Below are 95,454 nucleotides of genomic sequence, written 5' to 3'. Positions count from 1 at the left end.
CGCGGCAAACGTGGCGATGAATATCGCTTCTCTCGGTGCGACTTCCCGCCTGGTTGGCCTGACCGGGATTGACGACGCCGCGCGTGCGCTCAGTAAAGCGCTGGCCGACGTCAACGTGAAGTGCGATTTCGTCTCCGTACCGACGCACCCGACCATCACCAAGCTGCGCGTGCTGTCGCGCAACCAGCAGCTGATCCGCCTTGATTTCGAAGAGGGGTTCTCCGGCGTCGATCCGCAGCCCATGCATGAACGTATTCAGCAGGCGCTGAGCACCATCGGCGCGCTGGTACTGTCTGACTATGCGAAAGGCGCGCTGGCCAGCGTCCAGACCATGATTAAGCTGGCGCGTGAGGCGGGCGTACCGGTGCTGATCGACCCGAAAGGCACCGATTTCGAGCGTTATCGCGGCGCAACGCTGCTGACGCCGAACCTCTCTGAGTTTGAAGCGGTGGCGGGCAAATGTAAGGATGAAGCGGATATTGTCGAACGCGGTCTGAAAATTATTGCCGATTTCGAGCTGTCCGCGCTGCTGGTGACCCGTTCCGAACAGGGGATGACGCTGCTGCAGCCGGGCCGACCGCCGCTGCATATGCCGACGCAGGCGCAGGAAGTGTATGACGTCACCGGCGCCGGTGATACGGTCATTGGCGTGCTGGCGGCGACGCTCGCCTCCGGCAATACGCTGGAAGAGGCCTGCTACTTCGCCAACGCGGCGGCAGGCGTCGTGGTCGGCAAGCTGGGGACCTCTACCGTTTCGCCTATCGAACTGGAAAACGCGGTGCGCGGGCGCGCCGAGACCGGTTTTGGCGTGATGAACGAAGAAGAGCTGAAGCAGGCCGTCGCGGCGGCGCGTAAGCGCGGCGAGAAAGTGGTCATGACCAACGGCGTGTTTGACATTCTGCACGCCGGTCACGTTTCTTATCTGGCCAATGCGCGCAAGCTCGGCGATCGCCTGATTGTTGCCGTGAACAGCGATGCGTCGACCAAACGTCTGAAAGGGGAGTCCCGTCCGGTTAACCCGCTGGAGCAGCGGATGATCGTCCTGGGCGCCCTGGAAGCCGTCGACTGGGTGGTCTCCTTTGAAGAAGATACGCCGCAGCGCCTGATTGCCGGGATCCTGCCGGATCTGCTGGTGAAGGGCGGCGACTATAAGCCGGAGGATATCGCGGGAAGCGAAGAGGTGTGGGCCAACGGCGGTGAAGTGCTGGTGCTCAACTTCGAAGATGGTTGCTCAACCACCAATATCATCAGGAAGATCCAGAAAGACGGCGGCCAATAGGCGTTTCCCGCACTCGCGGGGGAATATGAAACCGGCCCGCGATCGCCCGATCGCGGGCTTTTTTAATTTAATGCTGACAGACATGATGCAGCGCAATAAATATGCGATTAGAGCGCATTTTTCGTACAGAAAGCGTGTGCGTCAGGGTAAATACTTAAGTGAGTAAAAAGCATATGACCAATCAGAACAGCAACGGCTGAAGGAGTATGCGGATGAATCACAACGAACTGTATTTGATGAAGAACTTTGATTTTCTGGCCCTGAGTTTCGCCAGAATGCATACGCAAGGTCATGCCGTTGATCTGCAGGCCATTGTCGGTAATATGGATGAAGATCAGCGTGAATGGTTTTGCCAACGGTATGAGCTCTACTGCCGCCAGGTCAGTGAAGAGGTTACACCGGCACCAGAGCTGGAACACTGATACAACAACGGGCCTGATGGCCCGTTATTTTTACTGCTTCTCTTCGGCGCTCGGAGTGGCCGGGCGGCTTTCGAGATCGCTGATACGCTGCTCCAGCAGAGCCAGTTTTTCGCGGGTGCGCAGCAGCACCTGAGTCTGCACATCAAACTCTTCGCGGCTTACCAGATCCAGGCGGGTCAGCTGTGACTGGAGCACCTGACGGATCTTTTTCTCCACATCTTCCCCAAGATCACGAAGACCTTTCGGCATCGATTCATGGACCTGGCGGGCGATTTGTTCAATTTTTTTCGGGTCAATCATGGTGGTTTCCTGCTCTGGTCGATTTACCGCTCATTGTAGTGCGAACGACGCAGCCTATAAACCAAAAATGTTTGAAGCTTATGCATTGCCGATGATAATCAATAGCGTTATAGTGATCTTGCTTATTCTCAGGGCGGGGCGAAATTCCCCACCGGCGGTAAATCAACCATCGCGTTGAAAGCCCGCGAGCGCTTTCTGTGAAAGCAGAAAGGTCAGCAGATCCGGTGTAATTCCGGGGCCGACGGTTAAAGTCCGGATGGGAGAGAGTAACGGCTCAGTCGGGTTTCGATCCGCTTGCGTTGACTTTTGCCGCTTAACCGGCGCTCCTAAGACTGCCCTGATTCTGGTAACCATAATTTTAATGAGGTTTTTTTACCATGAATCAGACGCTCCTTTCTTCTTTTGGTACCGCTTTTGAACGTGTGGAACACGCTTTAAATGCACTGCGCGAAGGCCGCGGTGTGATGGTGCTTGACGATGAAGACCGTGAAAACGAAGGCGACATGATTTTCGCCGCCGAAACCATGACCGTTGAACAGATGGCGCTGACGATTCGTCACGGCAGCGGCATTGTTTGTCTGTGCCTGACCGATGAACGTCGTAAACAGCTTGACCTGCCGATGATGGTGGAGAACAACACCAGCGCATACGGTACCGGCTTCACCGTGACCATCGAGGCCGCGGAAGGCGTGACTACCGGGGTTTCCGCTGCTGACCGCGTGACCACCGTGCGTGCGGCGATTGCCGATGGCGCAAAACCTGCCGATCTGAACCGTCCTGGCCACGTTTTCCCGCTGCGCGCGCAGCCGGGCGGCGTGCTGACCCGCGGTGGCCATACGGAAGCGACTATCGATCTGGTGACGCTGGCGGGCTTCAAGCCGGCTGGCGTACTGTGTGAACTGACCAACGACGATGGCTCAATGGCGCGTGCGCCAGAATGCATCGCGTTCGCCCGGCAGCACAATATGGCGGTGGTCACCATTGAAGATCTGGTGGCTTACCGTCGTGAACATGAGCGCAAAGCCAGCTGATCCTGGCCCGCTTCATCGCAAAGCCCGCCTTATGGTGGGCTTTGTTGTTTTTGGCCGTTAGCCAATCCCCATCGCCTGCAGCGCAACCAGGCTCAGCCCCATCACCGACATCCCACACAGCACGCCATAGCTTGGGTTGCTTTGCGGATCGATCTCTTTTGCCAGCGGCATCAGCTCATCGACCGACAGCGCCACCATGATCCCGGCAACGGCGGCCATAATGGCGCCCATCACCACCGGGGATACCAGACTGCCAAGGATCAGCCAGGCCAACAGACCGCCGAGGATCTCCGCCATGCCGGAAAGCCCGGCCCACAGTACCGCTTTGCGGCGAGAACCCGTCGCCGCATACACCGGTCCCGCCACCGCCAGCCCCTCCGGAATATTATGTAAAGCGACCGCCAGCGCGACGCCCATCCCCAGCTCGAGGTTATTACTGGCCGTTACAAAGGTGGCGATGCCTTCCGGAAAGTTGTGCAAACTGATACCGAGGGTCAACAAAATCGCGGTGCGCCGCAGGTTACGCGGGCGAGGGGCGCCCGGCGACATCAGATCCTGCGGATGGGCGTGCGGCAGCATACGGTCAAGCGCAAAATACCCCAGCAGGCCGATAACGAACATGCCGTAACCCATCAACGGCGACATGCCTTCAGCATTCAGCGCGGCGGGCAGCATCTCCATCAAGGAGATAAGCAGCATGATTCCAGCGGCGAAACCCAGAGAAAACCCCAGCAGGCGGTTGGATGGCTTCTGGCCCAGTACGCCGAAAATCGCCCCGATGAAGGTGGCGCTCCCGGCCAGCAGGGTCAATATTAAGGGGGACGACATCATTCAGCTCCTTTGATAATGATTATCATTCATAATATCTGGCTTGCCAGCTAACGGCGAGAGGGAAACAGGGCCCTTTACAGCGAATTACATTCAAATTTTCTGACGATCATCATCATGCTTATCTGAGTTTATCCTGATGCAAAAACGCGTAATGTGAAGGCATCACATTTCCTCTTTACTTAAGGATATCACCATGTCCCGTACCCGAATGCCAGCGTTGTTTTTAGGCCACGGTAGCCCGATGAACGTGCTGGAAGATAACGTCTATACCCGCGCCTGGCGTCATCTTGGAGAAACATTGCCACGCCCTAAAGCCATCGTGGTGGTCTCTGCGCACTGGTTTACGCGCGGTACCGGGGTCACGGCTATGGAAACGCCGAAAACGATCCATGATTTCGGCGGCTTTCCGCAGGCGCTCTACGATACGCACTACCCGGCGCCCGGCTCCCCTGAACTGGCGCAGCGCCTGGTCGAGCTGCTAGCACCGGTACCGGTGACGTTGGATAAAGAAGCCTGGGGTTTCGATCACGGTTCATGGGGCGTGCTGATTAAGATGTACCCCGATGCGGATATCCCGATGGTGCAACTGAGCATCGACAGCACCAAACCAGCAGCGTGGCATCTGGAGATGGGGCGCAAGCTGACCGCGCTTCGCGATGAAGGCATCATGCTGGTGGCGAGTGGTAACGTGGTGCATAACCTGCGCACCGCGCGCTGGCATGGCGAGAATACGCCTTACCCATGGGCGGAATCATTCAATGAGTATGTGAAAAGCAACCTCCGCTGGAAAGGGCCGGTTGCCGAGCATCCGCTGGTGAACTATCTGGCGCACGAGGGCGGTTCGCTCTCTAACCCGACGGCGGAGCACTATCTGCCGCTGCTGTACGTGCTCGGCACCTGGGACGGCGAAGAGCCGATTTCTATTCCGGTAGAAGGGATGGAGATGGGGTCGTTGAGTATGCTGTCGGTGCTGATTGGGGCATAAAAGTAACGCGATAACCCCGGCTGGCGTAAACGCCGCCGGGGAAGATCTTATTCGACGAAAATGTGCGGATAGAAACGCGACAGATCCTGGGTAATCAGCGCCCGATCCTCGCGCACGCCAATCCCGGCAGGTTGGTCGTTAATCAACCAGCTGCCGATCAGCGTATAGCTGTCACCGAACTTCGGCAGCGGATAAAACTCCTGCACGATAGTTCCTTCCTCACCGTATGGACCCTCTACCGCTTCCAGCACCTTGCCGTTTTCAACGATCGACACGTTCGCGCCTTCGCGGGAGAAAATCGGTTTGATGACGTACTTTTCCATCTCCGGATGTGCGTCTTCGCTAAACCAGGCCGCCAGCAGGTTAGGGTGGTTCGGGAACATCTCCCACAGCAGCGGGAGCAGCGCTTTATTTGAAATGATACTTTTCCACGCCGGCTCCAGCCAGCGGACGCCGGCATCTTCCAGCTTAGTGGAGAACATTTCGCGCAGCATATACTCCCAGGGATAGAGTTTGAACAGATTACCGATGACCTGATCCTGCAGATCGGTAAACTGCCCCTTTTCACCCAGGCCGATATCTTCGATATACAGAAACTCGGTGGCGACGCCCGCTTCCGCGGCGCAGTCCTGCAGATACTGAACGGTACCGCGATCTTCTTCGGTATCGCGGCAGCACGCCATATGCAGCAGCTGGAAGCCAAACTGCTCACGCAGCTCGCTAAAACGCGCAATCAGCTTTTCCTGCAGGCTGTTGAACTGGTCGCTACCTTGCGGCAACTGGCCGGCATTGAGCTGATCTTCCAGCCAAATCCACTGAAAGAACGCGGCTTCATACAGCGAAGTCGGCGTATCCGCGTTGTTCTCCAGCAGCTTGGGCTCACCCACGCCATCCCAGGCCAGATCGAGGCGAGAGTAGAGCGATGGCTGGTTGGTTTTCCACGACTGGCGCACAAAGCCCCAGGTGTGTTTCGGGATGCGAAACTTCGCCATCAGCTCGTCGCTGGCGATCACTTTTTCCACCGCCTGCAGACACATTTGATGCAGCTCGGCGGTCACCTCTTCGAGCTTCTCTACCTGGGCCAGCGTCAGCTTGTAATAGGCTTCTTCGCTCCAGTACGGCTCGCCATACATGGTATGGAAGTTAAAGCCGTATTCGGTCGCCTTTTCGCGCCAGTCCGGGCGCTCCGTGATGCTGATTCTTTCCATGGTGTTTAGCCGCCCATTGAGCGCGAAGAAGAGGTGCCTGCCGCACTACGCTGCATGGTGGACTGCTTCGCCACCGATTCACCAAACCCGCCGCGGGTTACGGTGCTGGTGGTGGCCGGTTTTGGCGCCATCGCCGTCTTCGGTACGTTCATTGTGCGGCCGGGCTGCGCGGCGCCGTAGCTCTTACCGCCGGCATCGGTGTACTGACCGTAGGCCGGGCTGGCCGGGTTTTTCGAGCTGAACAGCGGCTGCTGCGCGCCCATGCCGCCGCCCATCATGCGACCCATCATGTAGCCTGCCATCAGCGGCATCCAGAAGCTGCCGCTGCTTTGCGCCTGCGCCTGGTTTTCCGGCGCGACGCCTGCCTGAGCCGGCGCCTGCTGGCACTGGCCTTCACCGAATTCGGCTACGCAATCTTCACGCGTGGCGTATTTCGGCGCGGTACGTACAGCTTCTTGTTGGGCGTTATTGAATGCGGTGGTGCACTCCGCGCTTTTGCCAGGGTTGGCCGCAGAGCAGTCGTCGGCATTTTGATACAGAGAAACCGTCTCGTCGCTTTGTTCACAACCGGCGAGCATAAATACGGCCGTAACGGCAAGAGCGACCGGCGTCAGATGACGTGCGCTCCAGCTTTTACGGAACGAGGCATGATTAATATTTTTTGTCCGTTTCATATTTGTCTTCCAGGACCCAGTGGTATTGCGGTTTGTTAACGCTCAGGATAGAGGATGACTGGTGGAAAATGAAGCGAAGAGGGGCGGAAAGCAGGGGATCTTTACGTTGCCTTACGTTTAGCGCTTCGCTTAGCGAAATTCGTTAAGCGAAGCGCCTTCACGCAAGGACGATTACTGGCGGAAAGGATTCGTGCCGCTGGTTTTCGTGGTGCGGGTAGCCGCCGGTGTGGCTGCCGGAGCGGCATTGCCGCTGTAGCCGTCGGCGCTGGCGTCCTGCTGCGGGTTCTCCGGCGCGACGCTATCCGGCGACGTTGCGACAGGTTTGCCCAGCGTATTGTTCAGCGCAATCAGATCCTGCTCATTCAGCGTACCGAGCGCGGATTTAATGTTCAGCTGGTTGATCAGGTAGTTATAACGCGCGCTGGAGAGCTGCTGTTTGGCGTTGTACAGCGTGGTTGTGGCATCCAGCACATCCACGATGGTACGTGTACCTACCGAATATCCCGCTTCCATGGCATCAAGAGAGCTCTGCGCAGAGACCACCGCCTGTTTGTAGGCGTTGATGCTGCTGATAGAAGCATTGATGTTGTTAAAGGAAGAACGAACGGTCTGTACCACGCTACGATGCGAGCTTTCCAGCTGTTCGCTGGCGCCGACGAAGTTGTACTGCGCCTGTTTCACCTGCGAGTTAACCATCCCGCCCTGATACAGCGGCAGCGAGAAGCTCAGACCGATTTTATTCTGCCCGACGTCGCTATCGCCATAGCGCGTTGGGTCGTTGGTTTTAGAACCGTTATAGGAGGTATTGGACACCCCGGTCGAGGCGGTTAAATCCAGGGTCGGCAGGTGGCCGTCCTGCGCCTGACGAATCTGTTCGCGCGCCAGGTCCTGGTTCAGACGCGCCTGCAGCAGCGACAGGTTGCGGTTTTCCGCTTCCTTCAGCAGGGCGTTGACCGTCTGCGGCTTGTTGGTTTTAAAACCGTCGACGTTCAGCGACGCCAGCTCCGGATAGTAGTTCCCGGTTACCTGGCGCAGCGCTTCCACCGCGTTATCGAGATCGTTACGCGCGGTCACTTCGTTCGCCAGCACCGAGTCGTACTGTGAACGGGCGTTCTGCACGTCGGTGATCGCCACAAGGCCGACGTTAAAGCGTTGGGTGGTCTGATCCAACTGACGATAGATCGCCTGTTTCTGCGCTTCGGTATAGGAGAGCGTATCGATGGCGCTCAGTACGTTAAAATAAGCCGTAGCGGTGTTGAGGATCAGCGTTTGCTGGTCAGTCTGATAGGTGACGTCCTGAATACCGGCTGCTTTTTCCTGCAGCGTCAGGGCGCGCCATTTCGACATATCAAACAGCGTTTGCGTGAGCTGCAGCGAGCCGCTGGTGACGTTAGAGTTCACGCCGTTGCTGTCGCGGTAGCCATTGGTGTAGGTATAATCCGCGCCCAGACCGAGTTGAGGCAGTAACGGGCTACGTGCTTCGTTGATCTTTTCGAATGCAGCATCGCGATCGGCTGCTGATTTACGCAGGTCAGGGTTGCTGATACGCGCCTGCTGATAAACCTGCATCAGGTTTTCTGCCTGGCTCATGGCACTGAAGCCAGTCAGGCCCAGGCCGATAAGGATGGGGAAAAATTTCTTCATTTGCATTCCTTGTTGTGAAGCATAAAGCGCCGCCCAAATTCTAAATATATCTGCTGATTGTATCGACTCTGCCGCGGTAAAAAGTTGGCGTTACGTGCCATCCGGCGGTAATTTGCACCAATCTAACATACAGACTGTAAAACGGTAGCCAAACGGCTTATAAATCCTTACTTTCGGATGCGCAGGACACAGACAATGAACAAGCCCAATCAGCAGGGAATTACCTTCTCGAAAAACGATGTAGAAATTATTGCACGCGAAACGCTTTATCGTGGTTTTTTTTCGCTGGATTTATACCGCTTTCGCCATCGCCTGTTTAACGGCGGGATGAGCGGCGAAGTGACGCGAGAAATTTTTGAGCGCGGGCATGCCGCCGTCTTGCTACCCTTTGACCCGATACGCGATGAGGTTGTGCTGATCGAACAGATTCGCATTGCCGCGTATGATACCAGCGAGAGTCCGTGGCTGCTTGAGATGGTCGCCGGTATGATAGAAGAAGGGGAAACGCCTGAGGATGTCGCCCGCCGGGAAGCGGTCGAAGAGGCCGGGCTGGACGTTGGGCGAACCAAACCGGTTCTGAGCTATCTGGCAAGCCCCGGCGGCACCAGCGAAAGGCTGTCGATTCTGGTGGGGGAAGTGGATGCCGCGACGGCCAAAGGCATTCATGGCCTGGCGGATGAACATGAAGACATCCGGGTGCATGTGGTAAGTCGGGAGCAGGCTTATCAGTGGGTTGAAGAGGGGAAAATCGACAACGCAGCCTCTGTCATCGCCTTGCAATGGCTGCAATTGCATTATCACAATTTACGTAATGAGTGGACAAAATGAAGCGTTATACACCTGACTTCCCGGAAATGATGCGCCTGTGTGAAACCAATTTTGCTCAGTTGCGCCGCCTGTTGCCTCGAACCGATGCGGCCGGCGATGTGGCGGGCTATCAGGTGGGCAATGCGCAATATCGATTAACTATCGTCGAATCGACCCGCTACACTACACTGGTGTCGATTGAGCAGACGGTTCCCGCAGTGAGTTACTGGAGCCTGCCGTCAATGACGGTACGCCTTTATCATGATGCGATGGTGGCTGAAGTGTGTTCGACTCAGCAGATCTTTCGCTTCAAAGCAAAGTATGATTATCCTAATAAAAAGTTGCATCAACGCGACGAAAAGCATCAAATTAATCAGTTCCTGGCGGACTGGCTGAGATACTGTTTAGCACATGGAGCGATGGCGATTCCGGTTTGTTAGCGTCGTGAAACCTAAGGACACCATTTGGAAAGCCTGTTAAATCTGCCTCTGGCTGGTGAGACCAGAGTCAGGATATTACAAATTACTGATACTCACCTGTTTGCTGAAAAGCATGAAACGCTGTTGGGCATCAATACCTGGGAAAGCTATCAGGCCGTGCTGGATGCCATCCATGCCTCACAGCGTCAGTGCGATCTGATTGTAGCAACAGGCGATCTGGCACAGGACCATTCAGCCGCGGCCTATCAGCACTTCGCTGAGGGCATCGCGAGTTTCGCCGCGCCCTGCGTCTGGCTGCCGGGCAATCATGATTTCCAGCCGGCGATGTACAGCACGCTGCAGGAGTCCGGCATCTCCCCGGCCAAGCGGGTCCTGCTGGGCGATCGCTGGCAAATCTTGTTGCTGGATAGCCAGGTTTTCGGGGTGCCGCACGGCGAACTGAGCGACTTTCAGCTGGAATGGCTGGAGCATAAGCTGGCGGAAGAACCCGAACGATATACGCTGCTGCTGTTGCATCATCATCCGTTGCCTTCGGGCTGTAGCTGGCTTGATCAGCATAGCCTGCGTAATGCCGGCGCGCTGGACCGCGCGTTGACCGCCTATCCTCGGGTTAAGCATCTGCTCTGCGGGCATATTCACCAGGAGCTGGACCTCGACTGGAACGGGCGCCGAATGATGGCTACGCCTTCGACCTGCGTGCAGTTTAAGCCGCACTGCGCCAACTTCACGCTGGATACCGTTTCTCCCGGCTGGCGCTGGCTGGAACTGCATGCCGATGGCACTCTGATCACCGAAGTTTGCCGCCTTGAGGGCGTGAAGTTTCACCCGGATATTGCTTCAGAAGGATACTGATGGCTACCCTCCTTTATCTGCATGGTTTTAACAGCTCACCGCGATCGGCCAAAGCGATGGCGCTAAAGGAGTGGCTGGCGCAGACCTCTCCCGAGATTACGATGGTGGTGCCGGAACTGCCCGCCTATCCGGCAGAGGCGGCGGAATTACTGGAAGCGATTGTCCTCGAACGCGGCGGGGAACCGCTGGGCGTGGTGGGGTCGTCTCTGGGGGGATACTATGCCACCTGGCTATCGCAGTGTTTTATGCTGCCGACGGTGGTGGTTAACCCGGCGGTACGCCCGTTTGAACTGCTGAACAATTTTTTGGGCCCCAATGAGAATCCGTACACGGGGCAGCAATATGTGCTAGAGTCTCGCCATATTTACGATCTCAAAGTTATGCAAATCGACCCGCTGGAAGCGCCTGATTTAATCTGGCTGCTGCAGCAAACGGGCGATGAAGTGCTTGATTACCGCCAGGCCGTTGCTTACTACGCCTCATGCCGGCAGACGGTAGAGGAGGGCGGCAATCACGCATTTGTCGGCTTTGAAGATCATTTCACTCAGATTATCGATTTTCTGGGTCTGCGTTAAGCAGCCCTGGACTACCTACGAATACACACCATGACGCAATCTTCATATAACGCTGATGCCATTGAGGTACTCACCGGGCTTGAGCCGGTTCGCCGCCGTCCGGGGATGTACACTGACACAACACGTCCTAACCATCTTGGTCAGGAAGTTATTGATAACAGTGTGGATGAAGCACTGGCTGGCCATGCGAAACGCGTGGAGGTTATTCTTCATGCCGACCAATCGCTGGAAGTGATCGACGACGGGCGCGGGATGCCGGTTGATATCCACCCGGAAGAAGGGGTCCCGGCGGTTGAGCTGATTCTCTGTCGCCTGCATGCGGGCGGCAAATTTTCCAGCAAGAGCTACCAGTTCTCAGGCGGTTTGCATGGGGTGGGGATTTCGGTCGTCAATGCCTTGTCCAAACGCGTGGAAGTTAACGTCCGCCGCGACGGTCAGATCTACAGTATCGCTTTCGAGAACGGCGATAAGGTCGAAGAGCTCCACGTGACCGGCACCTGCGGCAAACGCAATACCGGTACCAGCGTGCACTTCTGGCCTGATGAAAGCTTCTTTGATAGCCCGCGTTTTTCGGTTTCGCGTCTGACGCATGTGCTCAAAGCCAAGGCCGTGCTATGCCCCGGCGTGGAGATCGTGTTCCGCGATCAGGTGAACAACAGCGAGCAGCGCTGGTGCTACCAGGATGGGCTGACCGACTATCTGTGTGAAGCGGTTAATGGCCTGCCGCTGCTGCCGGAAAAACCGTTTGTCGGCAACTTCTCCGGCGAAACCGAAGCGGTGGACTGGGCGCTGCTGTGGCTGCCGGAAGGCGGTGAGCTGCTGACCGAAAGCTACGTTAACCTGATCCCGACCATGCAGGGCGGCACCCACGTCAACGGTCTGCGTCAGGGGCTGCTGGAGGCGATGCGTGAGTTCTGTGAATATCGCAATATCCTGCCGCGCGGCGTGAAGCTCTCCGCGGAAGATATCTGGGATCGCTGCGCCTATGTGCTATCGGTGAAAATGCAGGATCCGCAGTTTGCCGGGCAGACTAAAGAGCGCCTCTCTTCACGCCAGTGTGCGGCATTTGTCTCCGGGGTGGTGAAAGATGCCTTCAGCCTGTGGCTGAATCAGAACGTGCAGGCGGCGGAGCTGCTCGCCGAGATGGCGATCTCCAGCGCTCAGCGCCGGATGCGCGCGGCGAAAAAAGTGGTGCGAAAAAAGCTGACCAGCGGCCCTGCGCTGCCGGGCAAGCTGGCGGACTGTACCGCGCAGGATCTGAACCGTACCGAGCTGTTCCTGGTCGAAGGGGACTCGGCGGGCGGCTCTGCCAAGCAGGCGCGCGACCGGGAATATCAGGCGATCATGCCGCTGAAGGGTAAAATCCTTAATACCTGGGAAGTCTCGTCAGACGAAGTGCTGGCCTCGCAGGAGGTCCACGACATTTCGGTGGCCATTGGTATCGACCCGGATAGCGATGACCTGAGCCAGCTGCGCTACGGTAAAATCTGCATTCTGGCGGATGCGGACTCCGATGGTCTGCACATCGCCACGCTGCTGTGCGCGCTGTTTGTTAAGCACTTCCGCACGTTGGTGAAACACGGCCACGTCCATGTCGCGCTGCCGCCTCTGTACCGTATCGATCTCGGCAAAGAGGTGTACTACGCGCTGACGGAGGAAGAGAAGGCCGGGGTACTGGAGCAGCTCAAGCGTAAGAAGGGCAAACCCAACGTACAGCGCTTTAAAGGGCTGGGGGAAATGAACCCGATGCAGTTGCGTGAAACCACGCTTGACCCTAATACCCGCCGTCTGGTCCAGCTGGTTATCAGCGACGAAGATGAGCAGCAGACAACGGCAATGATGGATATGCTGTTAGCCAAGAAACGTTCGGAAGACCGGCGCAACTGGCTGCAGGAAAAAGGGGATATGGCGGACCTGGAAGCCTGATACCGGCTTTAACCAGAACTGGCGCTGCGCCAGTTCTGGTTCACTTCTCTTTGCTTCGCCGGGTATTTTTCCCGGCTGCGCGCTGGCTTAAACGCCCGGCTGCAGAATACGGATACTGACTTCCAGCACGTCCCCTTTCACCGCTTCGCTGTGCGCTTTCATATGCGGGGTTTGCAGGTGCGCTTCGAGATGGGCCACGCTGTCCCATAGTTCCACCATCACGATGGAATCTGGCGAGGTGCTCTGAAAGCTGACGCCTGCGGCATGGTCGACCATCGGCGTATAGCCGTGGCAGCCTTCTTCCTGTAAAACCAGCGGAATAGTTTTGGCGAACTGATCCAACACGGCCTGGCGGTGATGCTGGCCCGGACGAGTGCGAATTTCTGCGATCACTGTCAACATGATTAACTCAACTCCTTCTGTATGTAGATCTTTAGTTAACCAAAAATCTGCGCCAGATGCTTGCGATATTCTGCGATGTTGCGCGGCACATCCGGCATTTTAATGACGTCGTTAGCGATAAAAGTCGGCAGAGCGCTCATCCCGAGGAACTGGTTCGCTTTATGGAACGGCAGATACACGCCGTCAACGCCAGCGCCATGGAAGAACTGTTCTTTATCGGTAAAGGCCTCCATCGGCGCATTCCAGGTCAGGGAAAGCATATAGCGTTTGCCCTGAATCAAACCGCCTGAGCCATATTTTTTGCTGTCGTCGGAGCGGCTACGGCCATCGCTGGCGTACAGCGATCCATGGCCTTCGGTGAAGACATCATCGATATATTTCTTCACGGTCCACGGCGCGCCCATCCACCAGCCCGGCATTTGCCAGATGACCACATCGGCCCAGAGGAAATTCTGTACCTCTTCTTGCGCAGCATAATCGCTTTCGGCGCGGACGATTTTAACATCATGCCCGGCGTCGCGCAGATAACCATCCGCGACCTCGGTCAGGGTGTCGTTCAACTGGCCGTTGGAGTGGGCGAATTTTTTCGCACCGTTGATAATCAGGATGTTGCTCATTTTTTACCCTTCGATTTTCGAGTTTGTCACTGATTTTACCCCGTGAGGCGGGGCGGTAAAATGAGCAAAATGTGCAAAGTCTTTTGCGTTATTCGCAATAATCCCGGCTACCAGCGCACCCGCGCTTCGAAGCCGCCCGCCGACGAATTGCTGAAGGTGACGGTCATGCGGTGCAGCGTGGCGATGCGCCGGACGATAGATAGCCCCAGCCCGCTGCCGGGCTCATCCTGGCCGGGGGGGCGATAGAATCGCTCGCCGAGACGCGCCAGCGCCTCGGCGCTGATGCCCGGGCCATTATCGCGCACGTCAAATCCGCGCGCCGCGAGAGTGATATCCACCCGGCTTCCGCGCGGGCTGTAGCGCACGGCATTATCCAGCAGATTGCGCACCAGCAGACTCAGCAGCAGCGGCTGACCAGGGCGTGTGACGTTGGCAGCCTTCAAATGCAGACGGAGGTCGATGCCGGCCTGCTGCGCAGCATGGTACATCTCCATCACCGCCGATTGCAGCAGCTCGTCCATGCCGAGGGTCTGCACGTCATCAAGCTGCGCCAGTGAATCCAGACGCGAGAGGGTCAGTAGCTGGTCGACCAGGCGGGTTGCGCGGTCAATCCCCTGATGCATCTGCGCCAATGCCTTGTCGCGCCCCTGCGGGTCGTCTATCGACAGCTGGGCGACTTCGGTCTGCACCTTCAGCGCGGCAAGCGGGCTGCGTAGCTCGTGCGCGGCATCGGAAGTAAACCGACGCTCGCGCATCATGGTGTCATGGGTACGGGCAAACAGCTGATTCAACGCATCAACCAACGGCCGGACCTCGCTGGGCACCTTGTCGACGTTAAGCGATTCGGCTGAATCCGCCGCGCGCAGGCGCAGCGTTCGGGCCAACTGCTTCAACGGCGCCAGCTCCCGGCTCAGCAGGACAATCAGCAGCAGGAACATCAGCGGCAGCGCCATCAGCCAGGGCGTCAGCTGGGAGGTGACGATATCCAGCGCCATTTCCCGCCGGTAATCCCACTCCTGGCCGACGACAATGCGGTAGCGGCCGTCGCGGGTGGTCAGCTGCAGAAAGCGCCATTCGTCATCGTCGTTTTCCAGATAGCCATCGCTAAACCCTTCCCGACGGTTGTGCCACGGAATGTCCTGGCCGTTCTCGCCATCGTGGAGCACCCGTTTGCCGTCGGCGGTGAAAATCGCGAACGCCAGCGCATCATCATCGAGATGGCCATGTTTCATTTTCTTTGCCTGTACCGGCGGGGTCAGCGTGTGCAGCTCGTCGAAGTTCATTGCGCTCAGGCGGCGGGCAAACAGCAACTGCTGGGTATCAAAGAGCTTGTCCAGCTTGTCGCGGGTGTGCTGCCAGGCGATAAAACTGGCGATGCCCCAGGCGGCGCTGGTCAACAGGAAAAAAAGCAGCGTCAGGCGGACGCGCAGGCTCAGTGGTTTCATGCATCACCCAGGGTATAGCCGATACCGTGGACGGTACGAATAAATTCGCTGCCGAGCTTGCGGCGCAGGTGATGAACATGAACTTCAACCGCGTTGCTGGAGACGTCATCGTCCCAGTTATAAAGCTTTTCTTCGATATGCTTTCGCGGCAGGACCCGTCCGGCATTGCGCATCAGGAGCTCCAGCAGGGCGAACTCTTTCGGCTTCAGCGCCAGGTTTTCGCCGTTCAGCGTCACCGTCAGGCCGCTGGGGTCGAGCGTGACGCGACCGTGGCGCAGCTCGCTGCGGCTCTGCCCGTGGGCGCGGCGAACCAGCGCCTCAAGGCGGGCGGCCACTTCAATCAACGCAAAAGGTTTACACAGATAGTCGTCGGCGCCGAGGCGGAGTCCTTCGACACGCTGGCTGAGGGCATCCCGGGCGGTAAGGATCAGCACCGGCTCGTGGCGGCCCGTGGCGCGCCATTCGCGCAGGATATCCAGCCCGTCAAGACCCGGCAGCGTCAGGTCAAGGATCGCCGCGTCATAAGGGGCGCTGTAGAGCGCGGCTTTTCCCTCTTCGCCACGGGTAAACCAGTCGATGCTCAAGCCCATCTTTGCCAGTCCGGCTTTAATGCCATCGCCGATCAGCTTGTCGTCTTCCACCAGTAAAATGCGCATTGCCTGCTCCTGTGGCCATCATGAATACGCGCAGTAAAGCGCGTTGTGGCGCGTGCTGTACAGCAATAAAATTTCTTTTTTCCGCTTAAGAAGTCGTTAAGTTTTGCCTGCTGTAATGGTAACGATATCAACATAAAGGGAGAACATATCATGAAGAAAATCGCTGCAGTGACCGCTATCGTTGCTCTGATTTCCATGCCGGTGCTGGCGGCTGAACAAGGCGGTTTCACCGGCCCGGGCTCGACACAAACCAGCCAGACTGCCACGCCAAAAGGCGGCTTTATCGGCCCGAGCGGTAGCGTGACGACGGTGGAAAATGCCAAATCGCTGCGTGACGATACCTGGGTCACTCTGCGCGGCAAAATCGTTCAGCGCGTCTCTGACGAGGTGTATAAATTCCAAGACGCCACCGGGACGGTGAATGTCGATATCGACCATAAACGCTGGAACGGCCTGACCGTCACGCCGCAGGATACGGTCGAAATTCAGGGGGAGGTCGATAAAGACTGGAACTCGGTGGAAATCGACGTCAAGCAAATCAATAAAGTCACCCCGTAACGCCGCTGACCCGGGTGACTTTGCTACGCTTAACCGCAGAATCTTCAACCGGTCTAACGCCCTGTGACTCAGGGCGTCAGATAGGGTATTATCGCCGGTAGTTTTGCCGCCCGCACGGTCGGTACGCAGATTGAGGATTCACGATTAATGAGCGATATGGCAGAGCGCCTCGCGCTGCATGAATTTACGGAAAATGCTTACCTGAACTATTCCATGTACGTCATCATGGACAGGGCGTTGCCGTTTATTGGCGATGGTCTGAAGCCGGTACAGCGTCGCATCGTGTATGCGATGTCCGAGCTGGGGCTGAACGCCAGCGCGAAGTTCAAAAAGTCCGCCCGCACCGTCGGTGACGTGCTGGGTAAATACCATCCGCACGGCGATAGCGCATGCTATGAAGCCATGGTGCTGATGGCGCAGCCCTTCTCCTACCGCTACCCGCTGGTGGACGGCCAGGGAAACTGGGGGGCCCCGGACGATCCCAAATCCTTCGCCGCAATGCGTTATACCGAATCCCGGTTGTCGAAGTATGCGGAACTGCTGCTCGGCGAACTGGGCCAGGGAACCGTTGATTGGGTGCCGAACTTCGACGGAACGATGCAGGAGCCGAAAATGCTGCCTGCGCGTTTGCCGAATATCCTGCTGAACGGCACCACCGGTATCGCCGTGGGGATGGCAACCGATATTCCCCCGCACAACCTGCGCGAAGTGGCGCAGGCGGCGATAGCCCTGATCGAAAAACCGCAGACCTCGCTCGACGAGCTGCTGGATATCGTCCACGGGCCGGATTACCCCACCGAAGCTGAAATCATTACCCCGCGCGCCGAGATCCGCAAAATCTATCAGAACGGTCGTGGTTCGGTGCGTATGCGCGCGGTGTGGAAGAAAGAAGATGGCGCGGTCGTGATCACGGCCTTGCCGCATCAGGTTTCCGGTGCCCGCGTGCTGGAGCAAATCGCCGCCCAGATGCGCAATAAAAAGCTGCCGATGGTTGACGATTTACGCGACGAGTCCGATCACGAAAACCCGACCCGTCTGGTGATCGTCCCGCGTTCTAATCGCGTGGATATGGAGCAGGTAATGAACCACCTGTTCGCCACCACCGATCTCGAAAAAAGCTACCGCATTAACCTGAATATGATCGGCCTCGACAACCGCCCGGCGGTGAAAAACCTGTTGGAGATCCTCGCGGAATGGCTCACCTTCCGTCGCGATACCGTGCGTCGCCGCCTGAGCTATCGCCTGGAGAAGGTGCTCAAGCGCCTGCATATCCTCGAAGGTTTACTGGTTGCCTTTCTGAATATCGATGAGGTGATCGAAATTATCCGCCACGAGGATGAACCGAAGCCGGCTCTGATGTCCCGCTTCGGCATCAGCGAAACCCAGGCGGAAGCGATCCTTGAGCTGAAACTGCGTCATCTTGCCAGACTGGAAGAGATGAAGATCCGCGGCGAGCAGAGCGATCTGGAAAAAGAGCGTGATCAGCTGCAGGCGATTCTGGCGTCCGAACGGAAGATGAATAACCTGCTGAAGAAAGAGCTGCAGGCCGACGCCGACGCCTTCGGCGACGATCGGCGTTCCCCGCTGCGCGAGCGCGAAGAGGCGAAAGCCATGAGCGAGCATGACATGCTGCCGTCCGAACCGGTCACCATCGTGCTGTCGCAAATGGGCTGGGTACGTAGCGCCAAAGGCCACGACATTGACGCCCAGGGGCTGAGTTACAAAGCGGGCGATAGCTGGAAAGCCTCGTCGAAAGGCAAGAGCAACCAGCCGGTGGTGTTTATTGATACGACCGGGCGTAGCTACGCCATCGATCCGATTACGCTGCCGTCGGCGCGCGGTCAGGGTGAGCCGATTACCGGCAAACTGACGCTGCCGCCGGGGGCCAGCGTTGAGCATATGCTGATGGAGAATGACGATCGCAAGCTGCTGATGGCTTCCGACGCCGGCTACGGTTTCGTCTGCACCTTCAACGATCTGGTGGCGCGCAACCGCGCGGGCAAGGCGCTGATTACGCTGCCGGATAACGCCCGGGTGATGCCGCCGCTGGTGATTGAAGATGAGTCAGACATGCTGCTGGCGATCACCTCCGCCGGGCGTATGCTGATGTTCCCGGTGAACGATCTGCCGCAGCTGTCGAAAGGCAAGGGGAACAAGATTATCAATATTCCGTCGGCGGATGCGGCTTCCGGGCAGGATGGGCTGGCGCACCTGTTTGTGCTGCCGCCGCAGAGCACTCTGACTATCCACGTCGGTAAGCGCAAGATTAAACTGCGTCCGGAAGAGCTGCAGAAAGTCACCGGGGAACGCGGTCGCCGCGGCTCACTGATGCGCGGGCTGCAGAAAATCGACCGTGTGGAAATCGATTCGCCGCGTCGCGCAGCGGCGGGTGATAGCGAAGAGTAAGATAAGGATCCTCTACCGAAGGGTAGAGGATGCTAAAATATGCCGCAAAATCGTTGTTTATTCAGATGTTGCGATTAACAATAGACGCAAAATCATTCAAGATACGTCGAGGCCGTCAGCAACTGATGCCCGACGCCTGCAATCTGCTGAACAGCGAGTAAGTACCCCTATCTTCGGGTCGCGGAAAGAGAGCGACGACGAGGGCTTCAGGCGCGTGCAGTACGCAGCGGACCGGTGGACCGGGTTATCCTGCGAACGCACATGCCAGCGAAAGTTTGCGGGTATCATTCTAAGCGGTTTGGGTTTTAGAGGTAGCTATGCTATTTATTTTTCGACTCATTATTGTTGTTATTTATTGTATCTTTGTCTGTATATTTGGCTGTATTTACTGTTTGTTCAGCCCGCGTAATCCTAAGCACGTTGCCACCTTCGGGCACCTGTTTGGCCGGCTGTCCCCGTTATTCGGTCTGAAGGTCGAAACGCGTAAGCCTGCGGATGCGGAAAACTATGGCAATGCAATCTACATTGCTAACCATCAGAACAACTATGATATGGTGACGGCATCCAATATCGTACAGCCGCCGACCGTGACCGTGGGCAAAAAGAGCCTGGTATGGATCCCGTTCTTTGGCCTGCTCTACTGGCTAACGGGTAACCTGCTGATTGATCGTAATAACCGGGCGAAAGCGCATGGGACGATCTCGCAGGTGGTGAATACCTTTAAAAAACGTAAAATATCTTTCTGGATGTTCCCGGAAGGGACCCGCAGCCGCGGTCGCGGCCTGCTGCCCTTTAAGACCGGCGCTTTCCACGCGGCCATCGCCGCCGGCGTGCCGATTATTCCGGTATGCGTTTCTAATACATCGAATAAAATTAATCTCAATCGCCTGAATAACGGCCTGGTGATTGTTGAAATGCTGCCGCCGGTCGATACCAGCCAGTTTGGTAAAGAGGGCGTACGCGCGCTGGCGACGCACTGCCGCGAGCTGATGGCCGCGAAAATTGAAGAGCTGGATCGCGAAGTCGCGGAGCGCGAAGCCGCAGCAAAGAAATAAAACAGGAAACGCCGCGATAACGCGAGCAGATTGCTAGCGGGAAACGAATTCCCTTTTTGATTTGTCAGTATTTCATGGAGTTAATATGTCACTCAGTCGGCGTCAGTTTATTAAGGCTTCAGGCGTAGCGCTGTGCGCGGGAGCCGTGCCGCTGAACGCACATGCCGCCGGCCAACAGCCCGTCCTGCCGGTTCCTCCGCTGCTGGAGTCCCGTCGCGGCCAGCCGCTGTTTTTGACTTTGCAACGCGCCCACTGGTCCTTTACCTCCGGCACCCGCGCGTCGGTCTGGGGGGTGAACGGCCGCTATCTTGGGCCGACGATTCGCGTGTGGAATGGCGATGACGTAAAGCTGATTTACAGTAACCGCCTGACGGAAAACGTCGCCATGACCATCCGCGGTCTGCAGGTTCCCGGTCCGCTGATTGGCGGCGCGGCGCGCATGATGTCGCCGAATGCCGACTGGGCGCCGGTGCTGCCGATTCGCCAGAGCGCCGCCACGCTGTGGTATCAGGCGAATACCCCGAACCATATGGCTAAACAGGTCTATAACGGTCTTGCCGGCATGTGGCTGGTGGAAGATGAAATCAGTAAAAATCTCCCCGTTCCCAACCATTACGGCGTCGATGATTTCCCGGTGATTATTCAGGACAAGCGTCTGGATAATTTCGGTACGCCGGAATACAGCGAACCCGGCAGCGGCGGCTTTGTCGGGGATACGCTGCTGGTGAACGGCGTCCAGAGTCCGTATGTTGAAGTGTCGCGCGGCTGGGTTCGTTTGCGCCTGCTGAACGCCTCTAACTCCCGGCGCTACCAGCTGCAGATGAGCGATGGTCGGCTGATACACGTTATCTCCGGCGACCAGGGTTTTTTACCGGCCCCGGTGTCGTTAAAGCAGCTGTCGCTGGCGCCCGGCGAGCGGCGTGAAATTCTGGTCGATATGACCAACGGCGATGAGGTGTCGATTACCTGCGGCGAAGCGGCAAGCATCGTTGACCGCATTCGCGGCTTCTTCGAGCCGTCGAGCATCCTGATTTCCACGCTGCTGTTAACCCTGCGTCCAACGGGCCTGCTGCCGCTGGTGACCGATAGCCTGCCGGTGCGTCTGCTGCCGACGGAAGTTCTGTCCGGCGCGGCGATTCGCTCTCGCGATATCTCCCTTGGCGACGATCCGGGGATTAACGGCAACCTGTGGGACCCGCAGCGCATTGACGTGACCGCACAGCAGGGCACATGGGAGCGCTGGACGGTACGTGCCGATCGACCGCAGTCGTTCCATATCGAAGGGGTGATGTTCCAGGTGCGGAACGTGAACGGTTCCGCGCCGTTCCCGGAGGACCGCGGCTGGAAAGATACCGTCTGGGTCGACGGGCAGGTGGAGCTGCTGGTGTACTACACCCAGCCTTCCTGGCCGCACTTCCCGTTCCAGTTCTTAAGCCAGACGCTGGAACTCGCCGATCGCGGCTCGATTGGCCAGATCCTGGTCAACCCGGCGCCGTAATCCCCGATGCCCTGGCCAGCAGCGGTCAGGGCATAAGAAAATCTCCCTTCATTTCTGTCCGCAATCCGGCTTATAATCGCCGCCCTTTGGTTATTTTTTTATCATTTTTTTCCCCGGAAGCAATATGAGCGCAATATCCCTGATCCAACCGGATCGTGACCTTTTTTCCTGGCCGCAGTACTGGGCCGCCTGCTTTGGTCCCGCGCCATTTTTACCCATGTCACGCGAAGAGATGGATCAACTTGGCTGGGATAGCTGCGACATCATCCTGGTCACCGGCGATGCGTATGTCGACCATCCGAGCTTCGGCATGGCGATCTGCGGCCGCATGCTGGAGGCGCAGGGGTTCCGCGTTGGGATTATTTCGCAGCCTGACTGGAACAGCAAAGATGACTTTATGCGTCTGGGGAAACCGAATCTGTTCTTCGGCGTTACCGCGGGCAACATGGACTCGATGATCAACCGCTACACCGCTGACCGCAAGCTGCGTCATGATGACGCCTATACCGCGGGCAATGTCGCCGGTAAACGTCCGGATCGCGCCACGTTGGTGTATACCCAGCGCTGCAAAGAGGCGTGGAAAGAGGTGCCGGTTATTCTCGGCGGTATTGAAGCCAGCCTGCGGCGTACCGCGCATTATGATTACTGGTCCGATACCGTGCGGCGTTCGGTGCTGGTGGACTCCAAGGCCGATATGCTGATGTTTGGCAACGGCGAGCGTCCGCTGGTTGAAGTGGCGCATCGTCTGGCCGCAGGCGAGCCGATCGGCCAGATTCGCGACGTCCGCAATACCGCTATTATGGTCAAAGAGGCGCTCCCCGGCTGGAGCGGCGTCGACTCCACCCGTCTGGATACCCCGGGTAAAATTGACCCCATCCCGCACCCGTATGGCGAAGATCTGCCGTGCGCGGATAACAAAACCGTTGCGCCGCCAAAACAAGAAGCTAAACGCGTGACCGTTCAACCGCCGCGCCCGAAGCCGTGGGAAAAGACCTACGTGCTGCTGCCGTCCTTTGAAAAGGTGAAAGGGGACAAGGTGCTGTACGCCCATGCGTCACGTATCCTGCACCACGAAACCAACCCGGGCTGCGCGCGGGCGTTGATGCAAAAGCATGGCGAACGGTATATCTGGGTTAACCCGCCGGCGATCCCGCTGTCGACGGAAGAGATGGATAGCGTGTTTGCGCTACCGTATAAGCGCGTCCCGCACCCGGCGTACGGTGACAGCCGCATTCCGGCTTACGAGATGATTCGCTTCTCGATTAACATTATGCGCGGCTGTTTCGGCGGCTGTTCTTTCTGTTCGATCACCGAACATGAAGGGCGCATCATTCAGAGCCGTTCCGAAGATTCGATCATTAACGAAATCGAAGCGATTCGCGACACGGTTCCCGGTTTTACCGGCGTTATCTCCGATCTTGGCGGCCCAACGGCCAACATGTACATGCTGCGCTGTAAGTCCCCGCGCGCCGAGCAGACCTGCCGTCGTTTATCCTGCGTCTATCCGGATATCTGCCCGCATATGGATACCAACCACGAGCCGACGATTAATCTGTACCGCCGCGCCCGCGACCTGAAAGGGATTAAAAAAATCCTCATCGCCTCTGGCGTGCGTTACGACATCGCCGTTGAGGATCCGCGCTACATCAAAGAGCTGGCGACCCACCACGTTGGCGGCTATCTGAAGATTGCGCCGGAGCATACGGAAGAAGGTCCGCTGTCGAAAATGATGAAGCCGGGAATGGGAAGCTATGACCGCTTTAAAGAGCTGTTCGATACCTATTCGAAACAGGCGGGTAAAGAGCAGTATCTGATCCCGTACTTTATCTCTGCGCACCCGGGCACCCGCGACGAAGATATGGTGAATCTGGCGCTGTGGCTGAAGAAGAACCGTTTCCGTCTCGACCAGGTGCAGAATTTCTATCCGTCGCCGCTGGCCAACTCGACCACCATGTATTACACCGGCAAGAACCCGCTGGGTAAGATTGGCTATAAGAGTGAAGAGGTGGTGGTGCCGAAGGGCGACAAGCAGCGTCGTCTGCATAAAGCATTGCTGCGCTATCACGATCCGGCAAACTGGCCGCTGATTCGTCAGGCGCTGGAAGCGATGGGCAAGAAGCACCTGATTGGTTCACGCCGCGATTGTCTGGTACCCGCGCCAACGCTGGATGAGATGCGCGAAGCGCGTCGTCAGAACCGCAATACCCGCCCGGCATTGACCAAACATACGCCGGTTGCGCATCAGCGTCAGACGCCGGCTACGGCGAAAAAACGGATTAAATCCGCTTCCCGCTAAGACGTATTCCCCGGCGGCGCGATGCCTGCCGGGGTATCAGGATGATAGGGAAAACCCGGATTGGGCGGTTGTGCCGCGATCCGGGACGGTATAAGAAACGCTCTTCGGCGGGAAAGAAGATTAACCGCCGAACTGATCCGGATCCGGACCCAGACGTTTGTTCTGGTCCAGTTTTGCCATCTCACTGAGTTCGTCTTTATCGAGACGGAAGTCCCAGACGTTGAAGTTTTCCGCAATGCGTGACGGCGTGACCGATTTCGGGATCACCACCAGGCCGTTGTCGAGATGCCAGCGGATAACAATCTGCGCGGGGGTTTTACCGTACTTATCCGCCAGCTCATGAATAATTTTCTGATCGAACACGCCTTCTCCCCCCTGCGCCAGCGGGCTCCAGGACTCGGTCTGGATTTTATGCGTGGCGTTCCAGGAGTGTAGCTGACGTTGCTGGAGTAAGGGATGGAGTTCCACCTGGTTTATCACCGGCACGACGCCGGTTTCATCCAGCAGCCGCTGCAGATGGTGGACCTGGAAGTTACAGACGCCGATACTTTTTGTCAGCCCCTGTTTTTGCAGCTCAATCATGCCTTTCCAGGCATCGACGTAGTGGTCAATCGCCGGAACCGGCCAGTGCATTAAGTATAAATCGACATAGTCGAGTTGCAGTTTGCGCAGACTCTCTTGTAGGGCTTCATGCGGGCGTTTCTGATCGTCGTTCCACAGCTTGGTGGTGATAAAGAGCTCATCGCGAGCGACGCCTGCGCGGCTTAACGCATGACCGACGCCGGTTTCATTTTGGTACGCGGCGGCGGTGTCAAAAGAGCGATAACCGACTTCCAGCGCCTTATGAATGGCGGAGACGACTTCCTCGTTGCCTGCTTTCCACACGCCGAGACCCAGTTGTGGCATCAGATTGCCGTCGTGCAGTTTTATAACGGTTGGATGTGTCATGCCTTCCTCCTGTTAATGAAACTCAGCGGTATACATTCCGCTGAGGGGTAGCATTAAGTCTGGACGAAATAGCTAAAAACGGTAGTTAAACTCCTCGCCTTCGCGCGAGTTCAGCTGAAGACGAGGAGGGGGGACAGGGAAAACTTAGCGTGCAGCCTCGTAAATCCGACGGCTGACGTCGAGGGTGATATCCTGATTTTCCCCCAGCGCCGTCATGCCGTGTTCTTCCAGTTTAGCCAGTAACGCCGGGATGGAGCTGCCGTCCAGACCGTAGTCGGAAAGACGGGTTGCGACGCCCAGCTGCTCAAAGAACTGACGCGTCGCGGCGATAGCGGCATCGATACGCTCATCTTCAGAGCCGTCGGTGATATTCCAGACGCGAGCGGCATACTGCAGCAGTTTGGCGCGTTTGGCGTCGCGTTTTTCATTCCACAGTACCGGCAGAATGATGGCCAGCGTCTGGGCATGATCGAGGCCGTGCATCGCGGTCAGCTCGTGACCCAGCATGTGCGTTGCCCAGTCCTGCGGTACGCCAGCGCCAATCAGGCCGTTTAACGCCTGGGTCGCTGCCCACATGATGTTGGCGCGCACGTCGTAGTTTTCCGGCTCTTGCAGCGCTTTCGGGCCATCGTCAATCAGAGTCAGCAGAATGCCTTCGGCAAAGCGGTCCTGAATTTTGCCATCAACCGGGTAGGTGACATACTGCTCGACGGTATGGACAAATGCGTCAACCACGCCGTTGGCCACCTGACGCGGCGGCAGGGTGTAGGTGTAAACCGGGTCAAGAATCGCAAACACCGGCTGTACGTGGGATGACATAAAGGCCCGTTTGTCACCGGTGGTTTTACGCGAAACGACGGCGCCTTTATTGGATTCGGAACCGGTTGCCGGAAGCGTCAGCACCGACCCCATCGGGATCGCGCTTTTGACGTTGTTGCCGCGGGTTTCGAGGATTTCCCACGGATCGACGTTTTCATCATAATGCGCCGCCGCGGCGATGAACTTGGTGCCATCCAGTACCGAACCGCCGCCCACGGCCAGCAGGAACGTGACCTTCTCTTCACGGGCGATTTTGACGGCGTTCATCAGCGTCTCGTAGGATGGGTTCGGTTCAATGCCGCCAAACTCCAGCACCTCGAAACCGCTCAGCGCCTTCAGCGCCTGATCAAGCACGCCGGTTTTCTTCACGCTACCGCCGCCGTAGGTCACCAGAATACGTGCGCCTGCCGGGATTTGATCGCGCAGATTGTCGATGGCGCCTTTGCCAAACAGAATGCGGGTTGGGGTATGTAGATCGAAATTGTTCATTGCTCGTGCCCTCAAATAGTAAAACTGCCGACAGAGAAGATGCCTCGGCCAGATGACGGTCATTGTGGTCCTGTAACCTGCTCCTCTCAATGCACATTCCTGCCGTTGTCTTGCCCATTTCTCTACGGGACTGGAGAAAAGGCAGGAAAGTGCGCACAATGCAAGAGTGCAAAAACGTCTGGAGAACCCCCGTAAATGAACCGCGCCGAGATATGCCAGCTGTTGACGGAAAAAGTTAACGCATTGAAAGAAAATGAGGAAAAACTCAGTACGCTGCTGCCCGATATTCGCCTGCTCTACGGTACGCAGCCGGGTACCCGCACGCCGGTGATGTACCAGCCCGGCATTGTTTTTCTCTTTTCGGGGCATAAAATTGGCTACATCAACGAGCGGACTTTTCGCTATGACACCAATGAATACCTGCTGCTGACGGTACCGCTCCCCTTTGAGTGCGAGACCTTCGCCACCCCCGAGGTTCCGCTGGCAGGGATGCGGCTGAATGTGGATATTCTCCAGCTCCAGGAGCTGCTGATGGATATTGGTGAGGATGAGCTGTTTCAGCCGGCGATGGCTTCGAGCGGGATCAACTCGGCAGCCTTATCGGAGGAGATCTTGTGTGCGGCGGAAAGACTGCTGGATGTGATGGAACGCCCGCTGGATGCGCGTATTTTGGGCAAACAGATTATCCGCGAGATGCTCTATTACGTGCTCACCGGGCCGTGCGGCGGGGCGCTGCTGGCGCTGGTGAGCCGGCAAACCCATTTCAGCCTGATCAGCCGCGTCCTGAAACGCATTGAAAGCCAGTACACCGAGAACCTCAGCGTCGACCAGCTGGCGGCGGAAGCCAATATGAGCGTCTCGGCGTTTCATCATAATTTCAAATCGGTGACCAGCACCTCGCCGTTGCAGTATCTCAAAAGCTATCGCCTGCATAAGGCGCGGATGCTGATGATCCACGATGGCATGAAGGCCAGCGCGGCGGCGATGCGGGTCGGCTACGAAAGCGCCTCCCAGTTCAGCCGTGAGTTTAAACGCTATTTCGGCATGACGCCGGGCGAAGACGCCGCGCGGATCAGAATGATTCAGGGAATGTGACGGGCGAGGAGCGGCGGCTGCCGAACCCGGGAAGGCGGCGCAGCGTCGCTCCCGGGTTCGCGCGGTCAGGCGCTGCAGAATTTTTTCTTGATAACCACGACCAGAGTGCCCACCAGCCCGGCAACCAGCAGGGCGATCGGCAGAATCATCAGACAGGTCATCACCTGATCTTCATGGCGTTTGACGAACGGGATCATGCTGAGGGCATATCCCAGGCCGGTGACCACACCCACCCACAGCAGCGCGCTCAGCCAGTTGAAGAACTGGAAACGGCGGTTTGAGAGCCCGGAAATGCCGGCCATGGTGGGCAGCAGGGTGCGCACGAAGGCCAGAAAACGCCCGGCGAGCAGCGCCAGCAGACCGTGCTTGTCAAACATGCAGGTGGCACGCTGATGATATTTTTGCGGCAGATGGGCGAGCCAGCCTTTGACGGTGGCGGTATTGCCGAGCCAGCGCCCCTGCAGATAGCTGAGCCAGCAGCCGAGGCTGGCCGCCACGGTCAGGATCGCGAGAGTGGGCACAAAGTCCATGACGCCTTTGGCGATCAGCGCGCCGGCGAGCAGCAGCAGGCTATCGCCGGGTAAAAACGAGGCCGGCAGCAGACCGTTTTCCAGAAACAGGGTCGCGAACATAACCAGATACACAAAACCGACAACCTGAGGGTTCGCCAGTGCGGCAAAATCATGTTGCCACAGCGCGGCGACAATCTCTTGAATGACAACCATGGACTTTCCTAAGTGGTACCGTATTTTTGACTAGTGTACTCCTGAAGCGGCCCGAACACCTTGATCTCGGGCGCAACAAAAGCGGCCGTTTTTAACAGAACGTCCGCCATTGTTGCCACTTGCTGTCACTTTACACGATACGGGAGAAGCCCGCCGCTAAATCCGCCAGCAGATCGTCAACATTTTCTAAACCTATATGGACCCGAATCAGCGTGCCGCTGAAATCGACTTCAGCTCCCGGGCGGATCGCGGCAATTTGCTCCGGCTGGTTGGCCAGAATCAGCGATTCAAAACCGCCCCAGGAGTAGGCCATGCTGAACAAGCTGAAGTTGTCGAGATAGGCGGAAAGCTCGGCATCGGTCAGGTGTTTATTGAGGATAAAAGAGAACAGACCGCTGCTGCCGCTAAAGTCGCGCTGCCAGAACTCGTGGCCTTTACTTCCCGGCAGCGCCGGGTGGTTGACGCGGGCGACCTGCGGATGCTGCGCCAGCCATTCGGCGATCTGCAGGCTGCTTTCATGATGCTGACGCAGGCGCACGCCCAGGGTTCGCAGGCCCCGACTGGTCATATAGGCGGTATCGGCATCGACCATTTGCCCCATCAGATAGGCATTTTCCCGCAGCTGATCCCAGCAGCGGGCATTGGACACCGCGGTACCGACCATCGCGTCGGAATGGCCAATCAGGTACTTGGTGGCGGCCTGAATCGAGATATCCACGCCGAAATCCAGCGCTTTAAACAGCACGCCCGCCGCCCAGGTGTTGTCGATCATGATAATCGCCTCTGGCGCCACGCTGCGGACGGCAGCGACGATCGCCGGGACGTCATGCACCTCCATGGTGATCGAACCCGGGGACTCAAGAAACACCACCCGGGTATTGGGCTGGATCAGGCGGGCGATATCGGCGCCAATCAGCGGGTCAAACCAGCTGGTGGTAACGCCGAGTCTGGCGAGAACTTTGGTACAGAAATCCTGACTCGGTTCATAGGCGCTATTGGTCATCAGGACATGGTCGCCCTGCTCGACAAAAGCCAGAATCGTATTGGCGACCGCTGCCGCGCCGCACGGGAACAGCGCGCAGCCGGCGCCGCCCTCCAGCTCGCACATCGCTTCCTGCAAGGAAAAATGGGTGAGCGTGCCGCGACGACCGTAAAACAGCTCGCCCTTCGCCCGGTTGCGGGTGGCGTGCTTTTTAGCGTCGACGGTATCGAAAACCAGCGACGAAGCACGCTGAATCACGCTGTTTACCGAGCCCTGGGTATATTTTTTACTGCGCCCGGCGTTGACGAGCGTAGTATCAAGATGTTTGTCAGCCATGTTTTTCAAACCTGTTTTTATACGTCTGGACGTCTAAACTAGCATGATTACCCCATTGTGTACCGGGGAAGCGCTGATACAGGCGAAAATTTTACCAAACGCGCCGTTGACAACTTTTTTTCTGCGTAAGCGCAGGGAATATAAACGTGATTTGCTGCACAGTGTAAATACTAATGAGAACCACTATCAATTCGATGCCGTTTTGATATTATTATGCTCAGAATTTATGATTTACGTCGTGGAGATTCAGTGTGGGTAATAATTTGATGCAGGCGGATCTGTCCGTTTGGGGTATGTATCATCATGCCGATATTGTCGTAAAGGTGGTGATGATCGGCCTGATTCTGGCGTCGGTTGTGACATGGGCTATCTTCTTCGGCAAGGGTGCTGAAATTCTCTCCAGCAAGCGCCGCCTCAAGCGCGAACAGCAACTGCTGAGCGAAGCTCGTTCCCTCGATCAGGCCAGCGATATTGCCAACAGTTTCCATGCCAGGAGCTTAAGCTGCCAGCTGATTAACGAAGCGCAGAACGAACTGGAACTCTCTTCAGGCGTCGAAGATAACGAAGGTATTAAAGAACGTACCGGTTTCCGCCTTGAGCGCCGCGTGGCGTTTGTGGGCCGTTATATGGGCCGCGGCAACGGTTACCTGGCGACCATCGGGGCGATTTCTCCGTTCGTCGGGCTGTTTGGTACCGTCTGGGGCATCATGAACAGCTTTATCGGTATCGCCCAGACGCAGACCACCAACCTCGCGGTTGTCGCACCGGGTATCGCCGAAGCGCTGCTGGCGACGGCTATCGGCCTGTTTGCCGCGATTCCGGCGGTGGTTATCTACAACATCTTTGCCCGCATGATCGGCAGCTACAAAGCCACTCTCGGCGATGTCGCCGCCCAGGTGTTGCTGCTGCAAAGCCGCGATCTGGACCTCAGCGCCAGCGGCACTACGCCGGTGCGTACCGCGCAGAAATTACGGGTAGGTTGATGCTTTATGGCGATGCATTTTAACGAAAACCTCGATGATAACGGCGAGATGCATGACATCAACGTGACGCCGTTTATCGACGTTATGCTGGTGCTGCTGATTATCTTCATGGTGGCCGCGCCGCTGGCCACGGTGGATGTGAAGGTGAACCTGCCGGCCTCCTCCAGCCAGCCTCAGCCGCGCCCGGAAAAACCGATTTATCTGTCGGTGAAAGCGGATAAAACCATGTTCCTCGGCAACGACCCGGTGACCGAAGAGAGCATGATCGGCGCGCTGAATGCGCTGACTGACGGTAAAAAAGACACCACCGTCTTCTTCCGCGCGGATAAAACCGTGGACTATGAGACGATGATGAAAGTCATGGATACCCTGCATCAGGCGGGTTATCTGAAGATTGGTCTGGTGGGTGAAGAAACCGTTAAAGCGCAGTAACTCCCCGACCGATCTCCCCAGGCTGGCCTTGCGCCAGCCTTTTTTATGCCCGCAGCTCACCGGCTACGCGGGCTGGCTGTTGTATTCGCGCCGGCGGGTTGCGATATAATGGCGGCCGTTTTGGTTAACTCACAGGATCTTATGGAACGCTTTCTGGAAAATACTATGTATGCCTCGCGCTGGTTGCTGGCACCGGTTTATTTTGGCCTTTCTCTGGGGCTGATTGCGCTGTCGATCAAATTTTTTCAGGAGATTCTCCACATCCTGCCGCATATTTTCAGCGTGGGTGAGTCGGATCTGATCCTTACCCTGCTGTCGCTGGTGGATATGACGCTGGTGGGGGGACTGCTGGTGATGGTGATGTTCTCCGGCTACGAAAATTTCGTCTCCCAGCTGGATATCAACGAAGGAAAAGAAAAGCTCAGCTGGCTGGGCAAAATGGACGCTACGTCGCTGAAAAATAAGGTGGCGGCCTCTATCGTTGCGATCTCCTCGATCCATCTGCTGCGGGTATTTATGGATGCCAAAAACGTGCCGGACAACAAGCTGATGTGGTATGTCATTATCCATCTGACCTTTGTGCTGTCGGCGTTTGTGATGGGCTATCTCGATCGCCTGACCAAGGTTAAGCACTGATTTCGTCTGCCCGGCGGCATGGGACAGCCCGCCGGGTGAACGGTTTATTTATCCGACGAGGCCTGCCATAAATTGAGCTGGCCGTCCGCCACGTGCTGGTCGATCTGGGCCAGCTCTTCGGCGCTAAAGGCCAGATTTTGCAGCGCCTGCACGTTCTCTTCTAGCTGCTGTGGGCGGCTGGCGCCAATCAGTACCGACGTCACCCGGCCGTCTTTCAGCAGCCAGCTCAGCGCCATCTGCGCCATGCTCTGCCCGCGGCGGTGGGCCATCTCCTGCAATAAACGCAGACTGCGCAGGTTTGCCTCGCTGAGCATATTTTCCGTCAGGCCGCGGTCTCTTTTCCCTTCATAGAACATCCGCGAACCTTCCGGGATCTGCTGGAGATACTTGCCGGTCAGCAGGCCTTGCGCCAGCGGGGTAAAGGCGATGCAGCCGACGCCATGCTCCTCGAGGGTATCCAGCAGGCCGCTGCTGTCGACCCAGCGGTTAAGCAGGTTATAGGAGGGCTGATGAATAAGCAGTGGGATTTTCCATTCGCGCAGCAGCGCGGCCATTTGCTGGGTGCGTTCCGGCGAATAGGAGGAGATGCCGACATATAAAGCTTTACCGCTCTGCACCGCCTGCGCCAGCGCCGCGGCGGTCTCTTCCATCGGCGTATTTTCATCGACGCGATGTGAATAGAAAATGTCGACGTAATCCAGCCCCATACGCTTGAGGCTCTGGTCAAGGCTGGCCAGCAGATATTTTCGCGAGCTGCCGTTACCGTAGGGACCGGGCCACATTGTATAGCCCGCTTTGGTGGCCACGATCAGTTCGTCACGGTAGGCGGCAAAATCCTCGCGCAGCAGGCGACCAAAATTTTCCTCGGCGCTGCCGGGAGGCGGGCCGTAGTTATTGGCCAGGTCGAAATGGGTAATACCCAGATCAAAAGCCTTACGCAGCAGGGCGCGTTGGTCATCCAGCGCGTTGCCGTGGCTAAAATTGTGCCACAGCCCCAGCGATAACGCGGGCAGCTGTAAACCGCTTTTACCACAATAGCGATACTGCATCCGCTCGTAGCGGGTGGGGTCAGCTAACCAGGACATCATCTCTCCTTATTGAGTTAAAACATTGTTTCTATATTAACTAGTATGGCACTTCGGCGGCGTTTGCTGGATCACAATGCGCAAGATTGCTGGCGTCATCGCGAGCTTATGCTTTGCTTAAAGGGGCCTTATTTCCGGAGAACAAACGATGACGCGACTGACGGCGAAAGATTTTCCGCAAGAACTACTGGAGTATTACGACTATTACGCCCACGGCAAAATCAGTAAACGGCAGTTTTTACAGCTGGCCGGGAAATATGCCGTGGGCGGAATGACCGCGCTGGCGCTGTTTAATCTGCTTAAACCCAACTATGCGCTTGCTGAACAGGTACCGTTTACCGATCCCGATATTCGTGCGGAATATATTCACTACCCTTCTCCTGACGGCCACGGAGAGGTTCGCGCCTACCTGGTGGTGCCGACGAAACTGACCGCGAAACCCGGGGCCGTGGTGGTGGTTCATGAGAATCGCGGCCTTAACCCCTACATTGAAGATGTCGCCCGACGGGTGGCAAAGGCGGGCTATATCGCGCTGGCGCCGGATGGTCTGAGCTCGGTCGGCGGCTATCCCGGCAACGATGATGAAGGGCGCGAGCTTCAGCAGAAAGTCGATCCGCTGAAGCTGATGAACGACTTTTTTGCCGCCGTCGCCTTTATGGAAAAACACCCGCAGGCGAACGGCAAGGTGGGGATAACCGGGTTTTGTTACGGGGGAGGCGTCTGCAACGCTGCCGCCGTCGCGATCCCGGAACTGGCCTGCGCGGTGCCGTTTTACGGCCGCCAGCCGCCGCTTAATGACGTAGCCAAAATTCATGCGCCGCTGCTGCTGCACTACGCGGAACTGGATAAACCGATCACCGACGGTTGGCCCGCCTATGAAGAGGCGCTGAAGGCGCAGCATAAGGTCTATCAGGCCTACGTCTATCCGCAGGTCAATCACGGCTTCCATAATGACTCCACGCCGCGCTATGACCGGGCGGCAGCCGAGCTTGCCTGGCAGCGAACCCTGGCGTGGTTTGCGCAATACCTCAGCTAAAAATGGGGGAAATAGCGCTAGCACTCGCTCAAAAAATCGCCATATAATTTTGTATATAACGATTGGGGGTGAAAGCGATGGATAACCATTTTGGTAAAGGTTTAATGGCCGGGCTAAAGGCCTCTCAGGCCGAAAGCGCCAGCAATGCGGCCGGTTTTTGTGCGGATTATAAGCGCGGGTTTGTGCTCGGCTATTCTCAGCGCATGTTTGAACAAACCGGCGATCGTCAGCTTAGCGCGTGGGAGGCCGGGATTCTGACCCGCCGCTATGGTCTGGACAGGAATATGGTGATGGATTTTTTCAAGGAGGGACATTCCTGCACCGCGATGCGCTACTTTATGGCCGGATACCGGCTGGAAAGTTAACGACCGAAGGCCGAGGCCCCCGGTCGCTGGCGCATTACGCCTGGCGTTTATCTTCGGTCCGGGTGTCGAAGTCGCTGGCGTCGTGGCGCTCATGTAGCTGTTCGTTAAGCGGGCCGTTAGTCCGGTTAACGATACGGCCACGTTTTACTGCCGGGCGGTTGCCCACGTCCTGCGCCCAGCGCAGGACGTTTTTATAGCTTCCGGCGTCAAGGAATTCGGCTGCGTTATACACCCCTCCCAGCACCACGTTACCGTACCACGGCCAGATGGCCATATCGGCGATGGTGTACTCTTCCCCGGCCACATAGCGGTTACGGGCGAGCTGTTTATCCAGCACGTCGAGCTGGCGTTTGGCTTCCATGGTGAAGCGGTCGATGGCGTACTCGATTTTCACCGGCGCATAGTTATAGAAGTGACCAAAGCCGCCGCCGAGGAACGGGGCAGCGCCCTGTAGCCAGAACAGCCAGTTAAGCGTTTCGGTCCGGCCGGCGGGATCTTTCGGCAGGAAGAAGCCGAACTTCTCTGCGAGGTAAAGCAGGATGCTGCCGGATTCAAACACGCGGGTCGGCGGAGTGGTGGAGTGGTCGCTCAGCGCGGGAATTTTTGAATTGGGGTTCACTTCCACAAAGCCGCTGGAGAACTGATCGCCTTCACCGATGCGAATCAGCCAGGCGTCGTATTCCGCATCGCTGACGCCCAGCGCCAGCAGCTCTTCCAGCAGAATCGTCACCTTCTGGCCATTTGGCGTTCCCAGAGAGTACAGCTGTAGCGGATGTGAGCCGACCGGCAGCGCTTTTTCATGAGTAGCGCCGGAGACGGGACGGTTAATGTTGGCGAACGCGCCACCGTTGTTTTGCTTCCATTCCCACACTTTAGGTGGTTGATAGTTATTCTCTGACATGATGACCTGCCTTTTTAGTGAGGTGTTGAAGGAGTGTAGCAGGAGTGACAACGCGGGTTTAACACAGTGAGGCTTAATACCGCCGGCCTCAGGCCGCTATCGCCCCGGTAATCCTGGCGCTACCGGGGCGGCTGCACGGGGCTCAGGCCATAATCCGCTCGGCCCACACGCTGATATCGTCACCGCTGCCGAGGTCCGGTTGGACCAGGCCGTTGACCATAAAGGTCGGCGAGACATGGATACCATTCTGCCGCGCGTATTTGCAATGCCATTTGATCTCCGTCTGCAGTTCCGGGCGAGCAAAGGCCGCTGCGAGCTGAACGTGGCTGTAACGTTCGATGCGCTCAATAATTTGTTGCGGCGTGGCATCCATATTCGGCCCGCTGCAGTGGTCGGTAAATTCAAACTCTTCGCGATGAGCGGCGACCGCCTTTAGCACCTTGTGCGCCTGCTCTCTGCCGTGCGGCAGGGTGGAGGCGGCAAGGATACAGCGTACGATGACGCCGGAAAACAGATGCCACGGCTGGGACTGCAGACGAATCTTGATCGTCACATTATCGGCGCCGACTTCATCCAGCAGGTCGTCGAGCTTGTTGAAGGCCCTGACTGAAAACGGGCAGGTTGGTTCGAGGAAAACTTCAAAAGTACGCGGGCCGTGGCCCCAGACCAGCGGTTGGGCTTGCAGATGAGGTTGTGTGCTCATAATCAACTCCTGACGTTTGCGTTATTCGTTGTTCTTCCCTGTCTCATTCGTGTTGCCATCAACGCCGATGCAACCCGAAGTATTACCGGGAGATATCTCAAATAACGATATCACTTTTACCTGAAGGCGCCGGGTTATTTTCCCACAGGGCACAAATAGCGAATCGAATGAGTGGTATTATGATTCCACCTCTGTCTGGTAAGTGCCTGCGGCAGGATAAGAAGAGGGAGTTTTGTTCCGCCAACTGCCCGGGCTGCATTAATTTGAGGTCAGGCTAATGAGTAAAGGATCGACTAGCAGCGATGCCCCTTTTGGTACATTGTTAGGCTACGCGCCGGGCGGCGTAGCAATTTATTCATCGAATTACAGTAGCTTAAATCCGCGAGACTATCCGGATGACGCGACGTTCCGCAGTTACATCGGCAATGAGTATATGGGGCACAAATGGCAGTGCGTCGAGTTCGCCCGCCGCTTTTTGTTTCTCACCTACGGCTTTGTCTTTACCGATGTCGGCATGGCCTATGAAATCTTCTCCCTGCGCTTTCTGCGCGAAGTGGTTAATGACAATATTCTGCCGCTCCAGGCCTTCGCCAATGGTTCCCGCCGTCCGCCGATAGCCGGCTCCCTGCTGATCTGGCAAAAGGGCGGTGAGTTTAAACATACCGGCCATGTCGCGGTGATTACCCAACTGGTCGGCAATAAGGTCAGAATCGCCGAGCAAAACGTGATTCACACCGCGCTGCCGCAGGGCCAGCAATGGACCCGTGAACTCACGCTGGAGGTCAAAGACGGCCTCTACACCATCAAGGATACCTTTGCCGATACGGAGATATTGGGCTGGATGATTCAGACCGCCGACACCGAGCACAGTCTGCCGCAGCCGGTCCTGCCCGGTGAAGCGATGGCGATCCACGGGGCGCGCCTGCCGAATAAAGGCCAGTTCCGCGGTAACTGGCTGAACGAGAAGGACGCGCTGCAAAAAGCCTACGTTGAAGCCAACGGTCACTTCATTAATCAAGACCCCTACCAGTATTTCACTATCACCGAAAGCGCCGAGCAGGAGCTGATCAAAGCGACCAATGAGCTGCATTTGATGTACCTGCACGCCACCGACAAGGTGATGAAAGATGACAACCTGCTGGCGCTGTTCGATATCCCCAAAATCCTCTGGCCGCGCCTGCGTCTCTCCTGGCAACGACGTCGTCATCATATGATTACCGGGCGCATGGATTTCTGTATGGATGAGCGCGGGCTGAAGGTCTATGAATACAATGCCGACTCCGCCTCCTGCCATACCGAAGGCGGTCTGATCCTCGAGCAGTGGCTGAAACAGGGCTATTACGGCACCGGGCATAACCCGGCGGAAAACCTGCTGGACGAGCTGGCGGGCGCCTGGAAGCACAGTCGGGCCCGTCCTTTCGTGCATATCATGCAGGATAAGGATCTGGAGGAGAACTATCACGCCCGCTTTATCCAGCGCTCGCTCACCCAGGCCGGCTTCGAGAGTAAAATCCTCTTTGGCCTTGATGAACTGCGCTGGGACGCCGCCGGACAGCTGATCGACGCGGACGGGCGCCTGGTAAACTGCGTCTGGAAAACCTGGGCCTGGGAAACCGCCATCGAACAGGTGCGCGAAGTCAGCGCCGACGAGTATGCCGCGGTGCCGATCCGTACCGGGCATCCGCAAGGGGAGGTACGGCTGATTGACGTCTTGCTGCGCCCGGAAGTCCTGGTATTTGAACCGCTCTGGACGGTGATCCCCGGCAACAAAGCGATTCTGCCGGTGCTGTGGTCGCTGTTCCCGCATCATCGCTATCTGCTGGATACCGATTTTGTGGTCAACGAAGAGCTGGCGAAAACCGGCTATGCGGTGAAACCTATCTCCGGGCGCTGCGGCAGCAATATCGACCTGATTGGTCCGCAAGACGAAGTGCTGGATAAAACCAGCGGGAAATTTGTCGATCGTAAGAATATTTACCAGCAGCTATGGTGCCTGCCGAAGGTGGATGGTAAATACATTCAGGTCTGTACTTTTACCGTCGGCGGTAACTACGGCGGTACCTGCCTGCGCGGCGATGATTCGCTGGTGGTCAAAAAAGAGAGTGATATCGAACCGTTAATTGTGCTGAAAGACAAAGACGGCCGGTAACCGGCTGCCCGGATAGCGTCTGAACGGCCTGTCCGGGCGACAAATCCTGCAAGCAAGCTATGTTATGAGCTACCAATACAACAACAAGACAGAAACAGAAAAGGAAAATAATATGCACGATCGGCGACTCGCCGCCCGCGCGGGTGAACTCAAACCCTCCGCCGTCCGCGAACTTCTCAAGCACAGTAAACTGCCTGGCGTGATCTCCCTGGGGGGCGGGATCCCTGCCCCGGAGCTTTTTGATACCGAAGGTCTGAATCTGGCGGTGCAGCAGGTGATGGGGGGGCGTTTCAATGATGCATTCCAGTATGGTTTGACCGAAGGCTACCCGCCGCTGCGTCAGGCGGTGAGCGAGCTGTGCCAGACGCGCGGCGTGGCCTGTCCGGCAAGCCATGTCTATATCACCTCCGGTTCACAGCAATCGTTGGATATCGTGGCTCGTACCCTGCTCGATCCGGGCGATGCGATCGTCGTCGAGCGTCCGACCTATCTGGCGGCGCTGCAGGTCTTCCAGCTGGCGCAGGCGAATATTCTCAGCGTGGATACCGATGATGACGGGATGCTGGTTGAACAGCTGGCGGATCTGCTGACGACCACCCGTGTGAAAGCCGTTTATCTGGTGCCGACCTTCGGTAACCCGGGCGGTAAAACCCTGAGTGAAGATCGTCGGCGTCGTCTGGTTGCCCTGGCGAAGCAGTATGATTTTGTCATTATCGAAGATGATCCGTACGGTGAAATCAGTTTCACCGATGAAGTGCGCCGTCCGCTGTATCAGCACGCGGTCGAGCTGGGCTGTGAAGATCGGGTGGTCTACACCTCGACCTTCTCCAAAATCCTCGCGCCGGGAATGCGGATCGGCTGGATCGTGATGCCGGACTGGCTGGCGCAGCAGACGGTGATCGTCAAGCAGGCGGCGGATCTGCACACCAATATGTTATCTCAGGTGATCACCGCGGAATATCTGACGATGAACCGCCTGGATAGCCAGATCGCGCTGATCCGCGAAGATTATCGTAAGAAGTGCGTGGCGCTGGCTGACGCTCTCGAATCCCGTCTGGGCGAGCACATCGAGTTCAGCCGACCAAAAGGCGGTATGTTCCTGTGGGCCCGTTTCCGCTATCCGTTCGATACCATGGAATGGATGAAAAAGACCCTCGCAAACGGCGTGGTCTACGTGCCTGGCGAAGCGTTTTATAACGATAACCCGGATACCCGCACGCTGCGTCTCTCCTACTCTACGGTGTCGGAAGAGGGGCTGATGACCGCCGTCGAACGGCTGGCGAAATCGCTGTAACCTGCCTGAGTTGACTCTGCGCCGCCCGGCGCAGAGTCCGGTGATGAACGGCAAAACGCCGGATGAGCCGATGAGCCTTGATGCCCTGCCCGTGGTATTGCTCCCTGGATTTATGCTGGATGAGACCCTGTGGGATGATTTTAGCGCCGATTTTCCACCGCAACGGACCTTTATCCGCGCCAGCCTCACGCGGGGTGACAGTATTGCCGCGCCAGCGAACTACCGCCGCGCGTTATCCTGCCCGGATTCTCCCTCGTGGGCTATATGGCGTTGGCAGCTGCGGTCAGCGCATGGCTGGGACAAGCACGCGGCTCGTCGTCCCGGTAACGGAAGACGAGCCTGTTTGTGGAGAGGGGGTGAGCGTCGGAACAGGAATTAGTCCCGCTCAGCGATGCGATCGTCGAGCCAAATGAGCATTAGGGAGGAGAGAAAGGCGATGGCGAGTGTGCCAATAAATAGCCACATAAAAAATACCTCAGAGGTTTTATTATTTTTCTGCTTTGACCGGTGAGTGGTTGTTTCTGTTGAGTATGGTGACTTTTGTTGCCTGCTGGGAGGTGGCGAGAGTAAAGAAATCATCAGCATCAATATCAAAATTCAGCACGATTTCTCTGTATTTTCCACAGGTTATTAATTCCTTCGCTTCTTGCATACTGCTGGCTGTAATTGTCGGCATCGTCTTATCTCGTGTGAAAACTGCTTAGCAAAGTAAGAGTTTGTGCATATCAGATCAACTCTTTTTTATGCTCGTCGGCAGGAGATTATTTCCGTACTTTTTCCGGGGAAAAGGCGGGCGGCGCGGGAATACCGGGCAGGCCGCCGCGTATCCCCCTGACCGACGGGTTAACAGGGTAAGGTTTAACCCTGCTGCTTTTCGCTCATCAGCTGACGGCAGCGCTGCTGATCCTCACGGATACTGTCCTGCTCTTCCTGACTTAACTGTAGCCAGGTCTGGCGCATTCGCTCGGCCAGCGCCGGAATAAAATGGGTTTTGTGCAGGGCATAATCCGAGTTGCCGCCTTCGACGATGTTTTCCATGTCGCGGAGAAACGTCCCACTATCGTGACGATCGATGACGCAGAAAACCGAGCGGTAGTAAGCCTCATCTTCTGCGGAGTAGTGCGGCGTGAGCCACCAGGCAAGCAGCGCGATAAGCGCCAACGGCGGGATAATAAATGGTAATTTCTTTAGCATAGCTCAGTCGCGAAGGGGAAACGGGAACCTGAGTGTACCCGCTGTGGAAAGCGGATGTCATCCCGCTGGCATCACTTCGCCTGCGGACTGAGGGAGGCAGGCGCTGCACAGCGATAAAAGAGCAGGTGAGCGCATTCGCCGCAGGAGTATTCAGAGTCATCATATGCATCGCTAAAAAATAAATGGCGGCCGATCGTTGGGCCGCTTACGGCGTATATCTCCCCGGGATTGGCCTTTAATAGTGAATATCGCCGACGATGCGACACTATGTTAACGGCGCCGCATTAACGATGACGAAAAATAACGGAAAACAGCGGCGCATCATCCGCTGACCATCCCGAACCGGAACAAGGTTCCGGGCCGCCGTGTCAGGGTGAGGAGCCGTATGGCTCGCCGGTAGCGGGTTTTCTGAACAGGAAAAAACGATCCTCTGGCGATATTTTTTATATGCCGAAAAACTTGCTATTTATTTTTCCTGGAGAATTCGCCCTTTGACTCATTATATTTTTACCCGGTTTGAGGGGGAATATTGTTTTTATCTTGTAGATTCAACGTGCTGCGCTCTGCATCACTATTTTATTCTCAGGTTCTAAATTTATAATAATTTACCTGATTGTTACGCTTTATTAACCTCGGTCCTGCGCAGTGGTTTATTCCTGGCGATTGAACACCATTCGAAGGACACATTATGACCGTAGAAAAAACAGAGATTGATACGCTGATCGTTGGCGGAGGCCAGGCCGGTATTGCCATGAGTGAGCATCTGACGAAGCTTGGGATCTCGCATCTGGTTATCGAAAAAAAGCGTATTGCCGAAGCCTGGCGCACCGGGCGCTGGGATTCGCTGGTGGCGAACGGCCCGGCGTGGCATGACCGCTTCCCGGGGATGGAATTTAAAGACGCTGACCCTGACAGCTTTATTCCGAAGGACGAGGTGGCGGCTTATTTTGAAGATTACGTCCGGGAATTCGCTCTGCCGGTGCGTACCGGCGTTGAGGTGAAGAGCGCGGTACGCAACAGCGGGCGCCCGGGGTTTACCATTGAAACCACCGCGGGGGTCATTGAGGCACAGCGTATTGTGGCCGCCACCGGGCCCTTCCAGAAACCGGTCATTCCGCCAATCGCGCCGAAAGAGCCCGGAATTCATCAAATTCACTCCGCCGGCTACTACAACCCTGCGCAGCTCCCGGCCGGTGCCGTGCTGGTCGTCGGGGCGGGCTCCTCCGGGGTACAGATTGCCGACGAACTCCTGCGTGCCGGTCGCGAGGTCTATTTATCCGTGGGCGCCCACGACCGTCCGCCGCGCGCTTATCGCAACCGCGACTTTTGCTGGTGGCTGGGGGTGCTGGGGCTGTGGGATGCGCCTGCCAGCGCCCCGGGTAAAGAACATGTTACGATTGCGGTCAGCGGCGCCCACGGCGGCCACACGGTGGATTTTCGCGAGCTGGCGCAGCGCGGTATCACCCTGGTGGGGCTGACAAAAGACTTTGTATCCGGTACCGCCACCTTCCAGCCGGATCTGTGCGACAACATCCGTCGCGGGGATGAGAACTACCTCGCGCTGCTGGATGCCGCGGATGCCTACATCGCGGCCAATGGCCTGGATTTGCCGGAAGAACCTGCCGCCCGCGAGTTTTTACCTGACCCGCCGTGCATGACCTCGCCGATCCTCTCTCTGAACCTGGCGGACGCGGGCATCACCACCATTATCTGGGCGACCGGCTACGCCGTGGATTACAGCTGGCTCAACGTGAATGCCTTTAATGAGCACCATCGTCCGCAGCATCAACGCGGCGTCTCCAGCGAGCCCGGGGTCTATTTCCTCGGACTGCCGTGGCTGTCACGCCGTGGCTCGACCTTCATCTGGGGCGTGTGGCATGACGCGAAACACATCGCCGACCATATCGCCACCCAGCGTAAATACAGCCAGTACCGGGATGCCGGCCAGCGCTGAACACCCGCTTACTTAGAGGATAAAAATGATGCCGACGCATACCCGCATTCGCATGTTTAATACCAAAGAGACCTACCCCAATCAGACTCTCGATAACGATTTATGTCAGGCGGTTCGCGCCGGGAATACCGTCTATGTGCGTGGACAGGTGGGGACCGATTTTGCCGGTAACCTCGTGGGGCTGGGCGATCCGCAGGCGCAGGCCGAGCAGGCGATGAAAAACGTCAAGCAGCTGCTGGAAGAGGCGGGGAGCGATCTGTCGCACATCGTGAAAACCACGACCTATATTATTGACCCGCGCTACCGCGAGCCGGTGTATCAGGAGGTGGGGAAATGGCTGAAAGGGGTCTTCCCTATCTCCACCGGGCTGGTGATTTCCGCGCTGGCACAGCCGCAATGGCTGATGGAGATCGATGTGATTGCCGTAATTCCCGATGATTTTGTCAAATAAGGAGCGACGATGACCTTTTCTATCGCAGCATACTGCCCGGAAAGCGGGCAGTTTGGTATTGCCATCAGTTCCTCCAGTATCGCCGTCGGTGCCCGCTGCCCCTGGCTGCAGGCCGGAGTAGGGGCGGTGTCCAGCCAGAACATCACTTTGCCGGCGCTCGGCCAGCTGGCGCTGGCGCAACTGGAACAAGGTTTAGAGCCAGAGAAGGCGCTACGCAGAGCGCTGGCGGAGGATGACTTTAGCCGCTACCGGCAGATTATCGCCATCGATGCCAGCGGCAGGACGGCCTCATTCAGCGGCGATAAGACGCTGGGCATCTATCACGTTGCCGAAGGAGAGAACTGCATTGCCGCTGGCAATATGCTGGCCAGCGCCTCGGTGATTGAGGCGATGGTCGCCGGCTTCGGGCAAAGCGAAGGTGAAATGGCGATGCGTCTGGTTGCCGCGCTGCAGGCCGGACTGGCCTGCGGCGGCGAAGCGGGGCCGGTCCACTCGGCGGCGGTGAAAGTCGTGGATGACTATTCATGGCCGCTGGTGGACCTGCGCGTTGACTGGAGCGAGCACGATCCTGTTGCTGAGCTTGCCGCGCTCTGGCAGGCGTATGAACCGCAGATGCAGGCCTATATTACGCGCGCGCTCGATCCCCGGGAGGCCCCCAGTTACGGAGTACCAGGCGATGAATCATGAGGTGACAACGCTTCTGGCCACGCTACTGGCGTTTGATACCACCAGTCGTGAATCCAATCTGCAGATGATTGACTACATTAACCGCCTTCTGGGCGGTTTCGGCATTGAGACCCGGCTTTTCTACGATGAAGAAGGTAAAAAGGCGAATCTCTACGCCCGGTTAGGCCCGCCGGGGCCGGGTGGCGTGATGCTCTCCGGCCATACCGACGTTGTGCCGGTTGACGGTCAGCATTGGACGGTTCCGCCGTTCCAGCTGACCCTCCGCGATGGCCTGTGCTACGGGCGCGGCAGCACCGACATGAAGGGGTTTATTGCCTGCGTGCTGGCCTCTATTCCCGCCTTTCTCGCCCAGCCGTTAAGCATGCCGCTGCATCTGGCCTTTTCCTATGACGAAGAGGTGGGTTGTCTTGGCGTTCGTAGCCTGGTGGATCATCTTAAGGCCTCAAAAGACAAGCCCGCGTTGTGCATCATCGGCGAGCCTACGGAGATGCGCCCGGTCTATGGCCATAAAGGCAAATTAGCCATGCGCTGCCAGGTGCACGGTAAGGCTTGCCACTCGGCCTATGCCCCTCGTGGGGTGAATGCTATCGAGTATGCGGCAAAGCTGATTAGCCGTTTAGGCATGCTGGGTGAAAAGCTGGCGCTCAGGCAGGATCCCCGGTTTGACCCGCCTTACAGCACCCTGCAGGTGGGGGTGATTAAGGGGGGCGCAGCGCTCAATATTGTGCCTGAAAGCTGCGAGTTTGATTTTGAAATTCGCCATTTGCCGGATGTCTCCCTTGCGCAGACGCTTAGCGAGCTGCAGGCGTATGCCGGCGATGAGTTAGTGCCGGCGATGCGGGCGGTGGCGGCGGAGGCAAATATTACCTTGCGTGCGCTGAGCCAGTATCCAGGCCTGTTAAGCGACCCGCAGTCGGCTTTTGCCGGCTGGCTGGCGCAATGGGCGGGCAGCGAGGCGTTCTCTACCGTCGCCTTTGGCACCGAAGGCGGCCTGTTTGACGAGGCGGGCGTGGCAACGCTTATCTGCGGGCCGGGAAGCATGGAGCAGGGGCACAAGCCGGACGAATTTATTGCCCTGAGCGAACTGGAAAAATGTCTGGCGATGCTGGATAACCTGCGCCGCTGGATGGCGATTTCTTAAGAGTATGCGCCTGATTCAGGCGCATTTTTACCCGCCGCAATTCAATAACCGACGGTGTAGACCCGGCCGCTCTGCACGCCTTCCACGCTGCGGCGATAGGCCTGGGCGACGGTCGTCGCCGGTACGCTGGCGAAGCCGGGGAAGAAGCCATCATAGGCCGCGGCCGACTCGGTCAGCACGGTGGGGCTGACCAGGTTGATGCGGATCCCGCGCGGCAGTTCGCAGGCGGCGGCGCGGACAAAACCTTCCAGCCCGGCGTTCACCGTGGTGGCGTTGACCCCCTGAGCAATCGGCTCATGGGCGACAATGCCGCTAATCAGCGTAATCGAACCGCCATCTTTCAGATAATGCTGGCCGGTGAGCGCCAGGCGGATCTGTCCCAGCAGCTTATCCTGCAAACCCTGGTTGAAATCCCGATCGCTCATCGTCGCCAGCGGACCAAAGAACAGGCTGCCGGTGGCCGAGACAATCGCATCGATCTGACCCACGTCTGCAAATAGCGCCTCGACGCTCGCCTGGGAGGTGATATCAACCTGCCGATCGCCCTGGGTACGAGCGACGCGGATGACTTCATGGCGGCGGCTCAGTTCTTCGGTAACCGCACGGCCTACGGTTCCACTGGCGCCAATAACGACGATTTTCATGGCTGACTCCTTATCTGTGGTGAGTCTCTATTCTTTAATGAAACCGACATCGGATAAACTGGCTAAAAGTTAGATGATTACTAACCAGAGGTTTGTAATATGGATAAGCTCCGCGGAATGGAGACGTTTATCGCCGTGGTGGAGTGCGGCAGCTTTACCGAAGCGGCATCGCGGCTGGAGATGTCGGCGGTGATGGTCGGCAAATATATCGCCCTGACCGAGCGTCAGCTCGCTACCCGCCTGCTGGAACGCAACACCCGGCGTCAAAGCCTGACCGATGCCGGTCGGGTCTACTATGAAGAGGCTAAGCGGGTGCTTGAACAGGTGTCGATTGCCGAAAGTTCAGTAGAACGCCTGCGCCTTGCCCCCGCCGGGACGCTGCGCATCAGCGCGCCGACCTCCTTTGGCGCCTGTGCGATCGCCCCGCTGACCGCCGCTTTCTTACAGGCGTGGCCGGATGTGCGCGTGGAGCTGGATCTGACCAACCGGATGATCGATCTGGTGGATGAAGGGTTCGATCTGGCGATCCGCATTGGCGATATTCACCACACCGACCTGGTGGCGAAATATCTCTGTCCATACCGGATGGTGATTTGCGCTGCGCCCGCGTACCTCGCCCGCCACGGCACGCCCACGGCGCCAGAGGATCTGGTGGATCATCTCTGCCTGTCCCATACGGTATGGACCGCGCGGAATGAGTGGATCCTGCCCGGCGCGCAAGCGGAGGTGCGCTGGAAGCGCGATGCGATCCTGCGCTGCAATGACGGCTATGCGCTGCGGATGGCGGCGATTGCCGGAGCCGGGCTGTTGCTACAGCCGGAAGTTCTGTTGGCCGAGGAGCTGGCCAGTGGAAAACTCGTGCGGGTGCTGGAGGCGTATACCCCGCGGCCACGGCCGATACATCTGCTCTGGCGTCAGGATCTTCGCCCGCTGCCGAAGCTGACCCGTTTCGTGGAGTATCTACTGAAAGAGGGAAAACGCTATTTATGAACTACGCTTATTGGGTCTGATATAAGTTTTTCGTAGGTCATTGCCAGTAACAGGAGGGAATATGGGATTGTTGAGTTTTGTGAAGGAAGCGGGTGAGAAAATCTGGGACGCGGTTTCAGGCGGCGACAAAGAGGACCAGGCCGACAAGCTGAAAAAGCACATCGATGCGCTTAATCTGCCTGGCGCGGACAAGGTCAATATTGCCGTGGCAGAAGATGGTACCGCCACGGTGACCGGCGACGTGGCTTCGCAGGAGGATAAAGAGAAAATTATGGTGGCGGTGGGTAACGTGACCGGTATTGCTCAGGTCAGCGATAACGTTACCGTGACGCAAAGCGGAGCGGAAAGCCGCTACTACACGGTGAAATCCGGCGACACCCTGAGCGCGATTGCCAAAAACATGTATGGTTCCGCGAATGACTATCCGCGGATTTTTGAAGCCAATAAACCGATGTTGACCCATCCCGACAAAATCTATCCGGGACAGGTACTGATTATTCCGGCGAAGTAAGACGGGAAAATCGGCGTTCATTAACCACCCCCCATTTATACGGAGTCTGCAATGGGATTACTTGATCAAATCGGCGGTATGCTGGGCGGCCAGGCCGGTAAAGCGGAGCAGCTACAGGCCATAATGAGCTGGATCCAGCAGCAGGGCGGGATTCAGGGAATTGTGGAGAAATTCCGCAGCGGCGGCCTCGGCGAGATCGTGGAGTCGTGGATTAGCCAGCAAAATAATTTGCCGGTCTCCAGTGACCAGGTGACCTCGGTATTCGGATCCTCTACGCTGCAGGATCTCGGGGCGAAACTCGGGATCGATCCGCAAACCGCGTCGGCGCTGATCGCGCAATATCTGCCTGACATTGTTGATGGTTTATCGCCAGCGGGCGAGGCGCCCGCCCAGCAGGATCTACTGTCAGAGGGTATGAGTCTGCTGAAAGGCAAACTGTTTAGCTGAGTGCTGATAGGCGCCGCCTTGTCAGCAAAAGCAAAAACCCGCCGTCCGGCGGGTTTTTTGTTTACTCACTGAGTGCGCGCTGCCAGTCGGCGATCAGATCCTGTGGATCCTCGATACCGACGGAAAGGCGAATCAGCTGAGGGGTAATGCCATTGGCCAGCCGTTGTTCCAGCGGAATAGAGGCGTGGGTCATGCTGAACGGTTGGCTGACCAGGCTTTCCACACCGCCCAAACTTTCCGCAAGGGTAAACAGCTTCAGCTTGCTGATGACCTGCTGCGCATAGTCATCATCGCCTTTCACCACCAGCGAAATCATCCCGCCGGGCAGGGCCATCTGCCGGCGCGCCAACTGATGGTGGGGGTGCGATGCCAGCCATGGGAACCAGACTTTCTCCACCTGCGGCTGCTGTTCAAGCCATTCGGCGAGGGCCAGCGCATTGCTGCTGTGACGCTCCATACGCAGCGCGAGCGTCCGGATACCGCGTAGCGTCAGGAAACTGCTGAACGGGTCAAGCACGCCGCCCACCGCATTTTGCAGATAGCCCAGTTCCTCCGCCAGCTGGCGATTGTCACCGACGACCGCCAGCCCGGCGACAACGTCGGAATGGCCGTTCAGGTACTTCGTCGCCGAATGCACCACGATATCGAAGCCCAGCTCGAGGGGGCGATGGACGATCGGGGAGGCAAAGGTGTTATCGGTGACGCTGATAATATTGTGCCGACGGGCAATCGCCGCGATGGCGCTGAGATCCGCCAGCTTAAGCAACGGGTTGGTTGGGGTTTCGACCCAGATCATGCGCGTATCCGGCTGAATGGCCGCTTCAATACCGGCCAGATCGTCGGGCTTGACCCAGCTGACCCGCAGCCCCGCGCTGCGACGGCGGACATTCTCGAGCAGCCGATAGGTGCCGCCGTAGACATCATCGACGGCCACCAGATGGCTGTCTTTATCCAGCAGCTCGAGGACGGTGGAAATCGCCGCCAGGCCTGACGCAAACGCGTAGCCGCGGGCGCCGCTCTCCAGCTCGGCAATCGCCGTCTCCAGCGCGTGGCGGGTCGGGTTGCCGCTGCGCGAGTATTCATAGCCGGTATGTTGCCCCGGCGCGGGTTGGGCAAAGGTGGAGGTAGCGTAAATCGGCGGCATTACGGCGCCGTGCCCGTCGTTAAAGACGCCGCTATGTACGCTCAACGTATGCAAATTTTTCATCTTTCGTCCTTAGTGTTCAAGTCGGTTGCGCCAGGTCGTCAGCACGTCGCTGCGGGTGATGAGACCTAAAAAACGTTCGTTGTCAGCGATAACGGCCACCAGACCGCGATCGAAAATGGCTTTCAACGCGCTTTCCGGCGCGTGTTTATCCAGCGTTTCTACGTTGCGGGTCATCGCCTCCCGAACGGGCAGCGAAAAGCGCTGGCTGTCGCCCTGGACGTGGCTGATCAGATCCCACTCATCGACGATGCCGACGACGCGGCCGTTTTCCAGCACCGGCAGCTGGGAAATGTCATACAGACGCATGCGCGCAAGGATGGCGGCGAGGGTATCGTCGGGGGCCGCGGTGACGGTAGCCCCTTCATCGTGGCACAGGGCGATAAAATCGCTTAAATCGCCGCGCGGCGGCCGGCTCAGCAGGCCCTGCTGGCGCATCCAGTCGTCGTTAAACATTTTGGAGAGGTATTTGTTGCCGCTGTCGCAGGCGAAGGTCACCACCCGTTTCGCGGTGGTCTGCGCCCGGCAGTAGCGCAGCGCGGCGCTCAGTAAGGTGCCGGTTGACGATCCGGCCAGCACGCCTTCGGTTTGTAAGAGCTGGCGGGCGGTCGCGAACGCTTCGCCATCGCTGATGCGATATGCGGTACGGACGCCGTCCAGATGGGCCAGCGGTGGAATGAAGTCTTCGCCAATCCCTTCGACCAGCCAGGAGCCTGTTGCACCGTAGCGCCCGGTTTCAACCTGGTCGGCAAGGATCGATCCCGCCGGGTCGGCAAGAATAAATTCGGTTTTTGGCGAGTGTCTGGCAAACCAGGCCTGCAGGCCGCCGAGGGTGCCGCCGGAGCCGACGCCGACGACGATGGCGTCGATATCGCCGTCCAGCTGAGCGTATATTTCGGGCGCGGTAGTGGTGGCGTGCGCCAGCGGATTGGCTTCGTTATTGAACTGGTCAATATAGAAGGCCCCCGGCGTTTCATCCGCCAGGCGGCGCGCATAATCCTGATAATAGTCCGGGTGGCCCTTCGTCACATCCGAGCGGGTGAGGAGCACTTTGGCTCCCAGGGCGCGCAGATGGAAAATTTTTTCCCGACTCATTTTGTCGGGAACCACCAGCGTCAGGGCATAATTTTTTTGCGCGGCGATCAGCGCCAGCCCCAGTCCGGTGTTACCGGCCGTCGCTTCAATAATGGTTCCGCCGGGCTTTAATTTACCCAGCCGTTCCGCCTCATTAATCATCGACAGCGCGACGCGGTCTTTAATCGACCCGCCCGGGTTCTGGTTTTCCAGCTTTAAAAACAGGCTGCAGGGGCCGGTATCCAGCTTGTGCAGCTGAAGCAGCGGAGTGTGACCAATCAGGTCGCTAACGGAGTGAAAGACTGACATAACAATTTGCCCATTCGTATCGAGATATTTGAATGGTAGGTCTGCAAAATTGGTAATTTAAAGAATATTTGTCCGTCATTAAGAGCAAAATGGAATATAAGATGCTTTTTGGCCATCCGGAGGGAAAGCCTGTTAGCCGCCTGGGCGTGTTGATTTCCAGATAAGGCCTTTTTTGCCGTATTTTTCACCGAATTAGCGCCTCGCGCCCGGCGCTTATCTTTATTTCAGGAAAGGGTTGGCGAAAATATTCTATAGCAGGACGAACGTTTTTACGGCTGACCATTTTTATTATTCCGGCGGCTGCGTTATTTCACCGATGGCGTCAACGATGCGCCGACACACCGGCAGTGACGGCCGCCGGTGGGGAGCTTAAAGCACAAAGTCGGCTATTCAATGCCAGTATTGATACATGCTGCTGGGCTGGCGTGCATGGTAAGCTCTTTTAATAAGCTGCCCCCCGCTGGGGCAGTAATAAAGAATGATGACTGCGCGAAAAGGTGAGATGTGGCGGAATTTATTTCATTAGTAATAAGTTCATTTTGGCCGATGTTTTATGCCGGGCTGGTTTTTACTATCCCCATAACCTTAATTTCTTTTTTCCTCGGCCTGCTGCTGGGGTTTATTGTCGCGCTGATTCGTTTATATGGCCCGGCACCGTTGAAAAGCGTGGTGCGTTTTTATGTCTGGATTATCCGCGGCACCCCCTTGCTGGTGCAGCTGTTCCTGATTTTTTACGCGCTGCCCAGCGTCGGGATCACCCTGGATGCCTTTCCTGCCGCGGTTATCGGCTTTACCCTGAACGTCGGCGCCTTTACCTCGGAGGTGATCCGGGCGACGCTGCTATCGGTCGCCAAAGGGCAGTGGGAGGCGGCGCACTCCATCGGCATGAGCTGGGGGCAAGCGCTGCGCTATATTATCCTGCCGCAGGCGGCGCGAGTGGCGGTGCCGCCGCTGTCGAATACCTTTATCTCCTTAGTCAAAGATACCTCGCTGGCATCGGTGATTACGGTACCGGAGCTCTTTTTAGCCGCCCAGCGTATTGCCGCTGTCACCTACCAGCCGCTGATTCTGTATAGCGAAGCGGCCCTGCTCTATTTATTAATTAGTTCAGTCTTAGCGTATTTACAGTCCCGGCTGGAATTACGTTTAGAAAGAAATACGCTGATAAAGGAAGAGCATAATGATAACGCTGTCCGGACTTGATAAAAGTTTTGCCCAGCAGAAGGTGCTGCATAATATTTCTTTAACGATTGCGGAAGGCAGCGTGACGGCACTGATTGGTCCATCGGGCAGCGGTAAAAGTACATTATTACGCTGTATTAATTTACTGGAAATCGCGCAGGCCGGGAAATTAACAATTGGCAACGAGGAGATTATTTTCTCTCCCGCCGCGGCGCCAAAAAGAAAGGACATTCGTCGTATTTGCCAGCAAACCGGCATGGTCTTTCAGAACTTCCAGCTATTTCCGCATCTGTCGGTGCTGGAAAACATTATGCAGGGGCTGATGGTGGTGCAGAAATGGCCCCGCGAACGGGCCAGGGCGCGGGCGGAAGAGCTGCTCGCTAAAGTCGGCCTGGCGCACAAACGCCATGCCTGGCCGGCGATGCTCTCCGGTGGCCAGCAGCAGCGGGTCGCCATTGCCCGGGCGATGGCCCCCTCGCCGAAAGTGCTGCTCTGCGATGAACCGACCTCGGCGCTGGATCCTGAGCTAGCCCAGGAGGTGATCGCCGTTTTGCGTCAGCTGGCGCAGGAGGGGACGACGATGCTGATGGCGACCCACGATCTTCGGCTGGCGGCAAATATTGCCAGCCAGGTGGTGTTCCTCGAGTCCGGCCACATTGTGGAGAGCGGGACCTCGCGGGACATTTTTACCCGGGCCAGGAAAACGCGTACGCAGCTTTTTATTTCCACGCTGACGGAGACGTTTCCCGATTCCTGGGAAATTTAAAAAAATAACACGGCAATCCAGATGAAGGAGTGAATGATGAAAGTACTGATGACCGCATTGCTGGCTACCGCCATTCAGCTGAGCGTGACGCACGCGGTCTACGCCGGCGAAAACCTGGCGAAGATAAAATCGGCGGGGGTGTTTAAAGTCGGCACCGAAGGGACCTTCCCGCCTTTTACCTATCATGATACCTCCGGCAAGCTGGTGGGGTTTGATGTCGATATCGCGCGTGAAATTGCCCGGAGGATTGGCGTGAAAGCGGAGTTCGTTGAAGGCAAGTGGGACGGTCTGGTGGCCGGGCTGGATGCTAACCGCTACGACGCGGTGATTAATCAGGTCTCGATTACGCCGGAACGCCAGGCGAAATATGATTTTTCTGTACCCTATATCACGCCGAAAGCGGTCCTTATCGTGAATAACAACAATCAGGATATTCACACCTTTGCGGATTTGAAGGGCAAAAAGTCCGCCCACACGCTGACCAGCAACTATGCGCAAATTGCCCGTGAAAATGGCGCGGAGGTGGTGGGGACGGATGGCTTTGACCAGTCAATCGCCCTGGTGGCGCAGGGGCGCGCGGATGCGACCATCAACAGCAATCTTTCGTTCCTCGATTTCAAAAAACACAAGCCCGACGCGCCGGTGAAGATCGTGGCGGAAAGAAGTGATGCCGAACAGGAAGCGGTGTTAATCCGCAAAGGGGAACCGGAGCTACGGCAGGCGATCGATGCCGCCATCGCCGATATTCGCGCCGACGGCACCTACCAGCGGATTTCCAGGCAGTATTTCGGCGCGGACGTCTCGAAATAGTCCCGCTGGCTACGCTTTTTAGGCAACCCGCGTCTTGCTGCGGCCGGTAATACGTCGGCCGGGGGCGATCGACTGCCCGCTTGCTCTCCGCTGGAGGAAAACGGGCAGAACCCGGTACGCCGTCTTTGCCGTTAAGTCGCGGTTTTTGGTGATCCTTTTCACAGATTAGTCGCATAGTGTCGCGCCTGATGGCGATGCCCCTTTTCAATCACCCGCGAAGTGATAACCATCCCATACAGAAAATATACCGTCGCCCCGATGAGGGGCCGGGCTGGCCGGGTGGGGAGAGGGAAAAATGCAGAAAGACATCGTGATCGTTCTGGACTGCGGCGCAACCAATATTCGCGCGATGGCCATTGATGAGCGGGGTAACGTGCTGGCCAGCGCCCACCAGCAGAACTTTACGCTGAACCCGTCGGAAAACCCGCTGTGGCACATCTGGCCGCTGGCAAACATCATGGCAAGCCTCGAGCGCTGCTGCCGGGCGCTGGTCAAGAAACTCCCCCATCATCCGGTACGCGCGCTGACCGTTACCGCTTTTGGCGTCGACGGCGCGCTCGTGGACGCCAAAGGCGCGCTGCTGTATCCGGTGATCAGCTGGAAATGCCCGCGCACTGAAGCCGTGATGAATAATATTCAGAAGTATCTGCCGCCGGCCGAGCTTAAGGCTATTACCGGCGTAGCGCCGTATAGCTTCAACACGCTGTATAAACTGATATGGCTGCGGGAGAACGTCCCGGATGTGCTCGATCGCGCCCACACGTGGCTGTTTATGTCGTCATTAATTGGCTTTCAGCTGACCGGGGAAATGATCACGGAAAGAACCATGGCGGGCACCAGCCAGCTGCTGGACGTCGCGCAAGAAACCTTCAGCGAGCGGCTGCTTGAGTCGATCGGCATTGCGCGCTCGCTGTTCCCGCGCATGGTCAACGCCGGCGAGCCTGTTGGCGAACTGCAGCCAGCGGCGGCGGCCCGCTTCGGGCTTAAGCCGGGCATTCCGGTGATTTCCAGCGGCCACGATACCCAGTTTGCGCTTTACGGCTCGGGAGTGGGGCTCAATCAGCCAGTGCTCTCCTCGGGTACCTGGGAGATTCTGATGGTGCGCTCGTCCAGCATCAACACCGATCTACTGCAATCACACACCGCGGCGACCTGCGAGCTGGATAGTTGCAGGGGGTACTTTAACCCCGGCTGCCAGTATCTGGCTTCCGGGGTCCTGGAGTGGATCCGTGAACTCTACTGGCCAGGCGTTCCCGCCCCTCAGGTTTATCAGCAGATGCTGCTGGAGGCAGGGCGCGTGCCGGCTGGCTGCGAAGGGGTGACCATGCGCAGCGATCTGATGGGCGATAAGCAGGCCGGCTGGCGGGGAGTGACGCTCTCCACCCAGCGCGGGCACCTCTACCGCTCGGCGCTGGAGGCGCTGTCGATACGCCTGCGCGAACAGCTGGCGATGCTGGAGGAGGTGGCCGGATTTACGGCCGAAGAGCTGGTGCTCGTCGGCGGCGGCAGTCGCAATGCGCTATGGAATCAGATTAAGGCCGATACCCTGCAACTGCCGGTGAAGGTGCTGGCGAAGGCCGAAACCACCGTCTCGGGAGCCGCGATGTTTGCCTGGGCCGGCGCCGGCGTGTACCGCAGCGCGGATGAGGCGCGGGCGCAGGTGAGCTTTGATTACGAGACCTGGTATCCTCGCTAGCCTAGCGGCGGATAACCGCGGTGACCGTCGCCACGTTGCCGATAATCACTTCGCTGCTGCGCTCTATCTTGCTGGAGTCCACCAGCAAAATGCTCTGCAGGCTCTTTTTCAGCATGAATTTTTTGAACAGCGCGTTGCCGTTATCGGTATCCCAGATATTACCGCCGGCATCGATACCGTCGCAGGAGAAGATGAACAGGTCGATATCGAGATGGCGCACCATATGCAGCGGCGAGTCGTTGATGTAGCTGGCGAATTTTCTATCCAGCGTGCCGCCGGAGCATAAAACCCGAATGTGGGTTTTCTTTTCCAGCTCGGCACAAATGCGGTAGCTGTTGGTATACACCGTCAGATCCTGGTCCGCCAGCCTCTTCGCCAGATGCCAGCAGGTTGAGCTGGCGTCCAGGGCGATGCACATCCCCGGCGTTATCCACCCTATAGCGGTATCCGCCAGCGCGGTTTTCCGCTGGGCGTGGCTTTTCGAGCGCGAGTCAAAAGCCATTTCCGGGGCCTTCGAGGCGTCTTCCAGCCTTCTGGCTTTGCCATACTCCCTTACCAGCAGCCCCTTCAACTGCAGATACTGCAAATCGCGGCGCAGCGTCTCCTTGCTGACGTTCAGCCCGGCCGCAAGGTCGCTGACGCGCAAAGACGCGTTGTTTTTGAGCAGGGCAATAATCTCATCCAGACGGGCCTGCCTGTTCATCTTTTCACTCCTCGTTCGCCGTGCAATCTTGCGCACTATACCCTAAATCATTCGGGTTGCAGGAGGGCGATGCGGCCAATTGCCCGTTTGCCCTCCCTCGACGGCAAACGGGCGCTGCGCGGACGGTTTTTAGCGGCAAGTTTTCTCCTTTTAGGCCCATTATTTTGACAATCATCACACATCTACATGGCTGACTATTGCCATCCGGGACGCCGCCAGAAGATATCGCCAACGTCATCCACCCTAGTTTGTTGCGCCGAGGAAAACACAATGGAAAGAACCGCTATTGCACGCCAGATCATCGACACCTGTCTGGAAATGAGCCATATGGGGCTTAATCAGGGGACATCGGGCAATATCAGCGTCCGCTTTGGCGACGGGATGCTCATTACGCCGACCAGCGTGCCCTACGAGCAACTGAGCGAAGACGATATCGTTTTTGTCGACGAGCAGGGGCGTGCCGAGGCGGGTAAAACGCCGTCCACCGAATGGCGTTTCCATCAGGCGATTTTGCACGCTAAACCGGATGAGAATGTGGTCCTGCATAATCATGCGGTTCACGCGACGGCGGTCGCCATTCTGAATAAAGAGATCCCGGCCATCCACTACATGGTCGCGGCGGCCGGAGGGACGAAAATTCCCTGCGCGGGCTACGCCACCTACGGTACGCAGGCGTTGTCGGACTATGCGGTCACCGCCATGGCCGGCTATAAAGCCACCCTGCTGCAGCATCACGGGATGATCGTTTGCGGTAAAACGCTGGAAAAAGCGCTCTGGCTGGCGCAGGAGGTAGAGGTACTGGCGAAACTCTACCTGCTGACGCTGGCGGTCACGCCGGACGTGCCGGTGCTGAGCGATGCTGCGATCGATGAGGTCCTGCAAAAATTCCACGGCTATGGTTTGCGCGATATCGTCCGCTAGTCCATCCCCTCTCCCTGCGGGAGCCTCTTTGCTCCCTCCGGCGGCGCGGTCGCCGTCGGAGGTTTCAGCCGCTGGCAGATCTGCATCGTTCCTTTTGCTGCTGTCGCATATCCTCTTTAAACGGTCACTTCCTCGTGATCGGTCATGATCGGTCAATTATGGCCGCGAGGATTTGTGACCGTTTGCCAAAATCTCTCTGTTCATTTATCAAGCGAAAGACGATTTATTCCCGCTACCGCCACAGATCCCACATTTAACATTTCACCTATTTAGCGTTTTTTTTGACAACTATCACATGGTCAGCGCCGCGCTGCGCACGCGCGGTCGCTTTTGAGGGAGCCCGCATTCCGTATGCCGCGGCCTGCGTATTCTATTAAACATCGGCAAGAGGAAAAAACATGCTGCCTGTAGAACGTCACCGCTTTATTAGCGAAGTCCTCGCCCAACGTGGGCGAATCCTGGTTCAGGAAGTGGCCGAGCTGTGCCAGATTTCGCTGGAGACGGCGCGGCGCGATCTGGCCCTGCTGGAAAAGCGTGGACTGCTGGTACGCAGCCACGGGGGCGCGGTGTTTGTCGAACACCAGCACGCGGAAAAGCAGTATGTCCCGGCGCAGATCGAGCAAGGGGAGTCTTTTCGCGATCGCAGCAATCAGTCGCCGGACAGTAAAACCCGGATCGCCAAACGCGCTCTGCAGTTTATTGAGCCGGGAGACTGCCTGCTGCTCGACAGTAGTTCAACCAGCTGGTTTCTGGCGCGGCAGCTGCCGGATATCCCGCTGGTGGTGCTGACAAACTCGCTGCATATCATTCAGGCGCTGGCGGCGAAAGCCAACGTCAGAACCATCGGCCTGGGCGGAGAGTACTCGGCTAAATACGAAGATTTTATCGGCGTCTATGCCGAGCAGATGTTGAAAGAGTTCGCCATTAACAAACTGTTTTTCTCCTGCCATAGCATCAGCCATGACGGGGGGATCAGAGAAAGCAATGAGCATCATGCGCGTTTAAAACAGCAAATGCTGCTCTCTTCAGAACACAAAATTTTGCTGGCGGATGCCAGTAAATTCGGCCGCAGTTCGTTTGCGCGGATATGCCACTACCGGGAAATTGACACCCTGATTACCGATCGTCTGGACGATGAGGAGTTTCGGCAGGAGCTGGCCTGGAGCAACGTCAACGTGATTGACGTTGCCCCTTTACCCCTACAAAAGAAAAGCAAAAAACAGCCGTAGCGCCGGCTTCTTCTCGCCCGGCGCTTGCGGAATAAGTTGAACATCTGTGGAGAAACTACATGAAAAAGTCTGTACTGGCCTGTTTGTTGGCTTCCGCTGTGCTGTCCATTTCAGCGGCGCATGCCGCCGACAAAATTCGCATGGGCGTGGTGGTGAAAGTGGGCGGTAATGCCTGGTTTAATGCGATGGAAGCGGGGATTAAAAGCGAAGCGGCGAAGGAAGGTATCGACGCATGGCAAGTCGGCCCCACCAGCGATGACCCGGCGCTGCAGGTTCGCGCGATTGAAGACCTGATCGCCCAGAAAGTCGACATCATCGGCGTGGTACCGAATGACGCGAAGGTACTGGAACCCGTGCTGAAGCGGGCTCGCGATGCCGGTATCAAAGTGATTACCCATGAATCGCCGAACCAGAAATACGCCAACTGGGACTTCGAAATGGTCGATGCCGCCCAGCTCGGTATTAACCACATGATCGCCCTCGCTAAATGTATGAAAGAGAGCGGGGACTATGCGGTTTACGTCGGCAGTCTGACCGTGCCGCTGCACCAGAAGTGGGCCGACGCGGCGATCGACTACCAGAAAGAGCACTACCCAAATATGCATCAGCTTGGCGATAAGTTTGGCGTCGGCGAATCCCTCGACGACACCATCCGCACCACCAACGACCTGATGTCGAAAGATCAAGACCTGAAGGGCATTCTGGCGATTGGTTCACAGGGTCCCATCGGCGCCGGTCGGGCGGTGCAGAACCGCGGTAAGAATGGCGATATCTGCGTCTACGGCTCGTTCAGCCCGGGCCAGGGTCTCTCGTTGGTTAACAGCGGGGCGATCAACGGCGGCTATATCTGGAATCCGATGGTAGCCGGTGAAGTCTTCGTACGCATGGCGAGCATGATATCCAAAGGCCAGCCGATCGTTGATGGCATGGATATCGAAGGGATGGGGAAAGTGCAGGTTGACGAAGCCACCCACACTATCCTCGGTAACAAAACCGAAAGTCTCGACAAGGCGAACCTGCCAAAACTGGTGAAAATGGGGCTGTAATGATGGCGATCTCCGGGATCTTCGAAACCCAAACGACGCCGCTGATTGCTGTGCAAAATCTGTCGGTGACCTTTGGCGGTCAGCGCGCGTTGAACGATATCTCTCTGCAACTGATGCCGGGTGAAGTGCACTGCCTGGCGGGCACTAACGGCTGCGGCAAAAGCACGTTGATTAAGATTATCTCGGGGGTCTACCAACCGGACGACGGTTGCACCATTACCCTCGCGGATAAAGACTTCAACGCCCAGACCTTCCGCCGGCTTAGCCCGGAACAGGCGCGCAGCTTCGGCGTACAGGTGATTTACCAGGATCTGTCGCTCTTTCCTAATCTGAGCGTGGCGGAAAACATTGCGTTTGACCATAACCTGCACGGGCTGATGGGCTGGTATCGCCCATCGCGCCTGCGCGACACCGCCAGGCGTATTCTCAGCGAGCTGAACTACACGCTGGATATCGATGCCAAAGTCTCCTCGCTGCCGATAGCCCAGCGCCAGCAGGTGGCGATCTGTCGCGCGCTGGTGGCCGATGCGCGGCTGGTCATTATGGATGAGCCGACCGCGTCGTTGACCCGTACCGAAGTTAACCAGCTGCTGCGCACCGTACATTATCTGAAGAGCAAAGGCATCAGCGTCGTGTTCGTCAGCCATCGCCTGGATGAAGTGCTGGAGATTTCCGACAGCGTGACCGTGATTCGCGACGGTAAGCGCGTCGGCACCTGGCCGGCGTCGGAGGTCAGCAGCGAACGTCTCAGCGAACTGATGACCGGCCTCAAGCTGGACTATCGCCTGAAGGCCGCCAACCACAATGACCAGCGCATCATGCTCGAGCTGGACAGGCTGAGCCGCGCGGGCCAGTACCACGATGTTAGCTTCAGGCTGCACGCGGGCGAAGTGCTGGGCCTGTGCGGGCTGCTTGGATCGGGGCGCACCGAGCTGGCGTTGAGCCTGTTTGGCATGACCCGGCCGGACAGCGGCAAAATTTACCTCGACAGTAAACCGGTGCGCTTTCGCGGGCATGAAGACGCCATCAAATCCGGGATCGGCTATGTGTCGGAAGACCGCCTGACGCTGGGACTTATTCAGCAGCAGTCGGTGGGCGATAACACGGTGCTGGCGATCATGGATCAGCTGCGCGGTCGTTTTCATCTGATCGACGAATACCGCAAAAATAAAATCATTCAGCGCTGGATCGAAACGCTGGGCGTTAAGGTCGCCAGCCCCGATCAGGCGATCTCCACGCTGTCCGGCGGCAACCAGCAAAAAATCGTGCTGGCGAAATGGGTGCTGACCCAACCGAAGATCCTGATCCTCGACTCGCCGACGGTAGGCGTCGACGTTGGCGCCAAGGCCAGCATCTATCAGCTGATCCACCAGCTGGCGGCAGAGGGGATCTCGATCCTGCTGATCTCCGACGAGGTGCCGGAAGTCTATTTCAATTGCGATCGCGTGCTGCACTTTAGCGAAGGCACGGTAAAAGGCGAGTATCTGCCCGCCCGGATGACTCAACACCAGCTTGCGGAGGCGGTAAATGCTTAATCTCAACCGGTTACGTCCGTCCACTAACGAAGGCTACCTGGCCTGGGTGCTGGTCGCGCTGATCGTCACTTTCTCGCTGTTAAGCGATAGGTTTTTGACGCTGCAAAATCTGTTGGATCTGTCGGAAAGCTATGCGGTCAGCGGTATTTTTGCCCTCGGCCTGTTCGTGGTGCTGGTCACCGGCGGTATCGATATCTCCTTTGCCGCCGTCGCCTCGGTCGTACAGTACACCATCGCGACGCTGGCGATTCATTACGGCCTGGCCAGCCCGAGCGGCACGATCTTACTGGCGATCGCTATCGGCACCGTCTTCGGCATGATTAACGCCGTGCTTATCTACTGTCTGCGCATTGTGTCGATCATCGTCACCATTAGTATGCAGTCGCTGCTGTTCGGCATGCTGATGTGGTTCACCAACGGCACCAGCCTGTACGACCTGCCGGGCTGGCTGGTCACGCCGTTCCAGGTGCTGCCGTTCGATATTGGCGCCCGACATTATCAGATCGGCCTGCCGCTGGTGGTGATGCTGGCCGTCGCCGCGCTGACCTGGATTTTGCTGAATAAAACTCATCTGGGCCGCCAGCTGTTTGCGGTCGGCGGCGACCAGGAGTCGGCGCGGCGTATCGGTATCCGCGTTGGCGTACTGCATCTGTTTGCCTATGGCTACCTTGGCGCGATGGCCGCCATCGGTGGCCTGGTACAGGTCTATCGCGTGGGGGAAGTGGTACCGAATGCGCTGGTCGGGGGCGAGCTGGACGTACTGGCCGCGGCGGTACTCGGCGGCGCCAGTCTGAACGGCGGTAAGGGGAGCGTCGTCGGTACCCTGATGGGGGTCTTCCTGATCGGTATTTTAAAGAACGGCCTCAATCTGGTGGGCGTTTCCAACTACTTCATGAACATTGTCATCGGCGTGACGATCGTAGTGGCTATCACCGTTACGCACTATAAAAAACGCAAAGAAACCGATGTCGGATTTGCATGAGGAACCTGCAATGTTAAGCAAAACTAAGGGTCTGAAAATGAACTCCAGCGGTACAAGGCTACGTTTCAAAGTTGAGAGCACCACGGTGGGGCTGAGCCTGCTGCTGCTGGTGGTCATTGTCGGCTTCAGTCTGGCGATGCCGGGCCGCTTTTTCAGCGATTCGACCTTTATGAGCGTGGCTTTCCAGCTGCCGGAGCTCGGGCTGCTGACGCTGGCGATGTTTATTCCGATTCTCAGCGGCGGCCTGAATCTGTGCATCATCGCCACCTCGAACTTAACCAGCCTGCTGATGGCGTGGGTGTTTCTCACCTATCTGCCGCCGGATGCGAGTCTTGGCCTGCAGGCGCTATGGCTGACCCTGGCCCTGGTCGGCGCCATGGTGCTGGCGATGGCCATCGGCATGCTGACCGGCGCGCTGGTAGCCTATGTCGGCGCCCATCCGATCCTGGTCACCCTGGCCACCATGACGATGGTGAACGGTATCGGCATCTACCTTTCCCGGGGGGCGGCCATCAGCGGGATGCCCGATATCGTGCGTTATATCGGCGCCGACACCCTGCTGGGCATCCCGGTGCCGCTGATTATCTTTCTGGCCACGGCGGTGCTGATCGCGGTGTTCCTCGAACGCACCCGGCTTGGCAAATACATCTACATGAGCGGCAGCAACATCAACGCCACCCACTTCAGCGGCGTGAATACCCACCGCGTGCTGATCGCTATCTACGTGCTGTCGAGCATGCTCTGCGTGATCGCCGGCCTGGTGATGATGGCGCGCTTTAACTCGGCGCGTATGGGCTACGGCGACTCCTATCTGCTGCTCACCGTGCTGGCGATTATTCTCGGCGGTACGGATCCGTTCGGCGGTTTCGGCCGGGTGAGCGGCGTGGTGCTCTCGCTGGTCGTTTTACAGGTGATTGCAACCGGGCTGAACCTGCTGAACGTCAGCCCGCATTTCAGCCTGGCTATGTGGGGGGCGGTGCTGATTGTGGTTCTCGGCCTGAAGTTCTTCCGCAACCGCTATATGCAAAGGCGGGCAAGCAGGCTGAGTGCGGAAAAAGCCCGGGCGACCACTTCCTAGACCACCTTTTTGATGAATTAACGACACGTATTTTCAATCTCTTTGCTTTCAGGAAAACATCATGGAATACAAAATATCTCCGTCGCTGATGTGTATGAGTTTAATCGACATTAAACAGCAGCTGGCGGTGCTGAACCGTCGCGCTGACATGCTGCACATCGACATCATGGATGGTCATTACGTCAAGAACATCACGCTGTCGCCATTCTTCATTGAGCAGATCCGCCCGCACACTCCGCTGGCGCTCGACGTCCATATGATGGTGGAAAACCCGACCGACTTTATCGAGCCGATCGCCAGAGCCGGGGCGGACTACATCTGCCCGCATGCCGAAACCATCAACCGCGATGCCTTCCGCGTCATTAATCAGATCCGTGCGCTGGGTAAAAAAGTCGGCGTGGTGCTGAACCCTGCGACGCCGGTGGAATTTATTCAGCACTATATTCATCTGCTGGACAAAATTACCGTCATGACCGTGGATCCGGGCTACGCCGGCCAGCCGTTTATTCCCGAGATGCTGCATAAAATTGCCCAGCTGCGCGATCTCAAGCAGCAGCACAACCACCGCTATCTGATTGAGATCGACGGCTCCTGCAACGTGAATACCTATCAGCGGCTGATGGCGGCCGGGGCGGAAGTGCTGATCGTCGGTAGCTCCGGTCTGTTCAATCTGGATAACGATCTGGACAGCGCATGGGACAAAATGCTCGATCAGATGCGTCAGGCGCGTCAGGCAGCCTGAGGGCAGGAGAGGCTATGGCGCATTTTCTCGGCGTAGATATTGGCGGCACCAGTACGCGGCTGATACTGATGGACGACCAACAGGTTTTTAAGGGATATCAAAAGGTTGCAACCCGTTCGTGGGCCGATCTGCCGGATCCGCTCGGCGGGCTTGAGCGGCTGCTTGCCGCATATCTGCAGGAGGGCGCCGTCCCGGTATCCGGCGTGATGCTGGGGCTGCCGGGGATATTATCCCGCGACCGAAGTACGGTACTGTCGCTGCCGTTTATCCCGGCGCTCGACGGCCAGCCGGTTGCGCAGCTGCTTGCGGCGCGGCTCGGTCTGCCTGTCGAGATGGATAAGGACGTCAACCATCTGATGTGGTGGGATTTAACCCGTCTCGACGTTCTTCCCGACGTGGCGGTCGGCGTCTACCTCGGCACCGGCTTTGGCAATAGTCTGTGGCTGAACGGCGATTTTTATCACGGCGCGCACGGCGGCGCGGGCGAGATTGGTCATATTCCCCTCAAGGATAATCCTCTGCCATGCCCCTGCGGCAAAACCGGCTGTGTAGAAACGCTGACCTCCGGCAGCTGGCTCAGCGGCTGGGCCAGGCGGCACGCGCCGGAAACGGCGATATCGGCGCTGTTCGTGCGACACGGGGAACACCCGGATTTACTGGCGTTCGTCGAGCGGCTGGCCTGTGCTATCGCCAGTGAGATGAATATCCTCGACCCGCAATACCTGGTGCTCGGCGGCGGCGTGCTGGCGATGGCCAACTTCCCGCAGGAGACGCTGCAGCGTTTGATTCGCTCGCACCTGCGCAGCCCCTATCCGGCCAATGGCCTCACCATGACTCTCAGCGGCGCCTCCGATGAGACCGGCTGCCGCGGCGCCTGCCTGGCGGCGCAGCGGCGTTTTAAACAACAACTATCGCAGCGGCATTTTCCACTCAGGAGAGAGGCATGAATAAGGGCAAGGTGTGTGTGTTTGGATCATTCAACCTCGACATTGTCGCTGGAATGACCCGTTTTCCGCAGCCGGGCGAGTCGCTAATTGCCCGCAACAGCATGATGGGCGCGGGTGGTAAAGGGGCCAACCAGGCCGTCGCCGCGCTGCGGGCCGGAGCGCGGGTACACTATATCGGCAAGGTGGGGCGCGATGATTTCGGGACTTTCGCGCGTCGCCATCTCGACAACACGGGGTTTGACGCGGTCACGCTGTTTACCACCGGCGAATGCCCGACCGGTAACGCGCTGATTTATGTTGCTGGCGCCGATGCGGAAAACATGATTGCGGTGGATCCCGGCGCCAACCTGACCGTGACGGACGATGAGGTTGCGCAGTGCTATCCGGCGATTGCGGCGGCGGATATTTTGCTCACTCAGCTGGAAAACAATCTTTCGGCAATTGAGAAGCTGATCGGCATCGCCAAAAACAGCGGCACGTTTATTATTCTCAATCCCGCGCCGTTCCAGCCGGTGCCAGACAGCCTGCTGGCGCAGGTCGATTTGCTCACCCCGAATGCCACCGAGTGTACGCTGCTGACCGGCGTTGAGGTCTACGATGTCGCCTCGGCGCAGGTGGCCGCTGAAGCGCTGCACGCGAAGGGCATTAAGGCGCTGATCGTCACCCTCGGAACCCAGGGGGCGCTGCTGTCCGTGGCGGGAAAAACCGAGCTGGTGGCGGCATTTCCGGCGGTTCCGGTCGACACGACCGGCGCCGGTGATGCCTTTAACGGCGCTCTGGCCTCGCAGCTTGCCGCCGGGGTCGATCTCGTTGATGCCGCCCGTTTCGCTGCGGCCTATGCTTCGGTGTGCGTTGAGAGGGCGGGGGCCGCTTCGTCTATGCCAACCTACGAAGAGGCGCGAGCGCGGCAGATGACGGTGGTTTAATTCTTTCCCGGGTTCTACCGGTCCAGGCCCTCTCCTGAATAGGGGGAGGGCATCTACGCCCCGTCGCGCTTCACACGCTGTTCCTCGCCAGACTCGCCTTGCGGTACTGCAGCGGCGTCTGGCCCATCATCTTCCTGAAGCAGGTAATAAAGTAGGTCACTTCGCTAAATCCGACTTCGGCCGCAATCTCATCCATACTGATGGCGGTGTTGCGCAGGAGATCGCAGCTGCGCTTTATTCGGCGCGTCAGCAGATACTCATGGATGCTGCCGCCCGTTTGCTGGCGAAATATGCGCGAGGTGTAGCTGCGCGACAGGCCCAATGCCTGGGCGAGCTCATCCAGGGAGAATTTGCTGGCGTAGTGAGCCTCCACCCAGCTCATAATCCGCGAGGCGACAGTCTGCTGCCGGGGAATACATTGCTCGGGCAGGGCCGGGAGAAAGCCCATTATCTGCATGACCAGAAAGGCGACCTCGCTGGTGGGGATCTGCCCGCCGTGATCCAGCCCGTCAAATTGAGTAAGAATTCTCTCCATGAAAGTGCTGTGTTCGCTCAGGTCGTAAATTTGTGCCGGCGCATTGCTGGCGGCAAGCGCGGCAAACTGGGCCTGATGGCGCGGAAAACTGGCCATTATGCTTTCGACCACCGACTGTTCAATATGCATCGTGGTGCGGTGGTACGGATTTTTCTCGCTGTGATCGACCTGGACTTTATGCAGGCGGAACGGAGGAAAAATAAACAGGCGTCCTGGGCGAGCGGTGTAATGCTGGTTATCCACCACCACAATGCCATAGCCGCTGGAGATATAGAGGAATTCGACGCACTGGTGCCAGTGGTAGTAAATCGCGCTGGTTAAGCGCAATCGGTTAAAAGAGATCGCCCGGCTATCGAGTGTGATGCGTTCCAGCTGCTGTGGTTCACTCATTTTTTCCTCCAGGACAACAGATTTAAATTTTTACGCCATCATTTGCAATTTATCTCCCCGCTGGCGGGAAATATCCAGCAAAAATGAAATGGCGGTTTAATTTTGTGATTGTGCTCACTTAGCCGCATAAATAAAAGCGACTATTCTTCCTGCCGTTGGTGCATAAATAATTTTATAAAATCGAAATAACAATAACTTATTTAATTCTCGTGTCATGACGGGAGGACCTTGTGCAACCTGAAAATATTCATCTGGCTAACCCTTTAAGAACCCGCAACGACCTCCGGCAGCTGGTTAATGAACTGCTGAGTGCCGTGTCGCCCTATTTTAAAAATGATGCCAGTCGTATCGATCTGGCGAATTTCACCGCCCATTACGGGCAACGGGTGGCGAGTATGGAAACGTTCTCGCGCCTGCTGTGGGGCGTCACGCCGCTGCTTGCCGGCGGCAGCGAGCCGCCGCAGTTTTGTTTCTATCTGCAGGCCATTAAAAATGGCACCAACCCGCAGCATGCCGATTACTGGGGCGAGGTGAACCCCTACGATCAGCGTATCGTGGAGATGGCCGCCTATGGTCTGCTGCTGGCGCTGGCGGGCGATAGCGTGCTGGCACATTTCAACGAGCAGGAGAAGGCGCATCTCTGGCGCTGGTTAAAACAGAGCGAAGCGCAGGCGATCCCGGACAATAATTGGCACTTCTTTCCCATTCTGGTGCAGGTCGGTTTTCATCACGCCGGGATGCCGACCAACCCCCAGGTGCGGGAAGCGCATTTTAGCGCCATGGAACGCTACTACCTGGGCGACGGCTGGTATTCCGATGGTCCGGGCCGGCCGCGGGACTATTACATTTCGATGGGCTTCCACTTCTACGGGCTAATTTACGCGAAGCTGATGGCCGATATCGACCCGCAGCGCTGCGCTGAACTGCGTCATCGGGCGCTGCTGTTTTCCGCAGATTTCATCCATTTTTTTGCCGACGATGGCGCGGCCGTGCCGTTTGGCCGCAGTCTGACCTATCGCTTTGCTCAGGCGGCTTTCTGGAGCGCGGCGGCTTTTGCCGGTCTGGATTCGTTCTCCCCAGGGGTGATAAAGGGCATTGTTCTGCGTCATCTTCGCTGGTGGCTTAAACAACCTCTGTTCGATCGCGATGGCGTGCTGAGCGTGGGCTATAGCTACCCGAATCTGATCATGGCGGAGGATTACAATGCGCCGGGCTCTCCCTACTGGGGCCTGAAAACAATGCTGGTTCTGGCGTCAGGTGAAGATGATCCCTTCTGGCAGGCGTCGGAGCTGCCGCTGCCGACGCTCGCCGCACGGCACAGCATCAGGCACGCGGACCAGGTACTGGTGCATCAGGCCGATCACCTGTGGATGCTGACCTCCGGCCAGCTTGAGCTGAATAATTTCGTCAATAGCGAAGCGAAATACTGCAAGTTTGCCTACTCCACCCGTTACGGGTTCACTATCGAGCGCGGGCGCTACGGGTTAAGCCACGCTGCGCCTGACTCCATGCTGCTGCTCTCTGAGAAGGATAATTACTGGCGTGGACGACGCGACTGTGAGGCGGTAACAACCGCCGATGGCATGATCTACAGCCGCTGGCGGCCGTGGCGCGATGTGGCGATCGAGACCTGGCTTATCGCGATGGGCGACTGGCAGCTGCGGGTACATCGCATCCATACCGCGCGTGCGCTTGATACGGCCGAAGGGGGATTCAGCGTGCCGAATCGCCCTCAGCCTCAGGTGCAGGACGGGGAGGGCGGCTGCCGGCTCATCACCCCTGCCGATACGTCGGCCATCCTGTGCTTAAGTCCGCAAAGGCGGCGCGGCGAGACGGTTCTTACACCGCCGAACAGCAATCTGCTGTTTGCCGAACGCGCGGCGGTTCCGGTGTTACGTGGTGACTTAGCACCAGGAACGCATCTGTTATTCAGCGCGGTCTGGGCGGGGAATCCCGACGCCTTTGAACCGCGCGGTTGTCCACAGGCCCTCATTTGCGATAACGCTGTACGCTTCGTGACGGCACAGGAAGAAAAACATCTTACGCTGTCCCCGGAGAACGCCCTATGACCACTTCATCCTCTGTGCGCGGCGCACAGTACAAAATGAGCACCTTTATCTTTCTCTACTTTTTTACCTGGTCCTCAAGCTTTGGCCTTTACGCGCTGTGGCTTAGCCAGAAAGTCGGCCTCGATAGCATCACCATCGGCAGCGTTTTCGCCATCAACGGCGTGTTCGCGGTGATCCTGAAGCCGGTTTACGGCTACATCATGGACAAGATCGGCATGAGCAAATGGCTGCTCTATTTTGTCTGCGCCGTGTCGGCCCTGATGGCGCCGTTCTTTGCCTTCGTCTATCAACCCCTGTTGCAAAGCCACACGACGATCGGCATCACTCTCGGCGCCCTCTATTTAAGCCTCGGCTGGTATGCGGGCGTCGCGGCGTCGGAATCTTACGCCGATCGCTTTAGCCGGCTGTACGGCCTGGAGTTCGGTCGTATTCGCATGTGGGGATCGCTCGGCTGGGCGATGGCCGCTTCCGTTTCCGGGCTGCTGTTCAACTTCACGCCGCTGGCCAACTTTCTGTTGAGCAGCAGCACGTCGCTCCTGATGCTGCTGGTGTTAATCAGCCTGAAAATCGGCGATGAGCAGTTGCGTAACAACAGCGTGATTTCGGCGAACAAAATCGTTTTTAGCGACGTGATGCAGTTACTGAAAAGCCGTAAATTCTGGATGTTCAGCCTGTATGTCGCCGGTGTCGCATGGATGATGTTTATTGCTGAGCAGCAGTTTCCGCGCTACTTCGTCTCATTTTTTGCCACCAAAGAACAGGGGAATGCCTGGTACGGCTATCTCAGCACCGTGCAGTCCGGTATGGAATTCGTGATGATGATGTTCATTCCGCTGCTGGTTAATCACTACGGCGCAAAGCGGGGCCTGCTGTTCTGCGGCTGCGTTGTCGGGGCCAGGCTGATTGCCTCAGGCTTGACCAGCGACCCGCTGATCATCTCGATTATCAAACCGTTTTATGGCGTCGAAATCGCGCTGTTGCTGATTTCGGTCTTTAAATACATCGCCGAGCACTTTGACCGCAGAGTCAACGCCACGATGTACCTGCTGGGCTATCAGGCGATGATCTACGTCGGTTCTATCGTGGTGGCGCCGCCGGCGGGCTACCTCTACGACAAAATCGGCTTTGAACATACCTATTTGCTGATGGGCGGCTGCGCCCTGCTGTTTACCCTTATCTCCGCTTTTACGCTCTCGCGCTGCCGCTCCGCGTGGGACGCATCGCGACCCTTTTCCCCGGCGTTGGACGCCACCCCGGTTGAACCGGCCAAACATTAATTCAGGAGTTGTTATGACCAAAAAGGTGATTACCGAAGCCCTCCGCCCCGTCGAGCTGTATCAGGTCGACCGGCTGGCGCTGCGCCAGAAGCTCGACGATGCGCTGTCCCGCGTGACCCGTAAGCTTGATCAAAACATTGTCGCATTTGGCGATAAATTCCCAGGCGAGGCCTGTGAAAACGGCATCTGGCCGCGCTCTGAAAACGTCGAGTGGACGACCAGCTTCTGGCCGGGCCAGCTGTGGCTGGCGTGGGAAATGAGCGGTAATCCGGCCTATCGCGAGGCGGCAGAGCGCTATCTGCCCTCTTTTGCCCGGCGCATTGAGGAGCGTATCGATACGGCGACGCACGATCTGGGGTTTCTCTATACCCTCTCCTGCGTCAGCGCATGGCGACTCACCGGTAACGAGGCCGCCCGTCAGAGCGCGCTGCTGGCCGCGGAAACGCTGATGGAGCGCTTTAATCCGACGGCTAAAATCATTCAGGCCTGGGGGGATCTGAACGACCCGGAACAGCAGGGGCGGATGATCATTGACTGCAATATGAATCTGCCGTTGCTCTACTGGGCCAGCGAGCAGACCGGGGACCCGCGCTATGCGCAGGCGGCCACGGCCCATGCGCAACAGGCGGCACGCTACATCGTGCGCGAAGACGCCTCGACCTACCACACCTACTACATTGACGTAAACAGCGGCGAGCCGCGTTTTGGCAACACCCATCAGGGCTATAGCGACACCTCGTGCTGGTCCCGCGGCCAGGCGTGGGGCATCTACGGCTTCCTGCTCAGCTATCGCTATACCGGTGATAAAAGCATGGTGGAGCTGTCGCGCAGTCTGGCCCACTACTTCCTCAACCGCCTGCCGGAAGATGATGTGTGCCACTGGGACTTAGCCTTGCTCGGTACCGACGCGGTACGCGACAGCTCGGCGGCGGCGATTACCGTCTGCGGTCTGCTGGAACTGGTCAACGCGCTGCCGGCGCTCGATGAGCATCGCCCACATTACGAGGAGATGGCGCTGCGTATCGTCCAGTCGCTGACCGACAACTATCTGGCGACCGACGATGACCCCACTGAAGGGTTGCTCAAGCACTCGGTCTATCACATGGGCAGTGGAAAAGGGGTGGATCAGTGCTGCAGCTGGGGGGACTACTTCTACCTTGAAGCGCTGGTGCGCCTGCGCCAGACCTGGTACTCGTGGTGGTAATGTCTGCATGGATGGAGAGAACATGAAAACGGTAGCCGTTTTGTTGGCCCCGGGCTTCGAAGAAGGGGAAGCGATTGTCGCGATCGATGTTTTACGGCGTTTGAATATCACCGTACAGACGATCTCCTGCGCGCAGACGCGCGCGGTGGTCAGCTATCACGCCATTGCGATGATCGCCGACAGTACGCTGACGGAAAGCATGGATCAGACCTTTGACGCGGTGGTCCTGCCGGGCGGGCCTGAAGGGAGCGTCTATCTGGCCCAAAGCGAGCAGGTTATCGCGTTTGTGCGTCGCCACGATGAGCTGGGCAAATATCTGTGCCCGATCTGTTCCGCCGCCGCGCGCGTGCTGGGGGGCAACGCTCTGCTGAAAGGCCGCCGCTATGTCTGCTCCGGTGAACTCTGGCGGCAGGTGACCGATGGCGTGTATGTTGACGCGGACGTCGTCGAGGATGGCAACCTGATTAGCGGCCGGGGGCTCGGGAAGGTGTTTGATTTTTCCCTGACGGTGGCGGCGCGTCTGCACGGCGATGAAGACGCGGCTCGCCGGCACGCGGAGCATATTGATTACCGCTGGTAGCGCAGGGGAGGGAGGCCGCCACCGTCAGGCGCGCTGAGGTGAGCAAAAACTGGCCCGGGCGATGTCCCGGGCTTTAGCGATAAGGTTTGTCGTTTTTACCCACCACGCATGGCGGCCAGACGGGTCATTGGTAGGAAAAGGTAATGCTCGCCAGGGCGTTGGCGGAGCCCGGCACCAGCGGGCCGGTGCGAACGTACCGTGCCTGAAACGGCAAAGAGAGCGCCTGCACTGCCGTGGTGGTCTGGATAAAAAACTGGTTGCTGGTACCCGATGCCGAACTGTCCGGCCCCATCATCAGCGGGCCGCTGCCGTTGTAAAAGAACTGTACGCCCACCCCGGAGGCGGTGGAGTCGCCGGTCAGCGTCACGGTGGAGGAGGTGTTCGATGGCGTCGTTTGATCCGTCATCACCGCATAGAGCGCAACCTGTTCATCGCAGGTGAGGCTGACATTAAATGCCCCCGACGGCGAGGTGCTGCCGACGTTGGGCAGCGTGCGTACATCGAAGGTACCCAGTTCGACACTGGCGCTGTTTGTGCCGACCGTACAGCCGCTGGCCGTCACCGTCACGGTGGTAGGGTTGATGATCACCTGGGCGGTTTTGGTTTCGTTGTTATACGCCGTCAGGATGGCGGCATTAATGGTTGGGATCTGGTATACGCCCGTTTTCAGCGCATTGCCGGTTTTAATGTAGGTCAGTTTCGCCGACCAGCCTAAATCAAAAGCCATGCCGCTGGTGCCATCGGCGGGGTAGCTTTGAGTCACCCCGTTCTGCAGCGGCATGTAGGATGAGCCGTTAAAGTCCTTCAGCCCGAGGATGTAGCCTATCCCGGGTACGCCGGTCTCAAAAACGGCGTAGTTTGCGCCATCGACGTTCACCGTGATTCCGGCGGGGACAGCGCTGCCGCTCGGTTCGAGCGTGCCTTTGTTACAGGTAAAAATCAGCCCGCACCAGAACACCTGCTGCACGCTGACCGTGGCGATCCACGTTGAGCCGATAATGTTCCCCGGGACGACGGAATCGGCGGGGCCGGTGTAGGTCATCGGTTGTGGAGAGAGCGTAATATCCGATCGCCATTCCAGCGCCAGCACGTTGGTGCTGACGCACAGCCAGCCGATAAACAGTAAAAAACGCATCATTGATACTCCGTAGTCCAGGTGGCGATGGCTGACACGTCTCCGGTATTGACGGGGGCGCCCGTGGCCACCAGCCGCGCATAAAATGTCATCTGCACGCTTTCATCTCCCGAGGCGCCGTAGGCGGTGGTTTGGCTTTCCAGCGGCACCAGGAGGCTGTCTTTATCCAGGATTTGTACCGCCACCCCGGTTGCGCCGCCGTCTGCCACCTTAATCAGCTGCGGGTTGAGGTCGTCCGGCGTGCCGCTAAAGCGGATTTTTGCTCCGGCAAAGGTGGGGCCGCACTCCTCCAGTTTTAACGTGAAGGCGCTTTTGATATTGCTTACCGCGCCCGCTTCGCGAAACTGCTTAATACCGATGGTGCCCAGCGGAACGCTCTGTTCTTTGGAATCAGCGGAAACGACGCAGGTATTGCCGATTAAATGACCGCGCACGGAGACCAGGACGTCATAGCCGTAAGCGGGGGCGGTCAGGGCAACAATTAGCGCGATAGCGGGCAGCCGGGTCGTTACTGGCATATAACCTCCTGTGAATAGAGGCCGGTATGGGGGTTATAGTCCTGCTGGCGCAGGCGATATTTAACGCTGCAACTTTTGGCGCTCCCTTGCCCCCAGACGGCTTTGAGCGTGCCTTCAGGCGGTAAACCTGGCAGATACAGGCTGCCGGCATCGCCAACGATACTGCTGGTCTGCTCATCGGCAAGCGATACGACAGCGCCGAACGGCAACACCTCATTGTGACGGCGAATCACGAACAGGGCCTTCGCCCCCTGTCTGGTCACCATGGTGGCCCGCACCAGCGCGCCATCGGTCGGCGTTTTGCTGACGATGGCGTTCTCCAGCTCAACGTCATTTCCGGCGGTGGTGACATCCAGCGCGACCTGATTGACGCGATACGGTGTGGCATAGGGGATCACCGCGTAGCCCCGGCTATCGGTTTTGATGCCTTTATGATTGAGCACCGAGACGTTGCCGGCCCCCGGCGCTTTGACCAGGATATTGGTGTTTCCCAGCGGTTGGCTCAGCGTCAGGCCATCTTCATGGAGAACCGCGCCGCCGCTCATGCCGTAGCTCAGATTGCGGGCGTCGCGGGAGTAGCTATAGCCCAGGTTGTAGTCTCCCCATGGACCCTCATACTGCAATGCGCTATCGGCCCCGTACTGCTGCTGCGCGCTGTAACGCTGATTGACGTTATAGAACAAATTCTCCATGCCGGGCATGTAGCCGCTGACGCCCGTGCTGTTGATGGTGCCCGTTGAGCCGGCATGCGTGGTGGTAAAGCGGGCGCGGGTCGCCAGCTGCGGCGTGCCGAAGGGGATGGAGAGCGACAGGGCGAAGAGGTTCTCTTTCTGGTTATCGAACAGGTTGCCGCTACGTTGAAAACTGGCGCCGACGGAGACATGACGGAACATGGCATTCCACGCCAGCTGCAGGCTTTGCGTCTTGTTGGCGGTATGCCAGTAGGTTTGCTGATCCCATGACAGAGAGAGTGAGCCGAACCTGCCCATCGGCTGTGATAGCAGCAGCTGGTTCTTCGCTTTGCGTGACAGATGCAGGTTATAAAGGTTCTCATAGCTGGTGGTGACGCTACCATCCGCCTCTACTACCTGCTTCGCTACGCCGCCCGTCATCCCTTTGTAGGCGGTATCGCTCAGGGTATAGAACCCCTGCGTAGAGTAGCGCAGCGAGTAGAAATTAAAGCGTGTGCCAAAGTCGTTGAGCAGCTTGCCGTATCGTAGGCGCAGGGAATCACCGCTGTAGCGATGCCCGTCCGCCAGCGTGCTGCGCGCGTGGGTAATATCCAGCGAGTACGCGCCAAAGCGCCCGAGATTTTGCCCCACGCCGAGCGCGAGCCCGCGATAGTTTTCAGAAAACTGCGCGCCGCCGTAAAAGGTGAGACCGTACTCCCAGCCATAAAACAGTTCGCTCTGAGCGAACGACGGGGAGTCCTGGTTGCCGATGGGACGCAGCTTCCCGCCATTGACGGCGTATTTCAGCTGCCCGGTGCGCACCAGGTTCGGCACGCTGGCAAACGGAACGATGTACTGCGTTTTGCTGCCGTCGCTCTCCTGAATGGTGACGGCTAAATCGCCGCCTGAGGAGGTGGGGTAGAGATCTTTCAGCATGAATGCCCCGGCGGGGACGTTTGTCTGATAAATAATGTTGCCGTTCTGCCGTACGGTAACGGTGGCATTGCTACGCGCGATGCCGCGAACCTCCGGTGCGTATCCGCTCAGGCTGGCGGGCAGCATGTTGTCATCGGTTTTCAGCGCGACGCCGCGCAGGCCGACGGAATCAAAGAGTTGTGCGGAGGTGTAGGTCTCTCCGACGTAGGCCTGCGCGCCCAGGGCAGGGATATCCCTTTGTAGCCAGGTTTGCACATGGCTAAGTTCATTGGCCTGTTTAGTCCAGGTGGTGTAGTCGCGTAGCCGCCACGCTCCCAGATTCACGCCGCTGTTCAGGCTGACGAAGAGCTGCCGATCGCGGGTGCGGGTGTCGCCGCGAAACTCGTTACTGGAACCGTTGACGACGTAGTTCAGCCAGGCGGCATGGATACCATATTCCCAGCTTTCCGGGCTGACGTAGCCGCGCGGCAGATGACGCATAAAGCTCTGCGGCAGGCTGAAATTGAGGGTTAGCGTTTTCTGGTCGAAATCAAAACGAGCGCCCGGAAACAGCGCGTTTAAAAAATAGCATTGCCGGGTCAGCGGCAGCGGTTCGTCTTTGGCCTGCCGGCTATCAATACCCAGCGCGACGATTTGTTCTGGGGTGACGCAGGGCATGGCTTCGCTTTGCCCCTTGCTCCGCTCGATGCTGAATTTCACATTACCGGTGAAAGCATAATTGTTATTAATATAAACGTTAATGTTGTACTCGCCGGGTGGTAATGCGTTCCCCGCATTAACCCATGAGAGATCGGCAATATTCCCGCTCTCACCGCTGAGGAAAGCAGGGTTAAACTGCAAATCACTCTCTGCGGCAGCGACATGCTGCATGGCATGGACAATTACCATGGCGCAAATGATTTTTGCTTTCACACGGTCATACCTTTCATTTTTATTTTTGGGTTAGCGACACGCTGTTGACGGGAGTCCAGGCTCCATAATCATTGATGGTCTGATAGCTCATCACCCTCGCCTGAGTGAACGATTCCATCAGCGTTATGCTGGCCCGCGGCGGAACCATCACCGGTTGCACGGGCCTGCCGTCGATTTTTAAATTGATGGTGGTGAGGTAATACGGCGTGGCGTTATTGAGCGTGACTTTGCCGGCGCGATAGTCGGCGGTGATTTTTTTCCACGCTTCGTTAACATCGCCTGCGAGACCTTGCGGGCGATAAAAGACTTTTATGCGGTTAGCCGAGGCAAATTGCAGTGAATTGCTGGCCGCGTTGTTACTTTGCTGCGGAATGGCTTTAACCGTCATCCAGTACAGCGTTTCGCGGTCCCGCGGTAGCGATTTGCCGTTAAACATAATTTTCACGACGCTCTCGGTTGCTGGCTTTAAAACATACAGCGGCGGCGTGATGACAAAATCATTCGAGCGTTGCCCTTGCTCATTCTCGATCCACGACTGGATGAGGAAAGAGGAATCAGGGTGTGTGTTTCTGATTTGCAGCATCGACTGGGTCGTGGCGCCTGAGTAAACCATTCGCGTTGCGCCCAACCCCACCCCGCCCGCATACGCTACCGATGAGCACAGCGAAGCGGCCAGACAAATCCATGTTAATGAGCGCATAGTGCCTCTCCTGACAGTGAGCCGGGCCCGGCCAGAAGGCCAGGCCCGAAGATTACGAATAGGTAACGGTGTAGGTTGCGACGGCGCTGGCATCGCCCGCGGTGGCGTTGCCTTGCGGTGAATAGTATTTCGCGCTGAAGTTGAGGGTGTTTGAGCCATTACGCAGGGCGACAGGCGCTGCGGCTTCGCCCAGTCTCACGACGTTACCCTGCTCGTCATACAGACGAATAGCCACGTTTTGCGCGGATGCGCTGCTACCGTTAGAACCGACGGCGAGGCTGTCGGCATCGGCGCTGTCCGGCGTTCCGGTAAAGGTTACCGCAACCGTCGTGGCAGGGATCGGGTTCTCTTCAGTAGACCCGGAAGTATCCGCGATTTCGCAATCCTCAAGAACGATGGAGAATGCTTTTGCCGTGCTGGCCTCGCTACCTGCTGCGGCGAGCGTCGCGGTACGCACTTCCCCGAGGTTGACGTCAATATTGGCGCTATTGGCGCTGATGGCGCAGGCCGAGGTGACGACGCTGCCGTTGAAGTTGACGGTGCCACCGCTGGTGCCCGCTGCCAGCGCTGAACCGAATGGCAGCAGAGCCGCAATGCCTAATGCCAGCAACGTTTTGTTATTTACACGAGTCTTCATTTTTTTGATTCCATAGTTTGCTATTAAAGGACGCTCTCTGAAGCAACGGGGTTAACTGGTTAAAAAAACCAGCAGGTCCGTCTTATTTCTGAGACCTAGTTTTCTTATCGCTGAGTTCTTTAAGGCGCTGACACGGCGATAGGAAAGTTTCTCGAGTTCGGCGATGTAACGTATATCCAGGCCATTGCGGATTTTTTTCAATACCCGCCACTCCCCAGGGGTCAACGACAACGCCATGGGCCTGGTTTTTGACCGATAGCGGCTATCCACCATTTTTAATAAGCTGGCTCGCCAGTGATAAAGCGGATCCTGTAGCGAGATATAGGCATCAATCTCGCCATGAACCCACAGCAAAGAATTCGCCGGGGTGGAGTACATGCATACGAACACCTCAGGATAATTCGCTTTGATTTTTTTTATGTGGCTCAGGCAATCAAAGCCGGCGTGATATTTTTCAGCGCCCGAAACAAAGAGAATATCAATCGTAGATGTTGTTAACAGGTTATCGATTCGTGAATAATCGCTATCTGACTTTTCTATTCGAATGCCCGGGGAGATACCTTGTAATAATGTCGTGATGCCGTGGCGGGCAAAGCGATCGCCTCCCATTAAAGTAATGTTATAATTGCTTTTAAATTCAAGTTTATTCGCCATGTTATTCCTTAATTTATAATAATGCGGTGCCACTGTGCAGGCATGGCAGGTATCACCAGTCTCTCTTGGTTATCATTGCGCTTAGCTGCCACTATACTCAGTTAGATAAACCGGTAATCTGAATTAATCTTAATTTATTTTAATCGCGGGTATGCGCAGGTTCATCCTGGGGGCTTAACTAACACATTCCCTTAATTATCTGCAAATAAGCATAACGACATTTTTTAATGAAAATTTGTCTTTGATAAATGTTTTGTAAGTGAATTGTCATGTAGTGTCATTTTTTCGACTTGATTACTTACGGTGACTAACAATTATCGAGTTATTAGCTCGTTTATTGCTGATGGTTTCATTTCGAAACATTTAACGAAATCAGCCTGTATACCTTGCTGTTCCTGGTTTTCAGGAAAATTGAAGTCTCATTGTTCAGAAGGTTTCAGACACGGGTGACCGTTATGTTCAATTTCTTTATTTGTATGATTTTGTCAATGTCAAGGGTCCTGTAGCGGTGGCGATTCAGAGTGGGTAACTAATAATGAGTAGCGGCCTGAGGAGGATGTTAATACCTGGTCTGGGGCGGCATGCAGGTGAAAGAAAGGAGGTTAAGAAAAAATAAGGAAAAAAGGTTTTTGTCTGTCGGGTGGGGGCGGGCGACTGTGAGTGTTATCATCAATGATTTATCTGACTTCAGTTAAGCGGCAGAAAAGTGAAAGAAAAAATAAGATTTTTCGCCAACGACTGAGATATACAGCATCAGATTTATCAGTCATATTCATCTGCGTGAGGGCGTTGATTTATTCCTTTTAACCCATGCAGTCACTACACATGGGGGCGACAGACATGCTTTAACCGGAGATTTTTGCCGACCATATGCATAAGTATTATATCATTAATGAAAAGGTTGAGTTTCACCCCGCGACCAGTACTCTGCATGATCTTAACCATCCTGATCGGGTAGTGGTTTTAAATTCTCCTGCCGGCCGTTGTTTATTGTTATTAATAGAACGGGCTGGCACCATTGTTACGCAACAAGAGTGTATGGATATCGTCTGGCAGAGACGAGGGATGCTGGTGTCATCTAATACCTATTATCAAAATATCTCTATTCTCCGGAAGGGGCTCAAGAAAATCGGTCTTGATAACGATCCTGTCGTAACTATTCCTCGTATCGGGTTAACCCTGGCCAGCGGTACGCAGATTACGATTAAAGAAGCGTACCCACGGTTATCAGAAAGTGAGGAAAACGCCAAAGGCCAGCAGAGCGATACCGCTGAGCCGATAGCGCAACCCGTGCCTGAAACCGCTAACTCTGACACGTCGGTGAAGGCATTTTCCTCTTCGGCGTTACGTCAGCTATGGCTGGCGGGTGCGTTGCTGGCCCTTTTGCTGCTGGCAGGCATCGGTGTTATCAACCATAGCTTTGCCCAGGGAAACCATTTTGTGGACGACTATCGTTTTCTGAAGAGGGTTGGGGAATGTCGGGTTTATCTGGCAAGCGGTATTCAGATGAAAAGCGAGCAGACGATGGCATTATCCTACATCGAATATTTTAAGGATGATTGCGGTAATTTCCCGTGGATTTATATCGCCAGTTACGCTCTGCCGCCACGAGCGTCCGTTATCCGTTGCGACAGGTCGATGAAGGAGCCAAATCGCTGCATTTCTGACTATTTTATTGAGGATCGTTAGCATGACTCGTTATCGTCTGATGCTCTATATTCTCAGCGGTTGTTTACCGATCGGCGCGCTGCTGCTGGGTTATTACCTGTGGCAGTGTTATTACGTGCGGCCATTTTCCTGTGAAGTGAATTTTGTCCAACACCATTCGGATGAAACATTGCAGCTGTGGCTAAATTACAGAATGGATGGCACCCGCGGTATGCTCATGATGAATGGTCGGGTGCGGGGGAAGGTAAACAAACGGATTAATCGTAAAATATCGTTTCGTGTGGCGAGTAAAGGGAACGTGTTTTACCTGACATCCGAGCATAATATGAAGTTCCCGGATGACCAGGTGGAGGATAGCTGGTTGGAAAAATATGAGCCGCTTTTTTTCGTCTATCCGCAGAAAAGTATTTATATGCAGATTAACGCTCAGCAGAACGGAAACTATCTTTTTATTTTAGAAAGCTTGCCCACCTATGTGTGTCGCAGTATCACCCGTCGTCATTAAAACAGCATTTTGCCCACTGCTGAATGCGGCATTATGAACCAAAATAACCATTCCAGAAGAGTGGCTATGTGCTTTGGTAATTTTCAGGAAACGCCCTGCGAAGGGGCAATATGAATCTGACAACGATGGCGGTTGCACGCGCTGCTGGTGCAGATACATGCTGGTTACGGCAGTTTATTTTCCCTAAAATAGCCAGTTACGGAGGCCGGCAGGCTGACGGCCGGAAGCGTGTAACTTACGGATAATTAAAACGTAAAATAAAAGTTGTTTTGATATAGCTGAAGAGTGAACAATAAAAAAGCGTTTCAAATTACGCGGTTCTCATTTATGCTTAATCCGGTATTACGCTCTGTTTTTATAAATATAAAAGCAACATTAATGTTGCACTAATGTAATTATGATTTTATTTTGGCAAGATAATGAACAATATATCAGAACGTTACGGCAGAGTTACGCCCGCCATGCGGCATCAGCTGCATATTGGTTTGTTACTTTGGCCCAATTTTTCTCTACTCCCTTTATCCGGATTAATTGAAGCGCTACGTTATGCGACGGCCGCCCTCAAGCGGAATCAGAAAATCACCTTTAAACTCAGTCTGATAAGCGAGCATCCTGATATACCGATTGCCAGCAGTTCCGGGGTCCGTATCAGACCTGATACGGCGCACGCTCCTCCGGAGCTATTTAACTACATTGCTGTTATTGGAGGCAGCCTGGACAGCATCGACGGTGGCCTGCGCGGCGATCGCGATTATCTTATTCAGGCGCATCACGCACTGGTGCCGCTGATTGGTATTGGTACCGGCAGCTTCGTCCTGGCTCAGGAGGGCATGCTGAATGAACGACGTGCCTCGATACATCCCTTTCATCTTGAAGCGTTCAGGCGTCGGTTCCCGCAGGTCTATGCTGAAGAAGGCTTCGATTTTATTGATGAAGGAGATGTCCTGACCTGTCCCGGAGGGATATCCACGCTAACCCTGGCGACCGAGATGATCCGCACCTATGCGGGAAATGAAATCGCCGCCTCCACCTGCCAACGTTTATCTCTGGCATCCTACGATATGGCGACGCCCAGGCCGCCGAATATTGCCCTGATCCCCGACTCCCGTCTGCGTCGGGCGGTGCTGATTATTGAACAATACCTTACGCGGCCGCTGACGACCGCCTGGCTTGCCAATAATGTGCAGCTGAGCGAGCGCCAGCTCAACCGACTGTTTCACGCCGAGTTTGGTAAAAGCACCAGGGAATTTATTCGTAGCGCCAGGCTGCGCTATGCCTGCTGGCTGCTGAAAAACTCACAGCAAAGCGTGACGGATATTGCCAGGCGAATGGGGTTTAGCGACTGCGCCCACTTTATCCGCCATTTCCAGACGGAGTACGGCTGTACTCCGGGGGTATGGCGCTCATCGCTGGTGTGACGTATTGCTTTATGCCGCTGGCCCCGCAGGGGTGAGCGGCCTGCCGCGAATAATCGAACGAAGTTCGATGGAGAGTCCCGTACAGTAGAAAGCAAAAAACCAGCCCGTAGGCTGGTTTTTCTGGAATAAGTGGTGCCCGGACTCGGGAACATTCAGTTATCTATTGAACTGTTTTTAATGATAGTTTTTGTCTCCACTATTTGTCAAGACCCACCTTTTGACCCGTATTTTCTCTTGAATATCATAACGCTGGGATGGATGTGTGAGAAATAGCCCGGTGGTTTCCTAGTGGTTCGATTCCGTCTGATGCTTGCATATCGTAATGACACCTGCGTTACGATTGCTGTATGGTTAATATCCAGAGTACAGACTGGAAGGGTATATCATGCCGACGAATAACGTTTATCTGGAGAGTGAAGCGTTAAATTAGCTGGCGAGGTCAGTGCGCGCTTCCATACCCTTACCCGTTATCTGTGATAAAAATAATTTCAGGTGACTGATTACAAAATCCGGACAAGGAGGATAAATGGCAAGAATAGACCTTAATGTTCCGTTTGATGAGAAAGATGAAGCTAAACGTCTAGGTAGCCGTTGGGATTCTGAAAACAAAACCTGGTATATTCCTGATGGTATACATCCAGAACCCTTTGAAAAATGGATACCTTACAGAAATGTTCGTGCACCATACTGGTACATTGCACAAACATTTGGTGCGTGCTGGAAATGTGGTGAGGAAACGTTACTGACGTCAATATTGCTGCCAGTGGGGCATGAAACTCTTGAAGCGGATGAAGATGATGTCAACGACGAGACAGCAAATTCAGAGACATTGCAGACATACTGGATGGTACACGAAAAACCCGCTTTCGTGTTTTATATTGATGACATGCCACGAGGGGTATTAACGCAACTCGGACAGGTTAAGCATTACTTGTCCAAAGATTACAGTAAAACGACGGACAGTCGTTACTGGATGAATCATTGTCAGCACTGTCATGCTAAACAGGGAGACTTTCCCCTGCATTGCGAACCCAATGGCTATTTCGGCCCTCTGGAGGTTCGATATGGGCAACGCATAGAATTGCGTACCATCAACACACCGTTTTCTGCAGCGTGCAATGGTATTTCGCATGACCATATTCACATTCATTTTGGTGATTCGGGCGTCTCTACGGCTGGTGAAATGTTTCCCTGGATGAAAATCGTAAGCTGACGTGCTAATGGCGGCTATTCTCCGTTCAGTTCTGAATTGATGCTTTTTAAGTGAGGTAAGGATGCCTGCTGATCACAACACCAGACAGGGAAAGAGCATTATCGGGCAGTTCTGTTTTTGTAATTCGTAATGACATCTGCGTTACATTTGCTGTATAGTTAATGTCCTGAAGATAAGACAGGAGGATAATCTCATGCCAGCGACGAACAACATTTCCCTCAAACGCGAAACATTAAATTTACGTATCAAACCTGCCGAGCGTGATCTTATCGACCGTGCAGCGAAAGCCAGAGGGAAAAACCGTACTGATTTTGTTCTGGAGGCCGCCCGCGCCGCCGCAGAGGATGCGTTGATTGAACAGCGCATCATTATGGCTGATCCAGATGCTTATCAGGAATTCCTTGCCCGTTTGGATCAGGCTCCTGCGCCGAGTGCTGCGCTGCGTAAAACCATGCAAACGCCAGCGCCGTGGGAACTGAAAAAATGATTTCTGCGCCTGAGCCTCTTCATGCCGGGCATGTGCTATCCGCATTTTGCTGTGGCGTGGATACTATGGACAACTGGCTGAAACAGCGGGCGATGAAAAATCAGCTAACAGGCGCGTCCCGGACGTTCGTTTGCTGTGATGGTTCAAAAGTGCTGGCGTATTACTCGCTGGCCTCCAGCGCCGTGATGGTAAGTGCTGCGCCCGGGCGCTTTCGCCGTAATATGCCTGATCCGATCCCGGTAGTCGTCCTGGGTCGTCTGGCAGTAGATAAATCATTACATGGTCATGGAATCGGCAGGGGACTGGTGCGGGATGCCGGGTTACGGGTGATTCAGGTGGCGGAGACTATCGGCATTCGCGGGATGCTGGTTCATGCGCTGTCTGATGAAGCCCGGGAGTTCTACGTGCGGGTTGGGTTTGACTCTTCGCCAATTGATCCCATGATGCTGATGGTGACGCTGGGAGATCTAGCTGAGAGTCTGATTCCGACTTTAGATAATTAGCTTTTCGGGGACGAGGAAATGTCTGAGGCATCGGGATCGAGACTTCATTTTTCATCAAATGTGCGTATGGGTATGGGCTTCGTTTAATGTTGCATTAATACAAGAGATAGCGGCATGCCATGTCATTTACAAACGTTGCTTTGTTATGAGAACCTGTCAGGTATAACGATATGTTATCCAGTGTGCCATCAAACATTGACTAACTTCCCTCTTAAGGATTTTATCGAGTGCTGTTCGATATAGAGAAAATCAAAGAGCTGCTTCGTGAATTTCCCGGACTGACAGGTAAGCAGATAGCCAAAAAACTCGGGTACTCTGATAAATCTGCCCTGAATTCATTTCTGTACAATAATGCCGTAGGCCTCAAACAGGTTGACTGGAAATGGTATGTAGAAGATGAATACGTTCTGGTTCTGGATGCAGACTCCTGGATTGATGAAGATGTTTTCGAATCTAATTTATCAGCGGCAGGATGTCTGTTGGGCGCTTCAGCAAACCGGTGCAGAATATGCTTTCCGGAGAACTGCAGGATTTTATTGGCGGCTGGTGCGAGGGTGATTGCTCTGGCAAACCAGGCGGCCATTTCCGGGAAGATAATCGAACTAGATTTCAGTAAATGCCCTTCCACGAAAGACTTTTTGGACCGGCTAGGTTTTTTCGACCATTTGCATTCTGATGTGACTGTACAGCCAGAAAGGCCGACGGAATCAAGAGCAAAACGCTACCGGGGAAATAATGACAATCTGGTTGAGATAGCGTCCATTGACCTTGATAATTTTGATGATTCTATTCCGGTAAAGCTGACTAAACAATTTGTGCTCCATGCAGGCCAGGAATATTACATGGCGGTGTTTACAATTTTTTCTGAGCTCATTGGTAATGTAAGGGATCATAGCGAGACACCTATTCCTGGGTTTGCGGCATTGCAGTTATATAAAGGGAAGCGACGACATATCCAGACTGTAATTTCTGATAGCGGTTTAGGAATTGCAAAAACTCTGAAACGAAACCTCAGAACATATTATCCTGAAATTTCAAAGGAAATTGAGTCTTTAACCGAGGATTCTGATATGTTTTTGGTTACGCAAGCATTAAAAAATGGGGGATTAAGTCAGTTTGGCTCTGCGCCTGATGAGGCCGCTCGCGGTCTGGGATTGAAACGGTCACAGGAGCTGGCCGCCAGATATGATGCCGTTGTTCTTGTCCGGCAACCAAACTTCGAGTTGAGGATCACATATAAAGATGGTCAACTCACCGAAATTACCGGTAAAAGAGGACTGGCGTTGATTAAGGGCACTCAGGTTTGCTTTGATTTTTTCCTGGGCTATGATTAATATCATCTCCTTAAATTAACCATAAGAAGCAGGATTGTATGAAAGTCAAACTGCTGGAACTCACTGAAAACAATAACCACCCATTTGGAAATGTTGTGGGACGGGAAGTGTTTAAGCGGCTTCAAAATGTTGTTGACTCACACCCTGGCTGCAGGTCGTTTGAAATTTCTCTTGAAGGTATTGTTGCTACCGATTCCTCCTTTCCACGGGAAAGTGTCATTGCACTTGCAAAACAGCTTTGTGGAGAAAAGTACTTCTTTATCACGGATGTCAGTTCTGCAGATCTCATTGATAACTGGGACTATGCAGCAATAGCAAAGCAGCAGTCTTTGATTGTGATGCTTGATAAGGGAATGCGTATCATTGGCCCTGAATCGAAAAGCTCGACAAAGGCATTGCTCGATGTCGTGTTAAGCCGGGGGGGAGCCAGTACCGCCAATGTTGCTAAAGCCCTCAATATCTCTGTACAGAATGCGAGTACAAGGCTCAAAAAGCTTGTAAATGAAGGCCTTATTATGCGGTCAGAGGTATCATCACCCACAGGTGGTATTGAGTTTATCTACACGGGCCCCGGAACTTCTGATTAAACTGGTTGATTTAACCAGAGTGAGTGATGTATAGTCACTTTCGCGGGCAATGATTTTTATTGTTTCCTGGTTAAACAGCTTTATTTAATGAGATTTGGTGGCCATGCCACTGTAGAAAATACCGGAGGTACTTATGAACGACCTGCAATCACAACATCTCCGCCGTCGCATCATTGAGGTGGCGGACGAAAGCCTCACTTACCGTCAGGTAACCGTGGAAGATAACACGCCTACCGGTGCACAGATTTCAGCTGCATCAGGGTTTAAACCCGATCAGCTACCTGTCGTGCTGATGTTGCTTTCTGATGGTTCTCTGGAGGACATCCGTCCCGATGAAGTTGTGGATCTTGGCTCTCAGGTTCGCCGCTTTATCATTGTCGAGTCAGACCGCACCTATTTGTTTACTATTGATGGTACTCGTATGGAGTGGCCATGTCGTTTAATTACCGGTTATGTCGTTCGTAAACTCGGCAATGTTGATGATAATAAAAAACTGTTACTGGAGCGTGAAGACGAAGCTGATCTTGAAATCCAGAATGACCAGTTTATCGATCTGGATGGGGATGGTATTGAGCGCTTCATCAGCAGGAAGGCATCATGGAAACTGAATGTTCAGGGTAAGGAATTTACTTTTGATACCCCTACTATTGTAATCCGTGACGCCGTTATCCGTGCAGGGCTGAATCCCGGTCAGGCATGGCATATTTTCCTCAAAGTCGAAGGGCAACCTAAGATTGAGAAGAATATTGATGACGTCATTGATTTGCGTACGCCTGGCATTGAGAAGCTGCGCCTCACGCCGAAAGATGTGAACAATGGCGAAGCATCCGGGGTAACCCGTCGTGAGTTTAGTTTGCTACCTGCAGATGAGCAATATCTTGATGGAATGGGATATTCCTGGGAAACCTGCCTGAACGGGAATGCTCGCTGGCTGATTATCCACGATTATGAACTCCCGGAAGGGTATAACCATAATAAGATTAAACTGGCCCTGTTGATTACCTCCGGTTATCCCGTAAACATGCTGGATATGTTTTACGTATACCCGCCACTGTCGCGGGTCAATGGCGTCAAGATCCCAGCGACGGAAGCTACGGCGGTTATTGATAGTGTCGCGTATCAGCGATGGTCCCGCCATCGCTCATGGGATCCTGAAACAGATTCTGTCATCTCTCAACTGGCGATGGCGGATGGTTGTCTGCAAAAGGAGGCCGGACAATGAGCTCCGGGAGTCGCCTGATATTGACGCAGGAGCTTCATGCCTCACTCCGTAAACATCTGTTCCCGGGAGACGGAAAAGAGGCTGCTGCAATTCTGGTCTGTAATCGTTACGATGGTACTCGTCTGAAGCTCCTGGCTAAGGAGCTCATTCTTGTTCCATATGAAGAGTGTAAATCCAGGACGATCGATTTTATTTCCTGGCCGGGTAGCTACCTTGAGAAGGCCATTGATATCGCAGAAGAAAAATCGATGTCAATTATCCTTGTCCATTCGCATCCAGGTGGTTTCCTGGCTTTCTCTGATATGGATGATGCAAGTGATGTGCATACTATGGCATCGCTTTTTCAGGGCGTTAACACCATTCATGGTTCGGCAATTATGATTCCTGACGGGAATATGCGTGCACGTTGCTACCGGGAGGGGAAGCACTCTGATAATGTGGAACTGGTAACCGTCGCGGGTGATAATATTCACTACTGGTGGGACGGGATCACTGAGCCACGGCCGCCTGCAATGGCTTTTACATCGGGGATGACGGACACTTTTAACAAGCTCACCGCAGCTGTCATTGGTGTATCCGGTACAGGGTCGATTGTGGCCGAGCAGGTAGCAAGGCTGGGCTTTGGCGAAATTATTTTGATTGATCATGACCATATAGAAAAGAAAAATCTGAACCGGATCCTGAACTCGACCCTTGAAGATGCGATGGTCTGCCGACCAAAGGTAGACATGTTCGCGGAAGTTATTCAGCGTATTCGGGGGGACGATATTGCCCGGCCAATTCACAATACTATTTTCTCGCGGGAGGCCGTTCTTGCTGCAGCAAACGCAGATATAATCTTTTGCTGCGTTGACACCTACCATGCCCGAATGATTGCAGATCGTATTGCTTCTGCTTTTTTAATCCCATTGCTTGATGTGGGGGTAAAAATTCCGACTCATGTTGATCCTGAAGATGGGCGAAAAATTACGGACGTGACGGGCCGGATTGATTATGTAAAACCCGGTGGATCTACTTTATCTGATCGTCATGTATATACACCTGAGCTTATATACCGGGAAAACCTGAGCGCGAAGGATTATGAAGATCAGGTCGGGAGAGGTTACATCACAGGGGTTCAGGAAGAGGCTCCATCGGTAATCACCCTGAATATGCGAGCGGCATCGGCTTGTGTGTCGGAATTCATCGCAAGGTGTTTCCCTTTTCGCGAATATCCTGATAAGAGATTTGCCCGTACTATGTTCAGTCTTGCTGGTGTCGAAGAAGACTATACCGATGAAAGTGATATAGAGAAGGCGCTGAATCCCCGGCTTGCAGTCGGATGTGAAGAGCCTCTTTTGGGGATCCCGGAACTGGGGGGTAAATAATGTCTATTTTCGACAGGCTGTTCTACTATGTTTTATGTAAACTGGAACCGTGGCTCCCGCCACGGCACCTGAAAATTATCAATGGGGACTCATTACCCGCAAAGGTACCCATACGTTCAATTATTCTTGCCAGAGATGGGGATGAAGACTGGTGCATCGGATTCAAATGCCCTTGTGGATGTGCCCGTACTATTGAGCTACTTGTAATCGATGAAGCGAAACCCCGATGGGACTACCGTCTGGACAATAATGGTTTTCCTACATTACATCCATCTGTATGGCTCAAAGACGGCTGTAAATCTCACTTTTGGGTAAAACAAGGGCGGATATTCTGGGTGTAATAACTAAATCAATTTGGTCCAGTAGATAATTAACGGATGTTTTCGGCTTAATAAAATGAAACGGGAAGTTCTGTTAATTATATTATGATTAATGATAATTAAAGATGCCGTACTAACGTCGATTACTGTTACCAGGATTGAATATCATATTTTCCGGTTCGTACATTCACATGCCTGCCTGGGCTTTTCAAGGGACGGCAGGCTTTGTTGAATAAATCAGATTTCGGGCGAGCGCTATATGTAGCGGGTTGGGTTTTCAGGCGATACGCGGCTTTGTTAAATAAATCGAACTTTTGCTGAGTAGAAGGATCAGATCACGCATCTCCTCACTACTCAGGTAGTCCCGTGGCAAAGCAGAAGTTCAGGAGCACCAACTGGCACACATACAACATAGCTCTTATCAACAGGGCTCCGTGACTTTCTTGCTGGACGACGAGGCTATTCGGGCCAGGTATGAATCAGCAACGCCTTCATCACGGGGGAGACCTCAGCGCTATTCTGACCTCGCCATCACTACTGTTCTGGTGATTAAACGCGTATTCAGGCTGATCCTGAGGGCCGCACAGGTCCATTTTTGACCTGACGGGCGTTCCGTTGCGCTGCCCGGATTACAGTAGTGTCAGTAAACGGGCTAAGTCGGTTAACGTCAGCTTTAAAACACAGACCCGGGGTGAAATTGCGCATCTGGTGCTTGACTCCACCGTGATGAAGGTCTTCGGTGAAGGCTAATGGAAGGTCAAAAAACACGGCAAAGAGCGCCGTCGAATCTGGCGGAAGCTCCACTTGGCCGTTGACAGCAAAACACATGAAATTATCTGCGACAGACCTGTCGCTGAACAACGTCACTGATTCAGAAGCGTTCCCGGGTCTTATCAGGCAGACCCATCGAAAAATCAGGTCAGCCGCAGCGGATGGAGCTTACGATACCCGGCTGTGTCATGATGAACTACGCCGTAAGAAAATCAGCGCTTTCATCCCTCCCCGAAAGGGGGCAGGTTACTGGCCGGGTGAGTACGCAGCTCGTAACCGTGCGGTTGCGAACCAGCGAATGAGCGGGAGTAATGCGCGGTGGAAATGGACGACGGAGTATAACCGTCGCTCGATAGCGGAAACGGCCATGTACAGGGTAAAGCAACTGTTTGGTGGCTCACTGACTCTACGTGATTACGATAGGCTGGGTAATCAGTGTGGTAAACCTGCCTGTCTCTTTGACGGCAGGTTTACCAGAAGTAGATTACTTAATCTTTTCAACGTTACGTTTTGGCACTCCGTTTTCTGCCGACAGGGAATTTTCGATATAAGGTATCTACCGCTACGTCATAAATCAGTGCCACCTGCTGTCGCGGGACGCCGTTAGCCAGAAGATGTCCGGCTTGTGCCCATTGCTCCGGCGTCAGCTTGGGCCTGCGTCCACCGATGCGTCCTTTAGCCCTGGCGGCAGCCAAACCTGCACGGGTTCGTTCGACAATAAGTTCTCGCTCCATTTCAGCCATCGCCCCCATAATGTGAAAAACAAACCTTCCCATTGGTGTGGCGGTATCTATGGAGTCGGTCACGCTACGAAAATGAATCCCTCGTTGTTGTAACGTGTCCATTAGTTTGACGAGTTGTCTCATACTGCGTCCCAATCGATCCAGTTTCCACACCGCGAGCGTATCCCCCGCCTGTAATGTCTTCAGCGCACGATTGAGTTTTGGTTTTTTCTCTGTAGCTCCACCGATTTTCTCTTCAAATATCTGCTCACATCCTAACCGTTCTAGTGCTTCACGTTGTAAATCGGTGTTTTGGTCATTTGTTGATACCCTGACATAGCCTATTAACACGCCATTTCCTCCTCTCAAAAGGAAGGAGAATGCCAGATCGCCCGATAACGCTCATCTGCGTAATTGTTGGTTTACCTACAAGCGGTATATAGTTATGGCAAAAAACAAGTTATGTACTCTGAAGGATTATGTATGGCAGTGAATCAAGCGAGGATTTTCGAGCAACTTGAACAGATAACCCAAGAGATGAATCGTGACGAATTCATTTACGGTTTTATGGCCGCATTTGATTTTCCTAAATCAACGATTACACAGGTGCGTCAGGGCAGTAGTCGTAACATCGCTAAAGAACCTGGTCAGGTGGGTATCAAGAATAAACTCTGGTTTCAGTCTTCTGCGGTAGGCGAAGATCTTGAAACTCTTCTCAATCAGTACGTTGATGACCCTGCGATAGCTAAAAACAAGATTCGCTTCGTGCTGGTCACTGATTTTACTCGCTTTCTGGCTTGGGATACCGCGAGCAAAGAGCGGCTCGATATTGAGATGGACGAGTTACATAGCAATTACGGGTTCTTTCTGCCGTTAGTGGGCCTTGAGAAAGCCATTATTAGCAGTGAAAACCCTGCTGATGTGAAAGCCGCTGAGAAGATGGGGAAGTTGTTTGACCTCATCCGAGTCCGTAATGACCTCAGCAAGTCTGAAGATATTCACGCCCTTAACGTCTTTCTGACCCGTTTGTTATTTTGCCTCTTTGCCGAAGACACCGGTATCTTTGCCCTCTCCCAGTTCACTTCTGCTGTCAAAGGTTTTACCGAAGAGGATGGCAGCGATCTGGATGCATTCCTTTATCGGTTATTTGGTGTGCTAGATGAGAAGCCTGACAGCCCTCAGCGGCAAAGGCTGCCCGCCCATCTGGCAGCATTTCCGTATGTAAATGGTGGATTGTTTGCCAGCGATGAACCGGTTCCCGAACTGGGCAAAAAGGGACGCAAAGTCTTACTCGAATGCGGCACCATGAACTGGAGTGAGATTAACCCGGATATTTTCGGCAGCATGTTTCAGGCCGTGATTGATGTGGAGCAGCGCAGCCGCTTAGGGCAGCACTACACCTCATATCGCAATATCATGAAGGTGATTCAGCCATTGTTTCTTGATCCGTTACGCATTGAATTGGATAAACAACGTAACAATGCCAAAGGGCTCAAGGCGCTACTGGTACGGCTCGGCAAGATCAAAGTGTTTGATCCCGCCTGTGGGTCCGGTAATTTCCTGATTGTGGCCTACAAAACGTTGCGCAAACTGGAAATAGAAGTGATTGAGGCCTTGCGTGAGCTGGAACCTCAAACATTTTCAATGAGCGGTCTTCACCTGTCACAGTTTTACGGCATTGAAATTGATGACTTCGCCTGCCAGATTGCTCGGTTATCCCTCTGGCTGGCGGAACACCAGGTGAATAGTCAGTGGGAAAAAGCGTTTGGTTTTGCGCCACCGGCATTGCCGCTCCGTGAAAGCGGCAATATTCATAGTGGCAACAGCTTGCGTCTTGATTGGCATCAGCTCTGTCCTAAGCAAGCTGAAGACGAAGTCTATGTAATCGGTAATCCGCCGTTTTTGGGTACTCTTGGTCGCACAGAAGAACAGAAATCAGATATGCAGGTCGTTTTTAGCGGTTTTAAAGCGTTAGGTTATCTTGATTATGTCGCTTGTTGGTTCTGGAAAGGAGCTCAATATATTCAACATTCCCGTGCTGAATTGGCATTTGTTGCAACTAATTCTATCTGTCAAGGAGAGCAAGTCTCTACATTGTGGCCATCAATTTTTGCTTTAAATCTTAATATTCATTTGGCTTATTCAACCTTTGCTTGGTCAAATAATGCTCGAGACAAGGCTGCGGTTCATGTGATCATTGTAGGATTATCTGCATGTGCTAAACCGCGTAGGCTATTTCAAGGCATCGATGGTGACTTACATAGCCGATATGTAAGTAATATTAGTCCCTACTTACTAGAAGGAAGTAATGTTGCCATTGGTACACCAAGCAAACCTTTGGTGAGAGGTGTTCCGCCGTTACTTTTTGGCAATAAACCGACTGATGGTGGAAATCTTTTACTTACACGAGATGAACGAGATGAATTGTTAAAGGATGAGCCGCTAGTTAAACGGTGGATTAAGAAAGTGTTGGGTGCGGCTGAGTTTTTGAACAGCAAGGAAAGGTGGTGTTTGTGGTTAGTTGACGCTACAGACGCTGATTTGAAAGCAATGCCAGAGGTAAAAAAAAGAACTGAGGTTATACGGAATTTGCGGTTAAAGGCTGGTCATCCGGCAGCGATAAAAATGGCGCAAAAACCTCATGTTTTTATGCAAGTTAGTCAACCTAAATCAGGCAGTTATATTCTTGTCCCCAGCGCTTCATCGGAGCGTCGGACATATATACCAATAGGTTTTTTGGATGCGGATATAATCTCAACAAATGCAAATTATATTATCCCCAACGGTACACTATACGAATTCGGAATACTTTCTTCGTTAATGCATAACGACTGGATGAGGCTGGTAGCAGGTAGGTTGAAAAGTGACTATCGCTATTCTGCTTCGGTAGTTTACAACCCTTTTCCTTGGCCTGAAGTTACAGACACACAACGTACGCAAATCGAGCTATTCGCCGAAGACGTGATTTTAATCCGTGAAGAGTTTCCCGGCCATACGCTGGCTGAACTCTATGATCCCGACAAGATGCCGCAAAAGCTGTTAACCGCCCATCAGTCCCTCGATACAGCGGTGGATCGACTTTACCGTGAGCGCCCATTCAAAGATGCAGCAGACCGCTTAAGCTGCCTGTTGGCTCGCTATGAAGCACTGACACAGAAACTGAAAGCAACTCAGGCTAAACCAAGAAAGAGCAGAACACCAGCCAACGCAGGAAACCATAATGAATAACCTATTGCATGTTGAATATGGTCAAACAGGCCAGAGTAGCAGCCTTAATTCGATGGGTATGCGTGAAATGCAGACCCGTGCTTTTGCTGAACGCAACAGCCGGTATCTATTGATCAAGGCTCCTCCGGCTTCGGGGAAATCTCGTGCGTTAATGTTTCTGGGGCTGGATAAGCTGGAAAATCAGAGCGTGCGAAAAGTGATTGTCGCCGTCCCGGAAAAGTCTATCGGCGGCTCTTTTCAGGACACCTGTTTAACCGAAAAAGGCTTTTTTGCTGACTGGCGTGTTAAATCCGAGAACAATCTGTGTGTGGATGGCGGGGAAGCGGGTAAGGTTCAGGCTTTCCAACGCTTTATATCCGGCAAAGAACGTATTCTGATATGTACTCATGCAACCTTGCGTTTTGCGTTTGATAAATTACTGGTAACAGATTTCAATAATTGCCTGGTGGCTATTGATGAGTTTCACCATGTGTCTGCCGATGGTGATAACCGGCTTGGTAATCTTATTGACGAGCTCATAAAAAAATCGAGTGCGCATATCATTGCTATGACCGGCTCATACTTCCGAGGCGACACCGTGCCGATCCTATTGCCTGAGGATGAGGCACTGTTTACTAAGGTTACATACACCTATTACGAGCAGCTAAACGGCTATCAATATCTTAAATCTCTGGGGATTGGTTATCATTTTTATCAGGGGCGTTATATTGATGCATTGCCCTCGGTACTCGATATCAGCAAAAAAACGATTATTCATATTCCGAATGTCAATTCCGGTGAATCAACCAAAGATAAATACGGAGAGGTTGATTCTATCATCGATGTGATTGGCAACGTGATAAAACGCGATCCTCTGACTGGGGTTTACCATATTGCGGGAAAAAATGACCGTGAGATCAAATTAGCCAATCTGGTTGATGATAATCCTAACGAACGCCCCAAAATCCAGGCGTATTTACGTAATATCAAAGCGGCTGATGACATGGACATCATCATCGCCTTAGGCATGGCGAAAGAAGGGTTTGACTGGCCTTACTGTGAACATGTGCTGACTATTGGCTATCGCAGTTCTCTGACAGAAATTGTGCAGATTATCGGCCGGGCGACCCGAGATTGTACGGGAAAAACGCATGCTCAGTTTACCAATCTCATCGCTCAACCCGATGCACAGGATGATGATGTGAAGGCATCGGTCAATAATATGCTTAAGGCGATCACCACGTCGTTATTGATGGAGCAGATCCTGGCTCCCAACATCCAGTTTAAGCCTCGTTCTCAATGGGACGGTCAGCCACTGCCTCCCAATACTTTGCTCGTAGATGATTCCGCAACCTCACCAGTATCCCCGAAAGTGTTGGATATTCTGAACAGTGACAAGAATGAAATTATGGCGGCCCTGATGGCTAACGAGCAGTTGGTCAAAGAGGCAATCAGTGAAACCACGCCTCCCGAAACCGTTACTCAAGTAGCTTTGCCAGCAGTGATTCAAACGCTTTACCCAGATTTGACCGAAGAAGAACAGGAACAGGTACGTCTGGGGGTATTGCAAAGTATGTTGATCACTCAGAACGGAGGTGTGGTTGATTGGGAAAACCTGCCGCAGGATGCCAATGTGGATATGGCAAATGGTGCTGAAGAAGAATCAGTTAACAGTATCACAGGTAAACAGTTCCTGAAAATGGGTGAAAAGTTCATCTGTATTGATAATCTGGATATAGATCTGATAGATGTGGTAAATCCGTTCCATGGTGCTTATGAAATTCTCTCTAAATCGGTAACTGCGCCTATGCTGAAAACCATTCAGGAAGCAGTAAGTGCCAGCCGATCGCAGGTCTCCGAAGAAGAGGCAATTATCCTTTGGCCTAAGATCAAGCAGTTCACCCGAGAACAACAGAGAGAGCCATCGCTAAATGCCAGTGATCCGATTGAGAAGCGTTATGCCGAAGCGCTGGCCTTTATCCGCAAAATGAAGCAACAGAAGTTGGCTAATCAGGAGCAGTAAAATGATCCGGTTATCGACAACACGATTAGCGGCCAAATCAACATTAGATGAGATCCTCAGTGAAGAAGATGATCTCTGTTTATTGGATGTTCACCCCCTGAATAACAAAGCGAGTCCTGTCGATTTGGCTGGCAATCAGTTTGCCGAAATTGCCGCGTTTTACGATCGGCATGGTCGTCTGCCAACAGAAAACAGCACCGCTTCTCTTGATGAGAAACGCCTGGCAAGACGATTGCGCATCATTAAAGAAAACCCCGATATATGCGCTTCGTTGCAAACGCTGGATTGCCGGGGGCTTCTGGCTTCAAATCATCTTGAAAATGATAGAACACCGCTAGTCGCTGAACCAGAGCCAATACCCTACGTCAACAAATCAGAACTGGTGACTTCTTTAGAGGATATTTTTGCCGACGACGAGGACGGTTTATTAGATTTTGCGGAACCTGACATCTTCAGCTTACAGTATATTTCCGCTGACAAAAAAGAGCAGCCAGATGAAATTGCCCAGCGCCAGCCTTGTCACGACTTCCCGCGTTTCGAACCACTGTTTCGTCGACTGCATAAAGGCTTAAAAGATGGGGCTTTTGGTCTTGAGCGTTTTACCCATAAATTGAAAATTATTGAAGGCGATTTTTTTATTCTTAATGGGTTACTCGGGTATGTGCATAGTGCTGGTGAACGTTTGGAAGAATATCGGACCTACAACGCCCGATTGCGGCTGATATTTGAGAATGGCACCGAAATGAACATGCTCTATCAATCCTTAACTCACGGCTTGGTGAGAGATAAAGAAGGGCGCAAGGTGCAACTCAATGGCGAGACGTTGCAACCATCAGATACTGCGGTGCCGACCGGCTTGGTTTATGTGCTCGCCACCACGAGTACAGACCCAGCGCTTATTCCTTATAAACAAAGCCTTTACAAGATTGGCTTTACCGAAACAACCGTGGAACAACGCATTGAACATGCCCAGAAAGACCGCACTTTCCTCGAAGCACCAGTCAGGATTGTGGCTACCAGCCAGTGCTTTAACCTCAATGCCCAAAAATTAGAGGCATTGGTACATGGTTTCCTTGCTGCCCGTCGGCTCAATATTACGCTCAAAAGCCACAACGGTCAGGTCTATGCTCCCAGAGAGTGGTTTAATGTCCCATTGACTACAGTTCAGGCGGTGATCCAACACATTGTGGACGGAACTATTTCGCAGTACCGACTGGATAATACGACTGGGAAAATTGTTGCAAAACATCCTGGGCCATAAGGCTATTACCCAGCCAGGAGTCAGCCTTTTCAGTAGACTTAAAAATAACTATCAAGACGTTCTCCAGGGCATTTTCAACGTTTCTCTCATTACTTTCGACTAATAAAACTTGCTGTCGCCGTAGACTAATGGCATCTGCGAGCGGTTCCACAAAACAATACTGAAAAAATTTTATCAGGTAACGTTCCGCAAAAAGCTGTACGGTGATATCGAAACATTATAGTCGGATCTTGATGAATGGCTGGCTCACTATAATAATGAGCGAACTCATCAGGGGAAAATGTGCTGTGGACGGACACCAATGGAAACATTACTTGATGGAAAACGCATCTGGTCAGAGAAGGATTTAAACCAGATGTAATCTGACAGAAACCTGTATAAATAATCAGTACCTGTCAAATCAGGTCTAAGTTAATACAAATGATGCTCACCTATGCTTATTGTTTAATATGTTACTTTTAACTTGATTTAAAAAGGATCTAAATAGCTGCGCCAAATAGTAGATCACTTTGAGGGAACTCAGCCCGGATTGTGCGATCTGATCAATCGCCAAAAAGAAACAAACCACCAACCG

At 55.2% G+C, this 95,454-nt stretch carries 89 protein-coding genes, 3 pseudogenes and 1 riboswitch; of the genes and pseudogenes, 62 read left to right on the top strand and 30 right to left on the bottom strand.

Translation table 11 applies throughout. From position 1 onward, the window contains the following. On the top strand, window positions 1–1,279 hold a 1,279-nt coding region (gene hldE / locus ACI2JR_RS16670), incomplete at its 5' end, for a bifunctional D-glycero-beta-D-manno-heptose-7-phosphate kinase/D-glycero-beta-D-manno-heptose 1-phosphate adenylyltransferase HldE (protein ID WP_462479007.1). Between the two features lie 212 nt (window positions 1,280–1,491). After that, entirely contained in the window at window positions 1,492–1,701 is a 210-nt protein-coding gene (glgS, locus tag ACI2JR_RS16665; RefSeq protein WP_132729683.1) for a cell surface composition regulator GlgS, read from the top strand. Between the two features lie 30 nt (window positions 1,702–1,731). Here glgS and ACI2JR_RS16660 read toward each other — a convergent pair whose 3' ends face one another. Next, window positions 1,732–2,001: a ubiquinone biosynthesis accessory factor UbiK gene (locus tag ACI2JR_RS16660; RefSeq protein ID WP_132729684.1), complete on the bottom strand. Its 270-nt coding sequence runs from the start codon at window positions 1,999–2,001 to the stop codon at window positions 1,732–1,734. 120 nt (window positions 2,002–2,121) lie between these two features. Beyond that, window positions 2,122–2,273: riboswitch (FMN riboswitch) on the top strand. 105 nt (window positions 2,274–2,378) lie between these two features. Between ACI2JR_RS16660 and ribB the strand changes: the two genes are divergently transcribed. Then, window positions 2,379–3,032 carry a 3,4-dihydroxy-2-butanone-4-phosphate synthase gene (ribB, locus tag ACI2JR_RS16655; protein WP_132729685.1) on the top strand — a complete coding sequence of 218 codons (654 nt, stop codon included), beginning with the start codon at window positions 2,379–2,381 and terminating at the stop codon, window positions 3,030–3,032. A 57-nt stretch (window positions 3,033–3,089) separates the two neighbouring features. Here the strand turns inward: ribB and zupT are convergent, their stop codons facing one another. Next, window positions 3,090–3,860 (bottom strand): zinc transporter ZupT, encoded by a 771-nt coding sequence (gene zupT / locus ACI2JR_RS16650; RefSeq protein WP_462479010.1) that lies wholly within the window; start codon window positions 3,858–3,860, stop codon window positions 3,090–3,092. Window positions 3,861–4,056: 196 nt separating this feature from the next. On the opposite strand from zupT, the gene ygiD reads away from it, so the two are divergent. Continuing rightward, complete coding sequence (gene ygiD, locus ACI2JR_RS16645) at window positions 4,057–4,848, top strand: 4,5-DOPA-extradiol-dioxygenase (protein WP_132729686.1); 792 nt, start codon at window positions 4,057–4,059, stop codon at window positions 4,846–4,848. 47 nt (window positions 4,849–4,895) lie between these two features. Here the strand turns inward: ygiD and ACI2JR_RS16640 are convergent, their stop codons facing one another. From ACI2JR_RS16640 to tolC, 3 genes are all read right to left on the bottom strand, one after another. Beyond that, window positions 4,896–6,056, bottom strand: a complete 1,161-nt coding sequence (locus ACI2JR_RS16640) for a glutathionylspermidine synthase family protein (RefSeq protein WP_132729687.1) — start codon at window positions 6,054–6,056, stop codon at window positions 4,896–4,898. Window positions 6,057–6,061: 5 nt separating this feature from the next. After that, complete coding sequence (locus ACI2JR_RS16635; protein WP_462479006.1) at window positions 6,062–6,730, bottom strand: DUF1190 family protein; 669 nt, start codon at window positions 6,728–6,730, stop codon at window positions 6,062–6,064. A 171-nt stretch (window positions 6,731–6,901) separates the two neighbouring features. Further along, the gene (gene tolC / locus ACI2JR_RS16630) at window positions 6,902–8,374 is read right to left on the bottom strand and encodes an outer membrane channel protein TolC (protein ID WP_132729689.1); all 1,473 of its coding nucleotides are present in this window, start codon (window positions 8,372–8,374) and stop codon (window positions 6,902–6,904) included. Window positions 8,375–8,569: 195 nt separating this feature from the next. Here tolC and nudF point away from each other — a divergent pair, with 195 nt between their 5' ends. Genes nudF through parE form a run of 5 tightly spaced genes read left to right on the top strand, consistent with a single transcriptional unit; the run spans window position 8,570 to window position 12,974 of the window. After that, on the top strand, window positions 8,570–9,202 hold the full coding sequence (gene nudF, locus ACI2JR_RS16625) for an ADP-ribose diphosphatase (protein WP_132729690.1): 633 nt from the start codon (window positions 8,570–8,572) through the stop codon (window positions 9,200–9,202). Beyond that, window positions 9,199–9,621, top strand: coding sequence for a DUF1249 family protein (locus ACI2JR_RS16620; protein ID WP_004867771.1), 423 nt, complete (start codon window positions 9,199–9,201; stop codon window positions 9,619–9,621). The genes nudF and ACI2JR_RS16620 overlap by 4 nt, the downstream gene beginning before the upstream one ends. Before the next feature lie 24 nt (window positions 9,622–9,645). Continuing rightward, complete coding sequence (gene cpdA, locus ACI2JR_RS16615) at window positions 9,646–10,473, top strand: 3',5'-cyclic-AMP phosphodiesterase (RefSeq protein WP_132729691.1); 828 nt, start codon at window positions 9,646–9,648, stop codon at window positions 10,471–10,473. Beyond that, on the top strand, window positions 10,473–11,048 hold the full coding sequence (yqiA, locus tag ACI2JR_RS16610; protein WP_132729692.1) for an esterase YqiA: 576 nt from the start codon (window positions 10,473–10,475) through the stop codon (window positions 11,046–11,048). The genes cpdA and yqiA overlap by 1 nt, the downstream gene beginning before the upstream one ends. Before the next feature lie 30 nt (window positions 11,049–11,078). Then, on the top strand, window positions 11,079–12,974 hold the full coding sequence (gene parE, locus ACI2JR_RS16605) for a DNA topoisomerase IV subunit B (protein ID WP_132729693.1): 1,896 nt from the start codon (window positions 11,079–11,081) through the stop codon (window positions 12,972–12,974). Between the two features lie 87 nt (window positions 12,975–13,061). Here parE and ACI2JR_RS16600 read toward each other — a convergent pair whose 3' ends face one another. The 4 genes from ACI2JR_RS16600 to qseB all read right to left on the bottom strand — a co-directional run bounded on the left by ACI2JR_RS16600 (window position 13,062) and on the right by qseB (window position 16,094). Beyond that, on the bottom strand, window positions 13,062–13,376 hold the full coding sequence (locus ACI2JR_RS16600; protein WP_132729694.1) for a putative quinol monooxygenase: 315 nt from the start codon (window positions 13,374–13,376) through the stop codon (window positions 13,062–13,064). 35 nt (window positions 13,377–13,411) lie between these two features. After that, window positions 13,412–13,993 (bottom strand): NAD(P)H-dependent oxidoreductase, encoded by a 582-nt coding sequence (locus ACI2JR_RS16595; RefSeq protein WP_132729695.1) that lies wholly within the window; start codon window positions 13,991–13,993, stop codon window positions 13,412–13,414. Between the two features lie 107 nt (window positions 13,994–14,100). Then, window positions 14,101–15,438 carry a quorum sensing histidine kinase QseC gene (gene qseC, locus ACI2JR_RS16590; RefSeq protein WP_132729696.1) on the bottom strand — a complete coding sequence of 446 codons (1,338 nt, stop codon included), beginning with the start codon at window positions 15,436–15,438 and terminating at the stop codon, window positions 14,101–14,103. Beyond that, window positions 15,435–16,094: a quorum sensing response regulator transcription factor QseB gene (gene qseB / locus ACI2JR_RS16585; RefSeq protein WP_462479005.1), complete on the bottom strand. Its 660-nt coding sequence runs from the start codon at window positions 16,092–16,094 to the stop codon at window positions 15,435–15,437. Before qseB ends, qseC begins: the two co-directional genes overlap by 4 nt. 150 nt (window positions 16,095–16,244) lie before the next feature. Between qseB and ACI2JR_RS16580 the strand changes: the two genes are divergently transcribed. The 5 genes and pseudogenes from ACI2JR_RS16580 to ACI2JR_RS16560 form a co-directional block, all read left to right on the top strand. After that, window positions 16,245–16,652, top strand: coding sequence for a YgiW/YdeI family stress tolerance OB fold protein (locus ACI2JR_RS16580; RefSeq protein ID WP_132729698.1), 408 nt, complete (start codon window positions 16,245–16,247; stop codon window positions 16,650–16,652). Between the two features lie 147 nt (window positions 16,653–16,799). Next, complete coding sequence (gene parC / locus ACI2JR_RS16575) at window positions 16,800–19,058, top strand: DNA topoisomerase IV subunit A (protein ID WP_132729699.1); 2,259 nt, start codon at window positions 16,800–16,802, stop codon at window positions 19,056–19,058. Between the two features lie 317 nt (window positions 19,059–19,375). Next, window positions 19,376–20,113 carry a 1-acylglycerol-3-phosphate O-acyltransferase gene (gene plsC, locus ACI2JR_RS16570; protein WP_462479004.1) on the top strand — a complete coding sequence of 246 codons (738 nt, stop codon included), beginning with the start codon at window positions 19,376–19,378 and terminating at the stop codon, window positions 20,111–20,113. An 85-nt stretch (window positions 20,114–20,198) separates the two neighbouring features. Next, entirely contained in the window at window positions 20,199–21,611 is a 1,413-nt protein-coding gene (gene ftsP, locus ACI2JR_RS16565) for a cell division protein FtsP (protein ID WP_132729701.1), read from the top strand. A 32-nt stretch (window positions 21,612–21,643) separates the two neighbouring features. Further along, window positions 21,644–23,877: pseudogene (locus tag ACI2JR_RS16560) on the top strand (YgiQ family radical SAM protein); the annotation flags it as partial. 150 nt (window positions 23,878–24,027) lie between these two features. On the opposite strand, the gene dkgA reads toward ACI2JR_RS16560, so the two are convergent. After that, on the bottom strand, window positions 24,028–24,855 hold the full coding sequence (gene dkgA / locus ACI2JR_RS16555; RefSeq protein WP_132729703.1) for a 2,5-didehydrogluconate reductase DkgA: 828 nt from the start codon (window positions 24,853–24,855) through the stop codon (window positions 24,028–24,030). A gap of 144 nt (window positions 24,856–24,999) precedes the next feature. Then, window positions 25,000–26,163 carry an alcohol dehydrogenase gene (gene yqhD / locus ACI2JR_RS16550; RefSeq protein ID WP_462479003.1) on the bottom strand — a complete coding sequence of 388 codons (1,164 nt, stop codon included), beginning with the start codon at window positions 26,161–26,163 and terminating at the stop codon, window positions 25,000–25,002. A 195-nt stretch (window positions 26,164–26,358) separates the two neighbouring features. Here yqhD and ACI2JR_RS16545 point away from each other — a divergent pair, with 195 nt between their 5' ends. Further along, entirely contained in the window at window positions 26,359–27,258 is a 900-nt protein-coding gene (locus tag ACI2JR_RS16545) for an AraC family transcriptional regulator (RefSeq protein WP_132729705.1), read from the top strand. A 65-nt stretch (window positions 27,259–27,323) separates the two neighbouring features. Here ACI2JR_RS16545 and yghB read toward each other — a convergent pair whose 3' ends face one another. Then, window positions 27,324–27,983, bottom strand: a complete 660-nt coding sequence (gene yghB, locus ACI2JR_RS16540; RefSeq protein ID WP_132729706.1) for a DedA family general envelope maintenance protein YghB — start codon at window positions 27,981–27,983, stop codon at window positions 27,324–27,326. Window positions 27,984–28,113: 130 nt separating this feature from the next. After that, on the bottom strand, window positions 28,114–29,301 hold the full coding sequence (gene metC / locus ACI2JR_RS16535) for a cystathionine beta-lyase (protein WP_462479002.1): 1,188 nt from the start codon (window positions 29,299–29,301) through the stop codon (window positions 28,114–28,116). 251 nt (window positions 29,302–29,552) lie between these two features. Here metC and exbB point away from each other — a divergent pair, with 251 nt between their 5' ends. The 3 genes from exbB (at window position 29,553) to ACI2JR_RS16520 (ending at window position 31,352) form a co-directional block, all read left to right on the top strand. Further along, the gene (exbB, locus tag ACI2JR_RS16530; RefSeq protein WP_132729708.1) at window positions 29,553–30,284 is read left to right on the top strand and encodes a tol-pal system-associated acyl-CoA thioesterase; all 732 of its coding nucleotides are present in this window, start codon (window positions 29,553–29,555) and stop codon (window positions 30,282–30,284) included. Between the two features lie 6 nt (window positions 30,285–30,290). Then, window positions 30,291–30,716 (top strand): TonB system transport protein ExbD, encoded by a 426-nt coding sequence (exbD, locus tag ACI2JR_RS16525; RefSeq protein WP_132729709.1) that lies wholly within the window; start codon window positions 30,291–30,293, stop codon window positions 30,714–30,716. Between the two features lie 141 nt (window positions 30,717–30,857). Next, window positions 30,858–31,352, top strand: a complete 495-nt coding sequence (locus ACI2JR_RS16520) for a TIGR00645 family protein (RefSeq protein ID WP_132729710.1) — start codon at window positions 30,858–30,860, stop codon at window positions 31,350–31,352. A gap of 44 nt (window positions 31,353–31,396) precedes the next feature. Here the strand turns inward: ACI2JR_RS16520 and mgrA are convergent, their stop codons facing one another. After that, the gene (mgrA, locus tag ACI2JR_RS16515) at window positions 31,397–32,437 is read right to left on the bottom strand and encodes an L-glyceraldehyde 3-phosphate reductase (protein WP_132729810.1); all 1,041 of its coding nucleotides are present in this window, start codon (window positions 32,435–32,437) and stop codon (window positions 31,397–31,399) included. Between the two features lie 148 nt (window positions 32,438–32,585). Between mgrA and yghX the strand changes: the two genes are divergently transcribed. Together yghX and ACI2JR_RS16505 are read left to right on the top strand one after the other, a co-directional pair. After that, window positions 32,586–33,473, top strand: a complete 888-nt coding sequence (yghX, locus tag ACI2JR_RS16510) for a YghX family hydrolase (RefSeq protein WP_462479001.1) — start codon at window positions 32,586–32,588, stop codon at window positions 33,471–33,473. 77 nt (window positions 33,474–33,550) lie between these two features. Beyond that, window positions 33,551–33,838 carry a DUF2623 family protein gene (locus ACI2JR_RS16505; RefSeq protein WP_132729712.1) on the top strand — a complete coding sequence of 96 codons (288 nt, stop codon included), beginning with the start codon at window positions 33,551–33,553 and terminating at the stop codon, window positions 33,836–33,838. Window positions 33,839–33,872: 34 nt separating this feature from the next. On the opposite strand, the gene yghU is transcribed toward ACI2JR_RS16505, so the two are convergent. Continuing rightward, window positions 33,873–34,739: a glutathione-dependent disulfide-bond oxidoreductase gene (yghU, locus tag ACI2JR_RS16500; protein ID WP_132729713.1), complete on the bottom strand. Its 867-nt coding sequence runs from the start codon at window positions 34,737–34,739 to the stop codon at window positions 33,873–33,875. Window positions 34,740–34,881: 142 nt separating this feature from the next. Then, on the bottom strand, window positions 34,882–35,442 hold the full coding sequence (locus ACI2JR_RS16495; protein WP_462479000.1) for a DsbA family protein: 561 nt from the start codon (window positions 35,440–35,442) through the stop codon (window positions 34,882–34,884). 277 nt (window positions 35,443–35,719) lie between these two features. Here ACI2JR_RS16495 and gss point away from each other — a divergent pair, with 277 nt between their 5' ends. Both gss and ACI2JR_RS16485 read left to right on the top strand, forming a co-directional pair. Further along, window positions 35,720–37,591 carry a bifunctional glutathionylspermidine amidase/synthase gene (gene gss / locus ACI2JR_RS16490; protein WP_462478999.1) on the top strand — a complete coding sequence of 624 codons (1,872 nt, stop codon included), beginning with the start codon at window positions 35,720–35,722 and terminating at the stop codon, window positions 37,589–37,591. A 112-nt stretch (window positions 37,592–37,703) separates the two neighbouring features. Further along, complete coding sequence (locus ACI2JR_RS16485) at window positions 37,704–38,885, top strand: aminotransferase-like domain-containing protein (RefSeq protein WP_132729716.1); 1,182 nt, start codon at window positions 37,704–37,706, stop codon at window positions 38,883–38,885. Window positions 38,886–39,372: 487 nt separating this feature from the next. Here the strand turns inward: ACI2JR_RS16485 and ACI2JR_RS16480 are convergent, their stop codons facing one another. Both ACI2JR_RS16480 and ACI2JR_RS16475 read right to left on the bottom strand, forming a co-directional pair. After that, the gene (locus ACI2JR_RS16480; protein WP_132729717.1) at window positions 39,373–39,561 is read right to left on the bottom strand and encodes a hypothetical protein; all 189 of its coding nucleotides are present in this window, start codon (window positions 39,559–39,561) and stop codon (window positions 39,373–39,375) included. A 182-nt stretch (window positions 39,562–39,743) separates the two neighbouring features. Next, window positions 39,744–40,079 (bottom strand): hypothetical protein, encoded by a 336-nt coding sequence (locus ACI2JR_RS16475; protein ID WP_132729718.1) that lies wholly within the window; start codon window positions 40,077–40,079, stop codon window positions 39,744–39,746. A 688-nt stretch (window positions 40,080–40,767) separates the two neighbouring features. On the opposite strand from ACI2JR_RS16475, the gene ACI2JR_RS16470 reads away from it, so the two are divergent. Genes ACI2JR_RS16470 through argE form a run of 4 tightly spaced genes read left to right on the top strand, consistent with a single transcriptional unit; the run spans window position 40,768 to window position 44,312 of the window. Then, a complete protein-coding gene (locus ACI2JR_RS16470; RefSeq protein ID WP_462478998.1) occupies window positions 40,768–42,033 on the top strand; it encodes a flavin-containing monooxygenase in 1,266 nt (421 codons plus the stop codon). A 28-nt stretch (window positions 42,034–42,061) separates the two neighbouring features. Further along, the gene (locus tag ACI2JR_RS16465) at window positions 42,062–42,484 is read left to right on the top strand and encodes a RidA family protein (protein ID WP_132729811.1); all 423 of its coding nucleotides are present in this window, start codon (window positions 42,062–42,064) and stop codon (window positions 42,482–42,484) included. Between the two features lie 9 nt (window positions 42,485–42,493). Beyond that, entirely contained in the window at window positions 42,494–43,171 is a 678-nt protein-coding gene (locus ACI2JR_RS16460) for a DUF1028 domain-containing protein (RefSeq protein WP_462478997.1), read from the top strand. After that, complete coding sequence (gene argE / locus ACI2JR_RS16455) at window positions 43,161–44,312, top strand: acetylornithine deacetylase (protein WP_132729721.1); 1,152 nt, start codon at window positions 43,161–43,163, stop codon at window positions 44,310–44,312. Before ACI2JR_RS16460 ends, argE begins: the two co-directional genes overlap by 11 nt. Before the next feature lie 41 nt (window positions 44,313–44,353). On the opposite strand, the gene ACI2JR_RS16450 is transcribed toward argE, so the two are convergent. Next, window positions 44,354–44,956 carry a short chain dehydrogenase gene (locus ACI2JR_RS16450; protein WP_132729722.1) on the bottom strand — a complete coding sequence of 201 codons (603 nt, stop codon included), beginning with the start codon at window positions 44,954–44,956 and terminating at the stop codon, window positions 44,354–44,356. 99 nt (window positions 44,957–45,055) lie between these two features. Between ACI2JR_RS16450 and ACI2JR_RS16445 the strand changes: the two genes are divergently transcribed. From ACI2JR_RS16445 to ACI2JR_RS16435, 3 genes are all read left to right on the top strand, one after another. Next, on the top strand, window positions 45,056–45,946 hold the full coding sequence (locus ACI2JR_RS16445; RefSeq protein ID WP_462478996.1) for a LysR substrate-binding domain-containing protein: 891 nt from the start codon (window positions 45,056–45,058) through the stop codon (window positions 45,944–45,946). A gap of 61 nt (window positions 45,947–46,007) precedes the next feature. Next, window positions 46,008–46,457: a peptidoglycan-binding protein LysM gene (lysM, locus tag ACI2JR_RS16440; protein WP_132729724.1), complete on the top strand. Its 450-nt coding sequence runs from the start codon at window positions 46,008–46,010 to the stop codon at window positions 46,455–46,457. Between the two features lie 51 nt (window positions 46,458–46,508). Then, on the top strand, window positions 46,509–46,904 hold the full coding sequence (locus tag ACI2JR_RS16435; protein WP_132729725.1) for a YidB family protein: 396 nt from the start codon (window positions 46,509–46,511) through the stop codon (window positions 46,902–46,904). Window positions 46,905–46,965: 61 nt separating this feature from the next. Here the strand turns inward: ACI2JR_RS16435 and ACI2JR_RS16430 are convergent, their stop codons facing one another. Together ACI2JR_RS16430 and ACI2JR_RS16425 are read right to left on the bottom strand one after the other, a co-directional pair. After that, window positions 46,966–48,111 carry a trans-sulfuration enzyme family protein gene (locus ACI2JR_RS16430; protein WP_132729726.1) on the bottom strand — a complete coding sequence of 382 codons (1,146 nt, stop codon included), beginning with the start codon at window positions 48,109–48,111 and terminating at the stop codon, window positions 46,966–46,968. Window positions 48,112–48,120: 9 nt separating this feature from the next. Beyond that, a complete protein-coding gene (locus ACI2JR_RS16425; RefSeq protein ID WP_462479009.1) occupies window positions 48,121–49,497 on the bottom strand; it encodes a pyridoxal-phosphate dependent enzyme in 1,377 nt (458 codons plus the stop codon). A 540-nt stretch (window positions 49,498–50,037) separates the two neighbouring features. Between ACI2JR_RS16425 and ACI2JR_RS16420 the strand changes: the two genes are divergently transcribed. The 4 genes from ACI2JR_RS16420 to fucK all read left to right on the top strand — a co-directional run bounded on the left by ACI2JR_RS16420 (window position 50,038) and on the right by fucK (window position 53,945). Then, window positions 50,038–50,694 (top strand): amino acid ABC transporter permease, encoded by a 657-nt coding sequence (locus tag ACI2JR_RS16420; protein ID WP_132729812.1) that lies wholly within the window; start codon window positions 50,038–50,040, stop codon window positions 50,692–50,694. Beyond that, window positions 50,672–51,439 carry an amino acid ABC transporter ATP-binding protein gene (locus tag ACI2JR_RS16415; protein ID WP_462478995.1) on the top strand — a complete coding sequence of 256 codons (768 nt, stop codon included), beginning with the start codon at window positions 50,672–50,674 and terminating at the stop codon, window positions 51,437–51,439. The genes ACI2JR_RS16420 and ACI2JR_RS16415 overlap by 23 nt, the downstream gene beginning before the upstream one ends. A gap of 36 nt (window positions 51,440–51,475) precedes the next feature. After that, window positions 51,476–52,249, top strand: a complete 774-nt coding sequence (locus ACI2JR_RS16410) for an amino acid ABC transporter substrate-binding protein (RefSeq protein WP_132729813.1) — start codon at window positions 51,476–51,478, stop codon at window positions 52,247–52,249. A 295-nt stretch (window positions 52,250–52,544) separates the two neighbouring features. After that, a complete protein-coding gene (fucK, locus tag ACI2JR_RS16405) occupies window positions 52,545–53,945 on the top strand; it encodes an L-fuculokinase (protein WP_462478994.1) in 1,401 nt (466 codons plus the stop codon). 1 nt (window position 53,946) lies between these two features. On the opposite strand, the gene fucR is transcribed toward fucK, so the two are convergent. After that, complete coding sequence (gene fucR / locus ACI2JR_RS16400) at window positions 53,947–54,648, bottom strand: L-fucose operon activator (protein ID WP_132729730.1); 702 nt, start codon at window positions 54,646–54,648, stop codon at window positions 53,947–53,949. Between the two features lie 270 nt (window positions 54,649–54,918). Between fucR and ACI2JR_RS16395 the strand changes: the two genes are divergently transcribed. The 9 genes from ACI2JR_RS16395 (at window position 54,919) to rbsK (ending at window position 64,054) form a co-directional block, all read left to right on the top strand. Next, window positions 54,919–55,569, top strand: coding sequence for an L-fuculose-phosphate aldolase (locus tag ACI2JR_RS16395; protein ID WP_462478993.1), 651 nt, complete (start codon window positions 54,919–54,921; stop codon window positions 55,567–55,569). A 398-nt stretch (window positions 55,570–55,967) separates the two neighbouring features. Then, window positions 55,968–56,798 carry a DeoR/GlpR family DNA-binding transcription regulator gene (locus tag ACI2JR_RS16390; RefSeq protein WP_132729732.1) on the top strand — a complete coding sequence of 277 codons (831 nt, stop codon included), beginning with the start codon at window positions 55,968–55,970 and terminating at the stop codon, window positions 56,796–56,798. A 59-nt stretch (window positions 56,799–56,857) separates the two neighbouring features. Then, window positions 56,858–57,844: a substrate-binding domain-containing protein gene (locus ACI2JR_RS16385; protein WP_462478992.1), complete on the top strand. Its 987-nt coding sequence runs from the start codon at window positions 56,858–56,860 to the stop codon at window positions 57,842–57,844. Window positions 57,845–57,846: 2 nt separating this feature from the next. After that, the gene (locus tag ACI2JR_RS16380; protein WP_132729814.1) at window positions 57,847–59,379 is read left to right on the top strand and encodes a sugar ABC transporter ATP-binding protein; all 1,533 of its coding nucleotides are present in this window, start codon (window positions 57,847–57,849) and stop codon (window positions 59,377–59,379) included. Beyond that, entirely contained in the window at window positions 59,372–60,361 is a 990-nt protein-coding gene (locus ACI2JR_RS16375) for an ABC transporter permease (protein WP_132729734.1), read from the top strand. The genes ACI2JR_RS16380 and ACI2JR_RS16375 overlap by 8 nt, the downstream gene beginning before the upstream one ends. Before the next feature lie 37 nt (window positions 60,362–60,398). Continuing rightward, window positions 60,399–61,439, top strand: coding sequence for an ABC transporter permease (locus tag ACI2JR_RS16370; protein ID WP_462479008.1), 1,041 nt, complete (start codon window positions 60,399–60,401; stop codon window positions 61,437–61,439). Between the two features lie 61 nt (window positions 61,440–61,500). Beyond that, complete coding sequence (gene alsE, locus ACI2JR_RS16365) at window positions 61,501–62,181, top strand: D-allulose 6-phosphate 3-epimerase (RefSeq protein WP_132729736.1); 681 nt, start codon at window positions 61,501–61,503, stop codon at window positions 62,179–62,181. Window positions 62,182–62,195: 14 nt separating this feature from the next. Further along, a complete protein-coding gene (alsK, locus tag ACI2JR_RS16360) occupies window positions 62,196–63,128 on the top strand; it encodes an allose kinase (protein ID WP_132729737.1) in 933 nt (310 codons plus the stop codon). Then, window positions 63,125–64,054: a ribokinase gene (gene rbsK, locus ACI2JR_RS16355; RefSeq protein WP_132729738.1), complete on the top strand. Its 930-nt coding sequence runs from the start codon at window positions 63,125–63,127 to the stop codon at window positions 64,052–64,054. Before alsK ends, rbsK begins: the two co-directional genes overlap by 4 nt. A gap of 70 nt (window positions 64,055–64,124) precedes the next feature. Here the strand turns inward: rbsK and ACI2JR_RS16350 are convergent, their stop codons facing one another. Beyond that, entirely contained in the window at window positions 64,125–64,979 is an 855-nt protein-coding gene (locus ACI2JR_RS16350; protein WP_132729739.1) for an AraC family transcriptional regulator, read from the bottom strand. 230 nt (window positions 64,980–65,209) lie between these two features. Here ACI2JR_RS16350 and ACI2JR_RS16345 point away from each other — a divergent pair, with 230 nt between their 5' ends. The 4 genes from ACI2JR_RS16345 to ACI2JR_RS16330 are packed head-to-tail and all read left to right on the top strand — an operon-like array spanning window position 65,210 to window position 70,109. Further along, window positions 65,210–67,048, top strand: coding sequence for a DUF2264 domain-containing protein (locus ACI2JR_RS16345; protein ID WP_462478991.1), 1,839 nt, complete (start codon window positions 65,210–65,212; stop codon window positions 67,046–67,048). Beyond that, window positions 67,045–68,325 carry an oligosaccharide MFS transporter gene (locus ACI2JR_RS16340; protein WP_132729741.1) on the top strand — a complete coding sequence of 427 codons (1,281 nt, stop codon included), beginning with the start codon at window positions 67,045–67,047 and terminating at the stop codon, window positions 68,323–68,325. Before ACI2JR_RS16345 ends, ACI2JR_RS16340 begins: the two co-directional genes overlap by 4 nt. A gap of 13 nt (window positions 68,326–68,338) precedes the next feature. Next, entirely contained in the window at window positions 68,339–69,529 is a 1,191-nt protein-coding gene (locus ACI2JR_RS16335) for a glycoside hydrolase family 88 protein (RefSeq protein WP_462478990.1), read from the top strand. Between the two features lie 22 nt (window positions 69,530–69,551). After that, window positions 69,552–70,109, top strand: a complete 558-nt coding sequence (locus ACI2JR_RS16330; protein ID WP_462478989.1) for a DJ-1/PfpI family protein — start codon at window positions 69,552–69,554, stop codon at window positions 70,107–70,109. Between the two features lie 124 nt (window positions 70,110–70,233). Here the strand turns inward: ACI2JR_RS16330 and ACI2JR_RS16325 are convergent, their stop codons facing one another. From ACI2JR_RS16325 to ACI2JR_RS16300, 6 genes are read right to left on the bottom strand one after another with little or no spacing between them, the layout of a single operon-like run. Further along, entirely contained in the window at window positions 70,234–71,247 is a 1,014-nt protein-coding gene (locus tag ACI2JR_RS16325; RefSeq protein ID WP_462478988.1) for a fimbrial protein, read from the bottom strand. Beyond that, the gene (locus tag ACI2JR_RS16320; protein WP_132729744.1) at window positions 71,244–71,762 is read right to left on the bottom strand and encodes a fimbrial protein; all 519 of its coding nucleotides are present in this window, start codon (window positions 71,760–71,762) and stop codon (window positions 71,244–71,246) included. Before ACI2JR_RS16320 ends, ACI2JR_RS16325 begins: the two co-directional genes overlap by 4 nt. Beyond that, a complete protein-coding gene (locus tag ACI2JR_RS16315; RefSeq protein ID WP_462478987.1) occupies window positions 71,753–74,281 on the bottom strand; it encodes a fimbria/pilus outer membrane usher protein in 2,529 nt (842 codons plus the stop codon). The genes ACI2JR_RS16320 and ACI2JR_RS16315 overlap by 10 nt, the downstream gene beginning before the upstream one ends. A 19-nt stretch (window positions 74,282–74,300) precedes the next feature. Beyond that, window positions 74,301–74,981 (bottom strand): fimbrial biogenesis chaperone, encoded by a 681-nt coding sequence (locus ACI2JR_RS16310; RefSeq protein WP_132729746.1) that lies wholly within the window; start codon window positions 74,979–74,981, stop codon window positions 74,301–74,303. Between the two features lie 52 nt (window positions 74,982–75,033). After that, the gene (locus ACI2JR_RS16305) at window positions 75,034–75,618 is read right to left on the bottom strand and encodes a fimbrial protein (protein WP_132729747.1); all 585 of its coding nucleotides are present in this window, start codon (window positions 75,616–75,618) and stop codon (window positions 75,034–75,036) included. 51 nt (window positions 75,619–75,669) lie between these two features. Then, window positions 75,670–76,272 carry a helix-turn-helix transcriptional regulator gene (locus tag ACI2JR_RS16300; protein ID WP_462478986.1) on the bottom strand — a complete coding sequence of 201 codons (603 nt, stop codon included), beginning with the start codon at window positions 76,270–76,272 and terminating at the stop codon, window positions 75,670–75,672. Between the two features lie 870 nt (window positions 76,273–77,142). Between ACI2JR_RS16300 and ACI2JR_RS16295 the strand changes: the two genes are divergently transcribed. The 12 genes and pseudogenes from ACI2JR_RS16295 to ACI2JR_RS16240 all read left to right on the top strand — a co-directional run. Continuing rightward, a complete protein-coding gene (locus ACI2JR_RS16295; RefSeq protein ID WP_132729749.1) occupies window positions 77,143–77,961 on the top strand; it encodes a winged helix-turn-helix domain-containing protein in 819 nt (272 codons plus the stop codon). Between the two features lies 1 nt (window position 77,962). After that, complete coding sequence (locus tag ACI2JR_RS16290) at window positions 77,963–78,445, top strand: hypothetical protein (RefSeq protein WP_462478985.1); 483 nt, start codon at window positions 77,963–77,965, stop codon at window positions 78,443–78,445. A 419-nt stretch (window positions 78,446–78,864) separates the two neighbouring features. Then, window positions 78,865–79,863 (top strand): GlxA family transcriptional regulator, encoded by a 999-nt coding sequence (locus ACI2JR_RS16285; RefSeq protein WP_243655219.1) that lies wholly within the window; start codon window positions 78,865–78,867, stop codon window positions 79,861–79,863. A 526-nt stretch (window positions 79,864–80,389) separates the two neighbouring features. Then, window positions 80,390–81,076: a DUF5710 domain-containing protein gene (locus ACI2JR_RS16280; protein WP_462478984.1), complete on the top strand. Its 687-nt coding sequence runs from the start codon at window positions 80,390–80,392 to the stop codon at window positions 81,074–81,076. Between the two features lie 193 nt (window positions 81,077–81,269). Then, entirely contained in the window at window positions 81,270–81,563 is a 294-nt protein-coding gene (locus ACI2JR_RS16275) for a DUF1778 domain-containing protein (protein WP_462478983.1), read from the top strand. Further along, on the top strand, window positions 81,560–82,066 hold the full coding sequence (locus tag ACI2JR_RS16270; protein ID WP_042928317.1) for a GNAT family N-acetyltransferase: 507 nt from the start codon (window positions 81,560–81,562) through the stop codon (window positions 82,064–82,066). Before ACI2JR_RS16275 ends, ACI2JR_RS16270 begins: the two co-directional genes overlap by 4 nt. A gap of 227 nt (window positions 82,067–82,293) precedes the next feature. Further along, a complete protein-coding gene (locus ACI2JR_RS16265) occupies window positions 82,294–83,400 on the top strand; it encodes a hypothetical protein (protein ID WP_009654098.1) in 1,107 nt (368 codons plus the stop codon). Between the two features lie 38 nt (window positions 83,401–83,438). After that, window positions 83,439–83,987: a winged helix-turn-helix transcriptional regulator gene (locus tag ACI2JR_RS16260; RefSeq protein ID WP_462478982.1), complete on the top strand. Its 549-nt coding sequence runs from the start codon at window positions 83,439–83,441 to the stop codon at window positions 83,985–83,987. Window positions 83,988–84,120: 133 nt separating this feature from the next. After that, window positions 84,121–85,209 carry a multiubiquitin domain-containing protein gene (locus ACI2JR_RS16255; protein WP_462478981.1) on the top strand — a complete coding sequence of 363 codons (1,089 nt, stop codon included), beginning with the start codon at window positions 84,121–84,123 and terminating at the stop codon, window positions 85,207–85,209. Then, window positions 85,206–86,576, top strand: coding sequence for a ThiF family adenylyltransferase (locus ACI2JR_RS16250; protein WP_462478980.1), 1,371 nt, complete (start codon window positions 85,206–85,208; stop codon window positions 86,574–86,576). Before ACI2JR_RS16255 ends, ACI2JR_RS16250 begins: the two co-directional genes overlap by 4 nt. Then, a complete protein-coding gene (locus ACI2JR_RS16245; RefSeq protein ID WP_071532308.1) occupies window positions 86,576–86,917 on the top strand; it encodes a ubiquitination-like system serine protease family protein in 342 nt (113 codons plus the stop codon). The genes ACI2JR_RS16250 and ACI2JR_RS16245 overlap by 1 nt, the downstream gene beginning before the upstream one ends. Window positions 86,918–87,230: 313 nt before the next feature. Beyond that, window positions 87,231–88,088, top strand: a pseudogene (locus ACI2JR_RS16240) (IS5 family transposase); the annotation flags it as partial. Between the two features lie 82 nt (window positions 88,089–88,170). Here ACI2JR_RS16240 and ACI2JR_RS16235 read toward each other — a convergent pair. Next, the gene (locus ACI2JR_RS16235; protein ID WP_042928315.1) at window positions 88,171–88,740 is read right to left on the bottom strand and encodes a recombinase family protein; all 570 of its coding nucleotides are present in this window, start codon (window positions 88,738–88,740) and stop codon (window positions 88,171–88,173) included. Window positions 88,741–88,872: 132 nt separating this feature from the next. Between ACI2JR_RS16235 and ACI2JR_RS16230 the strand changes: the two genes are divergently transcribed. The 4 genes and pseudogenes from ACI2JR_RS16230 to ACI2JR_RS16215 form a co-directional block, all read left to right on the top strand. Next, entirely contained in the window at window positions 88,873–91,617 is a 2,745-nt protein-coding gene (locus tag ACI2JR_RS16230) for a class I SAM-dependent DNA methyltransferase (RefSeq protein ID WP_462478979.1), read from the top strand. Further along, window positions 91,610–93,619: a DEAD/DEAH box helicase gene (locus ACI2JR_RS16225; RefSeq protein WP_462478978.1), complete on the top strand. Its 2,010-nt coding sequence runs from the start codon at window positions 91,610–91,612 to the stop codon at window positions 93,617–93,619. The genes ACI2JR_RS16230 and ACI2JR_RS16225 overlap by 8 nt, the downstream gene beginning before the upstream one ends. A gap of 1 nt (window position 93,620) precedes the next feature. After that, window positions 93,621–94,880, top strand: coding sequence for a GIY-YIG nuclease family protein (locus ACI2JR_RS16220; RefSeq protein WP_462478977.1), 1,260 nt, complete (start codon window positions 93,621–93,623; stop codon window positions 94,878–94,880). Window positions 94,881–95,004: 124 nt separating this feature from the next. After that, window positions 95,005–95,241, top strand: a pseudogene (locus ACI2JR_RS16215) (integrase core domain-containing protein); the annotation flags it as partial. Window positions 95,242–95,454: the final 213 nt, after the last annotated feature.

The organism is Klebsiella sp. NPDC088457 (genome assembly GCF_044900465.1).
In the GTDB taxonomy this organism is placed as follows: domain Bacteria; phylum Pseudomonadota; class Gammaproteobacteria; order Enterobacterales; family Enterobacteriaceae; genus Klebsiella.
Note: the sequence above shows the minus strand (reverse complement) of the source record. Positions and strands in the feature narration are given on the sequence as shown.

Coding starts and splice junctions, on each gene's coding strand:
- glgS (WP_132729683.1), top strand. CDS start 1,492: ATGAATCACAACGAACTGTATTTGATGAAGAACTTTGATTTTCTGGCC.
- ACI2JR_RS16660 (WP_132729684.1), bottom strand. CDS start 2,001: ATGATTGACCCGAAAAAAATTGAACAAATCGCCCGCCAGGTCCATGAA.
- ribB (WP_132729685.1), top strand. CDS start 2,379: ATGAATCAGACGCTCCTTTCTTCTTTTGGTACCGCTTTTGAACGTGTG.
- zupT (WP_462479010.1), bottom strand. CDS start 3,860: ATGTCGTCCCCCTTAATATTGACCCTGCTGGCCGGGAGCGCCACCTTC.
- ygiD (WP_132729686.1), top strand. CDS start 4,057: ATGTCCCGTACCCGAATGCCAGCGTTGTTTTTAGGCCACGGTAGCCCG.
- ACI2JR_RS16640 (WP_132729687.1), bottom strand. CDS start 6,056: ATGGAAAGAATCAGCATCACGGAGCGCCCGGACTGGCGCGAAAAGGCG.
- ACI2JR_RS16635 (WP_462479006.1), bottom strand. CDS start 6,730: ATGAAACGGACAAAAAATATTAATCATGCCTCGTTCCGTAAAAGCTGG.
- tolC (WP_132729689.1), bottom strand. CDS start 8,374: ATGAAGAAATTTTTCCCCATCCTTATCGGCCTGGGCCTGACTGGCTTC.
- nudF (WP_132729690.1), top strand. CDS start 8,570: ATGAACAAGCCCAATCAGCAGGGAATTACCTTCTCGAAAAACGATGTA.
- ACI2JR_RS16620 (WP_004867771.1), top strand. CDS start 9,199: ATGAAGCGTTATACACCTGACTTCCCGGAAATGATGCGCCTGTGTGAA.
- yqiA (WP_132729692.1), top strand. CDS start 10,473: ATGGCTACCCTCCTTTATCTGCATGGTTTTAACAGCTCACCGCGATCG.
- parE (WP_132729693.1), top strand. CDS start 11,079: ATGACGCAATCTTCATATAACGCTGATGCCATTGAGGTACTCACCGGG.
- ACI2JR_RS16600 (WP_132729694.1), bottom strand. CDS start 13,376: ATGTTGACAGTGATCGCAGAAATTCGCACTCGTCCGGGCCAGCATCAC.
- ACI2JR_RS16595 (WP_132729695.1), bottom strand. CDS start 13,993: ATGAGCAACATCCTGATTATCAACGGTGCGAAAAAATTCGCCCACTCC.
- qseC (WP_132729696.1), bottom strand. CDS start 15,438: ATGAAACCACTGAGCCTGCGCGTCCGCCTGACGCTGCTTTTTTTCCTG.
- qseB (WP_462479005.1), bottom strand. CDS start 16,094: ATGCGCATTTTACTGGTGGAAGACGACAAGCTGATCGGCGATGGCATT.
- ACI2JR_RS16580 (WP_132729698.1), top strand. CDS start 16,245: ATGAAGAAAATCGCTGCAGTGACCGCTATCGTTGCTCTGATTTCCATG.
- parC (WP_132729699.1), top strand. CDS start 16,800: ATGAGCGATATGGCAGAGCGCCTCGCGCTGCATGAATTTACGGAAAAT.
- plsC (WP_462479004.1), top strand. CDS start 19,376: ATGCTATTTATTTTTCGACTCATTATTGTTGTTATTTATTGTATCTTT.
- ftsP (WP_132729701.1), top strand. CDS start 20,199: ATGTCACTCAGTCGGCGTCAGTTTATTAAGGCTTCAGGCGTAGCGCTG.
- dkgA (WP_132729703.1), bottom strand. CDS start 24,855: ATGACACATCCAACCGTTATAAAACTGCACGACGGCAATCTGATGCCA.
- yqhD (WP_462479003.1), bottom strand. CDS start 26,163: ATGAACAATTTCGATCTACATACCCCAACCCGCATTCTGTTTGGCAAA.
- ACI2JR_RS16545 (WP_132729705.1), top strand. CDS start 26,359: ATGAACCGCGCCGAGATATGCCAGCTGTTGACGGAAAAAGTTAACGCA.
- yghB (WP_132729706.1), bottom strand. CDS start 27,983: ATGGTTGTCATTCAAGAGATTGTCGCCGCGCTGTGGCAACATGATTTT.
- metC (WP_462479002.1), bottom strand. CDS start 29,301: ATGGCTGACAAACATCTTGATACTACGCTCGTCAACGCCGGGCGCAGT.
- exbD (WP_132729709.1), top strand. CDS start 30,291: ATGGCGATGCATTTTAACGAAAACCTCGATGATAACGGCGAGATGCAT.
- ACI2JR_RS16520 (WP_132729710.1), top strand. CDS start 30,858: ATGGAACGCTTTCTGGAAAATACTATGTATGCCTCGCGCTGGTTGCTG.
- mgrA (WP_132729810.1), bottom strand. CDS start 32,437: ATGTCCTGGTTAGCTGACCCCACCCGCTACGAGCGGATGCAGTATCGC.
- yghX (WP_462479001.1), top strand. CDS start 32,586: ATGACGCGACTGACGGCGAAAGATTTTCCGCAAGAACTACTGGAGTAT.
- ACI2JR_RS16505 (WP_132729712.1), top strand. CDS start 33,551: ATGGATAACCATTTTGGTAAAGGTTTAATGGCCGGGCTAAAGGCCTCT.
- yghU (WP_132729713.1), bottom strand. CDS start 34,739: ATGTCAGAGAATAACTATCAACCACCTAAAGTGTGGGAATGGAAGCAA.
- ACI2JR_RS16495 (WP_462479000.1), bottom strand. CDS start 35,442: ATGAGCACACAACCTCATCTGCAAGCCCAACCGCTGGTCTGGGGCCAC.
- gss (WP_462478999.1), top strand. CDS start 35,720: ATGAGTAAAGGATCGACTAGCAGCGATGCCCCTTTTGGTACATTGTTA.
- ACI2JR_RS16485 (WP_132729716.1), top strand. CDS start 37,704: ATGCACGATCGGCGACTCGCCGCCCGCGCGGGTGAACTCAAACCCTCC.
- ACI2JR_RS16480 (WP_132729717.1), bottom strand. CDS start 39,561: ATGCCGACAATTACAGCCAGCAGTATGCAAGAAGCGAAGGAATTAATA.
- ACI2JR_RS16475 (WP_132729718.1), bottom strand. CDS start 40,079: ATGCTAAAGAAATTACCATTTATTATCCCGCCGTTGGCGCTTATCGCG.
- ACI2JR_RS16470 (WP_462478998.1), top strand. CDS start 40,768: ATGACCGTAGAAAAAACAGAGATTGATACGCTGATCGTTGGCGGAGGC.
- ACI2JR_RS16465 (WP_132729811.1), top strand. CDS start 42,062: ATGCCGACGCATACCCGCATTCGCATGTTTAATACCAAAGAGACCTAC.
- ACI2JR_RS16460 (WP_462478997.1), top strand. CDS start 42,494: ATGACCTTTTCTATCGCAGCATACTGCCCGGAAAGCGGGCAGTTTGGT.
- argE (WP_132729721.1), top strand. CDS start 43,161: ATGAATCATGAGGTGACAACGCTTCTGGCCACGCTACTGGCGTTTGAT.
- ACI2JR_RS16450 (WP_132729722.1), bottom strand. CDS start 44,956: ATGAAAATCGTCGTTATTGGCGCCAGTGGAACCGTAGGCCGTGCGGTT.
- ACI2JR_RS16445 (WP_462478996.1), top strand. CDS start 45,056: ATGGATAAGCTCCGCGGAATGGAGACGTTTATCGCCGTGGTGGAGTGC.
- lysM (WP_132729724.1), top strand. CDS start 46,008: ATGGGATTGTTGAGTTTTGTGAAGGAAGCGGGTGAGAAAATCTGGGAC.
- ACI2JR_RS16435 (WP_132729725.1), top strand. CDS start 46,509: ATGGGATTACTTGATCAAATCGGCGGTATGCTGGGCGGCCAGGCCGGT.
- ACI2JR_RS16430 (WP_132729726.1), bottom strand. CDS start 48,111: ATGAAAAATTTGCATACGTTGAGCGTACATAGCGGCGTCTTTAACGAC.
- ACI2JR_RS16420 (WP_132729812.1), top strand. CDS start 50,038: ATGTTTTATGCCGGGCTGGTTTTTACTATCCCCATAACCTTAATTTCT.
- ACI2JR_RS16415 (WP_462478995.1), top strand. CDS start 50,672: ATGATAACGCTGTCCGGACTTGATAAAAGTTTTGCCCAGCAGAAGGTG.
- ACI2JR_RS16410 (WP_132729813.1), top strand. CDS start 51,476: ATGAAAGTACTGATGACCGCATTGCTGGCTACCGCCATTCAGCTGAGC.
- fucK (WP_462478994.1), top strand. CDS start 52,545: ATGCAGAAAGACATCGTGATCGTTCTGGACTGCGGCGCAACCAATATT.
- fucR (WP_132729730.1), bottom strand. CDS start 54,648: ATGAACAGGCAGGCCCGTCTGGATGAGATTATTGCCCTGCTCAAAAAC.
- ACI2JR_RS16395 (WP_462478993.1), top strand. CDS start 54,919: ATGGAAAGAACCGCTATTGCACGCCAGATCATCGACACCTGTCTGGAA.
- ACI2JR_RS16390 (WP_132729732.1), top strand. CDS start 55,968: ATGCTGCCTGTAGAACGTCACCGCTTTATTAGCGAAGTCCTCGCCCAA.
- ACI2JR_RS16385 (WP_462478992.1), top strand. CDS start 56,858: ATGAAAAAGTCTGTACTGGCCTGTTTGTTGGCTTCCGCTGTGCTGTCC.
- ACI2JR_RS16380 (WP_132729814.1), top strand. CDS start 57,847: ATGGCGATCTCCGGGATCTTCGAAACCCAAACGACGCCGCTGATTGCT.
- ACI2JR_RS16375 (WP_132729734.1), top strand. CDS start 59,372: ATGCTTAATCTCAACCGGTTACGTCCGTCCACTAACGAAGGCTACCTG.
- ACI2JR_RS16370 (WP_462479008.1), top strand. CDS start 60,399: ATGAACTCCAGCGGTACAAGGCTACGTTTCAAAGTTGAGAGCACCACG.
- alsE (WP_132729736.1), top strand. CDS start 61,501: ATGGAATACAAAATATCTCCGTCGCTGATGTGTATGAGTTTAATCGAC.
- alsK (WP_132729737.1), top strand. CDS start 62,196: ATGGCGCATTTTCTCGGCGTAGATATTGGCGGCACCAGTACGCGGCTG.
- rbsK (WP_132729738.1), top strand. CDS start 63,125: ATGAATAAGGGCAAGGTGTGTGTGTTTGGATCATTCAACCTCGACATT.
- ACI2JR_RS16350 (WP_132729739.1), bottom strand. CDS start 64,979: ATGAGTGAACCACAGCAGCTGGAACGCATCACACTCGATAGCCGGGCG.
- ACI2JR_RS16340 (WP_132729741.1), top strand. CDS start 67,045: ATGACCACTTCATCCTCTGTGCGCGGCGCACAGTACAAAATGAGCACC.
- ACI2JR_RS16335 (WP_462478990.1), top strand. CDS start 68,339: ATGACCAAAAAGGTGATTACCGAAGCCCTCCGCCCCGTCGAGCTGTAT.
- ACI2JR_RS16330 (WP_462478989.1), top strand. CDS start 69,552: ATGAAAACGGTAGCCGTTTTGTTGGCCCCGGGCTTCGAAGAAGGGGAA.
- ACI2JR_RS16325 (WP_462478988.1), bottom strand. CDS start 71,247: ATGATGCGTTTTTTACTGTTTATCGGCTGGCTGTGCGTCAGCACCAAC.
- ACI2JR_RS16320 (WP_132729744.1), bottom strand. CDS start 71,762: ATGCCAGTAACGACCCGGCTGCCCGCTATCGCGCTAATTGTTGCCCTG.
- ACI2JR_RS16310 (WP_132729746.1), bottom strand. CDS start 74,981: ATGCGCTCATTAACATGGATTTGTCTGGCCGCTTCGCTGTGCTCATCG.
- ACI2JR_RS16305 (WP_132729747.1), bottom strand. CDS start 75,618: ATGAAGACTCGTGTAAATAACAAAACGTTGCTGGCATTAGGCATTGCG.
- ACI2JR_RS16300 (WP_462478986.1), bottom strand. CDS start 76,272: ATGGCGAATAAACTTGAATTTAAAAGCAATTATAACATTACTTTAATG.
- ACI2JR_RS16295 (WP_132729749.1), top strand. CDS start 77,143: ATGCATAAGTATTATATCATTAATGAAAAGGTTGAGTTTCACCCCGCG.
- ACI2JR_RS16290 (WP_462478985.1), top strand. CDS start 77,963: ATGACTCGTTATCGTCTGATGCTCTATATTCTCAGCGGTTGTTTACCG.
- ACI2JR_RS16285 (WP_243655219.1), top strand. CDS start 78,865: ATGAACAATATATCAGAACGTTACGGCAGAGTTACGCCCGCCATGCGG.
- ACI2JR_RS16280 (WP_462478984.1), top strand. CDS start 80,390: ATGGCAAGAATAGACCTTAATGTTCCGTTTGATGAGAAAGATGAAGCT.
- ACI2JR_RS16275 (WP_462478983.1), top strand. CDS start 81,270: ATGCCAGCGACGAACAACATTTCCCTCAAACGCGAAACATTAAATTTA.
- ACI2JR_RS16270 (WP_042928317.1), top strand. CDS start 81,560: ATGATTTCTGCGCCTGAGCCTCTTCATGCCGGGCATGTGCTATCCGCA.
- ACI2JR_RS16260 (WP_462478982.1), top strand. CDS start 83,439: ATGAAAGTCAAACTGCTGGAACTCACTGAAAACAATAACCACCCATTT.
- ACI2JR_RS16255 (WP_462478981.1), top strand. CDS start 84,121: ATGAACGACCTGCAATCACAACATCTCCGCCGTCGCATCATTGAGGTG.
- ACI2JR_RS16250 (WP_462478980.1), top strand. CDS start 85,206: ATGAGCTCCGGGAGTCGCCTGATATTGACGCAGGAGCTTCATGCCTCA.
- ACI2JR_RS16245 (WP_071532308.1), top strand. CDS start 86,576: ATGTCTATTTTCGACAGGCTGTTCTACTATGTTTTATGTAAACTGGAA.
- ACI2JR_RS16230 (WP_462478979.1), top strand. CDS start 88,873: ATGGCAGTGAATCAAGCGAGGATTTTCGAGCAACTTGAACAGATAACC.
- ACI2JR_RS16225 (WP_462478978.1), top strand. CDS start 91,610: ATGAATAACCTATTGCATGTTGAATATGGTCAAACAGGCCAGAGTAGC.
- ACI2JR_RS16220 (WP_462478977.1), top strand. CDS start 93,621: ATGATCCGGTTATCGACAACACGATTAGCGGCCAAATCAACATTAGAT.